Origin of the sequence: Olivibacter sp. SDN3 (assembly GCF_014334135.1) — a bacterium.
Lineage (GTDB): Bacteria > Bacteroidota > Bacteroidia > Sphingobacteriales > Sphingobacteriaceae > Olivibacter.
Genome location: NZ_CP060497.1, coordinates 4786735 through 4902077, shown reverse-complemented (window position 1 = coordinate 4902077; position 115343 = coordinate 4786735). Strand labels below are relative to the sequence as shown.

At 39.3% G+C, this 115343-nt stretch carries 95 protein-coding genes and 2 pseudogenes (2 of these 97 only partly in view); 60 read left to right on the top strand and 37 right to left on the bottom strand.

Annotated elements, in window-relative coordinates; all coding sequences use genetic code 11:
• From H8S90_RS20740 to H8S90_RS20685, 12 genes are all read left to right on the top strand, one after another.
• Positions 1-364 carry the final stretch of a FecR family protein gene (locus H8S90_RS20740; protein WP_187339705.1) on the top strand. The gene continues 704 nt to the left of window position 1, outside the view, so the window shows 364 of its 1068 coding nt (coding positions 705-1068); its start codon lies beyond the left edge, outside the window; its stop codon occupies positions 362-364.
• Between the two features lie 173 nt (positions 365-537).
• A complete protein-coding gene (locus H8S90_RS20735) occupies positions 538-3897 on the top strand; it encodes a TonB-dependent receptor (RefSeq protein WP_255501679.1) in 3360 nt (1119 codons plus the stop codon).
• A 23-nt stretch (positions 3898-3920) separates the two neighbouring features.
• Entirely contained in the window at positions 3921-5594 is a 1674-nt protein-coding gene (locus tag H8S90_RS20730) for a RagB/SusD family nutrient uptake outer membrane protein (protein WP_255501678.1), read from the top strand.
• Positions 5595-6237: 643 nt separating this feature from the next.
• On the top strand, positions 6238-9531 hold the full coding sequence (locus H8S90_RS20725) for a TonB-dependent receptor (protein ID WP_187339703.1): 3294 nt from the start codon (positions 6238-6240) through the stop codon (positions 9529-9531).
• A 27-nt stretch (positions 9532-9558) separates the two neighbouring features.
• On the top strand, positions 9559-11226 hold the full coding sequence (locus tag H8S90_RS20720; RefSeq protein WP_187339702.1) for a RagB/SusD family nutrient uptake outer membrane protein: 1668 nt from the start codon (positions 9559-9561) through the stop codon (positions 11224-11226).
• A 259-nt stretch (positions 11227-11485) separates the two neighbouring features.
• The gene (locus H8S90_RS20715) at positions 11486-12094 is read left to right on the top strand and encodes an RNA polymerase sigma factor (protein ID WP_187339701.1); all 609 of its coding nucleotides are present in this window, start codon (positions 11486-11488) and stop codon (positions 12092-12094) included.
• Positions 12095-12269: 175 nt separating this feature from the next.
• Positions 12270-13388, top strand: a complete 1119-nt coding sequence (locus H8S90_RS20710; RefSeq protein ID WP_187339700.1) for a FecR family protein — start codon at positions 12270-12272, stop codon at positions 13386-13388.
• Between the two features lie 156 nt (positions 13389-13544).
• Positions 13545-16727 carry a SusC/RagA family TonB-linked outer membrane protein gene (locus H8S90_RS20705; protein WP_255501677.1) on the top strand — a complete coding sequence of 1061 codons (3183 nt, stop codon included), beginning with the start codon at positions 13545-13547 and terminating at the stop codon, positions 16725-16727.
• A 136-nt stretch (positions 16728-16863) separates the two neighbouring features.
• Positions 16864-18450, top strand: coding sequence for a RagB/SusD family nutrient uptake outer membrane protein (locus H8S90_RS20700; protein ID WP_187339698.1), 1587 nt, complete (start codon positions 16864-16866; stop codon positions 18448-18450).
• A 231-nt stretch (positions 18451-18681) separates the two neighbouring features.
• A complete protein-coding gene (locus H8S90_RS20695) occupies positions 18682-19953 on the top strand; it encodes a Gfo/Idh/MocA family oxidoreductase (RefSeq protein ID WP_187339697.1) in 1272 nt (423 codons plus the stop codon).
• Positions 19954-20021: 68 nt separating this feature from the next.
• On the top strand, positions 20022-23426 hold the full coding sequence (locus tag H8S90_RS20690; protein WP_187339696.1) for a DUF1080 domain-containing protein: 3405 nt from the start codon (positions 20022-20024) through the stop codon (positions 23424-23426).
• Positions 23427-23559: 133 nt separating this feature from the next.
• The gene (locus H8S90_RS20685) at positions 23560-24309 is read left to right on the top strand and encodes a DUF1080 domain-containing protein (RefSeq protein ID WP_187339695.1); all 750 of its coding nucleotides are present in this window, start codon (positions 23560-23562) and stop codon (positions 24307-24309) included.
• Between the two features lie 75 nt (positions 24310-24384).
• Here H8S90_RS20685 and H8S90_RS20680 read toward each other — a convergent pair whose 3' ends face one another.
• From H8S90_RS20680 to H8S90_RS20670, 3 genes are read right to left on the bottom strand one after another with little or no spacing between them, the layout of a single operon-like run.
• The gene (locus H8S90_RS20680; protein ID WP_255501962.1) at positions 24385-24609 is read right to left on the bottom strand and encodes an OmpA family protein; all 225 of its coding nucleotides are present in this window, start codon (positions 24607-24609) and stop codon (positions 24385-24387) included.
• Positions 24610-24644: 35 nt separating this feature from the next.
• Positions 24645-24848, bottom strand: a complete 204-nt coding sequence (locus tag H8S90_RS20675; protein WP_187339694.1) for a hypothetical protein — start codon at positions 24846-24848, stop codon at positions 24645-24647.
• 13 nt (positions 24849-24861) lie between these two features.
• Positions 24862-26484, bottom strand: a complete 1623-nt coding sequence (locus H8S90_RS20670) for a hypothetical protein (protein ID WP_187339693.1) — start codon at positions 26482-26484, stop codon at positions 24862-24864.
• 271 nt (positions 26485-26755) lie between these two features.
• Here H8S90_RS20670 and thrS point away from each other — a divergent pair, with 271 nt between their 5' ends.
• The 4 genes from thrS to rplT all read left to right on the top strand — a co-directional run bounded on the left by thrS (position 26756) and on the right by rplT (position 30036).
• On the top strand, positions 26756-28681 hold the full coding sequence (gene thrS, locus H8S90_RS20665) for a threonine--tRNA ligase (protein ID WP_187339692.1): 1926 nt from the start codon (positions 26756-26758) through the stop codon (positions 28679-28681).
• Positions 28682-28695: 14 nt separating this feature from the next.
• Complete coding sequence (gene infC, locus H8S90_RS20660) at positions 28696-29265, top strand: translation initiation factor IF-3 (protein WP_187339691.1); 570 nt, start codon at positions 28696-28698, stop codon at positions 29263-29265.
• Between the two features lie 120 nt (positions 29266-29385).
• Positions 29386-29586: a 50S ribosomal protein L35 gene (rpmI, locus tag H8S90_RS20655; protein ID WP_187339690.1), complete on the top strand. Its 201-nt coding sequence runs from the start codon at positions 29386-29388 to the stop codon at positions 29584-29586.
• 105 nt (positions 29587-29691) lie between these two features.
• Complete coding sequence (rplT, locus tag H8S90_RS20650) at positions 29692-30036, top strand: 50S ribosomal protein L20 (protein WP_187339689.1); 345 nt, start codon at positions 29692-29694, stop codon at positions 30034-30036.
• Positions 30037-30157: 121 nt separating this feature from the next.
• Here rplT and H8S90_RS20645 read toward each other — a convergent pair whose 3' ends face one another.
• The 11 genes and pseudogenes from H8S90_RS20645 to H8S90_RS20595 all read right to left on the bottom strand — a co-directional run bounded on the left by H8S90_RS20645 (position 30158) and on the right by H8S90_RS20595 (position 40800).
• Positions 30158-31012 carry a hydroxymethylglutaryl-CoA lyase gene (locus tag H8S90_RS20645; RefSeq protein ID WP_187339688.1) on the bottom strand — a complete coding sequence of 285 codons (855 nt, stop codon included), beginning with the start codon at positions 31010-31012 and terminating at the stop codon, positions 30158-30160.
• A 130-nt stretch (positions 31013-31142) separates the two neighbouring features.
• Complete coding sequence (locus tag H8S90_RS20640; RefSeq protein WP_187339687.1) at positions 31143-31466, bottom strand: 2Fe-2S iron-sulfur cluster-binding protein; 324 nt, start codon at positions 31464-31466, stop codon at positions 31143-31145.
• A gap of 87 nt (positions 31467-31553) precedes the next feature.
• Complete coding sequence (locus tag H8S90_RS20635) at positions 31554-32558, bottom strand: NAD(P)/FAD-dependent oxidoreductase (protein WP_187339686.1); 1005 nt, start codon at positions 32556-32558, stop codon at positions 31554-31556.
• Positions 32559-32587: 29 nt separating this feature from the next.
• On the bottom strand, positions 32588-33022 hold the full coding sequence (locus tag H8S90_RS20630) for a MarR family winged helix-turn-helix transcriptional regulator (RefSeq protein WP_187339685.1): 435 nt from the start codon (positions 33020-33022) through the stop codon (positions 32588-32590).
• Positions 33023-33188: 166 nt separating this feature from the next.
• Complete coding sequence (locus H8S90_RS20625) at positions 33189-33566, bottom strand: transposase (protein ID WP_222852350.1); 378 nt, start codon at positions 33564-33566, stop codon at positions 33189-33191.
• A gap of 24 nt (positions 33567-33590) precedes the next feature.
• A complete protein-coding gene (locus tag H8S90_RS20620; protein ID WP_255501942.1) occupies positions 33591-34526 on the bottom strand; it encodes an IS3 family transposase in 936 nt (311 codons plus the stop codon).
• Positions 34454-34753, bottom strand: coding sequence for a transposase (locus H8S90_RS20615; RefSeq protein ID WP_187339052.1), 300 nt, complete (start codon positions 34751-34753; stop codon positions 34454-34456). The genes H8S90_RS20620 and H8S90_RS20615 overlap by 73 nt, the downstream gene beginning before the upstream one ends.
• Positions 34754-34810: 57 nt before the next feature.
• A pseudogene (locus tag H8S90_RS20610) lies at positions 34811-36073 on the bottom strand (IS1182 family transposase); the annotation flags it as partial.
• A gap of 134 nt (positions 36074-36207) precedes the next feature.
• The gene (gene secDF, locus H8S90_RS20605; protein ID WP_187339683.1) at positions 36208-39234 is read right to left on the bottom strand and encodes a protein translocase subunit SecDF; all 3027 of its coding nucleotides are present in this window, start codon (positions 39232-39234) and stop codon (positions 36208-36210) included.
• Between the two features lie 235 nt (positions 39235-39469).
• A complete protein-coding gene (locus tag H8S90_RS20600) occupies positions 39470-39967 on the bottom strand; it encodes a dihydrofolate reductase (protein ID WP_187339682.1) in 498 nt (165 codons plus the stop codon).
• An 11-nt stretch (positions 39968-39978) separates the two neighbouring features.
• Positions 39979-40800: a thymidylate synthase gene (locus H8S90_RS20595; RefSeq protein ID WP_187339681.1), complete on the bottom strand. Its 822-nt coding sequence runs from the start codon at positions 40798-40800 to the stop codon at positions 39979-39981.
• Between the two features lie 238 nt (positions 40801-41038).
• Between H8S90_RS20595 and H8S90_RS26500 the strand changes: the two genes are divergently transcribed.
• From H8S90_RS26500 to H8S90_RS20560, 8 genes are all read left to right on the top strand, one after another.
• On the top strand, positions 41039-41389 hold the full coding sequence (locus tag H8S90_RS26500; protein WP_187343125.1) for a gliding motility-associated C-terminal domain-containing protein: 351 nt from the start codon (positions 41039-41041) through the stop codon (positions 41387-41389).
• A 115-nt stretch (positions 41390-41504) separates the two neighbouring features.
• Entirely contained in the window at positions 41505-42311 is an 807-nt protein-coding gene (gene ispE, locus H8S90_RS20585; protein ID WP_187339680.1) for a 4-(cytidine 5'-diphospho)-2-C-methyl-D-erythritol kinase, read from the top strand.
• 79 nt (positions 42312-42390) lie between these two features.
• Positions 42391-43524: a sugar phosphate isomerase/epimerase gene (locus H8S90_RS20580; RefSeq protein WP_187339679.1), complete on the top strand. Its 1134-nt coding sequence runs from the start codon at positions 42391-42393 to the stop codon at positions 43522-43524.
• A 44-nt stretch (positions 43525-43568) separates the two neighbouring features.
• Positions 43569-43967 (top strand): YtxH domain-containing protein, encoded by a 399-nt coding sequence (locus H8S90_RS20575; protein WP_187339678.1) that lies wholly within the window; start codon positions 43569-43571, stop codon positions 43965-43967.
• A gap of 61 nt (positions 43968-44028) precedes the next feature.
• A complete protein-coding gene (locus tag H8S90_RS20570; protein ID WP_187339677.1) occupies positions 44029-44688 on the top strand; it encodes a heme exporter protein CcmB in 660 nt (219 codons plus the stop codon).
• 29 nt (positions 44689-44717) lie between these two features.
• On the top strand, positions 44718-45386 hold the full coding sequence (gene ccsA, locus H8S90_RS20565) for a cytochrome c biogenesis protein (RefSeq protein ID WP_187339676.1): 669 nt from the start codon (positions 44718-44720) through the stop codon (positions 45384-45386).
• 147 nt (positions 45387-45533) lie between these two features.
• Positions 45534-45755 carry a CcmD family protein gene (locus H8S90_RS26000; protein WP_222852151.1) on the top strand — a complete coding sequence of 74 codons (222 nt, stop codon included), beginning with the start codon at positions 45534-45536 and terminating at the stop codon, positions 45753-45755.
• A gap of 59 nt (positions 45756-45814) precedes the next feature.
• Complete coding sequence (locus H8S90_RS20560) at positions 45815-47248, top strand: Glu/Leu/Phe/Val dehydrogenase (protein WP_187339675.1); 1434 nt, start codon at positions 45815-45817, stop codon at positions 47246-47248.
• Positions 47249-47462: 214 nt separating this feature from the next.
• On the opposite strand, the pseudogene H8S90_RS20555 reads toward H8S90_RS20560, so the two are convergent.
• Together H8S90_RS20555 and lon are read right to left on the bottom strand one after the other, a co-directional pair.
• Positions 47463-48986: pseudogene (locus H8S90_RS20555) on the bottom strand (IS1182 family transposase); the annotation flags it as partial.
• A 116-nt stretch (positions 48987-49102) separates the two neighbouring features.
• Positions 49103-51559 carry an endopeptidase La gene (gene lon, locus H8S90_RS20550; RefSeq protein ID WP_187339674.1) on the bottom strand — a complete coding sequence of 819 codons (2457 nt, stop codon included), beginning with the start codon at positions 51557-51559 and terminating at the stop codon, positions 49103-49105.
• 478 nt (positions 51560-52037) lie between these two features.
• On the opposite strand from lon, the gene H8S90_RS20545 reads away from it, so the two are divergent.
• Complete coding sequence (locus H8S90_RS20545; protein WP_187339673.1) at positions 52038-52706, top strand: tetratricopeptide repeat protein; 669 nt, start codon at positions 52038-52040, stop codon at positions 52704-52706.
• Between the two features lie 67 nt (positions 52707-52773).
• Here H8S90_RS20545 and H8S90_RS20540 read toward each other — a convergent pair whose 3' ends face one another.
• Both H8S90_RS20540 and gpmI read right to left on the bottom strand, forming a co-directional pair.
• Positions 52774-53316: a hypothetical protein gene (locus tag H8S90_RS20540; RefSeq protein WP_187339672.1), complete on the bottom strand. Its 543-nt coding sequence runs from the start codon at positions 53314-53316 to the stop codon at positions 52774-52776.
• A gap of 113 nt (positions 53317-53429) precedes the next feature.
• Positions 53430-54947: a 2,3-bisphosphoglycerate-independent phosphoglycerate mutase gene (gene gpmI / locus H8S90_RS20535; RefSeq protein ID WP_187339671.1), complete on the bottom strand. Its 1518-nt coding sequence runs from the start codon at positions 54945-54947 to the stop codon at positions 53430-53432.
• A 223-nt stretch (positions 54948-55170) separates the two neighbouring features.
• Here gpmI and H8S90_RS20530 point away from each other — a divergent pair, with 223 nt between their 5' ends.
• From H8S90_RS20530 to H8S90_RS20515, 4 genes are all read left to right on the top strand, one after another.
• Entirely contained in the window at positions 55171-55563 is a 393-nt protein-coding gene (locus tag H8S90_RS20530) for a DUF4783 domain-containing protein (protein ID WP_187339670.1), read from the top strand.
• A 118-nt stretch (positions 55564-55681) separates the two neighbouring features.
• Complete coding sequence (nadC, locus tag H8S90_RS20525) at positions 55682-56542, top strand: carboxylating nicotinate-nucleotide diphosphorylase (RefSeq protein ID WP_187343124.1); 861 nt, start codon at positions 55682-55684, stop codon at positions 56540-56542.
• Between the two features lie 53 nt (positions 56543-56595).
• Positions 56596-57243, top strand: coding sequence for a glycerol-3-phosphate 1-O-acyltransferase PlsY (gene plsY / locus H8S90_RS20520; RefSeq protein WP_187339669.1), 648 nt, complete (start codon positions 56596-56598; stop codon positions 57241-57243).
• Between the two features lie 60 nt (positions 57244-57303).
• Positions 57304-58110, top strand: a complete 807-nt coding sequence (locus tag H8S90_RS20515) for a M48 family metallopeptidase (RefSeq protein ID WP_187339668.1) — start codon at positions 57304-57306, stop codon at positions 58108-58110.
• Positions 58111-58184: 74 nt separating this feature from the next.
• Here H8S90_RS20515 and H8S90_RS20510 read toward each other — a convergent pair whose 3' ends face one another.
• From H8S90_RS20510 to H8S90_RS20495, 4 genes are all read right to left on the bottom strand, one after another.
• A complete protein-coding gene (locus H8S90_RS20510) occupies positions 58185-59477 on the bottom strand; it encodes an anthranilate synthase component I family protein (protein WP_187339667.1) in 1293 nt (430 codons plus the stop codon).
• A 3-nt stretch (positions 59478-59480) separates the two neighbouring features.
• Positions 59481-60755, bottom strand: a complete 1275-nt coding sequence (locus H8S90_RS20505) for an adenylosuccinate synthase (protein WP_187339666.1) — start codon at positions 60753-60755, stop codon at positions 59481-59483.
• A 129-nt stretch (positions 60756-60884) separates the two neighbouring features.
• Positions 60885-61391 carry a Fur family transcriptional regulator gene (locus tag H8S90_RS20500; protein WP_187339665.1) on the bottom strand — a complete coding sequence of 169 codons (507 nt, stop codon included), beginning with the start codon at positions 61389-61391 and terminating at the stop codon, positions 60885-60887.
• A 120-nt stretch (positions 61392-61511) separates the two neighbouring features.
• Entirely contained in the window at positions 61512-63725 is a 2214-nt protein-coding gene (locus H8S90_RS20495; RefSeq protein WP_187339664.1) for a bifunctional (p)ppGpp synthetase/guanosine-3',5'-bis(diphosphate) 3'-pyrophosphohydrolase, read from the bottom strand.
• Between the two features lie 140 nt (positions 63726-63865).
• Here H8S90_RS20495 and H8S90_RS20490 point away from each other — a divergent pair, with 140 nt between their 5' ends.
• The 4 genes from H8S90_RS20490 to H8S90_RS20475 all read left to right on the top strand — a co-directional run bounded on the left by H8S90_RS20490 (position 63866) and on the right by H8S90_RS20475 (position 67319).
• Positions 63866-64516 (top strand): DUF4294 domain-containing protein, encoded by a 651-nt coding sequence (locus H8S90_RS20490; RefSeq protein ID WP_187339663.1) that lies wholly within the window; start codon positions 63866-63868, stop codon positions 64514-64516.
• Positions 64517-65002, top strand: a complete 486-nt coding sequence (locus H8S90_RS20485; RefSeq protein ID WP_187339662.1) for a glutathione peroxidase — start codon at positions 64517-64519, stop codon at positions 65000-65002.
• A 113-nt stretch (positions 65003-65115) separates the two neighbouring features.
• Positions 65116-65838: a bacillithiol biosynthesis deacetylase BshB1 gene (gene bshB1, locus H8S90_RS20480; RefSeq protein WP_187339661.1), complete on the top strand. Its 723-nt coding sequence runs from the start codon at positions 65116-65118 to the stop codon at positions 65836-65838.
• Between the two features lie 122 nt (positions 65839-65960).
• Positions 65961-67319, top strand: coding sequence for an acyl-CoA dehydrogenase family protein (locus H8S90_RS20475; RefSeq protein ID WP_187339660.1), 1359 nt, complete (start codon positions 65961-65963; stop codon positions 67317-67319).
• 72 nt (positions 67320-67391) lie between these two features.
• On the opposite strand, the gene H8S90_RS20470 is transcribed toward H8S90_RS20475, so the two are convergent.
• Positions 67392-68426: an acyl-CoA reductase gene (locus H8S90_RS20470; RefSeq protein ID WP_255501676.1), complete on the bottom strand. Its 1035-nt coding sequence runs from the start codon at positions 68424-68426 to the stop codon at positions 67392-67394.
• Positions 68427-68572: 146 nt separating this feature from the next.
• Between H8S90_RS20470 and H8S90_RS20465 the strand changes: the two genes are divergently transcribed.
• Positions 68573-68923 (top strand): 4Fe-4S dicluster domain-containing protein, encoded by a 351-nt coding sequence (locus H8S90_RS20465; RefSeq protein ID WP_187339659.1) that lies wholly within the window; start codon positions 68573-68575, stop codon positions 68921-68923.
• A gap of 106 nt (positions 68924-69029) precedes the next feature.
• On the opposite strand, the gene H8S90_RS20460 is transcribed toward H8S90_RS20465, so the two are convergent.
• Positions 69030-69527 carry a universal stress protein gene (locus H8S90_RS20460; RefSeq protein ID WP_187339658.1) on the bottom strand — a complete coding sequence of 166 codons (498 nt, stop codon included), beginning with the start codon at positions 69525-69527 and terminating at the stop codon, positions 69030-69032.
• 183 nt (positions 69528-69710) lie between these two features.
• Here H8S90_RS20460 and H8S90_RS20455 point away from each other — a divergent pair, with 183 nt between their 5' ends.
• Positions 69711-70496 (top strand): C40 family peptidase, encoded by a 786-nt coding sequence (locus tag H8S90_RS20455; protein ID WP_187339657.1) that lies wholly within the window; start codon positions 69711-69713, stop codon positions 70494-70496.
• Between the two features lie 131 nt (positions 70497-70627).
• On the opposite strand, the gene H8S90_RS20450 is transcribed toward H8S90_RS20455, so the two are convergent.
• The 3 genes from H8S90_RS20450 to H8S90_RS20440 all read right to left on the bottom strand — a co-directional run bounded on the left by H8S90_RS20450 (position 70628) and on the right by H8S90_RS20440 (position 74602).
• The gene (locus tag H8S90_RS20450) at positions 70628-72019 is read right to left on the bottom strand and encodes an arginine decarboxylase (protein WP_187339656.1); all 1392 of its coding nucleotides are present in this window, start codon (positions 72017-72019) and stop codon (positions 70628-70630) included.
• Between the two features lie 184 nt (positions 72020-72203).
• The gene (gene ctlX / locus H8S90_RS20445) at positions 72204-73139 is read right to left on the bottom strand and encodes a citrulline utilization hydrolase CtlX (protein ID WP_255501674.1); all 936 of its coding nucleotides are present in this window, start codon (positions 73137-73139) and stop codon (positions 72204-72206) included.
• Between the two features lie 17 nt (positions 73140-73156).
• Entirely contained in the window at positions 73157-74602 is a 1446-nt protein-coding gene (locus H8S90_RS20440; RefSeq protein WP_187339655.1) for an arginine deiminase family protein, read from the bottom strand.
• Positions 74603-74690: 88 nt separating this feature from the next.
• Between H8S90_RS20440 and argS the strand changes: the two genes are divergently transcribed.
• The 8 genes from argS to mnhG all read left to right on the top strand — a co-directional run bounded on the left by argS (position 74691) and on the right by mnhG (position 82306).
• A complete protein-coding gene (argS, locus tag H8S90_RS20435) occupies positions 74691-76460 on the top strand; it encodes an arginine--tRNA ligase (RefSeq protein ID WP_187339654.1) in 1770 nt (589 codons plus the stop codon).
• 89 nt (positions 76461-76549) lie between these two features.
• Positions 76550-78856, top strand: a complete 2307-nt coding sequence (mbhE, locus tag H8S90_RS20430) for a hydrogen gas-evolving membrane-bound hydrogenase subunit E (protein ID WP_187339653.1) — start codon at positions 76550-76552, stop codon at positions 78854-78856.
• On the top strand, positions 78853-79260 hold the full coding sequence (locus tag H8S90_RS20425) for an MnhB domain-containing protein (RefSeq protein WP_187339652.1): 408 nt from the start codon (positions 78853-78855) through the stop codon (positions 79258-79260). The genes mbhE and H8S90_RS20425 overlap by 4 nt, the downstream gene beginning before the upstream one ends.
• Before the next feature lie 4 nt (positions 79261-79264).
• On the top strand, positions 79265-79621 hold the full coding sequence (locus H8S90_RS20420) for an NADH-quinone oxidoreductase subunit K (protein WP_187339651.1): 357 nt from the start codon (positions 79265-79267) through the stop codon (positions 79619-79621).
• Between the two features lies 1 nt (position 79622).
• Positions 79623-81137 (top strand): proton-conducting transporter membrane subunit, encoded by a 1515-nt coding sequence (locus tag H8S90_RS20415; RefSeq protein ID WP_187339650.1) that lies wholly within the window; start codon positions 79623-79625, stop codon positions 81135-81137.
• A 36-nt stretch (positions 81138-81173) separates the two neighbouring features.
• Positions 81174-81674, top strand: a complete 501-nt coding sequence (locus tag H8S90_RS20410; RefSeq protein WP_187339649.1) for a Na+/H+ antiporter subunit E — start codon at positions 81174-81176, stop codon at positions 81672-81674.
• Between the two features lie 12 nt (positions 81675-81686).
• Positions 81687-81959, top strand: a complete 273-nt coding sequence (locus tag H8S90_RS20405) for a monovalent cation/H+ antiporter complex subunit F (protein WP_187339648.1) — start codon at positions 81687-81689, stop codon at positions 81957-81959.
• Positions 81956-82306, top strand: a complete 351-nt coding sequence (mnhG, locus tag H8S90_RS20400; protein ID WP_187339647.1) for a monovalent cation/H(+) antiporter subunit G — start codon at positions 81956-81958, stop codon at positions 82304-82306. Before H8S90_RS20405 ends, mnhG begins: the two co-directional genes overlap by 4 nt.
• On the opposite strand, the gene H8S90_RS20395 is transcribed toward mnhG, so the two are convergent.
• A complete protein-coding gene (locus H8S90_RS20395) occupies positions 82303-83160 on the bottom strand; it encodes an MBL fold metallo-hydrolase (RefSeq protein ID WP_187339646.1) in 858 nt (285 codons plus the stop codon). The two genes, mnhG and H8S90_RS20395, sit on opposite strands and share 4 nt — an antisense overlap.
• A 373-nt stretch (positions 83161-83533) precedes the next feature.
• Between H8S90_RS20395 and pckA the strand changes: the two genes are divergently transcribed.
• Complete coding sequence (gene pckA / locus H8S90_RS20390) at positions 83534-85156, top strand: phosphoenolpyruvate carboxykinase (ATP) (RefSeq protein WP_187339645.1); 1623 nt, start codon at positions 83534-83536, stop codon at positions 85154-85156.
• A gap of 47 nt (positions 85157-85203) precedes the next feature.
• On the opposite strand, the gene H8S90_RS20385 is transcribed toward pckA, so the two are convergent.
• The 4 genes from H8S90_RS20385 to H8S90_RS20370 form a co-directional block, all read right to left on the bottom strand.
• A complete protein-coding gene (locus H8S90_RS20385; RefSeq protein ID WP_187339644.1) occupies positions 85204-88053 on the bottom strand; it encodes a S9 family peptidase in 2850 nt (949 codons plus the stop codon).
• 155 nt (positions 88054-88208) lie between these two features.
• The gene (locus tag H8S90_RS20380; protein ID WP_187339643.1) at positions 88209-88535 is read right to left on the bottom strand and encodes an iron-sulfur cluster assembly accessory protein; all 327 of its coding nucleotides are present in this window, start codon (positions 88533-88535) and stop codon (positions 88209-88211) included.
• A gap of 104 nt (positions 88536-88639) precedes the next feature.
• The gene (locus H8S90_RS20375) at positions 88640-89827 is read right to left on the bottom strand and encodes a cysteine desulfurase family protein (RefSeq protein ID WP_187339642.1); all 1188 of its coding nucleotides are present in this window, start codon (positions 89825-89827) and stop codon (positions 88640-88642) included.
• A gap of 38 nt (positions 89828-89865) precedes the next feature.
• Entirely contained in the window at positions 89866-92007 is a 2142-nt protein-coding gene (locus tag H8S90_RS20370) for a S46 family peptidase (protein ID WP_370525660.1), read from the bottom strand.
• Positions 92008-92383: 376 nt separating this feature from the next.
• Here H8S90_RS20370 and H8S90_RS20365 point away from each other — a divergent pair, with 376 nt between their 5' ends.
• The 13 genes from H8S90_RS20365 to H8S90_RS26275 all read left to right on the top strand — a co-directional run bounded on the left by H8S90_RS20365 (position 92384) and on the right by H8S90_RS26275 (position 107757).
• Positions 92384-95029: a trehalase family glycosidase gene (locus tag H8S90_RS20365; RefSeq protein ID WP_187339640.1), complete on the top strand. Its 2646-nt coding sequence runs from the start codon at positions 92384-92386 to the stop codon at positions 95027-95029.
• Positions 95030-95037: 8 nt separating this feature from the next.
• On the top strand, positions 95038-96822 hold the full coding sequence (locus H8S90_RS20360; RefSeq protein WP_187339639.1) for a chloride channel protein: 1785 nt from the start codon (positions 95038-95040) through the stop codon (positions 96820-96822).
• A 126-nt stretch (positions 96823-96948) separates the two neighbouring features.
• Positions 96949-97539, top strand: a complete 591-nt coding sequence (locus H8S90_RS20355; protein ID WP_187339638.1) for a hypothetical protein — start codon at positions 96949-96951, stop codon at positions 97537-97539.
• Between the two features lie 25 nt (positions 97540-97564).
• Entirely contained in the window at positions 97565-98464 is a 900-nt protein-coding gene (locus tag H8S90_RS20350; RefSeq protein WP_187339637.1) for a helix-turn-helix domain-containing protein, read from the top strand.
• 468 nt (positions 98465-98932) lie between these two features.
• Positions 98933-99382, top strand: a complete 450-nt coding sequence (locus H8S90_RS20345; RefSeq protein WP_187339636.1) for a MarR family winged helix-turn-helix transcriptional regulator — start codon at positions 98933-98935, stop codon at positions 99380-99382.
• Positions 99383-99429: 47 nt separating this feature from the next.
• Positions 99430-100635 carry a pyridoxal phosphate-dependent aminotransferase family protein gene (locus H8S90_RS20340; RefSeq protein ID WP_187339635.1) on the top strand — a complete coding sequence of 402 codons (1206 nt, stop codon included), beginning with the start codon at positions 99430-99432 and terminating at the stop codon, positions 100633-100635.
• Positions 100636-100683: 48 nt separating this feature from the next.
• Positions 100684-101811: a hypothetical protein gene (locus H8S90_RS20335; RefSeq protein ID WP_187339634.1), complete on the top strand. Its 1128-nt coding sequence runs from the start codon at positions 100684-100686 to the stop codon at positions 101809-101811.
• 231 nt (positions 101812-102042) lie between these two features.
• Positions 102043-104613 (top strand): DUF5686 and carboxypeptidase-like regulatory domain-containing protein, encoded by a 2571-nt coding sequence (locus H8S90_RS20330; RefSeq protein WP_187339633.1) that lies wholly within the window; start codon positions 102043-102045, stop codon positions 104611-104613.
• A gap of 130 nt (positions 104614-104743) precedes the next feature.
• On the top strand, positions 104744-105334 hold the full coding sequence (locus H8S90_RS20325; RefSeq protein ID WP_255501673.1) for a sterol desaturase family protein: 591 nt from the start codon (positions 104744-104746) through the stop codon (positions 105332-105334).
• Between the two features lie 123 nt (positions 105335-105457).
• Positions 105458-106213 (top strand): CDP-alcohol phosphatidyltransferase family protein, encoded by a 756-nt coding sequence (locus H8S90_RS20320; RefSeq protein WP_255501672.1) that lies wholly within the window; start codon positions 105458-105460, stop codon positions 106211-106213.
• Entirely contained in the window at positions 106197-106604 is a 408-nt protein-coding gene (locus H8S90_RS20315) for a GtrA family protein (RefSeq protein WP_187339631.1), read from the top strand. Before H8S90_RS20320 ends, H8S90_RS20315 begins: the two co-directional genes overlap by 17 nt.
• A 20-nt stretch (positions 106605-106624) precedes the next feature.
• The gene (locus H8S90_RS20310; protein ID WP_255501671.1) at positions 106625-107215 is read left to right on the top strand and encodes a DUF4833 domain-containing protein; all 591 of its coding nucleotides are present in this window, start codon (positions 106625-106627) and stop codon (positions 107213-107215) included.
• A 353-nt stretch (positions 107216-107568) separates the two neighbouring features.
• Positions 107569-107757 (top strand): hypothetical protein, encoded by a 189-nt coding sequence (locus H8S90_RS26275; RefSeq protein WP_255501670.1) that lies wholly within the window; start codon positions 107569-107571, stop codon positions 107755-107757.
• Positions 107758-107831: 74 nt separating this feature from the next.
• Here H8S90_RS26275 and H8S90_RS20300 read toward each other — a convergent pair whose 3' ends face one another.
• Genes H8S90_RS20300 through H8S90_RS20290 form a run of 3 tightly spaced genes read right to left on the bottom strand, consistent with a single transcriptional unit; the run spans position 107832 to position 110553 of the window.
• Positions 107832-108752 (bottom strand): AEC family transporter, encoded by a 921-nt coding sequence (locus H8S90_RS20300; RefSeq protein ID WP_187339629.1) that lies wholly within the window; start codon positions 108750-108752, stop codon positions 107832-107834.
• Positions 108752-110281, bottom strand: coding sequence for an FAD/NAD(P)-binding protein (locus H8S90_RS20295; protein WP_187339628.1), 1530 nt, complete (start codon positions 110279-110281; stop codon positions 108752-108754). Before H8S90_RS20295 ends, H8S90_RS20300 begins: the two co-directional genes overlap by 1 nt.
• 38 nt (positions 110282-110319) lie before the next feature.
• Entirely contained in the window at positions 110320-110553 is a 234-nt protein-coding gene (locus H8S90_RS20290; RefSeq protein WP_187339627.1) for a hypothetical protein, read from the bottom strand.
• A gap of 192 nt (positions 110554-110745) precedes the next feature.
• On the opposite strand from H8S90_RS20290, the gene H8S90_RS20285 reads away from it, so the two are divergent.
• The 3 genes from H8S90_RS20285 (at position 110746) to H8S90_RS20275 (ending at position 112417) form a co-directional block, all read left to right on the top strand.
• Positions 110746-111492, top strand: a complete 747-nt coding sequence (locus H8S90_RS20285; RefSeq protein ID WP_187339626.1) for a DUF3891 family protein — start codon at positions 110746-110748, stop codon at positions 111490-111492.
• A gap of 45 nt (positions 111493-111537) precedes the next feature.
• Complete coding sequence (locus tag H8S90_RS20280) at positions 111538-111756, top strand: hypothetical protein (protein ID WP_187339625.1); 219 nt, start codon at positions 111538-111540, stop codon at positions 111754-111756.
• Positions 111757-111838: 82 nt separating this feature from the next.
• Positions 111839-112417 (top strand): DUF4142 domain-containing protein, encoded by a 579-nt coding sequence (locus H8S90_RS20275; RefSeq protein WP_187339624.1) that lies wholly within the window; start codon positions 111839-111841, stop codon positions 112415-112417.
• 18 nt (positions 112418-112435) lie between these two features.
• Here the strand turns inward: H8S90_RS20275 and H8S90_RS20270 are convergent, their stop codons facing one another.
• Positions 112436-113524, bottom strand: a complete 1089-nt coding sequence (locus tag H8S90_RS20270; RefSeq protein WP_222852149.1) for a hypothetical protein — start codon at positions 113522-113524, stop codon at positions 112436-112438.
• Positions 113525-113678: 154 nt separating this feature from the next.
• Positions 113679-115343, bottom strand: the 3' portion of a protein-coding gene (locus tag H8S90_RS20265; protein WP_187339622.1) for a carbohydrate binding family 9 domain-containing protein. 504 nt of this gene lie beyond the right edge of the window; only the last 1665 of its 2169 coding nucleotides appear in the window; its start codon lies beyond the right edge, outside the window; its stop codon occupies positions 113679-113681.

The following is a 115343-nucleotide window of genomic DNA, read 5'->3' as shown; positions in this document are numbered from 1 at the left end:
CATTGAGGTGCACGAAACAAAGGAAAGTCATTTCGATAAAAAAATACTTGAGCCAGGTACAATGGCGGCCGTCGATCGCAAAAAGGGAACAATCGCAGTTAAGGAAGCTGCAATTGAAGAATCAATTTCCTGGACGAAACGACAGTTGTTATTAAACCAAACACCTTTAAGTGAAATTGTAAAAAAACTGGAACGTGTTTATAATACAAAAATTCTTGATCATACGGGATTACCTGCTGCGGATACCTTCTCTGGTAGCTTAGATTTAAGTCAACCTTTACTAGCTGTTTTACAGCACGTGTACGACCAGGAAGAATATGCGGCTACCCAGATAGAAAGGAGGGTATACATTAAAAGAAAATAAAACCAAGCAATGCATTAAAGCATGGTATGTAAACGGGACAAGTGCTGGAACACTTTCCCGTTTAATGAACTAATTAACTAGAGTATCAATTAATTATTTACTAAAGTATGCATTTTTTTTATGCCTGCCAATCCTGTAGTGTACAGGCAGGTTTTATTTCAAAAATTTTCCGAATGTTGAGGTTAACGGCATTTATGGTATGTATTAACATGGTTAGTGTATACGCTAATTCGTATTCACAGAGTAAAATCAGTGTACAGATCAATGAGGGAAAACTCACGGACCTGTTTCACGAAATACAGCGACAAACTAAATATTCTTTATTTTATAGTGACAAAATTGTCGCTGGGAAACAAGTGTCTGTAGCTGTTGATGGCGAAGAATTACTTGATGTTTTAGATAAGGTTCTAACCGATAATTCTCTTATTTACAGTATTTCAGGTAATCAGATAACGATAAAAGAAAGCAAGAAACCAAGATTGAAGCTGAACAGGCCACGCCAACAGGACTCCACAGTCACCATTAGGGGGAAGGTATATGACGACCAGCAACCAGCAGGCGCCTTGCCCGGAGTGCTCGTTCGGATTAAAACCGGCCAGGGTGGTGCTACCACTGCTGAGGATGGCGCTTTCTCTGTTCAGGCCAAACCTGGTGATATCCTGGTCTTTTCTTCCTTGGGATACCTTCCTGCCGAACGACGTATAAGTGGTGCCGATGATAACTTTAACGTGTTTCTCGAGGAAGACGTAGCGTCTTTGGATGAGGTGGTAGTAGTGGGGTACGGTACGCAGAAAAAGATAAATCTAACCGGTGCGGTATCGGCGATGACGGGTGAAGATCTGGAAAGCAGACCGATTACCAATGTTGGTAGAGGGATGCAGGGCTTGTTGCCAGGTGTTACCGTTAGAAATACCAGTACGGTGCCCGGAGGGAACGCCCCATCTATTCGGGTACGCGGCGTTGGTACCTGGGGCGACGCCTCGCCGCTAGTTGTCATAGATGGAATTCCCGGTGGCGATTTAAATATATTAAACCCCGATGATATCGAGAGTATTTCGGTATTAAAAGATGCGGCCTCTTCTTCTATCTATGGCGTTCGGGGTGCAAACGGCGTCATATTGGTTACTACAAAAACCGGGAAAAAAGGAACGAGCCCGAATATCTCTTTGAATAGTTATTATGGACGGCAAACGCCAACGGCACTACCCAACTTCTTGGGATCTCCAGAGTTTATGGAACTACATAATGAAGCTACAAGAAACGCAGGGCAAACGCCCGTTTACTCCGCCGACCAGATCGAGACAGCACGCAACGGTTCTGATCCAAACTATTTTGCCAATACCGACTGGATAGATGAAGTTTATAAAGACTATGCACCACAACAGGGGCATAACCTGAATATTAATGGCGGTGGGGAGAATATGAATTACTTTCTTTCCTACGGCTATTTAGGCGAAGGTGGATTGGTGGTAGGCGATAACTTTAAAGCTAATCGCCATAATGTCCGCGCGCGTATCAACACCACGGTGCTCGATCGTTTGGCCATTGATGCGAATATCGGTTACATTGACAGAGATGTTAATAGTAGTGCTGGCGGAAACGGTGGGCGGGATCTATTGGCAGCAGCTACCAGTATACGCCCATTGGTTCCGGTACGGTTTACAAACGGAAGCTGGGGTTATCACGGCGGCCAGAGTAACCCCGTAGCACTGGCAAATGATGGCGGATATAATGGTTTTGGTTCGCAGGAGGTAACCGCGAACCTGAGTGCTACACTCCAGATTATTGATGGTTTAGATGTGAAAGCGCAGTATGGTTTGGTTCGTTCGAATGGAAAACGAACAATTTTAAATTCTACCATCAACTACTATAGTCCAGACGACAACGAGCGGATTTATCAGAATAATTTCCCCAATTCAATAGATGTTAGGGATTATACCAATTTATATCAAACCTTTATCGGTACCGTTAATTATGCCAAAACTTTTGCAGAAAAGCATGAGCTAAGCGGTCTTTTAGGTGTTTCACAGGAGGAAAATATTAATAATTATTTCGAAGCGACCCGTCAGAATTTGCCGGTGGAGACCATACCCTCACTGAATCTGGGCGTTGATAACCCGCTAAATACAAGTAGCGGATATCAATATGCGCTACAATCCGTTTTTGGTAGGGTAAATTACGCATACGATAGTAAATACCTGTTCGAAGGAAATTTCCGTTATGATGGTTCTTCGCGTTTTGCTCCCGAAGTACGTTGGAACTGGTTTGGATCAGCCTCTGTTGGATGGGTGTTCTCTGCCGAAAATTTCTTTGAGAATTTACGTTCGACCATTGAAACCGCTAAATTGAGGGCTTCTTATGGTACACAGGGAAATGACCGTATAAGGAGAGGAGACGTTGATCTTTACTATCCCTATATGTCTATTCTGGAACCCGCGCAAGTTGGGTCAAACAACCCCATTGGTAATCAACCCCGCATCGGTTTTCGACAAACAGAGTTTGCCAATCGTATCGTGACATGGGAACAGGCGGAGAAGTTCAATGTGGGGCTGGATCTAACCATGTTAAATGGTCGACTAGATATTGCAGCCGATTATTTTATCAATAATACCAATGATATTTTATTGAATCCACCGCTACCGGATGTTATCGGTATGGGCACGAATTACCCCTCGCAGAATGCAGGGGCGGTACAAAATAAAGGATGGGAGGTCAATTTGGCGTGGCAGGATCAAATCGGAGAAGTAAAATATGGCGTGAATGTCAACCTTTCGGATGTTAGGAATAAAATTACCCGCTTGGATGATTATGCACAAAATTTAGGCAATCAGGTTCGTTTGGTAGGGCATCCCATCGATGCGCTTTATGGTTTTATAGCAGATCGCATTGCGCAGGTAGACGATTTTGATCTCGTCGATGGCGAATATGTGCCAAGGTTTCCCTTCCAGGCCGGAGATCTGGTAGGTCCGGGTGATTTGATCTACCGCCCGCAAAATCAAGATGACGAGGCAATTACCGTTGGTAAAGACCGCCATATTCTGGGCAGTGATATTCCGCGTTACACGTACGGGTTTAGGGGAGACCTGGCGTGGAAAGGAATCGACTTCAGTTTCTTTATACAAGGGGTTGGTAAAGCGGATGGATGGTTAACGGGGTCTGCCCGTCACCCCTTCATGAACAACAGCGCAATGCCTCAAGAGGTACATTTAGATCGATGGACACCGGAGAATACAGGTGCGGCCTATCCCAGGTTTGTATTTAACAGAGACCATAATACGAGGCTTTCTTCTTATTGGATTGAAAATGCTGCCTATTTACGCTTAAAGAATATCCAGTTAGGATATACCTTGCCCGATCGTATTACAGAGAAATTCAGGGCGAGCAAGCTACGGTTTTATGTATCTGCCGAGAATCTCTTTACGATGAGTGATTTCTTTTACGGATATGACCCCGAAGCGTCTGTTGGACAGGGAGCAAACTTTTACCCACAACTGAAGACTTTTGTTGTAGGCCTCAATGTGAATTTTAGATAGACTGAACTTGTTATTTTATAAAGATGAAGATGTTAATGATCAAACAGTATGGTTTTTATATGGCGATATTGCTGCTTTTTATCCATATCGCAGGATGTAAAGATTATCTTGACCGTGATCCTATTGATGCCATACCTAACGAGCAGTATTGGCAGAATACCGAACAATTGGAGATGGCTATGACTGCTATTTTTTCAAGGGTAAAAGCAAAAAATACGGTTGATATGGAAAATATGGGAGAGAACACCATGTGGCCAAGTACCCATGAATATAAAGATATTGGCTCAGGCGTATTTCCGATCACACAACCCACTGTGAATAACGAATGGCGAAATATGTATCGGGATATCCGCGAAGCGAATACTTTTTTGATAAATTATCAAAATGCGGAAGAAACAACGCCGGGCGCCAATGAGTTGTTAGCGGCAGAGGTGCGTGTATTACGGGCTTTGGCTTATAGCTTTGTGATCTCCTTCTGGGGCGATGTACCCTTAATATTGGAACCCTTGGAATTGGGCGATGAAGCCTTGTACGGAGAAAGAACGCCCCGTGCAGAAGTAGTGGATTTTGTATTGGCAGACTTAGACACGGCTGCGGCTGTATTAGCTCCGGAAATTCCAACAGGAGATCGATTGGGGAGGATAAATAAAGGCGCAGCTTTGGCCCTAAAAGCACGGATTGCTTTGGCCGAGGGGCGCTATGAGGTGGCTGAGGAAGCGGCAAAAGCCGTAATGGACCTGGGCGTATATCGTTTATATAGCAATGGCGATCCGGAGACTTCATATTGGGAACTGTTTACCAATACAGGCAAATTAGCTAATGGTCGTAATCAAGAGACAATCCTGGCACGCTTGCACTTAATAGATATTATTATGCATAATTTAAGCCGGGAAATTCAGGTGCCCGATCAGTCGGCTCGTTTTGTTCCTACGCGCGCGCTCGTTGATTCTTATTTATGTTCGGATGGGTTACCGATTGATAGATCGCCGCTTTACCGGGATAGCACGTATGAAAGTGTTTTTCAGAACCGCGATCCACGGATGACGCAAACGGTTTTAGTTCCGGGTGATGCCTGGGGTGGCCGCTATGACGGCAGGCCTATCGATGAAAATGATGATCCGGATATATTTATGCGGCCAAAATTTAATCAGGACGGACGCGGCTGTATGACGACGACGGGTTATTACTATAAAAAGTATGTAACACCTTCGGCAGTAGGACTTGTCGGCAGAGATGATAACGACATCCATCTGATACGTTATGCAGAAGTATTGCTGACCTATGCAGAGGCCCGTTTTGAACAGGGAAAACTTACACAGGAGGATCTGGACATGTCCATCAATCTCCTACGTGATCGGGTAGGCATGGTGCACATGGACCTAGGCTTTCTTGCAGCTAACGGTATGGATATTAGGGAAGAGATCCACCGGGAACGACGGATTGAACTAGCATTGGAAGGGCAGCGTTATTTTGATGTGAGAAGATGGAAAGAAGGCGAGCGCTTGGCCAATCCAATTGAAGGCGTAAAAGCCGAATGGTTTCCGGAGTTGGCGAGCGGCTCTTTTCGCATCGGCCCAGACGGTTATCTGCAGGCGCAATGGAATAGGCGTTTTGATGACCCTAAGAATTATTTATGGCCTGTGCCACAGCCACAGTTAGAACGAAATCCTAATCTGGGCCAAAACCCTGGATGGTAAATTATAAGAAGCGATTGCCTAATTTTTTAGGCAATCGTTTCTTATAAATAAAAGAATGAAAGATATCCTGTTGGAATAACAGGTACCATAAATTGATTAGGCACTTATTTGCGAAGTTTGCTTAGTTAGTTATATTTGTTTCGCTAAGGTAGTAATACCAACCATATTATAACCAATTATACCGTATTAAACTCGGGTACTCTTTTTTTCATTTTATATGGCGTTACCAGACGGTCTGATTGCCGTTGAGCGTATTCTGACGCCTATAAAAGTGTGAAAATTCATTTATTGTCTTATTGGGGTCACACCCCGCAGACTAAGATATCATTAGTTACTTAAATTTTAGTAAAAGAAAGGAAGGAGGTATTGTCAGGGCACTTAACATTCATTTGTATCAATTAACCTCGTGTAAAAATGTCGACATGCTCGTGTTTAACTAACGGGCAAATTTAATTAGAACAAAATGCTTTGAACCAGAGATCGTTGAGATCAGCATTATACACGTGGATAAGTAATCTAATCATCAAAATTCCCTGCTGCAGGCTCGTTTGTGTGCCTGCAGTCGAGATGACGATCAAACAGAACTTACGAGGGATGTAGGCGTACAGCTCATCGCTTATAAAAACAGCATAAAAAATAAAAGATGAAAAAAAAACAAATCCATCTAAAAACTTCTATAGGAATATTAGTAGCATTGTTGGTATTCCTTTACTGTCCAATTTTGGCTAAGGGTATTACAGTCAATAACCTGAACAGTAGCTACGTTATTGCAAACATAGATAATCAGGATTCAACGATTACCGGTACCGTAAGGGACGATAGTGATCCTCCTGCTCCTATACCGGGTGTGAGTATACAACTAAAAGGAGCTAATCGTGCCACGGTAACCAATGAAAATGGAACGTTCAGCCTTCCTGCGAAGGTTGGCGATGTACTCGTATTTACGTCTGTGGGTTATGTGACAAGGGAGTTTACGGTAGGTGATCAATCTCCTGTCTCGATCACACTTAACCAAGATTTAAATACCTTGGAAGAAGTGGTATTAACCGGCTATTCTACGCAAGCTAGAAAAGATATTACCGGTGCGGTAGCGATCGTTGACGTCAAAGAGTTAACGAAAGTGCAAGCCCCGAACGTAGCCCAGCAATTACAGGGCAGAGCTGCCGGGGTTACCGTGACATCCAACAACAGCCCGGGAGGTGAAGCGACGGTGAGGGTTCGAGGTTTCGGTACCATTAACAATAATGATCCCTTGTATATTATCGATGGTGTACCTACAAAAGGGGGCTTGAATAGCATCAACCCAAATAATATTGAGTCTATGCAGGTACTTAAAGATGCATCTTCTACGTCCATTTATGGTTCTAGAGCTGCAAATGGAGTGGTAATTATTACAACGAAAAAGGGAACCTCCGGTGAGTCACGCATAAGCTTTGATTCACGTGTAGGGGTGCAAACAGGAAAGGTCAATTTGGGGCTTATCAGAAATCCGCAGCAATTCGGCGACCTACTCTGGACGCAGTTGCGTAATGCCGGGGTTTTGTCGAACGGAAATCCTTCGCATCCGCAGTTTGGTAACGGGCCGAATGCTGTGGTACCTGATTATATTTTAGCTGGATCTAACTATGGATTGTTTGAAGGAGATCCTAGCGTCGACCCTTCGCGGTACAGCTATGACGCCGATAACTTCTATCAGATTGTCCGAGCAAATAAGGAGGGTACCGATTGGCATAATGAAATCCTGCGGCCTGCACTTGTACAGGAATATAACCTTGGGGCAACCGGTGGTTCTGACAACGGGCGTTACGCGGTATCTCTGAATTACCTCAATCAAGATGGAGTATTGGATTATACGGCCTTTAATCGCTATTCGCTTCGTGCCAACACCGAATTTAATGTGAAGAAAGTTGTTCGGTTCGGAGAAAACTTAGAATTAAGTTATACCGAAAATAAAGGGTATTATTTTAATAACGGTACGGCAAGCACAGCTAATAATCAGGATGGAAACCCCATAGGGAATGGTTATCGAATCCCCTCTATCATACCTGTTTACGATATTATGGGGAATTTTGCAGCAACCAGAGCGGCAGGACTTGGACCGGCAACAAACCCGGTCGCCCAATTATATCGGGGCAGGAATAATCAGGCAAATACGTTACGTGCTTTCGGAAATGTATTTGCAGAAGCCGATGTATTCGATGGGTTAACTGCAAGGACAAGTTTAGGATTCGACTATACCAATGTCAATAGAGTCAATTATGTGCTGATGGATTTGGAAGAAGCTGAAATCGAAGCGGCTAACTCCATGACGAAGGCTAATATCAATGATATTAACCTAACCTGGACAAATACCTTAAATTATACCAAAACATTCAACGAAATCCATAACGTAAATGTGCTGGCAGGTACGGAAGCAATAAAGGCCTTCGGTGAAGACTTTTCCGGCTTTCGCAACACTTTCTTCTCTGAAGACCCCGATTATATGTTTTTGAATTCCGGTACTGCAAATATTAATAATAGCGGTGCAGGTTATGAATGGGCTTTGTTCTCCATTTTTGGAAAAATAAATTATTCGTTGAAGGATCGTTATCTGCTTGAGGCAACTATACGTCGCGATGGTTCGAGTAGGTTTGGTGCCAATAATCGCTACGGTACTTTCCCGGCTTTCAGTGGTGGTTGGCGTGTGTCTGAAGAGAGTTTTCTTTCTGAAGTGAGTTGGTTGGACAATTTATTGATCAGGGCCGGTTGGGGCCAAACAGGTAACCAGGAGATCGGTAACTACAATGGTTTCAACACGTACCGTTCAACACTAAATGAGTCGTCATATGCAATAGATGGCTCAAATAATGCGGTTATACCAGGCTTTGATTCTGGAGCTTTCGGAAATCCCGATGCAAAATGGGAAACTACCACGCAAACAAATGTCGGTTTGGATATGACAATTTTGCAAGGCCGAATTGGCTTTAATCTGGATTTGTATAATCGTACAACGTCTGACATGCTCTATCAGTTGACGCTGCCCGGAACGCAAGGCGTGGCAACGGTACCATTTGTTAATGTGGGCGAGATGAACAATAAAGGATTTGATTTTGCCGTAAACTATCAGGACAATACCAGTGGTGGGTTTTCTTATGGTATCAGTGCCAATATTTCTGCCTATCGTAATAAAGTGGTACGTCTGAGTGATGAAGAGTCTACCGTATTAATGGGGCCAGACATCCGCAGTTATATTTGGACGCGATCTACCGTCGATAGGCCTTTATATTCTTTCTATGGACACGTAATAGATGGCTTTTATCAAAATGAAGAAGACCTGGCTAACGGACCTGAATACCCGGGCTATGCGGCCGTAGGTAAATATAAATACCGAGATTTAGATGGTGATGGCGTGATTACCGATAATGACCGAACTTTTATTGGTAACCCCCATCCCGATTTTACCTATGGGCTTAACATTAATTTGGGTTATAAGAATTTCGATTTATCTGCATTTTTCCAGGGTGTGCAGGGAGCTGATGTACTTAATATGGTAAAACGCTGGGTAGACTTTAACAACCAGGCGGGGAATAGAAGTTTGCGTATGTTAAACGAGTCGTGGACTCCGGATAATCCAAATGCGGTACTACCTATCTTAGATGCTAATGACAGTCGTAGCCAGCAACCTTCTTCGTATTTTGTAGAGGATGGTTCTTATTTCCGTTTGAAAAATCTAACGCTTGGATATACGTTTCCTGAAAGCACCTTATCAAAAATTGGCTTAGAACGTGTACGCATTTATATCCAAGGTCAGAACCTGTTTACCTTTACGAACTATACCGGGATCGATCCGGAAATCACTTCAGTGGGATCCACTCCGGGTTCGACAACACTCGGTGTTGATCAGGGAAACTATCCGCTCTCGAAGATGTACCAATTTGGAATTAATGTTGGGTTTTAAAATTTGTTAAACATAAGATCTCAAACGATGAAAAAATTAAGATTTATACTGTCTGTAACTATGGGTTTTCTAATACTTCTAGCATCCTGTAGTAAAGATTTTTTAGAGAAAAAGCCACTGGGAGTGGCTGATGAAGAATTGTTGGCCAATAAGTCGGGCGTCAATGCCCTGTTGATTGGAGCTTATAGTTTGTTGGATGGCGTAGGTTCCGGTTTTACGTTTGGCTCGTCAGCTAGTAATTGGATATATGGCTCAGTAGTTTCAGATGATGCCTATAAGGGGAGTGATGTTGGAGATCAGGCGCAGATTACTACTATAGAACGTTATGTAAGTCAGCCCGACATCAGTGTGTTTAATGAGAAATGGATTACGGTGTATGATGGTGTGGCCCGATCCAATGATGTTCTAAAATTGATAGCTCAGGTTGACGATATGTCGGAAGAAGAGATACATCAAGCTACTGCCGAAGCACGTTTCCTTCGTGCATGGTACCATTTCGAAGCAAAAAAAATGTGGAATATGGTGCCTTACGTAGATGAGCATGTGACCGATTATTTGAATCTGCCTAATGATCAGGATATCTGGCCAATGATTGAAGCTGACTTGGAATATGCTGTGGAAAATCTCTCGCCTACAAAGGCCGATGTTGCAAGAGCCAGCAGTTGGACGGCAAAAGCTTTTCTGGGTAAAGTGCATATGTACCAAAGCGATTACGATGCAGCAAAGCTCCTATTGGACGATGTGATTAACAACGGGCCATACGAACTGGTAGAAAACTTTCATGATAATTTTAAAATTGCTACAGAAAACAACAGTGAATCGGTATTTGAAGTACAGATGTCGGTAGGTGATGGCGGCAGCGGGCAAAATGGTTTTTGGGGAGATAATTTGAATTTTCCCTATGGATCTGGACCCGGCGGTTGCTGCGGTTTTTTCCAGCCTTCCCAAAATCTTGTAAATGCTTTTAAAACAGATGAAAATGGACTGCCTTTATTGGATACCTTTAATGATGAAGATGTTACAAATGATGAAGGTTTGGCTTCCTCCGCTCCTTTTGAGCCGCATACCGGTAATCTTGATCCTCGCCTGGATTGGTCGGTAGGACGCCGCGGAATACCTTTTCTTAACTGGGGAATACACCCCGGCGCAAACTGGATTCGGGATCAGAGTTTTGCAGGGCCATATACTTTTAAGAAGTTTTTTGCCAGTGATGGAGACAATGCCGGAGCAGAGTCGCCGCGCGCAAATGCGAACAATTACCGGGCTTTACGTTATGCCGACGTTTTATTGATGCGTGCTGAAATTGCGGTGGAAGAAGGCGATTTAAGTATGGCTTTGGATATTGTTAACCAAATCAGAAGACGTGCAGCCAATGAGCTTGTAACTACGGATGACGGTGACCCGGCAGCTAATTATGTCGTGAATGAGTACCCGTCATTTCCCGACCAGACCTATGCGCGGAAGGCCGTGCGTTTTGAACGTCGTTTGGAACTGGCGCTCGAAGGGCACCGTTTCTTCGATTTAGTGAGATGGGGGGCTGCTGCTGAAACCTTAAATACTTACCTTGAAAAAGAAAGACAGAAACGTACTTATCTGCAGGGAGCAAGTTTTACGCAGGGGCAGAATGAATACTTCCCTATTCCACAGACGCAGATTGATATTATGGGTGCAGATGTGCTCAAACAAAATCAATAATGCGTTTAATTGCCTGTTAACGACCGTCGTTAACAGGCAATTATATTGATCATAGTATGCGTCATTTTACAATGGCTTTCACGCAAACGGTTGCATAAGTGTAATTTTGGTATTACAATTAAAATATTATTAAATTGGCCACGAATTAATTAGCGTGTAGCGCTTAAGCAATATATCCTAAAGATAGCGTATAACAACTTCCAATAATAAGAACCGCAATTCTTGTGCGAAATGCTGAAAAGAAGAGCAGATTAACGATATGGATCAGAAGGAACAGATACTGTGGCAAAATTTTGTAGAAGGCAAACAGGCGTCTTTTGAACAGTTATACGATTGCTACCTAGAATCGCTGTTTGCTTTTGGTTTTAGATATCATCGCGATGCCGATCTTATAAGAGATTGTATTCATGATCTATTTGTGGATTTATATCATTATAGGGCCAGGTTAGCTACAATTGTTAATGTGAAATCTTACCTGTTTGTCTCTTTAAAAAGAAAGATCATCAAACGGCTGAAAGATTTCTATCCAAGAAATATTGAGCTTACGGAAATCTATAATCTCGATATAGCATGGCAGGAAGATGGTTCCACTGGATTATCAGATGAAGAACTCAGACTGTTTCATAAGTTACAGCAGGTCATGTCTATACTGCCAATGAGACAGCGGGAAGCTATAATACTCAAATTTAATGATGAACTGCGTTATGAAGAGATTGCGGAAATAATGATGATTTCTGTAGCTACCTGTCGTACCTTGGTTTATCGGGGGATCAAGCAACTTCGCCTAGCGTTGGAAGAAGTTAAACTACCGCTACTATTCCTATTATTATCCGTATCCGCCGAAAAGTGCAAAAGAAGGATTAGCTAATCCTTTTATTTTTGCCTTGTGAAATTAAACGTCTGATTATTAGCTGTTTGATTTTTTTTTAAAAAAAAGACCTAAATCGAAGTCTATAAAATCAAACCCATTAGTCTCTTACCGATATACGTCATTTGTATAATGGGATTTCGAACTCCCGAAATGGCAATATTAAGGTAAACTGATGTATAAAAAAGAAGAGGATATACTCGTCGAAGACGATCATAAAAAAATACTCTCCAAGGAAGACAGTCAAGTTAAACGGACTACAGCTTGGCGTATACTACGCTTTTTAAAGCTCTCGAGGCCTGCAAGTTTAACCCTTAATGATAGAGACGTACTCTGGCAACGTATTCAGGCATCAACCGGAACAGATCAGATAAGTATGAGAAGGAGGCCTAAACGTCTTTACCTCAAAGTTGCAGCATGTGCCGCCAGTATTATTTTGGCTGTGCTGATTTACACAACTAACCGTAGTCGCAGCAACTTAAACTTGGAGCATATAGCCATTAAAAACCAAACCATCGCCGTTGATACTACAGCTATAGGCCTGCTCGCGGAAGACGGTACATTTACGAAACTTCACGAACAGAAAGAACTGGTGGTAGACAATAAAGCTGACAACGGAAAGTCTAGTTTTCAAACACTTAACGTTCCTTATGGGAGAAGTATAAGCCTACGCTTACCCGATGATAGCAAAGTCACGTTGAACGCGGGTTCACAATTGACCTTTCCAACAAATTTTAGTAACGAAAGTAGAACGGTTTATTTGGAAGGAGAGGCTTTTTTTGATATCGCCACGGATGAAAAGCATCCTTTTATTGTGCGTACTGAAGATATAAAAATAAGAGTTTTAGGTACCAAATTTAATGTGAGTGCCTATAAGGATGAATCTGCCTCTACTGCCATATTGCTGAGTGGAAAGATTGAGTTGAGCGATACAAAATCTTCCGAGCGTTTTCAGAAACAACAACTTGTACCGGGAGACGTAGCGGTATTGGACCGAAAAATTGATAAACTAAATATTAGTCTTGATAAGAGCAATCACGAAGTTCTCTGGACAGGTAGAAAGCTGAAATTATATAATACGCCACACCTCGAAGTGCTCAAAAAACTGGAGCGCAGATACAATGTGAAAATTTTAGATGTAGAAGCCGAGACCCGTGAAGAAACATTCTCGGGAACATTGGACTTAAATAACTCGTTGTTAAATGTTTTGCATACGGTGTATGACAGTCAATATTATTATATCACTCAACAAGGAAGGAGGGTAGTAGTACAGAAAAAAAAGGCTAGCAATTAGCTGCAAATCAAAAACAGGTAGATGCTGCAACACCTACCTGTTAATTTCAATAATTAACCTAAGGTTTTAAACTAATTATTAATCAAAACTATGACTTTTTCTTATGCCTGCCAAATGTATGGCACGGTTCCTCGTTTTTTTAAAAGAATTTGGCGGATGATAAAGCTGATAACCTTTTTTTTATGTGTCGGCATGGTTGCTGTGTACGCCGATTCCTATTCACAGAACAGGGTTAGCGTTAAATTGCAAAATGGAAAGCTTACAGAGCTATTTGAAGAGATCCAAAAACAAACGGATTATTCTGTGTTTTATAGCGATCAGGCCATCGCCGATCTAAAAGTTACTTTAGATGTTCGTGATGGTAAGATTCCGGAGATTCTGAATAAAGCGTTATTAGGTAAACCTCTGGCGTATCGTCTGCTGGGAAACCAAGTGGTCATCTCGAAGAAAACGGAAAAAAAGGGACTCTTTGGTAATAGCCTGCAAGATTCTATTGTAACCGTTCGCGGAAGAGTGTATGATACCAATGAACCTCCTAAAGGAGTGGACAATGTGATCATATCTGTTAAAGGGAAAACTCCTTTGGGAAGCACAGATGATGACGGGTATTATGCGGTCACGGTTAACAGTGGCGATGTACTTGTTTTTTCAAAAATAGGTTTTGTTGCCCACGAGCAGTTGATCACCAGGAGTTACAATAATCTTACGATTGCGATTAACGAAGAGGTCTCCAACTTACAGGAGGTGGTGGTCACCGGCATGACTGAACAGGAAAAACAACACATCGCCAGTGCGGTAAGCTCTGTTAATGTAGAGCGCCAGACGGCCGGAAAGCCTATCACCAATCTGTCTCAGGCCCTGCAGGGAGGAACAACTGGTATACGCGTAAATCAGGGGTCGGCTATGCCGGGATACGATAACGCGGTGATTCAAATTCGTGGAATAAGTACCCTGGGCAATGCCAATCCGCTGGTAATTGTAGATGGCGTTCCGATGGATATGAACCATATCGATCCATCTACCATTGCTGAAATTACCGTACTTAAAGATGCAGCGGCTGGAGCAACCTACGGAGCCAGAGGAGCTAACGGCGTTATTTTAGTGACCACCAAACGTGGTGTTCCCGGAAAAATTAATGTGGCATATGATGGTTATTACGGCGTACAGTCGCCCACACTGAATAAATTAGTTGATGCACCAGCGTATATGCGTTTATTCAATGAGGCGCAGGTAAATGCCGGGAATCAAAGTTATTATTCAGAAGAAGAAATTCAGCATACCATTGATCAAGTCGATCCATATCGATACCCAAATACCGATTGGATGGGTTTACTCATCGATAAAGCAGCGCCCATTACAAATCATTCCTTAAGTATCAATGGCGGAAATAGCTTAGCGAGATTCAACATTACAGGAAATTATTTGAAGCAGGAAGGGATGATACCACTTAGCGGAACAAGCCGCTACCAGGTCAGAGCAAATTCTACCGTCTCCCTCAGGGATAATATTTCTATGCAATTGGATGTTTTTGCCACAAGACGGGATGTTACCAGATCTGAAAGGCCACAAGGTACGGGCGGAAATAGGATGTTAGAAGATATGTATCGTGTACCGCCAACCATTGTGCCGAAATACCCTGATCAGGACGGCCGATCGTTTTATGGTAGGTACATCGATATTGTCAACCCGCTTGCATACGCTGAAGTTGGTGGAATCTGGAAGGGAGAGCATGTACAATCAAATATCGATGTACGGCCAAGGTGGGAGATCTTACCTGGTTTAGTATTAAGGAGCCACGGACATTTTCGTATCAACAGTGATGCCTTCAGAACGAGTAGAGATAACTTTAATTTTTTTGATCCGTTTACGGGAGAGCTTGCGCAAACATGGGGATTGGTAAGAGATGCGAGTACCGGCCGAACGACTTACTATAACTTGCAGACCCACTTGGAGTATACCCGCCGGTTTGGCGAGCACAACCTTTATGCAATGATTGGTCAATCTCTGGAGGAAAGTAATGATCAGGGTTTTGATGCGTGGTCAATTGTGTCTGGTTTTTCAAAGTTGAATTATATATACAAAGATAAGTATATGGTAGAAGCCATAGCGCGTGTAGATGGTTCTTCGAGGTTTGGCCCGGGCAATAGGTATGGATTCTTCCCTTCCGCAGCTATTGGATGGAATATGCACAAAGAGTCTTTCATGGAAGACATCAGTTTTGTAAATAATTTGAAGCTGCGTTCTTCTTTCGGCTTAGTAGGAAATGAGAATATAGGCTTATACCGTTTTCAGACATTGATTGATAACAGTAATGGCGTAGAGAATATTTGGGGTAACCCTGATATTACCTGGGAAACGCTGGAGTCTTTTAATGTAGGTATGGATATCGGCCTGTTGAAGGATAATAAAGTAGAGCTGGTACTGGAGTGGTTCAATAAAAAAACACGTGACATCTTGATTACACCTCCGGTGGCGTACTCTGGTGGTATAGGCATATCACCTATCAACGCCGGTGTGGTGCTCAATAGGGGTTGGGAGATTTCCGGTAATTATTATGAGGAACTTAATAAAGATATGAGGATCGGGTTAAGTGGCGGAGCAACTTACGTTAAAAATGAAATCCTATCGTTACAGGGTGGCCCTTACATCAGCGGAGCTAGTATTCGTGAAGTTGGCTCGCCAATCGATGGGATTTTTGGCTATAAAACCGACGGTATATTGCAAGAGAGTGATTTTGATGCGGAAGGTAATCCTTTGATACCGATATATCTCGGCTCTCAACCAGGTGATATCAAATTTCTGGATGTCAATGGCGATGGTGTGGTTAATGCTGAAGATCAAGGTTATATAGGAAACCCTACGCCTTTATTTACTTATTTTGCCAATTTTAATCTGGAGTACAAAGGCTTTGATTTTGATATTCAGTTCACTGGAGCTGGTAAAGCGGCGGATCGATTGACGGGAATGCTAGCCAATCCAATGGATATGAGTTTTGATGGGGGTGTACCTACAGCTTATTGGGCTGAGAACTATTGGAGGCCAGATAGACCTAATGCAAGATTTCCGCGTGCTACTGTTAACCCTGGTGCACAAAAGTTCTCCTCTGATTTCTGGATTCAGAATAAGGCTTTTACCAGAATAAATTATATACAGTTGGGATATAATTTTAACGAAAGGATGCGTAATGCATTGAGAGTAAATAGGCTAAGGCTTTATGTAAATGCGCAAAATCCTTTTGTATTTACTTCTATGAAGTTAAGAGATCCTGAGAGCGCAGGTAATCAGTGGACTTATGGAATCATGAAAATGTACAGTATAGGCATAAGCGCCCAGTTTTAAAGGGGTAATGCTCGTTGAACAAATGATTTAAAATAAACCCTCCATGTTTAAAATCTACTTTTCATCATACACAAGTATGTAAATTTTAAACATGGTTAGCTCCATTCGATAGATGGATTAAAACAATTATTAACGGATGAAAACAGTAAAGGTTATAGCAATAGCGATACTATCAATTATAATGTCAGGGTGTGAGAAATTCTTGACACATGAGCACCCAACTGGTGTAACAGACGATATCTGGTGGGAAACAGAGACACAAGCTAGAAATGCGCTGGCAACAGTTTATTGGGGGGTGCCGGATGGTTTTTCTGGCAGAGGGGGTATGTTGAGAACAAGTCTAACCGATGAGGCAGTAGCAAGACAAGATCATCGGGGTGCCTATGAAATATTTACGAAGGGGTTGCATAACGACCAGTGGGGCGTGGCACTGCACTTTTGGCAAGACTGTTACCTCAATATACGTTTCGCCAACAGATTTTTAGAACATGCAGATAAAGTGTTCATGGAACAAGCTTTGTTAACGCGCTACAAGGCGGAAGCACGGGCTTTAAGAGCTTATTATCATATGGAGTTATTACTGTTGTTTGGTGATATTCCAATTATGACAGTGGCCGTTAATCCTAACGAAAATGATGCAAGTAGAAGTCCGCAAGAAGAAGTATTTGATTTTATTGTAAGTGAATTTCAACTGGCAGCCGAAGATTTACCTATAGAATATTCTAACCAGGAAGCGTTCCGTATTTCTAAAGGTGCGTGCTTTGCTTTCATATCGAGATTGGCGTTGTTCTATCATCGCTACGAATTAGCCAGAGACATGGCTAAACGCGTAGTCGACCTGAACGTATTTCGTCTCTATCGATCACCTAGCAATCCGTCCAATAGTTTTGCTGAATTATTTAGCTATGATGGAGAGATTAATAATGAGCGTATTATGTTCAGGCCAAATGGAAATGTAGAGGCATGGAATGTTGCCGCTCCTTTTAGTATCGGTGGAAATGGTTCCTTGTATCCAACGAGTGTAGTGGTAGATAATTTTGAAACCAGACAGGGTAAAACGCTTGAAGAGTTGGGAACCGATTCGGCTGCTATTTATAGCAGATATCCAAATTATAATGATAACAGAGATCCGCGCCTGAAGGCTTCAGTACTAATGCCCGGTGATGAGTTTAGCGGGGTAGTACTCGATCCTTTCAATACCGATCCCAATAATCCGGATAGAATAGGAGTACAGGGCTCTACGGCTACGGGATTTTGGGTGCGTAAATATTTGGATACGCGCGATCGGTTTGGATCAAGACAATTATACTATATGAACATACGTTACGCTGAGGTGCTGCTTAACTATGTAGAGGCACTTATTGAATTAGGAGAGCACTCGCACCCTGATGTCATCACTCATTTAAATGATATCCGTAATCGGGCGGGTATGCCTGATATTGATGTGCAAGCATACAATTCAGCGGATGCATTGCGTAAACTGGTGCGTCGGGAAAGAATGGCAGAACTAGCTTTTGAGGGGCCGCGATTTTACGATATCCGACGCTGGGGCGTTTTGGGAGAGGTTATGAACGGTATCGTATACGGGGCGACCAATCCAGCTACGGGTAATAGAGTAACGGTGGAAGAACGATCGCAAGACCCCAACAGGGATTTTAGATATCCTATTCCGCAGGATGAAATATTGGCGAATCCAAATATGGTTCAGAACCCTGGTTATTGATCTTGGTTGTTTTTAGGCTTTTGGTATGAGTGTTTTGACGGGTCTTCATACCAAAAGCCTATTTTGTAACAAAAAGCTTAGCCGAAATGCCGATTTTTAAAGAAATGAGCTTTTTTTTGATTATCTGTGTCCGTGCAAACGGTTGCGTGATCGTTTAATTGGTAATACTATTAAATTATTATTAAATTGACCGCGAGTTTAAACGAGTCAATACTTAAACACAAACCTTAAATGAAAGAAACACATACCTCCAGACGTACGTTTATAAAAAAATCGGCGTTTGCAGCAGCGGCGTTTAGTATTGTACCCCGATTTGTATTAGGGGGACAAGGATTTTTAGCACCAAGCGATCATTTGACGAAAGGCATTATCGGTGTGGGAGCCATGGGACGAGGGCATTTTGATTATGCCGGCACTAAAACGGTTGCCATATGCGATGTTGATAAAAGACATCTCGCTATAGCCATGAAGCAGCTAAATGATACCGGAATCAAGCAATTGGCTGATTTTAGAGATCTTATTCAATTACCTGAAGTAGACATTGTCCACATTGCAACACCTCCACATTGGCATGGCGTTATGGCGGCAGAAGCAGCGCGTGCAGGAAAAGATATCTGGTGCGAAAAACCCATGACGCGTACAATTGGAGAGGGAAAGAAGGTGAAAGAAGCTGTTCAGCAACATGGACGCATTTTCCGATTAAACACATGGTTTCGTTTTGAAGATAATTTTTACGGAATGGCGGTACCCGTTAAGCGGATAAAGAAGCTGATAAATACGGGTATGCTTGGCTGGCCACTGACAGTTACCGTAAGTAGACATACTGGTTTTGATTGGAAGTTTTATTGGGTAGGAAAGGAAAATTTACCTGTAGAACCCGTGCCTGCAGAGTTGGATTATGAAATGTGGTTGGGTCCGGCGCAATTTAAGCCTTATAGTACACATCGTGTGCATCAAACCTTCAGAGGTTATTGGGACTATGATGGGGGAGGCCTGGGAGATATGGGGCAACACTATTTAGATCCTATTCAGTACTTTTTAGGTAAGGATAATGAAAGTCCGGTCTCGGTAGAAATAGATGCTCCGCAGCAGCATAGCGATGCAGTGGGTACTTGGCGGAGAATTGAGTATACCTACGCCGACGGGTGTAAAATTATTTTGGATGGTGAGGGAAGAGATGAAGATGTACCATATATAGATGGGCCAAATGGTAAATTATATCCGGGTTTTAAATCGGATATCCCGGATATGGAGCGGAAGCTGGCAGCGTTTCCTGAGCCCGAAGCTCAAGTAACGGATTTTGTGCAAGCGGTGAAGAGAAGACAAAAGTTTGCGCTCAACGAAGAGAATGGTTATCGATCCTGTACATTGGTTAATATGGGACTTACCGCTTTACGTTTGGGAAGGTCGCTGAAGTTCGATCCCGAAAAGCAACTATTTGTAGATGATGAAGCAGCCAATCGTTTGGTAGATCAGCCCATGCGTGGACCTTGGACGATTTAAGCTTTTATTTTAAATATAGCGTATTGCGTAAAGCATAAAAAATAACAAACAAAGAAGACCCACAACCAATGAAGAAATATATTTATACAACGGCCTTGGCTTTCATCTTGTTGCAATCGCAGTTAATTGCACAACAGGATGATCAACGAACCGTAAACACGAAAATTGCGGACTTGTTGGCCGTTCAGCCAGCAGCAGATGCTGATAAGTTAGCTGCGGCCATGCAGCAGCTCGAAACTTTTACCGCAGAAGATATCAGTGCGTTACTTTTACAACTAGAACCTCAGGGAGGGGAGAATGCAAAAATAGAATACGCAACCAATAGTTATTCATATCATGTGATGCGGTCTGATAAAGAGGCACAACGTGTTAAATTTGTGAAAGGCGCCGTAGATGCTTTGGCCAAAGCCACCGATAAAGATAATAAAGGATATATTCTTAATTTGCTCATCAATGCCGGAAAGGATGATGCGGTAGCTGCAATAGCTTCCTGCTTGGGCGAAGAATATTTGACTGACCGTGCAGCCAGAACATTAGCACGTATTCAAAGTGATCATGCCGGTGAAGCCTTAGCCAAAGCATTACCTGAAGCTGACGGAAGCAGATTGGTTTCTATACTGGAAGCAATAGGTGACGCTGGGTATGCCCCCGCAGAGGAATTGGTGGTGCCATTCGCATCGTCAGAAGAAATTCCAGTAAGAAAAACAGCCCTATACACATTGGCAAAACTCGCCGTACCGTCTTCAAGTTCAGTGGATGCCTTAAAAGCGGCTGCTGAAAAAGCTGAATACGGTTATGATGAGGCAAATGCTACTGCCTCATATATCAATTATGCGAACAATCTGCTAGCTAAAGGCGAAAATGCTGCTGCTGAGAAGGTGGCAAAGTCATTGTTAAAGAGCAGTAAACAGCAAACACCTACTCGAATAGCTGCTCTGACAATTCTTGCACATCTTCATGGCGACCGATATGTTTCACAATTGGTTAAGGCAGCGCGTGATAAAGATGCCGCATATGGTGTTGCAGCACTGAAGCTAGGAGATCCTTATCTAAAAGGGAACGCGGTAGCTGCTTGGGGAAAAGGACTTAGAAGAACTATACCTGTTACCCAAGCTGCCATTTTGAATGCCTTAGCAGATGGTGGTGACCAGACGGCCGTGCCGTTCGTGGAGAGGGCTTTGAATAGCAAGGACACCTTGGTGAAAACCGAAGCGATTAAGTCTTATGCGAAACTACAGGGAATGGAAGCTATGCCGCAATTATTGGAACTATTGGCTGATGCTGACGATAATGCCGAACGGGAGGCTATTCAATATGCATTGTTGACGATGGAGGGAGATGGTCTCGCTAATAGCCTAGTGGCTGCTTTGCCGCAAGCCAATCCAGCTGATCAGGTTGTGCTTATTGAAGTACTCGCTAATAGGGGCGCACAAGACAGTTTCTCCGCTATTAGCGACTTATTGGCAAGTGACGACACCTCGGTTAGAAGTACAGCATATCAAGCATTACCTGCTGTCGTTTCTGGCGATAATTTGGCGTTTTTAACGGATGCTTTAGTGAAGAACAACAATGAAGAGGAGGTTGCGGCAATCCAACGGTCGTTAACTGCTGCGGCAGATAATACACCGCAAAAAGATCAGGCGATCCAGTTTTTACTTGACAGGTATAACAGTGTAGATGCCGAACAGAAACCTTTGTATTTAAACGTTTTTTCGGGAATAGGTGTTGGAAAGGCACTAGATCCGGTAGTAGAGGCAGAACAAGGAAGTGATGAAACGTTAAAGCGTGCCGCGATAATGGCCCTGGCCGACTGGAAAGATGAGGGAGCTTTAACGGAGCTTATTAAGTTGAGTCGTGAAAACAAAGGTGCCGAAGAGCACGCTGCTATAGTAAAGGGTATCGTGCGATTAACCATGCAGTCTGATTTTCAACCTGAACAAAAAGTGTTGATTTTAAGGGACGTAATGGCTGTTGCGCAAAATGCCAATCAGAAAAGAATGGTGCTAAACGCATTGCAAGAGAATAAAACTTATAATGCTTTGGTGTTCGCCGGTAGGTATCTTGATGATGCGGAGGCGAAATCCGCTGCGGCAATGGCCGTTTTGAATATCGCATTGGATAACCCGTCATTATATGGCTCCGAAGTGCGGGAAATTCTGGATAAAACGGTTGATGCCTTAAGTGGACAGGATAGCGATTATCTTAAACAAGCTTTATTAAAACATATCGCTGAAATGCCCAATAGTCAAGGGTTTGTTTCTCTTTTTAATGGGAAAGACTTAACGGGGTGGAAAGGCTTGGTCGAAAATCCAATCAAAAGAGCTCAAATGAGTTCGAAAGAATTAGCTGCTGCTCAGGAAAAAGCGGATGAGACGATGCGCAACGGATGGTTTGTAAAAGATGGCGTGCTTTACTTTAATGGTGAAGGAGATAATATTGCTACAGTCAAACAATATGGCGACTTTGAAATGTTGGTCGACTGGAAACTTAGTCCGATAGGAGATGAGGGAGACGCTGGGGTTTATCTACGTGGCACTCCGCAGGTGCAGATTTGGGATACCTCTCGTACCAATGTAGGAGCTCAGGTGGGCTCAGGCGGTCTTTACAATAATGAAAAGCATGAAAGTAAACCACTTGTAGTAGCTGATAACCCCTTGGGTGAATGGAATACTTTTAGAATTATTATGAAGGGGGAGAAGGTGACGGTATATTTAAACGGACAGTTGGTTGTAGAAGATGTTACACTCGAAAACTTTTGGGACAGAAGTCAACCGATCTTTCCTGTAGAACAGATTGAACTACAGGCGCATGGAACGGAAGTGGCTTATAGAGATGTTTACATTAAAGAGGTACCAAGGAAAGAAGTCTTTCAGTTAAGTGGTCAGGAGAAATCCGAAGGGTTTCAAGTATTGTTTGATGGTACTAACCTCGATGCATGGACGGGAAATACCACAGCCTATACAATTAGTGAGGAGGGGACGCTTGCCATTTATCCGACAGAAGGCTCCGGAGGTAATCTATATTCAAAAGAGGAATATGGAGATTTTATTTACCGGTTTAGCTTTCGCTTAACTACCGGAGCAAATAATGGAATAGGTGTGAGAACACCGATGGAGGGTGATGCTGCCTATGAAGGGATGGAAATTCAGGTGCTGGATGACGAAGCTGAAGTTTATAAGGATTTGAAAGAATATCAATACCATGGTTCTGTGTACGGCGTGATCCCCGCAAAAAGAGGCTATTTAAAACCTTTGGGAGAGTGGAATGAGCAAGAGATCTATATCAAAGATAATAAGATAAAAGTGACACTCAACGGAACGGTCATCGTGGATGGCGATCTTGCTATAGCGACGCAAAATGGAACGCTTGACGGCCGTGAGCATCCGGGGCTAAAACGCAAAAGTGGTCATTTAGCATTTTTAGGACATGGATCTGAAGTGCATTTTAAGAATATTCGTGTAAAGAGACTGTAATTTAGGTATATATAAAATGTGTAAATAGCAGTTTATAGGTTTTTATAATTATTTAAGGTGTCTGCCTGAGATGCTTTACTGTTCCGTTCAACGGTTTTATACTTTACTATTTGACAACAATTGTAAACATCATATGATACAGAAAACAATGAAAATGGCTGCAATAGCGGCGTTGGCTATAGGTGTGAGTTCATGTAATTCTAATAGCGGTGATCAACAGGATGGCGACGTAGATTTGACGGAAACGGCGGCCACTGCAGAAGAATGGATCGACCTTTTTGATGGTGAAAGTTTGACAGGCTGGCATGGCTACAACAAAACAGAATCGGTAAATAACTGGGAAGTACAGGATGGTGCATTAGCGTGTACAGGTAAAGGGAATAAAGAGGACTTTGGCGGCGATCTGGTAAGCGATCGGGAATTTGGAAATTTCGAATTGGAATGGGAATGGAAAATTGCGAAAGAAGGTAACTCCGGTGTAATGTATCACGTAGTGGAAGAAGCGAAATACAAAGCGCCATACGAAACAGGACCCGAGTATCAAATGATTGATGACGAAGGGTTCCCTGAAAAAATTGAAGATTGGCAGAAAACAGGAGCAAACTATGCGATGAATCCTGCCGATGAAGACCAGACAGAAGTAAAACCCGTGGGTGAATGGAACACCAGTAAAATTGTATATAACGATGGCCATGTAGAACATTGGCTCAATGGTAAAAAAGTGGTGGAATTTGAAGAAGGCACTGAAGAATGGGAGCAGGAAAAATCAGCAGGTAAATGGAAAGATTTTCCTGATTATAAAATAACTGATCATGGTAAAATAGCACTGCAAGATCACGGCGATAGTGCTTGGTTCAGAAATATACGTATTAAGGAATTGTAAGTAGATACATGCAACATAAAGCTGGCCATCAATTGAAATTCCCGGTCAGCTTTATGTCGCATGTAATGCGAAGGCTTATTCTACGACCTCTATCTCTACACGCCGATTTTTTTGTCGTCCTTCTGCTGTTTCATTGGAAGCAATAGGTTGCGTGTTTCCGAATTCAGTGGATGAAATTCTCGTTTCATCAACGCCCTTACTTACGAGATACGATTTCACTTCATCTGCTCTCGATTTTGATAAATGCCAATTGTAAACATAAGGGCCAATCGAATCGGCATGTCCACCTAACTTTACAATAGCATCATCACTTAAAAGTTCGTTAACGATACTATCTAATAGTTGGTGGTCTTTCGACCGTTGTCAAAATCAAATTCAATATTTTTGAATTCTCGCATAATAACAGCGTCGGACGCAATTGCCATTTTGTTCGGTATTTCGGTTCGATTTACCGAAATATCTTTAAAAGCGATGATGCCCAGTAAACCCAGTGCAGCGCATAAACTTAAGACACTTTTTGTTAAGTAATTACTTCTCATGATATTGATCTATTTAGTTGTAAAATTCTTTTTCCTGTTGATCTACAAGTATGGATAAGCTGCGTCTGTTACCGTCTTTGCTCAATCTGCATAACTTTTCAGCGTCCTTCCTGTTAGTAATATGGCAATAAAAAATATTAATGCTCATATTGCTGTAGGGGATGTAGAGCAACGGTTGGTGTATATCGGTTAAAGGTGGTGTAGATACTAAACTATAGTCATAACTCCTTTTCAGCCAACGAAGTAAATCCTTTGTCCTTTCTTTAAGTAGCAGCTTTTGTTTAAATTGGGAAAATTCCTCCTGAAGGGTGTTTGCATCTACTGTAGATGATTCCTTATCGCCCATTTCTAGATAAATATGATGTAAGGCATCATGTGAGCGGTCTTTTTTTAGCATGCTATCAACCGTATAATTCCGATCATTTATCCAATCTAGAAGTGTACCACCTGCACTTAGTTTTATTGGTGCATCAGACGTTTGTGTTGGCACCAAATGTAAAAGGATCACACTATGACCTTCTTTTGCTAGAAACAAAGCAATGCTTTGGATGGCGTTAAACCGTTCTTCAGCCGTGCATAAAGAATAAATACCTATAAGTGGCGTATTGGAAGGATCCGATGTTTGTAGCTGACGCATTATTTTGGTCAGTGCTTTGAGGCTTGACTGGTCGTTGTCGTCAATCGATAGTGTGGCCTTTTTGGGATGGAAATAGATAACCGGATCTTTAGTTGCAATATCCTGCGGTCTGACGACTTTGGGATGACGGTATTTACGATAAAAAATGAAGCCAATAGGCAAGATGATCGTGCTAAGTATGCTCACCGATAACCAGGCAATAGACGTCGATGATGATGGTTTCCTAAAAGTAAGCGAGTTAATGACTGTTGACGTGCTTGCCGTAGTGTCTTCACCACGATGTATGGTTAATGGCGCGGTATGCTTGAGCGTTGTTTGGTATTGCTCTAGCAGGTCATGATATTTTTCGGTTACGGAATCCAATTCGGTAAATAACGCTTCTAGCGTTGCACTTTGTTCAACCGGGGCTGTTTGCTTTGTTTTTGATCGACGCTCGTTGATTTGATGTTCTTTCCGGATTTTATCTTTTAAGGTCCCAATCAGTGTTTGTTGTGCGAATTGTACATTTGGAAGAGTCGACCGATCTTTAAAATAGACTATTTGTAGATGATTGTATTGTTCGACTGAGCGTACCAGCTGTGAATCGTTTAAGGGAAAGAGAGGTATTTGATTAAATTGTCCTATGGGCGTCTCTGCATAGGTTAACATGGTTTCCAGCTTTTGAATAGCTAGTTTATCTATACTTTTTCGCCTGTTTGCATCCACTTGCATTTCTTCTTCTGTTTTGTTCAGCTGCTCATTGACGTCGTTATTTAGCCTTCCTATCGTACGATTAACTGCTTGGATCTCTTTTTCCAACGACAATATTTCAGACGTTTGGTTATTGGCTTTCGGATGTTGAGTATGTCCCTGCAATTTATTATCCGTATGAGTTGAACTTAGACTTGTAATCACGAAGCCGACCAAGAGAACTGTAATGGTAAGTAGTATCCAATATTTGTTATGTACATATACCTTAATACTTTCTATCAATAGAACCAAATTTCTGCTATTCTTCATTCTTCTAATCGCCTGCTAGCTTCTTGTTTGATATAGTACGTAGATAATTAAACAATAGATTTACCGCATTATCGATTGTGTAGCTAATAGGTTATTGTTTGGCTTGTGTGTGTGAAAATTTGGTTATACGTTTTTATGGTGTTATCTACACGCCGAATGTTGTAAATACTTCAAATTCTTCTAAAACTTACTATCTTTGTGTTTGCAAAAAATCACGTAGTAGGTGATTTTGATTGAATTATTTAAAAAAAACTTAAAATCATAGTTGTAGATGATTAAAATTACACTTCCTGACGGTTCTTTCCGTCAGTATGAAAAAGGAACAACCTCCTTGCAAATTGCACAATCTATTTCTGAAGGTCTAGCCCGTAATGTCTTAGCTGCGGAGGTAGATGGCCAAGTATGGGACGCTACGAGATCAATTGAGAAAGATGCCCACGTACGTTTATTAACCTGGAATGACCAAGATGGTAAAGCAACTTTTTGGCATTCATCGGCTCACTTGATGGCGGAAGCTTTGGAAGCACTTTATCCGGGAACAAAATTTGGTATCGGTCCAGCTATTGAAACAGGGTTTTATTACGATGTCGATTTTGGTGACCGTAATTTTTCCTCAGATGATTTCAAAAAAATAGAGGATAAAATGTTGGAGCTTGCACGCACCAAGGCTGTTTATGTTAGGCAAGAGGTCTCTAAAGCAGATGCAGAAGCTTATTTTGTAGAGAAAGGTGATGAGTATAAGTTAGATCTGATTAAGGATCTTGAAGATGGCACGATCACTTTTTATACACAAGGTAATTTTACCGATCTCTGTAGAGGACCGCATATCCCAAATACAGGTTTTATCAAAGCTATTAAACTCACAAATGTAGCTGGCGCTTATTGGCGTGGCGATGAGAGTCGTAAGCAGCTCACAAGAATTTATGGTGTTACCTTTCCGAAAGCTGGGGAGTTGGCCGATTATCTTAAGATGATTGAAGAAGCTAAGAAGCGTGACCATCGTAAATTAGGAAAAGAGCTGGAGTTGTTTACATTTTCTGAAAAGGTTGGGATGGGACTGCCATTATGGCTGCCCAAAGGGGCAGCACTTCGGCAAAAGTTGATAGACTTTTTGCAAAGAGCGCAGATACGGTCGGGATATGAACCGGTGATTACACCACATATTGGGCATAAAAATCTATACGTTACATCTGGACACTACGAGAAATATGGAGCGGATTCTTTTCAGCCCATTAAAACACCACAGGAGGGGGAGGAGTTTTTCTTAAAACCAATGAATTGTCCTCATCATTGTGAAATTTATAAAACTAAACCACGTTCCTATAAAGATTTACCCGTGCGTTTTGCCGAGTTTGGAACAGTTTATCGTTATGAGCAAAGTGGAGAATTACACGGGTTAACCCGTGTAAGGGGCTTTACACAAGACGATGCCCATCTGTTTTGTAGGCCAGATCAGGTGAAAGACGAATTCAAAAAAGTAATCGATCTAGTACTCTATGTATTTAAGGCACTGGGATTTGATTCTTATACCGCGCAGATTTCGCTACGTGATCCAGAGAATAAATCAAAATATATTGGTACAGAAGAAAACTGGCTGCTCGCAGAAGCCGCAATTGTTGAAGCAGCAGAAGAAAAGGGATTAGATACAGTAGTTGAGCTTGGAGAGGCTGCTTTCTATGGTCCTAAGCTGGATTTTATGGTGAAAGATGCCCTTGGACGGAAATGGCAATTGGGAACTATTCAGGTAGATTATAACCTGCCGGACCGCTTTGAACTGGAATACACCGGAAGTGATAATCAAAAACATCGTCCTGTAATGATACATCGTGCGCCTTTCGGTTCATTGGAGCGCTTTGTAGCTGTGCTTATTGAGCACTGTGCAGGGGAGTTCCCATTATGGCTTATACCTGAGCAGTTTATTGTATTGCCAGTGTCAGAAAAGTACGAAGAATATGCGAAAAAACTTTTAGAATCACTAAATAATACCGATATTCGCGGGTTGATTGATTTGCGAGATGAAAAAGTTGGAAGGAAGATCCGTGACGCTGAAGTAAAAAAGATACCTTACATGCTTATAGTGGGTGAAAAAGAGGTGGAGAATGGCACGGTTTCTGTGCGAAAACATGGCGAAGGCGACCTTGGCAGTATGACTGCGGAAGCTTTCCAAACGCAATTAACAAAGGAAATAACTATTTAAATTAAAGGAAAAATTTGGCATTAGGAAGACCAGGAATGAGAGGGCCGCGCCCTCCGTTTAAAAAGAAAGAACCCGATCATCGAATTAATCAACATATCAGAGCAACAGAAGTACGTCTGGTTGGTGAAAATGTAGAACAAGGGGTTTATCCAATTAAGCAAGCGTTGGCGATAGCCGATGATCTAGACCTTGATTTGGTTGAAATCTCTCCAAATGCAAATCCTCCCGTATGTAAAGTTGTTGATTACAGCAAATTTGTTTACGAACAAAAAAAGAAGCTAAAAGAAATTAAGGCGAATGCCAAGCAAACGGTTATTAAAGAAATTCGTTTTGGCCCTAATACGAACGAACACGACTTCGACTTCAAGCTTAAGCACGCAATCAAATTTTTGGAAGCAGGCGAGAAGGTTCGTGCTTATGTACATTTTAAAGGCCGAGCAATTGTATATAAAGACCGGGGAGAAATCCTTCTTTTAAAGTTTGCTCAGGCATTGGAGGAAATTGGTAAAGTGGAACTTCTTCCAAAATTGGAAGGTAAACGTATGTTTATTACCGTGGCTCCAAAAAATCCAAAAAACAAATAAAAAAACGTTCTTCGTTAGCTTTAGGAAGGCGGCCTTCATATTATTTGAGGAATACATGTCTTGAAGGCGCGTGAGGATGTATGTAGATTGACTAATAGATAGATAAAAATAGATAAGATTATGCCAAAAGTAAAAACCAATTCCAGTGCAAAAAAGCGTTTCGCTATTACTGGAACAGGTAAGATCAAGAGAAAACACGCATATAAAAGCCATATCTTAACCAAGAAGAGTACTAAGCGCAAGCGTAATTTAACGCAGACGGGTTTGGTAGCTGATGGAGATATGGGCAATGTAAAACGTATGCTTGCTATCGGGAAATAACAGATTATTATTAACACATTTTATTAACCGGGTATTGGGTTGTAAGCCTGTTGACTGTAAACAATAGAAAACACAGCGCCTTTTACCAAATTAATTAAATTTACTATGCCACGTTCGGTTAACGCAGTAGCTTCGAGAAGAAGAAGAAAAAAGATCCTTAAATTAGCCAAGGGTTACTATGGGTCACGTAGCAAGGTTTACACCATTGCTAAAAATACGGTTGAAAAAGGTTTGCAATATGCTTATCGCGACCGTAAAACCAAGAAAAGAGAATTTAGAGCATTATGGATTCAACGTATCAATGCGGGTGCCCGTCAACACGGAATTTCTTATTCTCAATTGATAGGTAAGTTAAATGCTAAGGATATCGGCTTAAACCGTAAGGTTTTAGCAGACTTAGCTTTGAACAACCCAGACGCTTTCAAAGCAGTAATTGATACAGTTAAATAAATATTAATTTATCATAGTCTATTAGTGAAAAAGGAGGTCAATTGATCTCCTTTTTTTGTACAGGCGTATATATTTTTGGTACAAAATAAATCTATGATGACCTAGACGTGCTTGCTACGTACTATGGCCGAAAAACTTTTTTATTACTATAGCTTTGTGCTTGAAAAAGTGCCTCTTCGTTAATCGCCGCAAAATTGCCCTTATCCTTTAGAAAGCTTAATAAGGCCTCGGTAGCGATGTTTCCAGTTAGCTTGTCACTTGCCATTGGGCAACCACCATATCCACCTAATGCAGTATCAAAGCGCTTGCAACCACTATTGAAAGCGGCTTCTATTTTTTTCACTACTGTAGGCGGCGTGCTGTGCAGGTGCATACCGAGATCGATTGTTGGGAAGCTCGCATGCAATGTATCGTATAGCTGTTTGATGTTTTCAGGAGTCGATACGCCTGTGGTATCTGCCAACATTAGGTTTTTGATTCCCATCTGCACTAATTGCTCTGTATACTCGGTGACAATTTCTGGGCTCCAAGGATCGTTATATGGATTTCCGAAAGCCATTGATAAATATACAAGCGGCTGTTTATTATGTTTGTCACAGAGTGATATGATTTCTTTCACACGCTCAAGCGAATCTGTAATGCCCGCATTCGTATTGCGTAGCTGAAAAGTTTCGGAAACAGAAAAGGGAAAGCCTAAAAAACTTATTTCTTTGTGGGTACAAGCCTCTATTGCTCCACGTACATTAGCAATGATAGCAAGGAGTTTTGTTGAAGTTTGTGAAAGGTCTAATCGATGTAAGACATCTACCGTATCAATTAATTGGGGTATTGCCTTCGGCGAGACAAAACTTCCGAAATCCAAACGATCGAATCCAACCTTAAGCAGTAGATTGAGGTATGTTGCCTTGATTTCGGTGGGTATAAAATGATGGATGCCCTGCATCGCATCTCTCGGACATTCGGTAATCTCGATCATATCTTACTTATTGGTTAGCCCTGTTAGATAAATATAGCCAAAAAAACATACTGTTACGGCTAGAACCGTCAGGCTAATTTAATAAATAATTACCTCTTTATTCCTTCATCTGTAATAGACTTATAGTTTGCTACTCATTCAAGGTGCCTTTGATTTTCACTTGGAGACCATCAAGCTGTTCAGAAAGCCTTATTTGGCAAGCGAGCCTACTGTTCTCATCAGCATCAGGTAAAGCGTCCAGCATATCTAGCTCTTCTTCCGACGGCTCATGCAAGTGCGTTATGCCAGCCTGTACTTCAACATGACATGTTGCGCAGAGGGCCATGCCCCCACAGGTAGCTAATATATTGTATTCAGAAGCTTTCAGAATTTCCATTAAGCTTAAATTGATGTCTTCCGGAATTTCTATCACTTGTGTGCAGCCATTTCGATCTTCAACTGTAATATGAATCATTGTTGTTTGTGTTTAGTATTAACGTCAAAGTCCCATAAAAAACGACTTTTAACTAGCTCAATACGATATAAATTGCGCTTAAGCGTTTTAAAAAGCGTTGATACCGTTGACCGTGGTGTATTTGAAACTCAATTTTTGTTCGGGATACACGTACTTAAAAGCACTTTGTGCCATTAAGGCGGCTTCATGGTATCCACATAATATCAGTTTTAATTTGCCTGGATAGGTGTTAATATCACCTATAGCATAGATGCGTTCAATGTTGGTTGAATAATCGAATGTGTCGACTGCTATCGCCGATTTATCGATGTTCAAGCCCCAGTTTGCGATTGCTCCTAGTTTAGGACTCAAGCCGAACAAAGGAATTAATGCATCGACTTCGATGAAAGAAGTTTCTTGTTGCTTGTTCACTACGCCAACTCTATTTAAATGGCCATACCCGTCTACACTATGTATATTGTGTGATAGTAACAAGTCGATTTTTCCAGCTTGTGCTAACTCAAATACTTTCGCGGCAGAATCTGGAGCTCCCCTGAAATTGTCGCTCCGATGGATAAGTGTGACACGTTGCGCAATTTCGCTAAGAAAGATTGCCCAATCTAAGGCAGAATCACCTCCTCCAGCGATGGCTACTTTGCGGTCTCTGAATAATTCAGGGTTTTTTACCATATAACTTACTCCCTTTCCTTCATAAGTAGAAAGGCCTGGTATATCAGGTTTACGAGGTTCAAAAGAACCTAAACCACCCGCTATAACAACTACTTTCGCATGTATATTTGTGCCCTCGTTCCCAAAAATCAGGTATGAATCATCAGATTGTTTTTCAAGTGACTCTACACGCTCACCTAAAGTAAAAGTAGGATGAAAGGGCGCTATCTGTTCCATCTGTCTGTCGATAAGCTCCTGTGCCTTAATGGTGGGATATCCGGGAATGTCGTATATGGGTTTATGTGGATATATTTCTGAGAGTTGGCCACCCACTTGCGGCAAGGCATCTATTAAATGACAGCGCATTTTTAGAAGACCTGCTTCAAATACCGCAAATAGACCGACTGGGCCTGCACCAATAATACATATATCTGTTGTTATCATCTGTTCTTAATTTGTGTATACCACCTGCTTTACAGCTCTAAGTTATTATATATTGTATTCAGTATGCGTGCCAATTGATTGAAATCCTCTTCATCTAGATTTTCCCATGCTTTTGTACGTATCTTTTTAATTTCTGGAGAAAACTCAGCGACTTTTAATTTTCCCTGTTCTGTAAGATGTACAATAAAACTTCTCCTGTCGTTGGGGTGTACACGTCGCTCGGCTAGCTGTTTTTTTACGAGAATATCTACTATACGGGTTAATGTAGGTTGGTCTTTCCCACAACGTTCTGCTAGTTCTCTTTGTGAAAGATCTGAAAACTCATGAAGACTTTTTAAAACCATCCATTGATCTAGCGTAATATCGAATCCGTTATTGGCAAAGGCCGCTTGCGCATATTGCTTTACCCGACGAGCAGTGCGATCGAGTATGAAAGAATACATGTTATAAGGTTCTGTTTGCATAACAATATTTAGTATAACAAATATAAGTATATTAAATATAAAGGCTATTGTAATAGGTCATTTAAATGTTAAATAGAAGCGTGTAAAGGTATAAAAAAGAAGGCGTCTAAAAAGGGCGCCTTCTTTCGTTTTGTATCTACCTGTAGAGTCTATCGGTTTTAGGATGTTACTCTGCGACCAATGGTTGATAGCAGTAGTTTATCCATTTGGGGTCATAAATAAGGGGATTATTGTATTTAGGTTCGTTGTTTGGGCCTGACGAAGTTGTTTTCAGGAGCTTTTTCGACCATTTTCTCAGGTTATGCCCTATACACATCAGGGCGAACTCAATATCGACCTTTTCAAGCCCCCTCATGGTTAACCTGTTGAATCTGTTGTTGCTTTTCATCTGTCCGAAGACCGCCTCCACTTCTATGGGGCGTTTACTCCGGTGGTACTTTCCTGTTTCCGATGTTAGACGTTCGCGTGCCCTGGTCTTCAGTTCGTTCAACCGGTGGTTGACTTCGATGATCCTGTTTCCCTGCGCTTTATGGCACTGTGGAATTGCAACTTAAAATAGGAGACTTTTTTATGCTGCCATTTTCTCTTTTTCCAATAGCATCTCTTCGATCTGCTTAGGGGTTTTATATCCCAGGGCAGAATGTGTTCTTTTGGTATTATAAAAACCTTCAATATATCCAAAGATCTCCAATTTAGCCGATTGCTGATCGATGAATTTTCTATGGTAGATCATTTCAGCCTTTAGTGTCTTGAAAAAGCTCTCAGCTACTGCATTGTCCCAGCAATTGGCCTTCCTACTCATGCTTTGAAGTATCTTGTTTTTTACAATTACCCTCCTGAATTCATCGCAGGCATATTGGATCCCTCTATCCGAATGGAAGATAAGACCATCTTTGATACCTCGGTTTCTAATAGCCATTTTGATGGCTTGTACAGAAGTGTTTTTAGTCGTCATATCGGTGCTTAAAGACCATCCAATGACTTTTCTGTCCGCCAGATCGATAACCGTTGTTAGATAAAGCCACCCTTTGCCGGTATGGATGTAAGTAATGTCGCTAACCCATTTTTGCGATAGGGAATCCGCTGAAAAATCTCTTTGGAGGAGATTTTCAGCTATCCTATAACTATGGCTCGAATCTGTGGTCACCCTATATTTTTTCTTAACCTTACTTCGTATCCCATGTTTCTTCATCAATCTTGCTACGTAGCTTCTTGATACCATTTCACCTTTTTTGTGCAGCTCTGCGGTTATCCGTGGGCTGCCATAGATATACTTACTGTCACTGTGTACCTGCTGTATTTTATCCACAAGTGCTTTACTGCGTTGTTCCCTGGGGGATTCGGGCCAAACCAGCCAACGGTAAAAACAACTGCTGCTAACGTTCAATACTTCGCACATCTTCTCTACGGAATATACTTCTCGGTTCTCCTTTATGAACCGGTATATGGACCGTCTCCCCTGGAGAAGATGGCTATGGCCTTTTTTAAGATATCGCGTTCTAATTCTGTATCTCTTAATTTCTTGCGTAAAATCCTTAACTCCTGCTCCTCCGGACTGATCTTGGGATTGTCAGGTAAAACCTTATTCCCATTATAACGTGGATTTCTACGCCATTTACTCAGTAAACTGGGGTCTATGTCTAATTCCTTAGCTACATCGGCTACAGATCCCTTAACAACGCTCAAATCGACCGCCATTATCTTAAACGAATCATCAAATTTTCTATGCATTTCTACAAATTTAAAATTACTGTCTAAATCTGTCTCGCTTTAAAGGTAGCAACTCCACTGCCCCCGAAGCGGGCAGCCTTCACAGCGTTCGGCCCTGTAATAGCTCACCCGGGAACTATATCCATTGGTGCTTTTGCGTATTCCCTTACCGGCAAACTCCATCTTCTGTCCCATCGGGCACACATAGAAGTCCTGCTCTTTATGATAATACAGGTTCTGTAATAGAAAAGGATTGTTCCTCTGGTTGCGTTTCTGCTCTTTGTGGAAGTAATTATATTTCACGTAACCTTCTATGTTCTTTGATTCCAGCATTTCATAGTTCTCTTCACTTCCGTAACCGGCATCGGCCACCACCACATCGCTCTGCCTGTTATATTGATCTTCGAAGCTATCAAGATGGTCTTCCAATGTGGTGGTATCGGTGCTTGTCTGGTGGATACTGTAGTGGGTGATGAACTGTTCTTCCGTACTGATCTGCGTGTTGTAGGCCGGTTTGAGCTGCCCGTTCTGCATGTGGTCATCTTTCAGCCGCATGAAGGTGGCATCTTCATCGGTTTTGCTGTAACTGTTCCTTTCCCCCAGTGTAGCCAATTGCTTTTCGTACTTTTCCAGCCTTGGAAGATGTTCTTCCCGCAGCTTTTTAAGCTGTTTTTGGGTAGGTTTTGCTGTTGCTTTGAGCTTTTCGTTCAGTAAAGAAAGTCTGTCCCTGAGCTCATTGCTCTTAATAGGTTTGGGTGTTTCATCCCTGCCCAGTTCCGATTGGTCCTGTTTTATCTGTGATTCAATGTCCGAGAGGACCGACTGTATTTTATTTTCCAGTTTTGCTTTGTTCTTTTCCACCGAACCTTTCCATACAAAAGTGTAACGGCCTGCCGCCGATTCAATCTTTGTACCGTCTATGTACTGGACCTTTAGGCTTACATAGCCCAGTTCGGCAAGCAAACGGACAACATCGGCAAAAAGGGAATGGATATGCCCTTTAAGTCTTTTGCCACGGAAGTGGTTGATCGTTCGGTAATCCGGTGCACTGTGGCCCGAAAGCCACATGAAATAGATATTCTCCTGTAAGGCCTTTTCTATCCTGCGGCACGAATAGATGTTGCCCAGATAGGCATAGAACAGCACTTTGATCATCATACGCGGATGTAAACTGCTCGTGCCGCCACCTTTGTACTGTCCTATGATGTGGTCGATGTTCAGTCTGTCAACCACTGCATTTACCAGACGTACCGGGTGGTTCTCTGGGATCTTTGCAAAAATATCTTCCGGAAACAGGCTCGGACTGTTGGACGGTAATGCTTTGAATAGTATGTTTGCCATATTGTTTGGGTGCACCTAAAAATAACTGTTTTTTAGGACAAAAAATAAAAATCCCCGACACTTTTTCAGTATCGGGGATCTTCTATTAATAGGGCTTTTTAGACAGCTCCTTTTAGCTATAAGGCTACTGGTTATTACACTTTAGCAGTCTTCAAATTTGTTCTGTCGAGGTTTGTTTCTTTGACTTTGGGAGATTCTTTTGATTGTAGGTCAACCACCATAGGGGCGGCAAGAAAAATAGATGAATAAGTTCCTAAAACAATTCCGATAAGGATTGCAAAAGAGAATCCCCTTATTACTTCTCCACCAAAGATAAAGAGCACTGCCATTACGAATATAACGGTAAGTGATGTAATAATGGTACGGCTTAATGTTTTATTGATAGCCGTATTTATCACACTACCTAAAGGTTCACTTTGTGCTTTATGGATGCCTAGATATTCACGTAGGCGATCGAACACAACTACCGTATCGTTTATGGAATAAGCCACTACTGTTAAGATTGCAGCAATGAAATGCTGGTCCATATCCAAAGAGAATGGCAGAATGCCGTCAAAAATGGAAAATATACCTAATAATACGATAGCATCATGTATAATTGATATTGCCGCCGCGATACTATATTGCCACTTACGGAAACGTATTAAGATATACAGGGCAATAATAACAATCGAAAATATCACAGAATAAATTGCCGAAACTTTAATGTCGTTGGCAATGGTTGGCCCAACCTTTTGAGAGCTGGCTATTTCGAAGGGATTATCCTGTATTTTGGCCAACCCTTCATTTAATTTATCCAGCACCTGTTTATCTGCCGCATCATCTGTTTGATCAATTAGGTAGGGTGTTGTTATACGTAATTGATTGTCATTACCGAAAGTTTTTACCTCGCTGGTAACGCCGAAAGCACTATTTACATTTTCACGAACTTCTTCTAAATTAACTGCTTGCTCATATTTAATAGTATAGGTCCGTCCACCAGAGAAATCTACTCCCAGGCTAAAGCCCTTGGTGAAGATAAAAATGAGACTTACAGCTATTAGGGCAAAAGAAAAGCCATAGAATTTTTTCCGGTTTTTTACAAAACCAAAATTGGCGTTTTTCAAGGTGTGATCACTCCAAGGGTAAGATACGGTAATTTTCATATCCTTTTTGATCATCCATTCGAATATGATACGTGTAATAAAAATCGCCGTAAATAGGGAAGTAATAATACCAAGCATCAAGGTGGTGGCAAAACCTAAAATTGGGCCGCTACCAAAAATATATAAGATCACACCAACTAAGAAAGTCGTAATCTGGGAGTCTAAGATGGAAGGCATAGCGTGTTTGTAACCATCTGATATCGCTTGTCTGATCCCTTTACCCAAAGCAAATTCTTCGCGTATACGTTCATAAATCAGTACATTGGCGTCTACTGCCGTACCCATGGTAAGTACGATACCAGCAATACCCGGAAGGGTTAGCACCGCTCCAAGCGAAGCAAGAATCCCCATGATGAAGAACACATTGAAAATCACTGCTACGTTAGCCACTAATCCGGCACGGTTGTAATAAAAGATCATGAATACCAGCACGACTACTAAACCGATTACAGATGAATTAACGCCGGCATCGATAGCTGCTTGGCCAAGAGTAGGACCCACAATGGCTTCTTCTACAATTTTTGCAGGTGCGGGTAAACGGCCCGCTTTTAATACGTTTGCTAAGTCCTGCGTGTCTTCAAAAGTGAAATTACCGGTAATTGATGATATACCGTTAGCAATTTCATCCTGAACGGTAGGAGCCGAGTAGACGGTATTGTCTAATACGATCGCTATGGCTCTCTTAGGATTAGCAGAAGCTGCAGCTGCACTGATTTTTCTCCATGCGCGGGCTCCTTCGCTATTCATAATCATTTCTACCTGCGGACTGTTTGTGCGCTGATCAACATCTGCCCTTGCATCCGCAATAACATTACCTCCAAGTACTGCTTCACCATCTAAACCGGTTGGTTTAATGGCAAACAATTGGAACATTTTGGTTTCTTTTGAAACCGGTTTTACACTCCAAAGTAATTTTACATTGGCAGGAATAATAGCTTTAACAGCTGGGTGGTTAAAATAACTGTTTACAAGAGCTGTATCTTTTTGTAAAACATAACCAACAACAGGCCCTTGTCCGAGTGTCTGTTGACCTTGTGGTCCCTGTCCGATATTTGGGCTTAATATAGCAAACAATGGATTTTGACTTCTAGCTTGTTCCATTGCCAAATCACTGCTATCGCCACCTAATGAATCAGCTGAAACATTGTCACTTGCTCCTAAAGATGCCAACCGGCCTTCTTCCTTCGTAGCTGCGGTATCACTTGCTACACTTTGAGATGATGTTTTACTGGTATCCTTTAGAGCAGAAGCGAGTGTGTTATTTGCGTTCTCAAGCAATGAAAAAATCTCCGTATTATCATAGGTCTCCCAGAACTCTAATTTTGCCGACCCTTGCAAGAGCTTACGAACACGATCTTCATCGGTAACGCCGGGAAGTTCAATCAAAATACGATTGGTACCCTGTTGCCTTTGTATATTTGGAGAAGTTACACCAAATTTATCAATACGTGTACGTAAAATGTTGAAAGAACGATCTATCGCGCTTCCTGACTCTTTCTGTAAGAACCTAAGAATATCCGCATCGCTTGAGTTGGGGTTAATATTGCTAACCGCATTGTCTTTATTAGCGAAAAAAGTAGCAAGTTTTCCATCAGGATTCAATTTTTTGAATTCTTCACCAAATAAGCTTACGAAGTCTTTCTGACTGTCTTTACTACGAGATTGCGCATTTTCCAATGCTTTTTGAAAGTTAGCATCTTTGGGGTTATCCGCTAAATTATTAATAAGCTCTTTTAAGGAAATTTCCATCGTCACATTCATACCACCTTTTAGGTCGAGTCCTAATGCTAGTTCACGTTCTTTACAGTATTGGTACGAAAATTTAGCAAAACCGAGATTAAAAACATCTACGGTAGCCATTGAGTCTAAATAAGCCCGCTCTTTTACGGGATCACCTTTTGCATAAGCAACTGCATCGCGCTCTACCTTACGTGTTACAAATGTGAACGAGAGTGAATAGAGGCACGCAATTGTGATCAGTATTACAAAAAAGTTAATTAGGCCTTTACCTTGCATCTTTGTTTAGTGTTGTATTTATGTAATAGTTATTATATACATTTTCATCTTCAAAACTTATCTCTCAATGGTAGATTGAGCGATCGATAAATCACCTTTTGTATAGTATTTTTGTTGTTTACGTCAAAAGGCAATTCATCCAAGTTTCTTTAAGAACGGCAAAGCTATGAAATTTTTAAATAAACAAGCGGTTTATTGTAAGAAAAATGTCGGCTTGTTAGGATGGTGAAGTCTATCACGCATTTTTTACTTTAGAGTACTCAAAAAAGCTATAATCGAAGGGGTTTTTATCATCACTTTCGTGATGCTCCACATTTTCCAACAGCCACTCTTCATCATCTATTTCAGGAAAATAGGTGTCTGCATTATCAAATTCCTGATTGATTCTTGTTAAATAAATTTTATCTGCAGTGGCAAGTGCTTTTTCATAGATCTGTGCGCCGCCCACAATAAATACTTCGTCATCTTCTTCACATAATTCCAATGCTTCTTCCAGAGAGCCTGCAATTTCAATATTTTCTGCCTGGTAGTTCTCTTGCCGGGTAATTACTATATTACGTCGTTTTGGTAGCGCTTGGCCTACAGATTCGAATGTTTTTCGACCCATAACAACCGTATGGCCGGAGGTGGTTTTGCGGAAAAACTTTAAATCCGCCGGCATATGCCATAGTAGCTGATTGTTTTTGCCTATTGCATTATTTCTCGCTGCCGCAACAATAATAGATATAATCATGGTTTAAATGGTTAGACCGCCACTGCCGCCTTGATGTGGGGGTGAGGGTCGTAATCTTCTAATGTAAAATCTTCAAACTTAAAGTCAAATATACTTTTTATTTCTGGATTGATCCTCAATGAAGGTAACGTTTTTGGCGTACGGTTGAGCTGTAGCTCGGTTTGTTCCAAGTGGTTACTGTACAAATGAGCGTCACCCAAAGTGTGGATAAAATCTGCCGCTTCCATATCACAAACCTGAGCTACCATCATAGTTAGCAATGCGTAAGAGGCGATATTGAAGGGTACACCAAGAAATATATCGGCGCTACGCTGATAAAGCTGACAAGAGAGTTGTGGTTTTACTTGCCCCTTATTGGGGTTAGGCGGCGCAACGTAAAACTGAAAAAAAGCGTGGCAGGGTGGAAGAGCCATATGCTCAATTTCTGCCACATTCCAAGCCGATACGATGATTCGACGGGAGTCAGGATTGTTCTTCAATTGGTGGATAACCTGAGCTATCTGATCGATGTGTTTGCCTTCTGGAGTAGGCCAAGAACGCCACTGCGAACCGTAAACCGGACCCAAATTTCCCTTTTCATCAGCCCATTCGTCCCATATACTTACCTTATTCTCCCTCAGATAAGCAATATTAGTGTCGCCTTTGAGAAACCAAATAAGTTCGTGAATAATAGAGCGTAAGTGCAGCTTTTTAGTGGTCACCATCGGAAAACCTTCCTGGAGGTTAAATCGCATCTGGTAACCAAAAACACTACGGGTTCCGGTTCCTGTTCGATCGTGTTTATCAATGCCATTCTCGTATACGTGACGCATCAAATCAAGGTATTGCTGCATAGCTTTTTAATGAATTGTTAAGGAAGTAAAGATAGGGATTTTTTTGTTTATGGATAGATCAACCATTGTTGTTATTCGTTTCTCATTAAAAACAAGACGAATGCGTATATGTTCGGGATGACACCATTTTATAAAGCTACAAATCCTGCACAAACTGAGCAAAGCAACCTATCCGTCTTTTACCGTCTTTTGTCACGAGGAATTGCGTATCGGGACAACGGCAAGAGAATAAGGGTCAATCGAAAATTATGCTGAAGCAGAAGCGTCGCAGGCCGATCCGGACCTGTCAAATAACTCAGCTAGCGCTGTCACAGATGTTATTGCTTTAAAGATAGCTAATATCTTCTCCGCCAATGGTGATGGAATAAATGATTTTTTCGAGAGATCTGGACTAGAGTTATTTGAAGATAACGAACTGTATATATTTAATCGTTGGGGTGCTGAATTGTTCCACATAAAAAAGTATCAGAATAATTGGGATGGGCGGAACCTTAACGAAAGAACCTACTATGATGCCTTATGTATCAGAATGGAAAGTGGTAAATGGGAAACATTTAAAGGGTATATCACCATTAAACGAGAGCGGTAAATACTACAGATAAGTGAGCTATTAAAAGAACGATCAAAGATGGGATACCGTTCATTGTCCGTAATAATCATGAGCTAAATTTGCTTTCCATCTTTTTTATTGCTAATTCTGTGGCATGATTATTTTTGCCAATGCTAAAATTAATATTGGACTGCAAGTGCTCAACCGGAGATCTGATGGTTATCATAACTTGGAAACGATATTCTACCCGGTAAAGATGCACGATGTGCTGGAGATCGTGCCTGGCAATGAGTTGAAATTGGAGGTGTCTGGTTTGGATATCCCGAATAATAATCAAGATAACCTGTGCATCAGGGCTTATAAAGCACTGGCGAAAGACTTTAATCTAACTCCTGTCCATATTTATTTACACAAGAATATTCCTATAGGTGCGGGTTTAGGCGGCGGCTCTGCCGATGCCGCCTTTCTCCTAAAGTTATTGGCGCAGTATTTTGAGTTGAACCTCTCTGAAGAGACAATGGAAAATTATGCACGTGGACTCGGAGCCGATTGCTGTTTTTTTATTAAAAATACGCCAGTATATGCAACAGGTATCGGCGACATTTTTTCTGATGTTGACATAAATCTGTCGATCTACCACCTCGTACTTATAACGCCTAACATTCATATTTCTACTGGCGAAGCTTATGGAAGTGTTAAGACAACTGGCAAAGGGAAAAATCTCATAGAAGATATCAAACGTCCCGTAGATCAATGGAAAACGCACATATTTAATGATTTTGAGCCAGGTATATTTAATCGCTACCCGGAAATCAGGGGAATTAAATCATCACTATATGAAAAGGGTGCACTGTATGCAGCAATGAGTGGGTCAGGATCCACAGTATATGGTATCTTTAAAGAGAAAATTGATTTAGGCGATCTTGAAAACAGGTATCAAGTTTTTTGGATAAATGGATAACCAAAGAGAACGATAATAATAAATTTGACTACACAGCTGATCATAATTGATTAAAATATAACGTCTTACTTACAAAAAAATGAATAATCTGAATAATCCGATTTGGTTAATGAGCTCTGCTTTTGATAAATTGAGCTTGAATGAACTAGTTGAACAGGCGGAAAATATAGGTGTGCAAGGAATAGATCTTTGTGTATTCCGGAAGGACGGCACGCGGCAGGACCACACCGCTACTCATTTGGAATACGATAATTTTGGGCTGGACGATGCTAAAAGATTAATAGAACAATTTAATAAAGCAGAATTGCAACTCTCGCTGGGAGCATTTGAAAATATGATTGGCGGAGATGAGGGTCAACGTATAAAAAATCAAAACCACCTGTTGAAACTCATACGTATTGCTTATCTACTTGGTGGAGATGAAAATAATGTGAAAGTGGGGACCTTTGTTGGTTACAATCACGAACTTGGTGCTGAGGAAGGAGGTTTCCAAAAAAACTTGGATGCCTTTAAAAGGGTGTTTGAGCCAATAATACGCTATGCGGAAAGCTTGGGTGTAACGGTGTTATATGAAAACTGCCCAATGGAGGGGTGGCGCTCAGCGAGTTATACATCTACTTACAATAATTTGCCTGGAGTTTTAGCGGCTCGTAAGTTGATGTATGCCATGATCCCAAGTCGGGCTCACGGGGAGATATACGATCCTTCACACGATATATGGCAACATACTGACCCGGTGGAGGTGATTAAAGCAAGTGATATTTCTCGCATTCATCGAATTCACGTTAAGACTACCAGAAAACTCAAAAATAAAGCGCGGATTGAATGGGGTGGAATGTACCCCATGCAGCGGGTTGAATCATCATTGGCTGTACATGCTGAGGTGGAACAACCTAAAAATGATTGGGATCGCCATCATTATGAGGCAATGTTACCGGGTTTTGGTGGAACAGATCATATGGATTGGCGAGCTTTCGTAGATACATTAAGGAATAAGGGCTTTGCTGGACCCTTTGAAATTGAGAATGAAGCAAAAAACTCAAAAGATACAGGGAATATGGTGGCTACGGTGCAGGGATATGAGGCTGCGATCCACTTTTTGAGCCCGATGTTATGGAACTTGGGTACCAATGGGTACGCGTATAATAATCAAAATGATCTTCAGTATCCAGCGGTAGCGGATATTCCGGTAAAAAAAATGGATGACCTATAAGAACAGCCCAAAAACTTTTTTTTCCCATCACTGTTATAATGAGTATGAACACAAAAATAGAAAAGAAAGCAAAGAAAGAATGTAGCAAAACAACAAAATTTGTTGCTTTTGCTTTAACAGGATTGGCTCTTGGTGCAGCAGCCTACTACTTATTCGGGACGAAAGAGGGACGGAAAACGCTTAATAAAGCGGTAGATGGAGTAAATGATCTGAGTAAGACTTTAAAAGCTCAGGCAGAAGAAGGATTGCAACGAGCTACAAAACTTGCTAACAAAGCGAAGGAGGAATACCATAAGGTGATTAATTTGGCAGAAGAGAAGGGACATGAGGCTGCTGAAAAGGCTAGCAAATATAAAGGAGAAGCCAAAAAACTGACGAAAAAAGGGCTAGACTATGCTGAAGCATTAGCTAAGGAAGCGAAAGAGAAAGTTGATAAAGTGTAATTATACCTGGGTTAGATAATTTTTTGAGGCAGAAAGGCGCATTAGTTGTATCTTTGCCCAAATGGATTTATTCAAGCAAGTTACGCTGTTAATACGTAAAGAAATAACACTGGAGTGGCGATCAAAATACGCCCTTAACGGTATTCTTCTTTATGTGGTGTCGACAGTATTTGTTTGTTATCAGGCATTTAAATCGGTGCATCCCGTCATATGGAATGCGCTTTTTTGGATTATTATGCTGTTTGCTTCTATTAATGCGATCTCAAAAAGTTTTGTGCAAGAGAATAGGGGGCGACAATTATACTATTATACTTTAGTTAGCCCTAAGGCCGTAATTTTATCGAAAATTATCTATAATGTATTATTAATGCTACTGCTTTCTGCGGTAGCATTTTTTGCATATAACATAATTTTCAAAAATGAGCTTGGTGATCCAACACTATATTTTTTTGCTGTGGTACTTGGAAGTATGAGTTTTGCTACCGTCTTTACTATGGTCTCCAGTATCAGTGCGAAGGCGGGTAATAATGGTACGTTGATGGCTATCTTAAGTTTTCCGGTAATTATTCCAGTATTGATCGTACTTATCAAGCTGTCTAAGAACGCTATGGATGGGTTAGATTCTAGTGTAAGTTATGATGAAATAGGGGTGTTGGTAGCAATAAACTTAATAGTCGTTACTGTTTCTTTATTGTTATTTCCTTACATTTGGCGCGATTGATTAACATTGAAAGATATCTAATTTAAAAAATGAAGGCTTATTGGTGGAAAATATTGGGAGCTGTTATTATTCTATATTCTGTCATTATGGGTTTTTTAGGTCCTGTACCCAAACTTCCTATTCTTCACGAGACGATCCGAAATACCTATTTTCACATCCCCATGTGGTTTTCCATGATTCTATTATATCTCGTGTCCGTAATTTATAGCATAAAATACCTTTCTTCAGGAGATATAAAACAAGATGTGGTGGCTGTTGAATGTGTAAATGTTGGCATAATCTTCTGTGTTTTTGGTCTGGTTACCGGTATGCTTTGGGCTAATGTTACCTGGGGTGAGCCTTGGCCGAACGATCCAAAGCTAAATGGTTCGGCCATAGCTAGTTTAATGTATTTGGCTTACCTGGTTTTACGAAACGCTTTAGATGAGGAGCAAAAAAGAGCTAAAATATCAGCAATATATAATGTTTTTGCTTTTCCGGTAATGGTCGTATTGCTGTTCATCTTACCGCGCTTGACGGATTCTCTGCATCCTGGTAACGGTGGAAATCCAGCATTTGGAAGTTTAGATATGGATGGGCGTATGCGGATGGTTTTCTATCCTGCAGTTATCGGTTGGATGTTGATTGCTGTCTGGATTATGACCTTACGTTACCGATACAGAATTTTAGAGAGAAAACATCAGCGGTTGGATTTCTAAGATGAACGTTGATCAAAAAGAAGTAAAATTGAGAAAGCTGCTTTTTTGGTGGTTTTATGTACTTCGTTAAAAAACGTTAAAAGGTAGATGAAATGTATGGTTTTGAGATATTTATTTAAAATAAAATAATTATTTGTGATAAAAGGTATGAAGAAGCTAATTCTTTTGTTTTTGCTAGGGTTGACATCCTTTTTTTATAGTTTTGCACAACCATCAAATGGTGTTGAAATGGCTGATGGTCTACGGAGCTCAGGCAAGATTTACGTAGTGGTATCGGTAGTGTGTGTGATTTTTTTGGGATTCATTGCGTATCTTTTTGTTCTAGATCGTAAAATAAGCCGATTAGAAAACAAAGAAAAAAATAAGTAGGTCAAGCACAGCATAATGGATTGTGCAACTAGTAAACCAATTATCTAATTAATTACATTATGGCTACAAATAAGTCACAGGGAGAGTTCAGTTTCTTTAATGATGTTTGCCAATTCTTTGATCATGCTGCGCAGTTTACAAATCATGACAGCGGGTTGTTGGATCAGATTAAGGCTTGTAACAGTGTTTATCGGTTTCGTTTCCCGATTCGTAGAGCGAACGGTAAGTTGGAAGTTATAGACGCCTGGCGCGTTGAGCACTCTCACCATAAATCTCCTACGAAAGGGGGGATTCGGTACAGTGATATGGTAAATGAAGATGAAGTAATGGCGTTGGCGGCACTTATGACCTATAAATGTGCTATTGTTAACGTGCCGTTTGGTGGAGCTAAAGGCGGAATATGTATTAACCCGAGAGACTATTCGGTCCCTGAATTGGAAACAATTACCCGACGGTATACCGTAGAGTTGGTGAAGAAAAATTTTATTGGTCCTGCAATAGATGTCCCAGCGCCTGATTATGGAACGGGAGAACGGGAAATGAGCTGGATCGCGGATACGTATCTTACGATGAATCCCGGTCAACTTGATGCACTGGGCAGTGTGACCGGTAAACCTTTGTCTTTAAGTGGTATTGATGGACGTAAAGCGGCAACAGGTAGAGGGGTGGCCATTGCTATTAGGGAATGTGTTGATGTGGCTGAAGATATGAAAGCTTTGGGATTAACTGCTGGCTTGTCAGATAAAAGAGTTATTGTTCAGGGACTTGGCAATGTAGGATATAATACGGTGAAGGTCCTACAGGAGTACGGGGCAACTGTTGTTGGCGTTTGCGAGTACGACGGAGCATTGTATAATGAAGATGGGCTGGATGTAGATGCCATTTTGGAGCATAGAAGAAATACCGGCAGTGTATTGGGGTATAAGAAAGCAAAGAAGGAATTTGTGAATCCGGCGGAAGGCTTGGAACAAGATTGTGATATTTTAGTTCCGGCTGCGTTGGAGAATCAGATTACAGAAGAAAATATTGAAAGAATCAAAGCGAAAATTATTGCTGAAGGTGCAAATGGACCTACTACGCCTGGAGCAGAAGAAATTTTCACTAAAAATGGAGGAATTATTATCCCTGATATGTACTGCAATGCAGGAGGGGTAACCGTTTCTTATTTTGAATGGTTGAAAAATCTGTCGCATGTTGCTTTCGGACGAATGGATAAACGTTATGAAGAAACAGCTAATCTAAATATTGTTAATATGGTAGAAGCTGTAACTGGTGTAACGTTAACAACTGATCAACGTAGTGTTATCGTTAAAGGAGCTACTGAACTTGAACTGGTGAACTCTGGTCTGGAAGATACAATGATACGTTCTTATCATGAAATCAGAAAGATTAAAAATGCCAACAACAAGATAGATACTTTGCGTACTGCAGCATTTGTTGGATCTATCGACAAAATAGCTACTTCTTACCAAAACATGGGTATTTGGCCGTAAGATATAGTATTTAATTTAAGAAATAATATAAACCAAACGAAGGCGTCTAAAAAGGGCGCCTTCTTTCGTTTTGTATCTACCTGTAGAGTCTATCGGTTTTAGGATGTTACTCTGCGACCAATGGTTGATAGCAGTAGTTTATCCATTTGGGGTCATAAATAAGGGGATTATTGTATTTAGGTTCGTTGTTTGGGCCTGACGAAGTTGTTTTCAGGAGCTTTTTCGACCATTTTCTCAGGTTATGCCCTATACACATCAGGGCGAACTCAATATCGACCTTTTCAAGCCCCCTCATGGTTAACCTGTTGAATCTGTTGTTGCTTTTCATCTGTCCGAAGACCGCCTCCACTTCTATGGGGCGTTTACTCCGGTGGTACTTTCCTGTTTCCGATGTTAGACGTTCGCGTGCCCTGGTCTTCAGTTCGTTCAACCGGTGGTTGACTTCGATGATCCTGTTTCCCTGCGCTTTATGGCACTGCCCCCGAAGCGGGCAGCCTTCACAGCGTTCGGCCCTGTAATAGCTCACCCGGGAACTATATCCATTGGTGCTTTTGCGTATTCCCTTACCGGCAAACTCCATCTTCTGTCCCATCGGGCACACATAGAAGTCCTGCTCTTTATGATAATACAGGTTCTGTAATAGAAAAGGATTGTTCCTCTGGTTGCGTTTCTGCTCTTTGTGGAAGTAATTATATTTCACGTAACCTTCTATGTTCTTTGATTCCAGCATTTCATAGTTCTCTTCACTTCCGTAACCGGCATCGGCCACCACCACATCGCTCTGCCTGTTATATTGATCTTCGAAGCTATCAAGATGGTCTTCCAATGTGGTGGTATCGGTGCTTGTCTGGTGGATACTGTAGTGGGTGATGAACTGTTCTTCCGTACTGATCTGCGTGTTGTAGGCCGGTTTGAGCTGCCCGTTCTGCATGTGGTCATCTTTCAGCCGCATGAAGGTGGCATCTTCATCGGTTTTGCTGTAACTGTTCCTTTCCCCCAGTGTAGCCAATTGCTTTTCGTACTTTTCCAGCCTTGGAAGATGTTCTTCCCGCAGCTTTTTAAGCTGTTTTTGGGTAGGTTTTGCTGTTGCTTTGAGCTTTTCGTTCAGTAAAGAAAGTCTGTCCCTGAGCTCATTGCTCTTAATAGGTTTGGGTGTTTCATCCCTGCCCAGTTCCGATTGGTCCTGTTTTATCTGTGATTCAATGTCCGAGAGGACCGACTGTATTTTATTTTCCAGTTTTGCTTTGTTCTTTTCCACCGAACCTTTCCATACAAAAGTGTAACGGCCTGCCGCCGATTCAATCTTTGTACCGTCTATGTACTGGACCTTTAGGCTTACATAGCCCAGTTCGGCAAGCAAACGGACAACATCGGCAAAAAGGGAATGGATATGCCCTTTAAGTCTTTTGCCACGGAAGTGGTTGATCGTTCGGTAATCCGGTGCACTGTGGCCCGAAAGCCACATGAAATAGATATTCTCCTGTAAGGCCTTTTCTATCCTGCGGCACGAATAGATGTTGCCCAGATAGGCATAGAACAGCACTTTGATCATCATACGCGGATGTAAACTGCTCGTGCCGCCACCTTTGTACTGTCCTATGATGTGGTCGATGTTCAGTCTGTCAACCACTGCATTTACCAGACGTACCGGGTGGTTCTCTGGGATCTTTGCAAAAATATCTTCCGGAAACAGGCTCGGACTGTTGGACGGTAATGCTTTGAATAGTATGTTTGCCATATTGTTTGGGTGCACCTAAAAATAACTGTTTTTTAGGACAAAAAATAAAAATCCCCGACACTTTTTCAGTATCGGGGATCTTCTATTAATAGGGCTTTTTAGACAGCTCCGTTTGGCTACTTGATGGTATCAAAGTCCAGCGGCTTTTTTACCTTTTCGCTCAACAATGCAATATCGATAACTTCACTCATTTCGCTTACGTAGTGGAAGGTCAGATCTTTGATATAATCTTCCTTAATTTCCAAAATATCTTTCCTGTTGGCTTTACATAAGATAATGTCTTTGATATTAGCTCTTTTTGCTGCTAAAATCTTTTCTTTAATACCTCCTACTGGAAGTACTTTTCCCCGAAGGGTTATTTCGCCTGTCATTGCCAGGTTGGCTCTAACTTTGCGCTGCGTGAAAGATGAAGCTAACGCTGTTAACATAGTAACCCCCGCTGATGGTCCATCTTTGGGAGTTGCGCCTGCAGGTACATGTATATGCACATCCCATTTATCGAACAACTGATAGTCTATATCAAAATCTGCTGCGTGCGCACGAAGATACGCCATGGCGATGCCTGCAGATTCTTTCATAACATCTCCTAAGTTTCCAGTCAACGTGAGTTTACCTTTTCCAGGACTCAAACTCGATTCTATAAATAAAATATCTCCGCCAACTTGCGTCCAAGCTAAACCCGTTACTACACCGGCGACATCGTTTGTCTCATAAAAATCTTTATCGTAAATAGGTGCCCCGAGAATATCAACCATATCTTTATAGTTGATGGATGGCCCAATTGGGCTTTCCATGACGATGTGCGTAGCTGCGCCCCGCACAAGCGCACCTATTCTTTTTTCCAAACCCCTCACTCCCGACTCGCGGGTGTATTCATCAATAACTTTCTCGATAATATTGCTTTTGAGAGATATCTCCTTAGCACTTAAGCCGTGTTGTTCCCTTTGTTTAGGTAGCAGGTGTTTTTTTGCAATCTCTATTTTTTCCTCAATAGTATATCCATTTACTTCGATGATCTCCATCCGATCAAGTAATGCAGGTTGTACGTTGTTCAAAGAATTAGCAGTAGCTATGAACATAACATTTGACAGGTCATAATCCATTTCCACATAATGATCATAGAAGGCGTTGTTCTGTTCAGGATCTAAAACCTCTAACAAAGCAGAAGAAGGGTCCCCTCTAAAATCATTTCCCACTTTATCTATTTCATCCAATACAAAGACTGGATTTGACGTACCTGCTTTTTTGATAGATTGAATAATCCTTCCAGGCATTGCTCCTATATATGTTTTTCTGTGCCCTCTGATTTCCGCTTCATCCCGAACACCACCGAGCGCCATCCGGACATATTTCCGATTGAGTGCTTTGGCTATTGATTTACCGAGCGATGTTTTACCAACTCCTGGAGGCCCTACCAAACATAAGATAGGCGCTTTCATATCACTCTTTAATTTTAATACAGCTAAATATTCGATGATGCGCCGTTTGACTTTTTCCAGGCCATAGTGATCTTTATCTAAAATCCTTTCAGCCCGTTTTAAATCGAAATTGTCTTTACTGAATTCGTTCCAGGGAAGATCAATCAGTAATTCCAAATAATTTAATTGTACAGAGTAATCTGCCGCTGCTGGGTTAATCCTACTTAATTTATCTAATTCTTTGTTAAAGTGATTATTTATCTCCTTGCCCCATTTCTTTTGTTGAGATTTTTTTCGAAGTTCCTCAATTTCTAAGTCCGGTGTAGAGCCTCCAAGTTCTTCTTGTATCGTTTTAAGCTGCTGGTTAAGGAAGTAATCACGCTGCTGTTTATCTAGATCAACGCGTACCTTATTTTGAATTTGGTTTTTGAGTTCCAACAATTGTAGCTCTGCTGTCAACTGTTCCAATACCCTATTAGCGCGCTGTTTGATGTCTTTCATCTCTAAAAGCTTCTGTTTTAAAGCTAAGTCAGCATTCATGTTAGACGAGATGAAATTTATAAGAAATGAAGAACTCTCAATGTTTTTTATAGCAATACCCGTCTCGCTCGGAATATTGGGTGATATATTGATAATCTGGAGCGCTAACTCTTTAATCGAAGACATTAACGCATTAAATTCCTTTTCCTTTTTTGCTTTTTCCTCTATAAAACGGTCGATCGAAGCTTTGATGTAAGGCTCAGATTGTACTTCTTCTTTTAATTTGAAACGTTGTTTCCCCTGTATGATAACCGTAGTGTTCCCATCGGGCATTTGAAGCATCTTAATAATCATAGCAACTGTCCCTACAGTATGTAACTGATCAAAAGTAGGATCTTCAATTGACATATCCTTCTGTGAAACAACGCCGATTGTTCGGTCTCCTTTATAGGCCTCTTTAATAAGTTTTATAGATTTATCTCGTCCTACAGTAATAGGGATTACAACCCCTGGAAATAAAACAGTGTTTCTTAATGGTAAAATAGATAAAACTTCCGGTAGTTCTTCGCTGCTCATATCGTCCTCATCCTGCTGTGTAAATAGTGGGAAGAATTCTGTGTCCTCATTTATGATCGGTAGCGCTTGGTTAAAATCAAAAAGATCAAACTTGCTCATCTGTATGTTTTAAATTTTTAAATTGTCTATGTCTTCTCGTCAAAAAAAATAATTAGTCAAAATGACAGTCAGCCTGTCGGTTTCGTTGCTTTTATGACCGAATAGTTATTGTTGCAATGGCCATGCCAAAGCGGTTTCCGTAGTATATTTTAGTATTTTTGTCATATTTAAAGGTCATCATTTTTTGCCATATAAAATATTTTGATTGGCCCTAATGAAATTTTAATTCACTGTAAATGAGTGATATTTGTTACTACACAATAAAATACACATTTTTTAGTTTATTTTTATGTCGAAATGGCAACTAGATTGCTATCTTTAGGGTAGTAATTTATTAACTCTGACCAATGTAAATAATTGATGTTGTTAATACAAGGGGGATATCGATTTTTTAAACATTACGTTACAAGAGGTAAAAGGCTATATTGGCTGACTGTCAAGTCAGAAATTATTAGGAAAGAAATTTTATAATTAAGTAATGAATATTAGAAGCAATCAGTTTATGAATTTTGGTAAAATGGTAAAACGCTTGGTAGTGATAGGGGTTTTTCTTTTTTCAGTTGGGACGGTAGCTGCTCAATCGCAGTCTTCATCAAGTAATCCATATGTTCGTTTAGGAAACAAAGCTATTATGGATGGCGATTTCAAAGCTGCAGTGAATGCGCTGGAAAAAGTGAAAAATCCAGATACGTTGGTAACCTATATGCTTGGATACTCGCAAATTAGATGTGCAGAATACAATAAAGCAATCAACTCTTTTACGAAACTTTTGGACCAAAGTCCTAATAATTTTTCTGCCTATTATTGGAGGGGTAAAGCTAGAAATACGCTGGCTGTACAGGGTGATAATAAGTTGAACGAAACTGAAAGGAGTAAAATGTTACAGGGAAGTATAGACGATTTTAGCCAAGCGATTCAGCTAAATCCTGACGATCTGTCGTACTATCAAAGCAGGGGAATGGCTTATCGGGATCTCGGTATTTTGCAAGGAACCAATTCTACTGCAGTGTATGATAAAGAGCAAGCGGCTGAAACCTATCAAAAGAGTATTGATGATTTACAGCATGTGTTGAACGCTAACGCTAAACGAGAGGATTTAGCCAAAGAGATTAAAAAGGTGAAAATTTATAAGGGTAACCTAAAATAAAAACAGCTATTTTACCATTAAAAAAGGCGCTCAGCATATGCATGGACGCCTTTTTTATTTTTAGGTTTTAATGGGATAATTCTCCAATAATTTCGTATTGATTTTCCCCTATGAAACGAATAGCTTGTTGTTTCCGTATGCGATAAGTCGAATCGGGGATATAATCTAGGTTTTCCTCAGAACTGTAAAGCCAGTTTTCATCGCTATTGATAATGTTAATGCGTTCAACCGTGCCGTCATCGCCCTTGTAAATGGTGATAAGTTTGGTGCGTAATTTGGGATCATTACTTTTATAAACTAATTGATTTTCAGTGCTATCAATACGATAACTCTTTAGCCAATCGGGTTTATTAATATCAGATGCAGTGAACAGCTCTAGCTCATTTTCCCAGTTATTTATCTCAATGCGTTGGCTCTCCCGATCATTGTTTTTGCTCACCGTCTTAATGACTACGTTATTTTTCTGTTCTAAGCGCTGCATCTGTTCTTTAAAGTACCCCTTGATATCAAAATACGGATTTTGATTGGTCATTTGTATAGGTTGCTCCTGATTAGAACATGAGAACAGAAGGACGCCCAAAAGTATCGTTAATAGGTATGCTGTTTTCATTTATAAATGATTTTATCGGTATATAGCTCGTCCCGTCTATAACTTTAATTGATAAAGCTCTTAAACAACAATTAATGACATATTAAGAGCTTTATCTAAAGACGTTAGGTTTATTAGCTTACCAATACTTCACCCGTCATTTTCTGGGGAATGGAAATATTCAATAACGTGAGAATGGTAGGAGCGACGTCACCTAACTTCCCATCTTTTATTTGCTTATAATCTTTATCAATGAGAATGCAGGGAACAAGGTTAGTTGTATGGGCGGTATTCACAGACCCATCTTCATTAATCATAAACTCTGAGTTACCATGATCAGCAATAATAATAAAAGAATAACCCTCTTGTATGCCTTTCTCTACTACTTGTTTGGTGCAGGCATCCACTGTTTCCACTGCTTTAACAACAGCGCTAAATACACCTGTATGTCCCACCATATCTGGATTGGCAAAGTTGAGGCAGATAAAGTCGGGGTGATTGTTTTCCATTTCTTTGCATATCGCATCTGTAATCCCTTGTGCACTCATCTCTGGCTGTAGATCATAGGTGGCTACTTTGGGAGAGGGTATAAGTATGCGAGACTCATCTACAAATTCTTTTTCCCTGCCGCCAGAGAAAAAGAAAGTAACGTGCGGATATTTTTCTGTTTCGGCAATACGAACCTGTGTTTTTCCATTTTTTTCCAATACCTCGCCTATGGTCTCTGTGACATCATCTTTATGAAAAACAACATCCACATTTTTGAATGTTTCGTCATAGGTTGTCATAGTAATATACCGTAAGTTAAGCGGTTTGATATTATATTCAGGGAATGCTTTTTGTGTGAGCGCTAAGGTGATTTCTCGACCTCGGTCTGTTCTAAAGTTAAAACAGATAACAACATCTCCATCAGCTATAGTGGCAATGGGCTTTCCATTGTCGTCTAGTCTGACGATTGGTTTCACAAATTCATCGGTTATACCATCTTTATACGATTGCTCTATAGCATCTTCAATATTTTTGGTTTCCTTGCCCGTTCCGTGTACTAATAAATCATAAGCCTCTTTCACCCGTTCCCAACGATTGTCTCTGTCCATTGCATAGTATCGCCCGATCGCAGAAGCGAGAGTGCCAACACTATCTGGCAAAAAAGATTCTAGGTCTTTAATGTATTGAATGCCCGAATGCGGGTCGGTATCTCGTCCGTCAAGGAAAGCATGGATATAAACATTTGTTATACCAGCAGATTTAGCGGCATCACATAATCCGCGTAAATGTTTTGTATGAGCATGTACACCCCCGTCGGATACTAAGCCTATAAAGTGTACATTTTTGTGTTCGCTTTTTGCATAATTAAAAGCTTGGCGTAGGACACTATTCTCCCTGAGCTCACCATCCTCTACCGCTTTATGTATACGGCCTAATTCCTGGTAAACGATTCTGCCAGCACCTAAATTCATATGTCCAACCTCAGAATTACCCATTTGTCCATCTGGAAGCCCTACGGCCTCCCCAGATGCTTCTAATTTTGCGTTGGGATATGTTGCTAATAAGTGATCCAAGAATGGGGTGTTTGCAGCTCGCACTGCATTGGAATCATCATCTTTTCCATAACCTAAACCATCAAGGATCATGAGCATTGCTTTCTTCATTTTAGCTATTCTTTTATTTTATGATTCTCTTTTTATCACAAACCTAACACAAAAAATGATCACATCCTTAATTTTTTTTAAATATGGGCACTTTGATTTTTTTTTGCCTGTTCAATTTGTCAAAATGGCATGCTTTTAGCTACCTATATGTGCTGGATAGCTGAATGTCATTCATGACTTATAACATAGGATACACTTTTGACTTAATACCGCCAACGGGATAATGAAGAGACTAATTGTTTTAATTTGCTTGTTGTCCAATATCGTTATGCATACGTTTGCTAGCATCGATATTGTTGATGATATAGCCCGTTGCTTTGCTACAGGTAATAGTAAAGAGCTCGCCGTACATCTTTCAAGCACCATAAGCCTATCCCTTTTAGAAGAGAACAATACCTATTCTAAGAGCCAAACGGAGATACTGTTAAGGAATTTTTTTGATAAGCATAACTTTAGAGGTGCTAAGATTACCCATCGAATGGAGCCCAACGCTAATAATTGGTATGTGGTGTTGGAAACTAATACGGTTTCACAACAATATAGAGTATCTATATCACTTAAGAATTTCAATTCAAAATACCTAATTACCGATATCCGTATCGATAAAATGGGATAATGAAATTAGTTTTTCAATTACAGGCAACTTCATTTTTTTATCTTTTTTAATATTATTGTAATCGTTGTTGATTTATAAATCTCAAAATTTTTGTTAGGTTTGAGGCCAATTTAACATGATGGGCGATATATATAATAAGCAGTTGCGTGCACTGATAACTCAGGCATTAAATGAAGATGTGGGTGATGGAGACCATACCTCCTTATCTACTATACCGCAGGGAAAGAAAGGTCAAGCTAAGTTAATTATAAAAGAAGATGGGGTTTTAGCAGGGGTGAAGGTAGCTTTAGAAGTTTTTAATACAGTAGATTCTTCATTAGCGGTGGAGGTGTACCTTCAAGATGGTGCACTGGTAAAAAAAGGAGATGTGGTGCTAGTCGTTAAAGGTGATGTACATGCTATTTTAATTGCCGAACGCTTAGTTTTGAACCTGATGCAACGGATGAGCGGGATTGCTACTACGACAAGGCATATCGTGGAAGCATTGAAAGGAACTGATACGAAGGTATTAGATACCCGCAAAACTACACCTGGTTTGCGGTTTTTAGAGAAAGAAGCAGTACGAATAGGAGGAGGTGTTAATCATAGATTTGGGTTGTATGATATGATCCTGATTAAGGATAATCATGTGGATTATGCAGGTGGTATCGGATTGGCGCTTACCGCTGCACATGATTACATCATGCGTACAGGTAAGAATATAGCGGTAGAAATTGAAGTTAGGAATTTGGAAGAATTGAAAGAGGTTATCGAATTTGGTAAAATCGACAGAATTTTGCTAGATAACTTTGATTTCAAGTCTTTGGAAGAGGCTGTTAAGTTAGTAAAGGGACGTTTTATTACGGAAGCTTCCGGAGGTATTGTTGCTGCTAATGCGAAACAATATGCTGAATGTGGCGTTGATTATATCTCTATGGGGGCATTGACGCATTCTGTTAAAAGTCTTGATATGAGCCTTAAAGCACAATTAGTTAACTGAAATTAAGATTATTTTACTAATAAGATCATTCTTTTTTAGTATCATTGTAGCTAATGACATCAATTAATGCAATTATTGCACTTTTGGTTGCCTATTTATTCGGTTCCATACCTACGGCAGTATGGTTAGGGCAATCTTTCTATGGCGTTGATGTTAGGGAGTATGGTAGTGGGAACGCGGGAGCTACGAATACGTTTAGAGTTTTAGGCGCAAAGGCAGGGGCTGCTGTAATGCTGATCGATATTTTGAAAGGCTGGACAGCGACAAATTTAGCCTATTTTATAGGCGTTTCTATAACTGGTCCTACAGGCTCGGTTTTATTTATAAACTATCAGTTGGCTCTGGGGGTGATTGCAGTTATGGGACATTTATTTCCTCTTTTTGCCGGTTTCAGAGGAGGGAAAGGAGTGGCTACGTTGTTTGGGATGGTGTTAGCCGTGCACTTTCAGGCGGCTATGCTGTGCGTTGGCGTTTTTCTGATTATCTTAATGTTAACACGATACGTTTCCCTCGGATCGATTTCTGCAGGATTTACTTTTCCTTTTAGTATTGTCTTTGTTTTTCATACACCCTATAAGTCACTTTTGTTATATGGTATGTGTATTTGCGTACTGATATTAGTTACACATCAGAAAAATATTGAGCGATTATTAAAGGGAACGGAGTCTAAAATAAGCCTTTTTAAAAGAAAAAATGCTTAAATAACTACATATCGGCACAACTATTGCTATTGTTTTTTATTTATGATTATAAATAATCTTATGAATTGGAATAGAAATAAAACAATTGGTGCAGTATTATTAGCTGTCTTTTTCACAGCGTGTTCAACCGTTCCACTTACTGGTAGAAAACAATTAAGTCTGGTAGATGATAAGCAGATGCAGCAGCAAGCTTCTCTTGCTTATCGGGAGTTATTGAATAGCCCTAAGACGAAGGTCGTGAAAGGTACTTCAAATGCCCAATTGGTACAAAATGTTGGAAATAAAATAGCCCGTGCCGTTGAAAGTTATCTCAAACAGAACGGATATGCTGATCAATTTCAGTTTAATTGGGAGTTTAATTTAATAGATGAACAACAAGTAAATGCTTGGTGTATGCCTGGTGGAAAAGTGGCGGTGTATACCGGTATTCTTCCTGTAACCCAAACAGAAGCGGGCTTAGCAACTGTCATGGGACATGAAGTAGCACACGCTATTGCAAGGCATTCGTCAGAAAGAGCCTCTAATACTTTGGCTGCTCAAGGACTAGGGGTAGGGGTTGGATTGGCAACATCTAAAAAATCACAAATTACACAATTAGCAGTTAGCCAATTATATGGGCTCGGTAGTCAAGTTGCTTTGTTGAAGTATTCAAGAAACCAAGAGAGTGAAGCGGACAGAATGGGGTTAACATTCATGGCGATGGCGGGTTATGATCCCAACGAAGCGACAGGCTTTTGGGAACGAATGGCTTCTAAGGCTGGTGGACAGAAACCTCCAGAGTTTTTAAGTACACACCCTAGCGACGAAAGGCGCATTGCAGATATTCAGAAGTTAATACCGGAAGCGATGAAGCATTACAATAAATAATGTGCTGGGCATTTTCCCAATATAATCAAAGTGATAGCAAACATATTTATGATGGGATGTTGGTGATGGATGCGTCACGTGTTATGTATCACATCAACGCCCAATAGTTTTATTATGGCCTTTGCTTTCCAAAGGCACTCCTGATATTCGCTCTCCGCGTGTGCTTCTGCGGTGATAGCACTGCCTACATGAAACGATAACCGCTTGTTTTGTGCGTTGTACAGAAGGGAGCGGATAACCACATTAAAATCATAATCTCCATCATGTGCAAAATACCCAATTGAACCGGCATAAACGCCTCTTCTGCTTTTTTCATAGCTATCTATTAACTTCATTGCGCTTATTTTTGGCGCTCCGGTCATAGAACCGGCAGGGAAAGTGTTTTTGATACTAGTTGTAGCAGGTAGATTTGGCTGTTCTTCTGCCGTCACGGTGGAGATCAGTTGATGCACTTGCTTAAAGGTGTAAACTCCCATAAGCTCTCGCACATGGATAGAAGCGGGTGACGCACTGCGTGTTAAGTCGTTTCTCACTAAATCAACGATCATAATGTTTTCGCTGATCTCTTTCGTATTTGAGCGGAGGTTCTTTATGTTTTGCTGATCCTCCTCTCTTCTAGCCCCTCTTGGCGCCGTACCTTTCATTGGTTGTGATATAAGTTTCTTGTCTCTTCTAGCTAAAAATCGCTCCGGAGAAGCGGATATAATATATTGCTCTTGCTGTTTAAAAAAGCAGGAAAATGGCGTGGGTGATATCTTGCTTAATTGCCAAAAAGCTTTAACAGGCTCAAAAAGCACCTCTTCCGCATAAAATTCCTGGCAAAGATTAACTTCATATATGTTACCTAGCTGTATATGGGACAGTAATTTATTGAATGCCCGGGTATAATCCGCCTTACTCATTTTAGCCGTAACCGTTCCTGAAAAATAGAAGGAGTCGTCTACAGCAGTATTTATGATTTGTTCCCATACGTTTCGGCTGGAAGGGCTATCGATGGTGACTTCATTTCCTCTGATGAGAATAAGGTGTTTAGGTACAAAAAAATAGGCGTCAGGGAATCCTTGTTCATTGGGATGGTTGGTTTCAAGGTTTTCCAGCTCGTTTTTTAAATCGTACGAAAGAAACCCTGGTATCCATTTTTTTGAATGTTTTTCGAAAAAATTTTGTAATTGCGGGAAAAACGGGCTTTCTCCATCCGTGAGCTCATCGGCAGCACCTGCTGCAATCAGTGTGTCAAACTTACTATAAAGGTCTAATTGATGTTCTTGGCTGTGCAAACAGCAAGCACTGTTAAACAAAGAAGCCCATTGAAGGGCTTTCTTTATAAACAGTTGTATATTATCCGAATAATAGTGGTTTGATATCATAGGCTAATCCAAAATCAATGTTTGTGTCCTATCTGGTCCAACGGAAAGGTATTTTATTTTAACGTCTAAATTATCCTCTAAGTAGCTAATGTAAGATTTTAGTGCCTTTGGAATTTGATCGATGTTAGTTATACCAGTGATATCTTCATTCCATCCTTGAATGGTCTCAAGCACGGGTTCTGGTTTAATCGTGTTTATGTCGTAGGGCATATAATCTATTTTTTCGCCATTATGGATGTAATGTGTACATACGTTAATTTTATCGAATCCACTTAATACATCAGCTTTAGTCATCACCAATTCGGTTACGCCGTTAAGCTGGATTGCATAACGTAACGCTGGTAAATCGATCCACCCGGTGCGTCTTGAGCGTCCGGTCGTTGCACCAAACTCATGGCCTATCTGACGTAATTTTTCTCCAATCGCGCAATCAAGTTCTGTAGGGAAAGGGCCCCCGCCAACTCTGGTACAATATGCTTTGAAGATACCGATTACTTGACCAATTTTAGCCGGAGCTATACCTAAACCTGTACAAGCACCTGCAGTAGTAGTATTTGAGGAGGTTACAAAAGGGTAGGATCCAAAGTCAATATCAAGTAGCGTGCCCTGAGCACCTTCTGCCAATACACTTTTTCCTTCCGCCAGATATTTGTTCACAAGCTGATCACTGTCTACATGTGGAATTGTTTTTAGATAGGCTATGGCTTCGAAGAAAGCCTGTTCACGGTCGCTAAAATCAGGAATTTCCCCGTAATGAGAGAGGATGCTTTTGTGTTTATCTACTAGTTTTTGATACCGTTCTTTGAAATCGGGTAATGTTGTATCTCCAACACGGATACCATTTCTGCCAGTTTTATCCATATAAGTAGGACCAATGCCTTTTAAGGTAGATCCGATTTTGCCCGCTCCCATATTGCTTTCTGAAGCCGCGTCTAACAATTGATGGGTAGGGAGAATGAGATGGGCCCGACGTGCGATGACAAGCTTTCCTGTGGCAACGGGGTCAAAGCCACTCTTTTTAAGGTTGTCAAGCTCCCGTTTTAAGATGATAGGGTCTATAACAACGCCATTGCCAATTAAATTTAAAGTCTTTTTATTGAAAATACCGGACGGTATGGTGTTCAAAACATATTTTTGGTTATCAAACTCTAATGTATGGCCAGCATTTGGCCCTCCTTGAAAACGAGCTATTAAATCGTATTTGGGTGTTAAAACATCCACAATTTTACCCTTACCTTCGTCGCCCCATTGCAGGCCCAAAAGCACGTCAACTTTCATAGTAATTCTATTGTTTTATTTTATCTGTTTGGAGAAATTTAAAAATTAAAAAGCCTGATGGTTGCTTAAAAAGTAGTTAGCATTTTACGCACCATCAGGCTTTTATATGTTATACTTTGTCGTGCATCTTTAAGCGGAAAAAACCTCTTTGTGGTTTGTTTCCTTATCCATCTTCTCCTTCTCAGGACAATGATCATTACAGTCACTACAAACACCATATAGGTTTAATGAGTGATGCTTGATGTCAAACTTTAAAAGTTCTCCCATCATGCTTTGTATTTGATGGATACGCGGATCACAGAATTCAACAACCTTACCACATTCTATGCAGATAATATGATCATGTTGTTTATAACCATAAGATTTTTCAAATTGGGCCATATTCTTCCCAAATTGGTGTTTTGTAACCAAATCACATGAAACTAAAAGCTCTAACGTGTTATATACAGTTGCTCTGCTTACCCTATACTTTTTATTTTTCATGTGGATATATAGTGATTCCACATCAAAATGGTCATTGCGAGAGTATATCTCTTCCAAGATGGCAAAGCGTTCCGGAGTTTTGCGTAGGCTTTTATTTTCGAGATAAGCCTCGAAAATTTTTCTGACCATGCTTGTCGTTTCTGTTGTAGACATAGTAATCTTTAATTATGTACAAACTTAGCTAAAATTGTTATGATATCCAATTCACAAAAACATCGTAAAGTAATTATTATTGAACTTACTTTACGCTATCAATCCTTATGGATTGGTTTGTTATGGTTCGGAATCAAACCGTGTAATGCCGGTTATGCCTTTAATTTGCTTTAATTTCTTTATTAGAGTTTCTAAATGACCTGTATTGTTGACGTAGACCATTATAGAACCTTCAAAAATTCCCTGATTGCTGCTAATGGTGATGGAACGAATATTAATTTTAAAGTCTTGAGAAATGACAGTTGTAATTTTGTTAACTAAACCTACATCATCAATTCCAACTATTCGTAGCCCAGTCAAGAACGCGAGTTCTTGTTGAGAGGTCCATTTGGCTTTTACAATTCTATATCCGTAATTAGCCATAAGCTTAGATGCGTTCGGACAATTGGTTCGATGGATTTTAATACCATCATTTACGGTCACAAAACCGAACACGTCATCTCCAGGTATAGGGTTGCAACATGCTGATAGGGTGTAATCTAACTTCTGAAAATCATCTCCAATCAATAGTGTTTCCTTGTCTTTTTTCTCAACTTTTTTTACCAGCCCTTCAACATGATGGTCTATTTTAGTGCTGGCACCGCTGGTGGTATCTATTGCCCGCTCCGCTACTGCAAATTCCTTCAATTGCTTTAGATCAATTTCTCCTTTAGCGACATTATAAAATAGATCCTGAGTTGAAGGCAGCTTTAAGTATGCCGCGAGCTTATTGAGGTTGTCTGTATTGTATGTGATTTTTATTGATTTGAGCTTTCGTTCTAATATCTCCTTGCCATCTTCTGCTATCCGGCGCTTTTCTTCTTTTAATGCGGATTTTATCTTCGATTTAGCTTTGGCTGTTACCACAAAGTTCAACCAATCTTCTTTGGGAGTTTGCTTGTTTGAGGTAATAATCTCCACTTGATCACCGTTTGATAACTTATGCGATAATGGTACAAGTTTGTGGTTTACCTTTGCACCGATACAGCTTGCGCCAAGATCGGAATGTATTTCAAATGCAAAGTCGAGCGCAGTAGCGTCTAGCGGTAACTGAATTAGAGAACCTTTTGGTGTAAAGATAAAAATCTCATCAGAAAAGAGATTCATCTTGAAATCATCTACAAAATCCAATGCGTTCGATTCTGGGTTACTCAAAATGTCTCTTACCTTTTGAATCCATTGATCCAGTCCGCTATCGGAGTTTGACTCTTTATATTTCCAATGAGCTGCGAAACCTTTCTCCGCAATTTCGTTCATCCTTTTGGTTCGAATCTGTACTTCCACCCATTGGCCTTTAGCTCCCATTACGGTTGTATGCAAAGATTCATAACCGTTAGCTTTTGGGGATGAAATCCAATCGCGCAATCTATCTGGGTTTGGGCGGTATAGGTCTGTTACTATCGAATAGGCTTTCCAACATTCGGCCTTCTCCATTTCTTGCGTGGTGTCTATAATAACTCTAATAGCGAATAGGTCGTAAACTTCTTCAAAAGGAATAGACTTTTTTCGCATTTTGTTCCAAATGGAGTGGATAGATTTTGGACGGCCAAAAACATTGGCATTAATTCCTTGCTCTAAAAGTATTTCTTGAATAGGGCCAATAAACTCTTTAATGTACCTTTCTCGTTCGGCCTTTTTTTCATTTAATTTTCTAGCGATAAATTTATAGGTGTCTGGATCAGTATATTTCATGGAAAGATCTTCCAGTTCCGATTTGATAGCATACAAACCCAATCGGTGAGCAAGCGGCGCGTATAAATAGCTCGTTTCCGATGCGATTTTCAACTGCTTATCACGGGCCATAAATTCCATGGTACGCATATTGTGCAAGCGATCGGCGAGTTTAATCAGGATAACACGGACGTCATCGGCAAGTGTTAATAACATCTTTCTGAAATTCTCCGCTTGAATTGAACTGTTAGGATCGAAAATGCCTGATATTTTTGTTAGACCATCGATGATGCGGGCAACTTTTTTGCCGAATTCACGTTCAATTTCATCAAGGGTTATGTCCGTATCTTCAACTACATCATGAAGGAGCGCGCAAACAATTGAAGTAGTACCTAAACCTATTTCTTCTGCAGCAATTTGTGCAACAGCAATTGGATGATAAATGTAGGGCTCACCAGACTTGCGTCGCATATCTTTGTGATTTTCGAGTGCCATATCAAAGGCGCGCCGAATCATTTGCTTATCACCTTTTTGCAAAGTAGGTTTACACGCTCTAAGCAATGCACGATAGCGTTTTAATATTTCCTTTTTTTCGGCCTCAAGATCAATCACTAATTCCTTCATATTCGTATATGTATCTATATGCTAGTAAATTTTTTATTCTTACCTTTGATATTGTAAAATACCAAAGGAGACTAATAAAATTGGCTAAAATGTAAACTTTTTACCTAACTTTAATGAACTGTTTTGTAAGAGCTAAATCTATGAAAATTTTACATCTATTGTTAATTAATTTTCTGCTTTTTTTTGGAGGAAAGTGCTTGGCGCAACAGCAGGTTAATGTTAATAAAGATAGTTTAGCTAATACTACAGAAGTCCCTACAAATACCAAGCCAATTATGATGCCTACCGTCGTTGTCGATGGCGAACGTATGCCTTGGATGATGCTAAGGGAGGTTGTTATTACTGACTACCGGGTTTTTAAAACTCCGGAAGATAGGGCGAAATATAATCGCTTAAAATATAATGTGCTAAAGGTACTCCCATATGCCAAATTTGCAGAAGAACGATATGATAGGCTGCAACGTGAACTTGCTGTTACCCGGGAAAAGAAAGAGCAAAAACGTTTAATAAAGAATTGTGAGAAAGAGATAAAGGCAATGTTCAATAGAGAGATAAAAAAAATGTCTATTTCGCAAGGTGAGATACTAATTAAGCTGATAGATAGGCAGACAGGAAATTCAAGTTATGAGTTGGTGCGCGAACTAAGAGGAGGTGTGAATGCCTTCTTTTACCAATCGGTGGCAAAGGTTTTTGGACATAACCTCAAAAATACCTATGATCCTGAACAGGAACGGGACATAGAGAATATCATTCGTAGCCACGCAAACAACGCTAATCGTTATTTTTATTAGATGGATAGGATTTATCAATTTTGTGCAATGAAGCCTGACGGTTCTGTTGTTGATTTTAGTATTTATCAAAACAAAGTTTTATTGATTGTTAATACAGCTAGCGGCTGTGGTTTCGCTCCGCAGTATCAACAGTTGGAAACACTTTATAGCCGTTATAAGAACCGTGGATTTGAAGTGTTAGCGTTTCCCAGCAACGATTTTGGCAAACAAGAAAAACTAAATGGGGAAGCTTTGCAGGAGTATTGCGATAAAGACCAAAAATTAAGTTTTACCGTTTATGATCGAATAAAGGTGAAAGGAAACGATGCTCATCCTGTTTATAAGTTCTTAGGGGATAAATTATTAAATGGAAAAACCAACAGTAAGCCTTTATGGAATTTTCATAAGTACTTAATCAACAAAGAGGGTAAGGTAGAGGATTATTTTTATAGTTTTACCAAACCCTTTTCCAAACGAGTGATAAAGAAAATAGAAAAGTTGTTATGATTGTTTATCACTTTTTTATGGTTAGCTAAATGCGACGGTATGCATTTGCTCGCTTAACATTTTTATTAGTTACAATTTTTAGCATTTTACGATAACATTTAAGATAACATAAAGTGAATTTAGATATTTTGGTAATTACCGCGCATCCAGATGATGCTGAGCTTGGTTGCTCAGGTACGGTCCTAAAACATGTAGCATTAGGAAAGAAGATTGGTGTAGTTGACTTAACACGTGGTGAATTGGGAACACGTGGTACCCCTGAAAAAAGAGCTTTAGAGGCTGAAGATGCTGCTGAAATATTAGGTATAAGCGTTCGCGATAATCTTGGCTTAAGAGATGGATTTTTTAAAAATGAAGAATACGAACAGCTGGAGGTAGTAAAGGTAGTCAGAAAGTATAAGCCTGAAATTATTATCACAAATGCACTTTCTGATAGGCACCCTGATCATGGGCGAGCGGGAGATCTGGTAAATGATGCTTGTTTTTTAGCAGGTTTACGTAAAATTGCCACTGAAATTGATGGTGTCTTGCAAGAAGTACATCGGCCTAGGTTGTTATTGCAATTAATTCAGGACCATTATATTGAGCCTGACATTGTTGTTGATGTGAGTGATTTCTGGGATCAGAAGATTGCGAGCATTAAAGCGTATAAATCGCAATTTTTTAACGAGGATTATGATTTAGATGAGCCACGAACATATATTTCTAATCCTGAATTTATCACCATTATTGAAGCGAGGGCAAAGGAGTATGGTAAATATATTGGTGCGCAATATGCCGAAGGTTTTACGTGTAGACGACTGCTAGGAGTGGATGATCTTTTTGATTTAAGATGATGAGTGAGAAATGAAGGTGCCTGAACCAATGATATGGGGATTACTACTTAGGATTAATCACTCTCTTTAAACACTTCGTCGTGTTTTTTGTTGTATTTTAAACGATATTAAACCATTTAGACATGTCCAATACATTCACGAAAGTAAAGCAAGCGATCAATTTGTTTAAGAATATAGACTTTGATCAGCTGGCAAAAATATCTCAGAAAGTTGACCTCAAGAAAGTGATGGATGGTTTTTCTAAGTTGGATGATGCTCAATTGAAGGGACTTATGAAAATGATGGATGGCGGAAAGACGAAACGTGAATTGCCTCCTATTAATGGTGACTTTTACGAACTGAATGAGCGATTGAACGAGGAAGACCGGGCACTGCAGTTGAAGGTGCGTACTTTTATGGAGAACGAAGTTAAACCACTTGTAAATAAGTATTGGTTGCATGATGAATTCCCACACGAATTAATACCCAAGTTTGGAGAGCTCGGCCTTGCTGGAATTACTTACGAAGGTTATGGCTGTCCAAATAGATCTTTTTTAATGGAGGGCGTGTTGGCGATGGAGATGGCAAGGGTAGATGCTTCAATTGCTACGTTTTTTGGCGTGCAAAGCGGCCTAGCAATGGGTTCAATATACCTATGCGGTTCAGAAGAGCAGAAACGAGAGTGGTTACCCCAGATGAATAAAATGGAAAAAATAGGTGCTTTCGGATTGACCGAACCGGAAGTGGGTTCGGGTGCAGCTGGCGGATTGACAACTACTTGTAAGAAAACCGAGGATGGATGGGTGTTGAATGGGCAGAAAAAGTGGATTGGCAATGCTACCTTTGCTGACGTAACTATCATATGGGCAAAGGATATTGGCGATGGGCAGGTGAAAGGTTTTCTATTGAGAAAAGATACACCAGGCTTCACGGTTGAAAAGATTAAGGGAAAAATGGCATTGCGTATCGTGCAGAATGGCCTAATTACTTTAAAAGATTGTGTGGTACAGGAAAAGGATAGGTTGCAACAGGCAAACTCGTTTAAAGACACCGCTAACGTGTTAAGGATGACCAGGGCAGGCGTGGCATGGATGGCTGTGGGATGTGCTAGAGGGGCATATGAAAATGCATTGGATTATACCCGTAACCGTAAACAGTTTGGTAAACCGATTGCCTCATTTCAGCTCATACAGAATCATTTAGTAGAGATGCTCTCTAACCTTACGGCCATGCAGACTTTGGTTTTCAGACTTTCTGAGATACAAGATGCTGGTTATTTGAAGGATGAACATGCCTCATTGGCCAAGGTATTCTGCTCCTTACGCACAAGGGATATCGTAAGTCAGGCTCGTGAAGTAATGGGAGGGAACGGTATTTTGTTAGAGCACGATGTTGCGCGTTTCGTAGCCGATGCGGAGGCAATTTATTCGTACGAAGGTACGAAAGAAATTAACTCATTGATTGTTGGGCGGGCGATCACTGGAATGAGTGCATTCGTTTAAATAGTTACCGATTGTATGGCCTAGTCCGGAACCTAGAGCGTTGCCAAGACTAGGCTGAAGATATAATATTAATTATTTATTCTGGACCAAAAAATCTATGGTGTTTATGCCGTCGGCGTAATCATTTAGTGCTGGCCTTTGGCTATGGCCTAGAGGGAATAGTGGTGTTTTTGTTTTTATCGTTTTATTACTTACTATACATTGTATATGATTTTCTTGTTTATTTAATTGGTTGATTAAATCACTTAAAGTCTCATAGGTTTGATAATATGCAACGGCTAATGGCGACGCTATTCTCTCGTCTTCTTTCAATAATAGGAAGCCATTGTCAAAATGTTCGTCGCCGTTAACTAAATAAATTGATTTGTTATAATCATAGTTATTATGATATTTATGGTGATTGATAACGGAAATAAAGGGCTCAATAGCTTCAAAAAATGTACTGACTGCATAGTTCTTTGGGAAATAAATTTTTGAAACATTCCTGCACCCCAGGCCGAAATAATCGAAAATATCGTGACCTAATTGTTGCAGTTCCTGCGGCCTCTCATCTCCATGTACAACGGCAATGCTGTTTCGGTTTTTTCGGATAATATGCGGTACGTGTTTAAAGTAATATTCAAAATAACGTGCCGTATTGTTGCTCCCGGTAGCAATGATCAGATCAAAATTATGTAGTCTTTCCGTATAATTGATGGATCCTTCAAATGCTGGTTCAAAAGTGATTAACTGCTTCAATAAATATGGTATCAGTATCTTGTCATCTGAGGATAGCTTTATCTGCACGTTAAAACCTGTAATTAAAACACAGAGTATATCATGAAAGCCAACCATTGGAATATTTCCAGCTAATACTAGTCCCACAGTTTTATTAGTTGGGATATCGACAGTAGGATATGATTCTAACCATTTGGATAGCTTATCTACCGAAAGGTTGTTTGCCAAGGCCGTAAGCGAGCTTTTTATGTTTTCTGATGTGAACCAACTGTTATAATGGGCAGCCTCATCAATCAATGAGGTCATAGATACTGTATCTTCTAATATATACTTGCCAAGTGCGGAGAACGCTTCAATGCGTTTATTGGTTGTCAAATTATGAATGTTCAAAACAGAAATCGTATTAAAATGTTATATTTGCAATGATTCTACTATAATCTTTAACGAAAAACTACTAAATTTGTAGATTAATAGTTTACATGTATATAGTGTTAGTATTACAAAAGTAAAGTATAAACGGAATTTTTAAGAAGATAATGGCGATTAAAATTACAGATGAGTGTATAAACTGCGGAGCGTGTGAACCGGAATGCCCAAATAATGCTATTTATGATGCTGGAATGGCTTGGCGTTTTTCAGATGGCACAGAGCTTAGCGGTGTGATTGATTTTGGCGACGGAACCACCTTAAATGCCGATGAAGCTCAAGAAGCAATATCGGATGAAATATATTATATCGTTTCTGATAAATGTACCGAGTGTGTTGGTTTTCACGACGAACCTCAATGTGCGGCGGTCTGCCCAGTAGATTGTTGTGTTGATGATGAAGATATTAGGGAAACAGAAGAAGAATTGTTAGCTAAAAAGGCTTGGCTACATGCCGAGTAAAAGCAACGTAAAACATTAATTGCAAATTAAGATATCACGAGTGAGGTTATACATCAGGAGATGAGATTGCCGCTTGTTCACCTGATGTATAACAATTATATTAGAATCACTCGGTAATATCGTCATCTTTATAAGGCACAATTATTACCGGACAAACAGATCGTCTGGCCACGCCTTCAGAAACACTACCCGAAATAAAGTGATCAAATCCGGTTCTCCCATGAGTACCCAAAACAATTAGGTCAGCCTGCCACTCGTTCGCAACAGTGAGTATTTCTTGTCTAGGTTGTCCAATCTTACTAAATTTAGTGATGTTTTCCGATGGGCCGGCCCAACCTGCTATAAGTCGGTTCAGCAGTTCTTCAGAAGCGTCTTCTTGTACTTCATTGATTTCTGGAATGTAAACAGGATTAACCCCCATTATAGGATCGACAGCGCCGTAAGTACTAGTGGTAGGAGGGTCAATCACATGAACCAACGCAACCTGTCCATCAAAAGCATTTGCTAAATGGTAGCCGTAACGTACTGCTTTTTCGGAGTATTTGCTATCCTCTACAGCAATAAGGATGCGTTGGGTTTTTATTGTTAAAGGTGAGTCAGCCATGGCTTATACTTTTTTGATTCATGGATATAACAATGTTACCGTGGTATATGTTTGTTTAGTTTAATCGAGGATGAATTAGATTGTAAATTACCCAATAAGCTATAAGAAAGAATATTTATTCCTACTCATAGAAATAATAGGCAATTTATCTAAGTTTGTAGGATAAAATGTAAAAGCAATCACATGGCGTACGGAATTTGTAATTTGCCTATAGTTCCGGTTCGGGCAACGGTAGGTAATAAAAGCGAAATGGTAACCCAGTTGCTGTTCGGGGAGGGGTTTGAAGTATTAGATCGTTTAGACGATTATCTTTACATCAAATTGGCCTATGATGATTACGAAGGGTGGATAGATTCTAAACAGCAAGTGGAAATTGACAGCCGACAATTTCAGATATTGAAAGACGAAGTTCAGCCTATTGCCGATTTGTCTACACATGCCATGTTGCTTAAACTGGGCAAGGACGAAAGTTTACACTTATTACCCGGAAGTACCTTACCCTTTTTAGAAGATGATAGTTTCAAGATTAATGATACCGAATATCTTTTCTTGGGACTTTCAAGAGATCCGGACACAGATGACTTTAAGAAGGAAGTGGAAGAAGTGCTTCGTTTTTACTTAAACACACCTTATTTATGGGGTGGACGATCTGTATTTGGTATTGATTGTTCTGGTTTTGTCCAAATGGTGTATAAACATTTTGGTGTTAGGTTAAAACGCGATGCTTACCAACAGGCGAAAGAAGGTAGGGTGGTTGATTTTTTACAAGAAGCCAGCTTAGGAGATATTGCTTTTTTCGACGATGATGAAGGGCGTATCGTGCATGTTGGGATATTACTCAACGAGTCTGAGATTATTCATGCCTCTGGAAGGGTAAAGATTGAAAAAATAGACAATACAGGTATCTTTTCCGAAGAACATCATCAGTACACACATAAATTAAGGATAGTGAAGAGAATAATAACGTAGAATTTTTGTACTACTATAACTAAGGAATGTAAGGTTGATGAAAGATATTATTTGAATGTGTTTTTTATATGCAATAAAAATATGAAGGTATTTTATGGCATATATATGATCATTGCGATTATGTTAAGGCTTTAATGATAACCTAATATTTTTAACACCTGCTTGGAGTTTTGTTCTTCTCCAAAAACTTCAAAATTAAATGTTTCATCCCTATTTCTGCGAATAATGACATGTTTTGGAGAAGGGAGTAGGCAATGATGTATGCCGCCGTAACCACTTAAAACTTCCTGATAAGCGCCGGTATGAAAGAAACCGAGGTATTGTACTTTTCTTGTTTTAGGCATAAAGACGTTGTTCATATGTGCCTCTTGATTATAGTAATCCTGTCCATCACAGGTTATACCTCCAAGATTTACCCGTTCATATTCTGAATCCCAATTATTGATAGGTAGCAGGATGTATTTTTGGTTAAGTGCCCACACATCGGGTAAGTTGGTGATGAAGGATCCATCTAACATCAACCATTTTTCTCGATCGTTTTGCTGCTTACGGCCGAGTACTTTGTAGAGAATCCCAGAAGCCTCGGCAACCGTGTATTTTCCAAACTCCGTGATAATATCGGGTTCCATTACATCATGTATCGCGCATATCTGTTTGATGCGGTTAACAATCTCATTGACCATATATTCATAGTCAAAATCATGAACCAGAGAGTCCTTAAATGGCATACCGCCACCAATATCTAAAGTATCGAGATCAGGATTGATTTTTTTGAATTTGCAATAGAGGGTTACATACTTCTCCAGCTCGTTCCAGTAATAAGGTGTGTCGGAGATTCCAGAATTAATGAAAAAATGAAGAACTTTTACTTTAAAATTCGGGTTAGGAACAATTTTATTATTGTAAAAGTCAATAACATCCTCCATTCTGACGCCTAATCTGGAAGTGTAAAACTGCGAGTCGGGTTGTTCTTCAGCGGCGATTCTAATGCCGAGGTTACATGGAGTTTCCAGCTCTACCTCATCATCGTAAAGATTAAACTCTTCCTTATTATCCAGTACTGGTACGATGTTTTGGAATCCATCATGTAGCATATCAATTATATATTGCTTATACTGAAAGGTTTTAAAGCCATTGCATATAACGGTAATGTCTTTAGATACGACGCCCTTCTTCTCTAAAGCATCTATCATGGGCATATCAAATGCAGAGGACGTTTCGAGGTGGATATCATTTTTTAATGCTTCTTCGACAATATGCCTAAAATGGGAGCTTTTGGTGCAATAACAATATTTATAAGTGCCTCTATAGTTGTTTTTTAGAATAGCTGTTTGAAATAATATTTTAGCTTGTTGGATTTTTTTACTAATAATAGGTAAATAGGTAAACCTAAGCGGAGTACCATAGGTCTCTATCATCTCCATTAAGTTTAAATCGTGAAAGTATAGCTCATCATCAATGATGTCAAACCCGTCTTGGGGAAAGCCGACACTCAAATCGAGAAATTCCTGGTAGCTCTGCATTTATATTAATTAAAAAATTTTTGCAAACTTAGATAAAATGCATTGTATATGCAATATATACCCTAGACACGATAAATGCCTGTATTGTTTTTTTATAGCGTTGTATAGTAGGTTTTTACGAATAATAGCGCTAACCTTGCCACAGGCCATAGTTTATAATCTTTATGTCAAGATACAGTTTTCATTAGTGCCTGACAGCGATATCATTTTTTATTGGTAATAGAATCTCTGCTATCATACAACGTGCACTTCCGCCACCATTTTTTTCAATGACATCTAAAGGAGCGTATATTAGTTTGGCATATTTTTCTAGACATGCAATCTGCTCGCTATTTAGTGATAAATACGCTTGTTCTGACATAACCAACAGATTCTGCCCGCTTTTGTTTGTAAGTTCCAACATATTACCTGCGAAGCGGTGAAGTTGCTTGTTGGAGATGCTGATGATTTCCTTTCCCGATTGTCGTATGGTGCGCATAACTGTTAATCGTTCATTAGCATCATGAATGGATGCACTGTGCATAATGGCAAATTTAGTGCCGATACACATCATCACATTGGTATGGTAGATCGGAAAGCCATTTTCGTCCAAGGCTTCAAATGTGATAGGTATATAATCCATTTTCTGACAAAACGATTGGAAGACTTCATTTGAGCTTCTTTGCGAAGCACACATATAGGCAATTCTATTCAAACGATCGAGCACCATACTTCCCGTACCTTCTAAGAATTTGTTTGATGCTTCAAAATAACCGAAATCTATAACAGTGTTAAGCATATATTGGTTTCTGAGTTCTTGTAAAATGTCCACTCGCTTTTCTGTTCTCCGGTTCGGTGCATACATCGGATAGAGTATGGCAGTGCCATCTTCGTGAAAGGTAACCCAGTTGTTCGGGAAGATCGAGTCGGGAGTAGTTGGTTGTAGGGTATCATCAAATGTATGGACGGTAATTCCGTTAGCTTGTAGTAAAGAAACAAAATTATCAAATTGTTCCAAGGCCAGTTGTTGAACATTAACTGGTGTTTTCTCGGGTTGTTGGAACTTGTTGTTGACAGCTGTTTGTTCATTGTGTCTAAAAGCCACGGGTCTCACCATCATAATGCTTCTCGCGACAACCATAATTTTTGTAATTAATTTTATTGAATATTGTCTCTCAACAAAGGTAAACTCATGCAATGAAAACCACCTCTTGCCCTGGATAGCTCTGCTGAAGGCATGATAACTAAGGTGTTTGATATGTCTTCTACCTTTATCTGGTCGGTTTCGAGTGCTTTGATAAGTGTTTTGATCTTTATAACTTGAAAACCTTTCTCTTGAAATGACAAGATTGTTTTATCATTTCTATCGTAGCCCAGAATTACACCTTCTTTAATAGCAAGCACATTGCAGGAGTCAGTCCATTGTTCGCGCGCGTCATAGGGGAAAATGTTATTTCCACTATAGATGAACTGTGTTGGTTCTTTGCAATTCAAGTCATTACGACTAATATCATCTAGTAATTCTTCAATAGAATCAAAGTATATCGGATGCGATGGAGTGTTGATTTTAAATTGAATAATTTCAGTAATGCTCCTGTGGTTGTCGGGAGCGATATGGTGTAACGGCTCGGCTTCGTTAATGGGTTGTTTCCCTGCCACGGAACCTAGAATAACCCATACATTACGTTTCACTTGTGTGAAAACAGTGTCGATATGCATAAAATCGCGTTTACTCGGTATCTTTACTATTGTTACCTTGTTTACTACTTTATTTGCAAAAAGTAGTTTAATTGCCGCGTTTGCGCCATGTGGAGACGTACGTTCGCTACAGCCAATCAATACATGATCTTTGCTTACTACCATAACATCGCCTCCTTCCAATGTAGCCCTTTGTTCCTCATCTTCGCCTGGGCGTAGGAAATGTTGTATAGGGTCAGGAATCTCTAGAATATTTCTTTTATATTCTTCAAACAACGGGTGGTTAAAAAATATATAGCGCATAATTAGGTTTTCACGTCCTCTTGCCTTTTTTGCGGGGTTGTTTAATAGCATGTAATTGTTGATGACGATACCAAGATCTCTCGTAAAGATTAGATTTGGTATGGGCGCAAAGATCATATGCTCATCATCAAAAGACCCCGATAGAATGATTTTTGCCAACCTTTTGGATTTTTTTTCGTTGAGCTGTAACTGTAAATTATAATTGCAACCTTCTAACGCACAGACTGCAGCAATTAAATTGCTTCTAATAGTTTTATCTTGAAGAATATCTGCAAGTAACGTTTGTACTTCTATTACTTTATCAGAGTTATGGAAATTTGGGTGATCCGGTTTAAAAAAAGACCGATTCTGTTCAACAGAATCGATGATGGATAACCTACCTTTTATTCTATCAGGATCTAAAAAATATAACAATAACTTTATATAATAATCGTATTCATCTTTACGTAAGGTGTTTAAATGTACAATGTCTTCAAAAAGCCAATCCTGTGCTTTGGATGGTACCACCTGTCCTAAGCCACTATCGGGGCTATGAACCAGTAATTTACGTAATGTGCCGATTTCTGAATTAACATGCATGCGAAAATTAAGGTCTGTAGTCATAAATAATTTAAGTTATTTTGCAAAATAGGTTTTATTTTTCGCCTATAAAAGTTTTTCATATAAACGCAATTTTCTCTAAGTTTGGCCCATGAAATTTATTGCTTCATTAACCATTCAGGCTATTAAGGAAATCTATCAAGTGGAACTTCCTGAAAATGTAGTTACCCTTCAGGAAACCCGGAAGGAATTTGAAGGGCAGCTTACCATAGTAACCTTTCCTTTTACCAAATTTTCTAAAAAATCACCGGAACTAACGGGAGCTGAGATCGGTGATTTTTTAGTTGCTAATTCAGACGATATTACTTCATATAATGTGATAAAAGGTTTTTTGAACCTGAAGCTCTCTGATCTGTTCTGGTTTAATCTGCTAAATGAAAGTGTTTTAGATGAGTGTTTTGGTGTGATCCCAAAAAATGGAAAGAAAGTCATGGTGGAATATTCTTCACCTAATACTAACAAGCCTCTACACTTAGGACATGTACGTAATAACTTGTTAGGATATGCTGTTTCTGAGATATTAAATGCCGCTGGATACGATGTTATAAAATCTAATTTAATTAATGATAGAGGTATACATATCTGTAAATCAATGCTAGCCTGGCAAAAATTTGGCGAAGGTGAAACCCCACAATCCAGTGGATTGAAAGGGGATAAGCTAGTAGGCAATTACTACGTGATCTTCGATAAGGAATATAAGAAAGAGATTGGCGCGTTACGGCAAGAAGGGTATAGCGAAGAAGATGCTAAGAAAGAAGCCCCTTTAATGAAGGAGGCTCAAAAAATGCTTCGCGATTGGGAAGCAGGCGATCAGCAAACACTTCGCTTATGGCAAAAAATGAATGAATGGGTATATGAGGGATTCGAAGAGACATATAGAAGAATGGGGGTTTCTTTCGACAAGGTTTATTATGAATCAAATACTTATCTTTTAGGTAAAGACCTTATTGAAGAAGGATTGAAAAATGGCGTTTTTTTCAGAAAGGCCGATAATTCGGTGTGGATAGACCTAAGCGATGAAGGGTTGGATGAGAAGCTGGTTCTGCGTGGCGACGGTACCTCTGTTTATATAACACAAGACTTAGGAACAGCGCAGCTTAAATTTGACGATTGTCATATGGACCAGTCGATTTATGTAGTGGGAAATGAGCAAGATTATCATTTTAAGGTGCTTTTTCTGATTTTAAAGAAACTGGGTAAGCCTTGGGCGCCGGGGCTGCATCATTTGTCGTATGGTATGGTAGATCTACCTTCAGGGAAAATGAAATCACGCGAAGGTACAGTTGTAGATGCGGACGATCTGATGTTGGATATGGTTCAGACGGCTAAGAACAGAACAGAGGAATTAGGTAAAGTAGAAGGTTTTACACAAGCTGAGAAGGATCATTTATATGAAATGATAGGAATGGGTGCATTGAAGTATTTTCTGCTCAAAGTTGAACCGAAGAAAAGGTTACTATTCGATCCCAACGAGTCGATAGATTTTCAGGGAAATACCGGGCCGTTTATACAATATACACATGCCCGTATAAGGTCGGTTTTAGCTAAAGGCAGTTACGATCCTTCTTTAAGTAAAATCTTATCTAGCGAATTGCATAATATTGAAATAGAATTAATTATCAGTTTGTCGAAGTTTCCAGAGACCATTACAGCTGCCGCTGAGGATTTAAGCCCATCGTTAGTAGCTAATTATATCTATGAATTGGCTAAGTTGTATAATAAGTTTTATCATGAAATGCCTATTTTGAAAGTAGAAGAGGAGTTACTTAAGATATTCCGGTTGAATCTCTCAGCAGCAACTGCGGGTGTTATTTCTAAAGGGATGCGTTTGCTTGGTATAGAGGTTCCGGAAAGAATGTAATTTTTATAATTAAAATAATCTTTTTTTTGTATATTGGAAGCTAACAATAACAACGGAGTTTGTTATTGCTTTAGTTTCCAGGAAATCATATGGCAATCATTCTATTACTAACGTTTCTTTTATCGTTCTTTGTTCTTATTTTTCATAAATATATACCCAAAACTATCGGTTACTTAAGTGCTTTAGTGACCTTCGGTATATTTCTTTATTTTACTTCTTTTATAAAAGTGATAACAGCGGGGCAAACTGTGGTGCATGATTTACATTGGGTACCATTGTTCGACGTAAGCTTACGTTTTTATTTAGATGGACTGAGTTTGTTTTTTGCTTTATTGGTGAGTTTTTTTGGTTCGCTAATTTTAATGTACGCCTCCAAATACATGGAAGGAAAAAGGCAAGTGAATCGATTCTTGTTCTATCTAATCCTCTTTATGTCGTCTATGCTTGGGTTGGTGTTGTCAGACCATATTCTTTTGTTCTATATCTTTTGGGAGTTAACAAGTGTGAGCTCTTATTTCTTGATAAGCTATAATAATGGACAAGAAGAGTCTAGACGTGCGGCGCTGCAAGCTTTACTGGTAACAAATCTAGGGGGCTTGGCCCTTTTTGGCGGGTTGTTATTGCTTGGGAATAGCGCAGGGTCTTATCACATTTCTGAGATTATACAGTCGAAGATCGTTTCTTTTGATTATTATATGCCGATAGCAATATTGATTTTGATTGGATGTTTTACCAAATCTGCTCAATTTCCCTTTCATTTTTGGCTGCCCAATGCTATGGCTGCGCCGACTCCGGTTAGTGCTTTTTTGCACTCAGCGACAATGGTGAAGGCGGGAATCTTTTTGATCATGCGGTTAAATCCAGCATTATCGGGTACGGATTTATGGATGTATATGCTGGTATTCTTCGGCGGAATGACTGCTTTACTAGGCGCTCTTAAATCCCTTTTACAAAATGATTTAAAAAAAATATTAGCATACGTTACTATCAGTACACTTGGATTATTGGTGGCGACAATTGGCGTTGGTAACACGTTGGCCTTACAGGCTGCGCTGATTTACCTATTGGTACACGCATGTTATAAAGGAGCCCTATTCTTGCTGGTAGGTAACATTGATAAACAAACAAAAACAAGGGACGTTAATCAGCTATCTGGCTTGTTTGAAACTATGCCTTATTCTGGCGTTGCGACAGCATTAGCGTGTTTAGCGATGGCTGGTCTGCCACCTACTTTGGGATTTATAGCTAAAGAAAAGTTGTACGAATCGCTTTTGGTCAACAATTTGCTGTTTGCTATCATTTTTGTTGTAAGTGCTATTTATGTTACGCTTGCGATCCGGATCGCATACGGTGTGTTTTTTGGAAGGAGAAAATTACCAGAAGTTGACGACGACTCCTTTACATATACGGAGAGTAGCTGGATGATGTGGTTGCCTCCCATGGTGTTTGGATGTGTAGGTATTCTGTTCGGTTTACTCGGAAATTCCATAGCTTCTTTTTTGGGCCAATCTTCAAGCTCTTTGATGCTGGAGGAAAAGGCATTAGACCTTGGGATGTGGCATGGTATAAATTGGGTATTGTTTTTAAGTATATTTACCTGGGTAATCGGTTGGATAATATATAAGTATTATTTATTTGTAAATAAGTTAGTTAGATATATTATTAAAAGTATTCCTGTAAGTATTGAACGTATCTATTTTTGGGTGTTAGATGTATTAACACCGATGGCGACAAAATTAATATTGAATTTGCAGAATGGACAACTTACAAGATATTTGAAAATTATATTTGCTACGCTTATTCTCTTGCTGGCAGCCGTTTATTTTAAATTGGATCTCCTCCCAACAGATTGGAACTTCCAACAAGAAATCAAATTGGATAGGATATACGAATTTTTACCGGTGATGCTAATTTTATTTGGAACTATTATAACATTAAAGAATCCTTCACGATTGGTAATGCTGGTAGCTTTAAGTTTATTGGGGTTCGGTGTTGCACTATTTTTTGCCATGTTCAGCGCACCTGATGTTTCAATGACTCAGTTTTTGGTGGAGACGATTACCTTGGTTATTTTTACGATTATACTAAGACGACTTCCTAAAAACGCATCCTTTCCACGAGTACGTAGACAGTTGTTAATGGTGTTGGTTTCTCTTTCATTTGGTATCATGATGACTTTGATATTAAGTACTTTGCAGGGATTTGATCCAGATCCTGCACTTAAGAGCTTTTTTTTAGAAAATAGTGCGCCAAGAGGCAAAGGAGAAAATGTCGTTAATGTTATTCTAGTGGATTTTAGGGCTTTTGATACCTTTGGAGAAATGATTGTACTTTCTATGACAGCTTTAGGTGTTATGGCACTTATTCAACTAAAACCTAAAGAGGAAAAATCATGAGGACTATTATATTACAAATGGCGATCAAAACATTGATGCCGATATTCTTTATTTACTCTCTTTACCTATTATTTCGTGGCCATGACAGCCCTGGAGGAGGTTTCATTGGAGCATTGGTGGTTTCAATTGGCTTGGTATTCCATATGATATCTTTCGGTGTTGAACAAACAAGGGCAACTTATAGAATAGATACTATGGGGCTAACAGCTACAGGTTTGTTTATAAGTTTTATAGGGGCTGTTTCATCAATGTTGTTGGGAGAAGAGTTTTTTTTCGCCTTATGGACAACCATAAAGGTTCCTGGAATCGGAACCTTGAGTTCCGTACTCCTGTTCGATATTGGTGTATATATCGCTGTCGTTGGAGCTGTATTGAAAATCGCTTTTACCATATTTGAAGAATAGAGCTATGGGACTAGTATTATCTATTTTAACTGGGCTGCTGTTTGGAACAGGTGTTTACCTACTATTACATAAAAGTTTTATGAAGCTGGTGGCCGGTGTAATTATTTTTGGGAATGCCTGTAATCTATTTTTGTTGATAGCCGGCGGACTGATAAGGGATAATCCGGCTTTTGTAGAAAAGGAGGGGGGAGGTGCAGTTCCGACGGAAAGCATGGCCGATCCTCTTCCCCAGGCCTTCATTTTAACAGCCATTGTCATAGGACTTGGAGTGCAGGCTTTTGTTATAGTTTTGCTGAAAAGAGTTTACCAAACCAGCAAAACCAATAATGTGGATGAATTAACTACAACAGATAAAATATAATATGCCGAATACATATTTAATAGTGCTACCCCTTTTAAGTTTTGTGATAACAGGCATTGTCTGCTTGATGTATACCGGAAGGGTAAAGGTGCAGCGCGTGCTTTATATGATTGGAAGTGGTTTTGCTTTTGGATGTGCAGTGAAATTAATCATTGAGGTTAACACATTTGGGATATTGCACATACAGGTAGGTGGTTGGGAAGCACCGTTTGGGATTACGGTAATAGTTGATAGATTGGCTGCTGTTATGGTTGCCATCACAACGCTATTGGGTTTTGTTACTTCTCTTTACTCTTTTTCTGGGAGAACTATCAGTAAAACAAAAAAAAGAGTTGGTTTTTTTGTCTCTTTGTCTTTCATGTTGGCGGGGATTACAGGATCTTTTATCACGGGTGACTTATTTAATCTCTATGTTTGGTTCGAGGTAATGTTAATATCTTCTTTTGTTTTGATCACGTTGGGAAGTGAAAGAGATCAGCTTGAGGGAGGGTTGAAATATGTGGTAATTAATTTCGTAGCTTCATCTTTTCTTCTTCTCGCCATTGGTGTATTATATGGAACAACGGGAAATATCAATATGGCCGCTCTGGCTGAAAACTTGAAGGACCCCGAATTAAGTGCCGTTACTCAAATAGCTTCTGTGTTTTTGTTGATTAGTTTCGGTGCAAAAGCAGCATTATTTCCGTTGTTTTTTTGGTTACCTACTTCCTATCATACTCCACCGATAGCAATCGTGTCGATTATTGCTGGACTATTAACAAAGGTTGGTGTATATACACTCATAAGAACATATACTTTACTTTTTCCTTTGGAGAATAACTATATCCAGATGATTTTATTGGTTTTGGCATGCCTAACTATGGTCATTGGTGTTTTAGGCGCTATTGCGCAAAAAGACATACGTAAGGTTTTGTCTTTTAATTTGATAAGTAAAATAGGTTTTTTGGTATTAGGCTTAGCAATATATACACCGCTAGCTCTAGCAGGAACTATTTTTTATATGCTGCACCATATACTGGTTAAAACAAATTTGTTCTTTGTAACGGGCTTGGTTAGAGAAATCTCAGGCAGCTACGATTCTAAACAAATCAAAGGTTTATATGACGCTGCACCCATGTTATCTTTTATTTTTATTGTTTTGTGTTTTACGTTGGTTGGTATCCCTCCCTTTTCAGGTTTTTGGGGAAAATTTATGTTGGTGGATGCTGGCCTAAAAGCACATTATTATATTCCGGCAGGTGTGTTGCTTTTTACCAGTTTGCTGACATTGTATTCTATGATGAAGGTATGGCAAGAAGCTTTCTTATCCAAGTTACCAGTAGGAAGTGAACAATTACTTAATGAGGGTGTTTTTATTAAACAGCATAAATTAATGTACGCAGCAGTAGTATTGTTACTTTGCTGCACATTGGGCGTAAGTTTTTATCCGCAACCTTTGATGGACTATGCCTATAAGGCTGCCGAACAATTACTTGACCCTTCGCAATATATTCATACTGTGTTAGGAGAAAATTAATGTAAATTAGCATATTGCTATATTTAATGTAAGTATATGAGACTGTTTGTGATACATCTACTATTAAGCTTCTATTTATGCTCTTTGGCTATTGATCATATTCATTTTGTACCCGAAACAGCTGGGGGCACGATCATCGCATTCTTGGCCATATTTATAAGTTTGTGGTTAACAAGTTACCTGTGGCATAGAAAATATTTCAGAAGAATTTCACGGCTATTAACGTTATCTGCTTTTTTTGTGAAAGAATTTATACATTCAAATATCAAGTTAACGAAGGAAATTTTAACGCCAGGTTTTGAACTTACTCCGGCAGTTGTTAAAGTGCCTCTTACTATTAGATCTGATGGAGCTATAACAGCTTTGGCAAATATTACGAATTTAACACCAGGAACCCTTATTGTTGGTATTTCAGAAGATAAACGCTACTTATATGTACATACTTTATATTTAGACGGCGGGAGTAGGGAGGCTTTTAAAGCGATTATTAAAAATGGGTTTGAAAGTAGGATAATTGCAGTGATAGAGGCCCAATAAAAATCGATTAATATGACTTTTTTTTCCACAGTATTGATACTTTCCATATGTATTTTAGGAGTAGCAATGTTAATCGCTTTGTATCGCTTTACAAAAGGGCCGACATTAGCTGATAGGATTGCTTCTCTAGATTTGATTGCTGCAGATATGATCGCCACGTTGGTTATATACGTCATGATAACCGATAAATTTATATTTTTTGATATAGCACTTGTGTTTTCCCTGGTAGCTTTTTTGGGGTCAATGTCTTTTGCTTATTACCTGATAAATAGTAATTCAAAATGAATACTGTAACCTTATTTCTGAGTGCGCTGATTATTATCCTGGGATCTATTACCATGTTAATATCGGCTATAGGTCTTGTCAGACTACCCGATTTTTATACTCGACTGTCTGCTGTTACGAAAAACTCGACTCTTGGTGTAATCTTAGTTATCAGCGGCGCAGTACTTTATTTCAACAATATAGAGGTGTTGCTCAAAGGTTTAGGGATCATTTTTTTTATTGCACTAACTTCTCCCACATCTTCTTATGTGATAGCAAAGGCTGCGATACATGTCAAGGTACCCTTTTGGAACAAAACTAATTTAAAGGATTTCGAGTCTTTAGAGGAAGATCAAGAAAAAGATTAAGTATTTACCTGATTGTTAAAATCAGCTAAACTGAAGGTTTTGTCTACTCTGATACCCTTCGCAGTTTGTCTCAGTGTACAGCATTCATGGATAGGATCGTGTTCTAAAAATAATATATAGTTTTTTTCGAATGCTTCATTCAGTAAATGTTTTTTTTCCTTTAATGTGCGTAGCGGGAACATGTCATACGACATCACATATGGAAGAGGGATATGTCCTATAGAAGGCAGCAGATCGGCCATATAAAGTATCGTATGATTTTTATATTGAATCTGTGGTAACATCATAGCATCGGTATGGCCGTATGCAAATCTAACGCAGATGTCCCTCGTGAAGGCAACTCCATCTTTTTCTTCAATAAATTTTAGTTGGCCACTTTCTTCGATAGGGAGAATGTTCTCTTTTAGAAAAGAAGCCTTTTCACGATCATTTGGATGAATGGCCCAGTTCCAATGTTTTCGATTACTCCAATAAATAGCGTTACTGAAGGTTGGTGTTAGTTGGCTTTCATTAAGTTCAATAGCGCCACCAACGTGATCGAAATGCAAATGAGTGAGAAATACATCAGTAATATCATCAGGCTGAAAACCATGTTTTGCCAGAGATGTTTTCAAGGTTTCATCCCCGTGCAAGTGATAATGACTGAAAAACTTCTGATCTTGTTTATCTCCGATACCTGTATCGATAAGAATACACCTTTTTCCTTCCACTATTAATAACAAACGGGTAGCCCAAGTGCAGAGATTATTTTCATCTGCTGGGTTAGTGCGTTGCCAAAGGGATTTCGGTACAACGCCAAACATAGCTCCTCCATCTAATTTGAAAAGCCCCGCATTAATGGTGTATAGTTCCATGAATATTGCTAAAATGTATAAATAATATGCACTAGGTTACTAGCTTCAGTACGAAATATATAAATAAAAACTGAAAGCTGGAAAATGAAATGAGACAATTGTATTAAATTGTTATTTTATCAATTAATAAAGCTTATTTAATGTTATTTTTACTGTTTTTTCATTTTAATGCTATTTTTTTGTTGAAATGTTAATAAGTATTTTTTTAGGCAAATGACTTTTATAAGTACTTATATATTAAGAAGATAACTTGAGTTTAAATGCTGTTTTTTTATAGTGTATAATATACAACATGCTGATTGTTAGGTGTTTTTACTTTTTTTATCTTTTTATATTGTTTAGTTTTGCCTCGAATTTCAACTAATAAAGATATATGAAGTCTACAATTTCTACCGTATTGGATTTAGGCAATCAAAAAGTTAATCTACAAGGGGAAGTATATTACCAGTTATCTGTCCCAGCATTGATAGAACATGCCATAAAAAATGGAGAGGGTGTGTTGACAGATAAAGGCGCATTGGCAGCCGACACAGGTAGGTTTACCGGAAGATCCCCCGGTGATCGGTATATCGTAGAGGACACGGAAACAATTGATACTGTATGGTGGGGGGATGTCAACCAGCCGATTGGACGTCACTATTTTGATCAGCTCCTGAAAAAGATGTTGAATTATATTAAGATTCGTAAATTATATATACGAGATGGTTATGTATGTGCTTCGAAAGAACATCATTTAAACTTACGTGTTATTACAGAATCTGCTTATCAGAATATTTTTGCCAACAATTTATTTCTAAGATTATCGGAGGAAAATTCAATACCAACTCCAGCGTGGACAATCTTGGCAATACCTTCATTTGAGGCTAATCCGATGGTTGATGGTGTGAAGAATTCGAATTTTGTTATTATAAACTTTACGGCTAAAATAATACTTATCGGAGGTACAGGTTATACCGGGGAAATAAAAAAGAGCATTTTTTCAGTTCTTAATTACCTGTTGCCTATTAAGAAAAATGTGTTATCTATGCACTGTTCGGCTAATGTTGGTAAAACGGCAGAGGACACAGCATTGTTTTTTGGCTTATCAGGTACGGGTAAGACAACGTTATCTGCTGATCCTCAGCGTAAGCTAGTGGGAGACGATGAACACGGTTGGGACGATAATGGTATTTTTAATTTTGAAGGAGGATGTTATGCTAAGTGTGTAGGTTTAGATCCGATAAAAGAACCACAAATCTTTCATGCGATACGCTTCGGAACACTGCTGGAAAATGTATGTATGATTGGAGAAGCAAGAGTGCCCGACTATCAAAATATTAGTAAAACAGAAAATACGAGAGCGGCATATCCGGCTAATTTTATCGCTGGGGCCTTAGAACCAGCATTAGCCAAGGAACCGAAGAATATTTTCTTTCTTACCGCAGATGCCTTTGGTGTGCTACCCCCTATCTCAAAACTGACAGTTGCACAAGCAATGTATCATTTTATTTCAGGCTATACTGCGAAAGTTGCCGGAACTGAAGCTGGGATTAACGAGCCAACCGCTACCTTTTCTGCGTGCTTTGGAAAAGCTTTTTTACCTCTCCACCCTGGTAAATATGCTGAAATTTTAGGTGAGAAATTAATAAATGGTAACGTAAAGGTTTGGTTGGTTAATACAGGATGGGTAGGGGGGGCTTATGGTGTTGGTAAAAGAATGGAATTGAAATATACTAGAAATTTGATCAAAGCTGCTCTGTCGGGAACTTTGGAAAATGTACCCTATAAGCAGCATTTGATTTTTGGGCTGTCATATCCGACAGAATGTGCTGGTGTTCCCGCAAATTTACTTAGCCCCCGAGATAGTTGGGCAGATAAAGATGCGTATTTCGTGAAGGCACAGCAACTTGCAGAAGCATTTTTAGAAAATTTTAGGCAATATGAAGCCCAGGTCAGCGAAGAAATTAAGTCAGCAGCCCCCGTCATAAATGTGGTGGACATAGATTTAAGTAGTTAAATGTTTATAAATCAGCCAGCATGTCTGATACATGCTGGCACAATTTTTTATTTTAGTTCATCAATTAGATCGAACCCCCAATCAATGCCTTTTAATGTTGCCGGAATACCTTTGTCAAGCCATACCGGGGCCGGTTTTCCTTTTAAAAAATGATCAAAAAATTGCTGTTCGCGTATTTGAATATCCTTCCTATTCTGCCTTTTTACTAAGTTATGCTCCTCACCGTTATAATTTAACATCCATACGGGTTTCCCCAGTCTACGTAACGCTGTAAACATTTCTATCCCTTGGTACCACGGTACAGCACCGTCATTATCATTTGCCATAATGACCACAGGAGTATTAACAGATCTCAAGTGGAAAAGAGGGGAATTTTCAATGAATAAGTCATAACCTTCCCAAAGATCTTGCCCAATACGGCTTTGTGTTTTCTCGTATTGAAATTGCCGGTTCATGCCACTCGCCCAACGGATACCTCCATAAGCAGATGTCATATTCACCACAGGTGCTCCGGCCCAAGCAGCAGCATACATATCTGTTCTCGTGATTAAATGGGATACTTGATATCCTCCCCAGCTTTGCCCCTGTATGCCTATATGATTTTCGTCTACCCAAGGAAATTTTGACAATTCGCCAACGCCAGAGTTAACATACTCTTCTGCAGATTTTCCTGGGTGACCGATTTCATAACTTATATCTGGCGCAAAAACTAAGTAACCGTTACTCACAAAATAGCTTATATTCAATCGTGAAGGAGTGGGGGCGGGGGAAATATATTGATGCAGCCCATCTGATAGCTTTTCGTAAAAATAAGCAATTAACGGGTATTTATTCGCTTCATTAAAATCTTCAGGTTTATATAGAACACCTGTAGCCTCATAACCAGAGGGGGTGGTCCATTTTACGAGCTCAGCTGTACCCCAGTTATATTGTTGTTGCTGTGGATTGATATTACTTAGTTTGTTTTCATTTTTGAAATTAGAAGAGCTATACAAATCTGGCGGCGCTTGGTAGTTCTCCTTTGTATAAATGTATATTTTGCTGTTTTCACTTGCGCTAATTTGATTATACATGTACGGGCCCATCGCAATTTCTTTTGGGTCTCTTTTATTCCTCGGATTCGTATTGTACCACCCCCTTTCCTTGTTTTTATGGTCAAAAGCACTAACAAGTAACGGATTTTTGAGATCTATGATAATTGATTTCTGCTTTTTTTGTATGCCAATTTTAGGCGCTATGTCTTCGTAACGAAAAGTGATTTGATTACTTCTTCCTGCTCCGTTTGTTAGCAATTTACGATCGTCACCCGCAGGGTTAAAACTCCAGATATCATATTTGTCGTAGATAAGAACTTCAGCATCGTCTGCCGACCATCCAGCAATACCATAAGGACGGGCGAATGTTGGCGAGTCGTTTTCTTCATCTGAAAAACTCACGGGTAATTCGCTGTTTAAGACGCGTGATCTATTATTACTTATTTCGTAACTATTCCATTGTTGTGTCTCTAGATCATACCAGATAATAAACTTACCTGTAGGAGAGATGCTGGCATACCCGTAAATATTTTCAGCTATTTTTTTTCTACTCCCATCGAGGGTCGATATCACATAAAAATCTTGAGCTGTACCTCCTTCCCATTGAGCCGAAATTCGCTTACCATAATTGCTATTACCCAAAACGTAGCCGTTATCTGCGTGATCTGTTGTGTGTATGTCAGGAATCTCTTCAGATCCAAGAGGTACCACACTGCCACCATGCCTTGGAGAAACGACAGCTAAATAGCTTTTTGTCAAATCTTTTTGTAGATTAACTAATTGCTGTGGTTGGAGATAGTCATCCTTCCAGCTCCAAACATCTACATTGGCAACTTCAAAATCAACAATTGTAGTGTCTTTTATAGGTGGAATGGGGGCTATTCCAAAATAGAGTTTTTCTCCACTTTTACTAAAAAACACGTCGCCATCGCCACTCACATTCCAGTTTAAAGGCATACCCGTGCTACTTACATTAGCAAGGATGGAAGCTGTATCTTTTTCTGGTGTGTAATAATAAAGGTTATAGGGTTTTTGTAACGCCTTTTCGTGATTCTTTTCGGCTGTGAAGGCTAACTGATTACCCGTCTCATCAAAAGCTAAGTTCGTATAGTTCCCTTTTCCTCGGCTTATCTGCTTCAAGATTTTTTCTTTTATGAGGTATAAGAATAGGCCAGCATCGGTATCGGTAGATGAGCTCTTACCGGCGGAGTCTCTACCTTTTTTTACAAATGCTAAGACTGCTCCTTTATCATCAAAATAAAAATCATTAACATGCTCAAAAGTTTTCTCCTCACCCGTCTCCAAGCTACGTAAATGTAAAGTACCATAACTATCTTTTTTATCTTTCTTTTTACTGTTACGGGCTTTGGAGTCTGCTGTTTCTTCAATTTTTGTGGTGTCCTTGCTTTCAACTATATATGCAACGTGATCGGTAGACGCTAAAGGTAACTTGTATTTGGATACGTTCGCGACCTTAAACACCTCGTTTGAGGTCAAAGAAATAATTGCCAAAGAATCTTTAGGCATTTCTTCGGCTTTTTTCTTTTTAATTTTAGCTTGTCGCACAAGTGCAAAAGGAGGCGTAATTGAGGCAATCGCATATTTTGAGTCATCGGTAAAGGTCCCATTTTCGCCGCGCGGTATGTTCCATAATATCTCGCCATCAGTCGAATTGATAGATAGCATTGCGTCTCCTTCTTGAGGAGTAACACTGTATAATACAAATTGAGCATTATTACTCACTTTGGCAGAACTAATGCCTTGCCAACTATCGTAAACACTATGGTCCAGAGGCTTTTTTTGGGCACAAACGTTAGCGAAGGTGAGACTTAAGGCTACTGATGCTAAATATATTTTACGCATATCTAAGATTGATTAAGGCCTTAAATATCCGAAAATATAAAGAGATAACCTTTAAATCACGGTTATTTTACATAGGAGGAAAAAATAATAGAACAGAGGTTAACAGCCGACGTGGAGTTTTAAAAGCATGGTAATTGCTATTATTGAGGTAATTATCATACGGAAAAACTTTCTCCACATGCACACGTACGAGACGCATTTGGATTAATGAAATTGAAGCCTTTACCAGTTAAACCATCACTATAATCCAGCTCTGTACCAGCTAAATAGAGGAACGACTTCATATCCAAAACTATTTTGACTCCCTTATCTTCAAATGCTTGATCTCCTTTACGCTCCTCGTTGTCAAAATCCAATTTGTATGTTAGGCCTGAGCACCCACCACTTTCTACCGCTACACGCACAAAATAAGATGAATCGTACCGCTCTTTTTGTAAAATCTCGTCGATACGTGTTTTTGCTTTATCTGTTACCGTTATCATAGTATGATGATGTTTTATTGCTCAAATATCGTCAATCGTTTTTTTAAATAAAAATATCTAAAGGTTTGCTGTGGAATATGACAGCGAGGCGACGTAAATTTTCGTTATAAAATGCCTGCTACGTGCATCTGCCAAACGGGCGATTCATCTCTTAATTTATTAACGGTTTCTGTGATAAGCTTTACTGCAAGCATGATGTCTTCTTTGGTATTTGCTTTTCCGAGACTAAAACGAATGGAACAGTGTGCATCCGTTGTACTTACCCCCATTGCTAGCAGTACAGGAGAAGGTTCTCTTAAACCACTAGCGCAGGCAGAACCAGAAGAAAGCGCAAGCTGGGGAAGCCGATTCATAATGTCATTACCTTTAACATACTTAAAACATATATTAGTTACATGGGCTAACCGTTCGGTTCGATCTCCATTAACATAGGTTTCGGGTATAGCCAATAAATGATGTTCCAATAAATCTCTGAGTTCACTTAAATTTTCCTCTCCTGTATTAAAAGAGGCACTGGCTATCTGGCTGGCTTTCCCTAAACCCACTATTCCTGGTACGTTAAGTGTACCTGCTCTTTGTGTATTTTCCTGTCTACCTCCATGCAATAAACTCCCAATTTGTATAGGGGTTGCTCTCCTCTTTATATAAAGGGCACCAGCACCTTTTGGTCCATAAAATTTATGTGCACTCAAAGCAAGTATATCAATATGTTGTTGATTGACGTCGATAGGTACTTTTCCTATAGCTTGAGTGGCGTCGCATAAGAATAAAACTTTATGTTTTTTCGCTATAGCACCAATTTCAGCGATAGGATGTATTACACCGGTTTCATTATTGGCCGCCATAAGGATAATCATAATAGTGTCGTTACGTATACTTTTGTCAAGCAATTGTAGATCTATATGCCCGAGATTATCCACCGGTAAAAAGGTTATGTTTGCGCCTTCTTTTCTTAGATATGCGCAAACGTCTAGAACTGCGGGGTGCTCGGTTACACAGGTAATTATGTGTTTTCCTATTTGCTGATAATTGGCGAATATGCCTTTTATAGCCTGATTAATGGATTCTGTAGCACCTGAGGTAAAAGTTATTTCTTTAGGAGAAGCTCCAATAAGTCTTGCCACATACTGTCGTGCAAGCTCAACAGCTTCGGCCGCATAGCGACCAATACGGTGACTTATACTCGATGCATTTCCGTAATAAGTGGTAAAATAGGGTAGCATCGCGGCTAACACTTGTTCATCAATAGGTGTGGTGGCGCAGTGATCCAAATATATAAATTTATCATCCATTGTACGTTTTTTTAAGGCAATGTCTACAGCAATATTAACTATCGAGCGATTTCTTCTAGTATGAAATCTGCGTGATCTATTTTTTCCGCAGTCCATAATACGTAGCGTATATCCACACCAATAGAACGGCTATAACTTTCATTCCATGCATAATCATTGATTGTTGCATCATATGTCCTGTCAAAATTCACTCCAATTAATTCACCTTTTGCATTCATAATAGGAGAACCCGAATTTCCTCCTGTAGTATCCATATCATATAAAATATTTACTGGCACATCCTGTAGATTGGGTTTAACGAATGAACCGAAATTCTTTGCTTCCCAGGCATCTCGTATTGCTGCTGGATAGCTAAATTCAGGAAGCCCGGTATTGCCCTTTTGAATAATGCCGGCAATAGTAGTAAATGGGGCCATATAGGTGGCATCTACAGGAGAATACCCCTTAATATATCCATAAGTCAATCTCAGGGTGCTATTTGCATCTGGAATAAAATCTTTTTGCAAAAATTGTTCCCTTACAGCAACATAATCACCCATCAGTTTGTTTAACAACCCTTCTCTTCTATCTTGTTCGGTCTTCAGGCTAGAAATTTGTTGCTCAATCTGTTGCTGTAAATGTAAAATCGGATCATGAAAAACGATTAAACTATCCATATTGGTCAACATCTTATCCACATTATTTTTATCACCCAATTTACTACTATTGATTATAGAACGTGCTATATTGTTGAAATCCGTTCTGTTTTTAAAAAGTTCATCTACGGCTTCTACACGTTGATCTCTCGGTAGATTATATGCATCTTTTAACATACGCGCCAAAATAATTATATCTACAGATTGCTCATAACTTCCATATAGGTCATTAATGTAACCTGTTAGTTTAGGCATGTTCTTTTGCCAGTGGTTTTCTTTAATAGCTATTTCCGTCAAGGATTTTTTAAAGGTGTTTAAAGAACGAGCTACGTTCAATAGGTTGCTTGCGCTATGTATCTGGGTTAGCCATAGCTCGCGTTTTGCTTCTTTGAAAATTTCTTTGTAAACGCTATCGATAGCCGGCATTAGGTTACTATATTTTTTCTGCAGGCTCGGCATTTTGTTGATAAATGTTGCCAAGGCTTGATCTTCTTGTTGTTTATGTTTAAGTAAGTTAAGTGTGGTCAGCCCTTTCATTTTACCCTGATAGTTTTTCATTACATTGGCATTCCGTTGAATTCTGGTAGCTAGGTTAATAGCCATAGCACGATCGCCTGCTCCAACGTCCTTCATGGTTCTGTTTTGAAAATCATATAAATCTGCTATATATGGAAGGAGAAACTCTTGCTGATACTGTATATATTGTGCCGGCCGGTGTCTAAATGTACGCCCTGGATACCCCAAAATGAAAACAAAGTCGTTTTCATTTACACCCTTTGTATTAATTTTTAGGTGTTTTTTAGGCCTAAATGGAATATTGTCTTTCGAAAATTTAGCTGGTTTACCATCTTTTCCCACATAAGCACGAAAAAAAGAAAAATCTCCGGTATGTCGTGGCCATATCCAGTTATCGGTTTCTCCACCAAATTCACCAATTGTTCGTCGAGGTACATAAACAAGCCTTACGTCTTCTATCATTTGGTATTTAAACAAAATGTAGCTTTTTCCAATGAACATTTCGGATACCTCTGCCTTAATATTAGGATCTTGTCTTTCAGCTTCTTGGGCTATAAGTTTCTGCTGATTATTAATAATATTTATCCTTTCAATGGGGTCGTTAATATCTATAACTGCATCGAGCACTTTCGAGGAAACATCTTCATAACCAATAGTTATACGTATGGTAAGTCCCTTCGCTTCGATTTCTTGCGCACGGGTTTGTGCGACAAACCCATGTGTGAGATAATCATGCTCGGGAGTACTGGCCAGCTGAACAGCACTAAATGCACAGTGATGGTTGGTGATAATTAATCCATGCCGTGATATAAAAGATCCTGAGCACCCACCAACTTGTACCAGTGCGTCTACCAAGCCTATACCGCCTGGATTGTAGATGTCTTTTTCTGAAATCTTTAAACCCGCTTCCTTTAAATTTGCTCTGCTGAGATCACTTAACGGAAACATTCCTTCATCAAAGTTTGTATAAGAAGTGTTGATAACGGCGATTAGCAGAAAGGAGGTAAGTAACCAATTTTTCATTTGCATATGATTTGTTTGAACATTGTCTCCGTTTGAGGGAGATATTTTTGTCTGTTTTCCCGTTTATTATTGGGCGGGGTATTCTAAAAGGGCAGCTGACGATCCGTTTTCCTTTGGGATTATCCTTGCTAATTTATTACCTTAGAGATAAGTCGTTTTAATTAGGGTGCATGGAATAAATAAACAGGGGTTAGACAAAGCAAAGATAAACAATTTGGGACGTTTGTTTGTAAATGAATTTTGTGTTAGGTTTGCACCGGGTTTAATAGTTATTCAATCAGTGTTTTTTTCTTTTAATCGAATATTTCTTTCGGTAATCAAGTTATATATGAAGGTAAGCGCAAATTTTAATTTTTTTTCATGCATTGTTATTCTAGTGGTTATGCTGGTATCTTGTGGTGATAACTATAATAAGGAGGAAATTTACCGATCGGAAGTCTTTAGCGTATATCCTGATAAAGTCGTTCAGGAAGGTTTTGAAGCAAAAGCATTATCTACAGAGGAAATCGTTTCTAATTATATAAGTGAGGCTATCCAGAAGGTCAATCCAAAGGTAAGATTCAAATTTAGTATCAATGGTAAAGATAACGAACTATCATCTGGTACTACGCATTCGGTCGTTATTTTACCTGATCAGTCGGTAGATACGCTTACGGTTAAATTCGGACGTCCTCATATGGACGAAACTACTGTGCCAGAGGGCGTGTATCTCGCAGAAAACTCTAAAATAACGATCAAATTAGATCTGAGGGAGGTGTTGAACGCTTTTGAAGAAGAGGGGTTTTATACAAATTTCAACGGTACTAGGATTTATAAAGAAGATTTTGAAAAAGTTTACATAGCTGGTAGTGTGAAACCGCTATCGTGGGATTTTGACAATTTAGTTAATCGCCCAGAACTGGAGATGAAAGACGAAAATGAAGATGGTATTTATGAAGTAACACTAAACCTGAATGGGTCAAGACCACAAGCTGGTACAAATACCTGGAAGTTGAGTACTGATATTTCCTCTTATCCGAAATATACTTCTAATTATCCGTTAACAGATGCGCTCTACAACATGGCATTGGAAGAAATGACCAAAGATATCGAAGCCGATAGCACGTTCCGTACTGGAAAAGAATGGAGTGGTGTATGGACCAGAGACGTTAGTTATAGTATTTTATTGTCGATGGCTGCGATACAACCTGAAGTAGCTAAGAAAAGTCTCATGCAGAAGGTGAAAAATGAAAGAATTGTGCAGGATACTGGAACTGGGGGAGCTTATCCTATATCGACAGACCGTGTGGTTTGGGCGAGTGCTGCATGGGAAATATATAAAGTAACGGGTGACAGGGAGTGGTTAAACGATAGTTACAGAATTATCAAGAATACTGTGGAAGATGACCGATTAAATGTTTGGGATCCTAATACCGGCTTGATGCGCGGCGAATCATCATTTTTGGACTGGAGAGAACAAAGTTACCCAAAATGGATGCAACCAGTTGATATTTATGAATCACTTGCTTTAGGTACAAATGCTGTACACTATCAAGCGAATAAGATACTCGCAGAGATGGCAAAAATCACAAATGATGTAGAATCTGTTTCTAAATATAGTGGGTGGGCTGATAGCCTTAAGAAGAGTATTAATAAGCACTTATGGATCAATGAGAAGGGATATTACGGTCAATATTTGTACGGAGGTATTAACAAAACCTTATCATACCGTTCTGAGTCTTTAGGAGAAGCTTTGACTGTTTTGTTTGATATAGCATCTCCAGAACAGCAGGAAAGCATTGTGGCAAACACGCCGGTTTTAGATTTTGGGATACCATGTATCTATCCGCAAACAAGATATATTTCAGCTTACCACAATAATGCGATATGGCCTTTTGTACAATCGTATTGGTCACTTGCTGCAGCAAAGGTAGCTAATGAACAGGCGCTGGTGGCAAGTATGGCGGCTATTTATAGACCTGCTGCCTTATTTTTAACCAATAAAGAGAATTTTGTTGCGAGTGACGGTGATTTTGCCGAAACGCAGGTTAATTCCGATGAAATGTTATGGAGTTTATCTGGCAATTTAAGTTTAGTATATAAAATACTCTTTGGGATGAGTTTTGAACCGGACGCATTGCATTTTAAACCGCACATACCGAAAGTACTTCGAGGTACCAGAAAGCTTGAGAACTTTAGATATAGGAATGCGGTATTGGATATTACGTTGTCTGGGTACGGCAATACTGTTACATCTGCCACATTAGATGGTAAAGATTTAACAGAAGCGGTCATTTCCGGTGATTTAACAGGTCATCATGAACTTGTTATTGTGTTGAGCGATAATCAACTGCCCGAAGGGCGAATGAATAAGGTTCAGAATCAGTTTGCTTTGAATATGCCAACTTTACGATATGAAAATGGTAAAGTGAAATGGCCTGTTATGGAAAATGTAAAGAACTTTAGGATACTTAAGAATGGAGTAACCAACACATTGATAGATGATTATGAGGTAAGTATCCCTCAGAATGAATTTGCTCAATATCAAGTGGTTGCTATTGATTCTAACGATGTAGAGTCTTTTGCTAGTGCACCGTTTACAGTGTCATCTCCAGATATGGAAAGAATCGTTGAAATGGAAGATTTTGCTAAACGCTCTCTTTTAAAACATCAGGGATATTCAGGTGATGGTTTCGTAGAAATTAGTAGTTCTGTAAATACTTCAATAGACCTATCAGTTGATATTGAAGAGAGCGGAATGTATGCTATTGATTTCAGGTATGCCAACGGTAGTGGGCCAATCAACACGGATAATAAATGTGCTATTAGAACACTGAAATCAGATAACGCGACTTTAGGCGCAGTTGTTTTTCCACAAAGAGGCAAAGGAGAATGGTCAAATTGGGGGTATAGCAATAAAGTTGTATCTAGATTGGAAAAAGGAAATCAAACGTTTAAATTGGTTTTTGATTTACCTGTGAACAATAACATGGATGGAAATGTAAATCAGGCAGTGATCGACCATATTCGTTTTATAAAGATTAAATAGTACAAAAGTTGAAGACCAAACGCGGCTTAATTTTCCGATTGAATCAGTGGCGTATAAAGAAAATTTCAAACAGAAACTTTCTAGTTGTACTCGCCGTTCTCGTTGGATTCGCAGGGGGATTAGCTGCGGCGGGATTGAAAGCGCTAACCCACGGAATTGCTGCCTTTCTCCAGAACGACGTTCAGTCTGAATATAAGTACTATTTATATTTATTTTTTCCTCTGATAGGTGTTTTACTAACCGTTATTTACATAAGGCGTTTTATAGGAAACGGCAAATTTGAACACGGTATTACCCCCATCTTGTACGCTATTTCAAGAAAGTCTAGTAAAATAGAGTCGCATAATATCTATTCACAGATTATAACTTCTGCGTTAACTGTGGGGTTCGGTGGTTCTGCTGGGCTAGAAGCACCGATAGCTTACAGCGGTTCAGCTATTGGATCCAATATCGGTAAGTTTTTTGGACTTAACTATCGAGAGGTCACTATGCTATTGGCCTGTGGTGCAGCGGCGGGTATAGCGGGTGCGTTTAATAGTCCGGTAGCCGGAATGGTATTTGCTATAGAAATTTTGCTCCCGGAGTTTTCGATTCCAGCTTTTATTCCACTATTAATGGCTGCGGCGACTGCCTCGGTGGTATCCAGAGTATTGTATAATGAGCCGCTTTTTTATCTTGTATCGGATGATTGGGTTGTCCAGGCGTTGTTTTTCTACCTGATCTTAGGTGTAGTTGTAGGTTTTTTTTCCATTTATTTTTCGAAAGTAAACGGTTGGGTTAAAAATTGGTTTTCCAAAATTAAAAATCCATACCATAAAATTTGGGTTGGGGGAATTAGTTTAGGATTGCTGATTTTACTCTTTCCAGCCCTGTATGGTGAGGGGTATATAACCATACAGCAATTATTACTTGGTAAATCAAACTCTTTATTAGCGAACAGCATTTTTTCCGATTATCGGCACACTGGTTTTTTAGTTGTCATTTACGCAGTGCTTACAGTATTTGCAAAGTCTTTTGCGGCACTTATAACGTTAAACAGCGGGGGGAATGGGGGGACGTTTGGACCAAGCTTAGTGATGGGCGGTTTACTTGGTTTTGTGTTATCGCATGGGATCAATTTAACGGGTATAACCTACTTGAGTGAGGCTAATTTCATTGTCGCCGGGATGGCTGCGGCGCTAAGCGGCATCATGCACGCCCCCTTAACCGCTATTTTCTTAATTGCTGAAATAACTGGTGGCTATACCTTAATGGTTCCTTTAATGATTGTTTCTGCTATTTCTTATTTCATCAATCGTGCAACCGTAAAGTACTCTATTTACACAAAAAATTTGGCCGAACACGGAGATTGGCTTTCGCATGAAGATAAAGATAAAACAGTCTTGCGGATGATGAAGCTACGGTATGTATTGGAAAGCAATTTTACCATATTGTTGCCAAACGAAAAACCGATTGACAGAAGATCGGACATCATCCATACTAAACGCAATATTTTTCCTGTTGTAGATGAGCAACAAAAATTATTAGGGGTCATCTATAGTGAGCGGCTTTTTTCAATACTGATGGGAGAAGAAGTTACCGATAAATCTATGAAAGAACTGGCTCAACCTCCTGTAGATGTGGTTCGTATGGATGCCAATATGTACGATGTGATGCGTAAAATGGATCGTGAAGACATTTGGATTTTACCGGTACTTGACGCGAACGACAGGTATATGGGATTTGTGTCTAAGTCGGCCATATTTAATAAATACAGGGCACTACTGGTTAGGCAAAGCGCTTATCTTGATTAATTTTGAAATCTGATCTGTTATCTTTTGCTTCTGGTTACCTTTAACAATTATTAACCATTTGTATGACTGTAATAACGTACCTTTGTTGCCGTTATATTGGGGTGAAGCTAATCAATGTTTTCGAAAATGAACAGAATATATATATTATTAATGCTTACGGCTTTTTTTGCATGTGGGGTCAATCAGCAGGCAAAACAGATTAAAGCTTTGGAAAATTGTAAGTTTGAGGTGCAAAAAGTAGATAGCGTTTTCCTGGCAGGCACCGATGTGCTTAGCTTAGTGAAATCGGGTAATGTTGATATGAGAAGCATGAGTGGTGTAGCATTGGCTATGCTTAGAAAGGAAGTGCCTTTAGCTGGGATATTGCATCTTAAAATTACCAACCCAACTAATAATTTAGCGGGCATAAATCAATTTCAATATCAGATTTTAATGAAAGATCAGCAGCTTGCTACGGGTATCGTTAATCAACAGGTAAAAGTTTTACCTGGAGAGTCTTTGGAAGTGCCCGTAAATATTGATGCAGATGTATATGGATTACTCTCTAATGGGGCAGTTTTGCAGGAGATAATCGATTTTGTTGGAAACGATAAACCCCAGCAGGAAAGTTTTCTTACCATAAAATTAAAGCCTACTTTAGCCATTGGCAATAAAACGATTAATTATCCCGGCTGGATATCCTTTGATAGGAAAGTGACCCGTAATATGCTGCTATAATTTCGTAGATATTTTTTTCAAGCATATGAAAAAGAAATTTACAGGGGTGGTTTCTCATCACCTTTCAGACGATGACTCCAAAGAGTTTATGGTCTTTCATATGAACAAGCGGTTGTTAAATGCGAAGGAGTTTAAACCTTATAATATATTCAATCCTTTTAAATCAGATTTCTTCGCCGTAATTATGGTACAAGAAGGGTTTATCGAAGTAAATGTTAATTTGAAACATTTCAATCTCGAGAAAAATAATCTGCTTGCTTTTGCGCCTAATACAATTAAACACCTAGTTTCGATAAGTGATGATTGTAAATGTTACGCTATTTTGTACAAGCCTACTTTTCTGATCAACGCCAATATCCGTGAGTTCCATCAGGACGTCTACGACCTTTTAGTAACCGGTATGCCCTTGTTCAATTTGCATCAAAATGAAGTTAAAGAACTCACTAACTTGATTGAAGTGATGCATTTGCACAGTTACGCCGAAGATACACATACGATTAACCATCAGGTTGTAAAACATGTATTTCTTGCATTTATGTATGAGTATACACACTTGTATAGAAAATACACGAAAGAGACTAATCGAAAAGTGAGTAGAAAGGAAGACCTAATGCTGAACTTTATTAAATTAGTAGCAGACCATTTTAAAGAACAACGTAGTGTTGATTTCTATGCGAAAAAGCTATTTATAACACCGAAATATTTATCAGAAGTGACGAAGGACGTATCTGATAAAACAGCAAGCTCTATTATTGCAGAAATGGTCATTATGGAAGCGAAGAATTTGTTAAACATGCCATCAATTACCGTATTGGAAGTGTCTGATTTGCTGAATTTCAGTGATATGTCTTTTTTTGGTAAGTACTTCAAGCGTTACACGGGACAAAGCCCTACGTCCTATAGGAAATCATTATCGTCACTATAGATTACTCATTTAAATGTAAAATTTGTTGGTCTTGCAACGATTATTTTTGTTGACAACTTTTACTTGCTAATATACTGGGTATATTCGTCTGGTATAAAGATGTCGATGTTGTGTTGTCAATTCGCGTAATAAATTTATCTATTCTTGCATTTTTGGATATACATAAGTGTGTTTATTGAGATATTTATGTTAAATTTATGTTGTTTTTAACAGCATCGGGAAATCTGAGCTGGATGAAGCGGAACAGAATTTTAGACATATTATTGTCAAATAAACCAATATATAAATCTTTTTTTTAGCGGCGATAAGGGGTTTTAAAGGCTTATTGAATAGTATGTTTAATTTTATTGATAAAAAATTTAACCGAAAAATTGACCATTTTTGGCGAAAAATGTACCTTTTTTAAATTTAATATTGAATTGATATTTGTGCCATTATTAGTTGATATGCAAACTATATTTGTAATAGATGAATCAGGTAAAGAACAATGATGATTTAGCGATATTCCATCTCGACAATTTGAGTAAGTTGTTACGCAACAAAGCCAATCAATACTTGTCTGCTCAAGGAATCGATGTGAGGATAGAACAGCTGCCTGTTTTGTTTAGTATACCGGAACATGGTCTTCCACAACAACAAATAGCAGATGAAATCGGTCGGGATAAATCCTCGGTGTTAAGAACCATTTCCAATTTGGAGCGAGAAGACTTAGTGCGCGTTACTACAGATGTGGCTGATAAGAGAAAAAACTGTGTAATGCTTACACCTAAAGGTAAGATATTAGCAAATCTGATTAAAGACAAGATAATAAATCTAGAAAAGGTATTGTTCAATAATCTGAAAAGCCCTGAACACGACCGTTTTATGCAGCTTATTAAGTCTATTGGTAATAATTTGCAGAATATACATATAATATAGAAGTATTAGAAAAGTAGATAAACCTGATGGTTTTAAATTTTATTTAGATGAGTAGAAATTTTGACAAGCGTATAGCAGATTTTAAAGATGCGGCGGTGATAAAAGAGAAAGGTCTTTATCCTTATTTTAGACCTATTGAATCCGGTCAAGATACAGAGGTTGTCATAAATGGGAAAAAAGTTCTAATGTTTGGCTCAAATTCTTATTTAGGCCTTACCAACCATCCGAAAATTATTGAAGCTGCTCAAAATGCTACAGCTAAGTATGGCACTGGTTGTGCAGGGTCGAGATTCCTAAATGGAACCTTGGATATTCACGAGGAGCTCGAAGAAAAACTGGCAGATTATGTCGGTAAAGAGGGCGCTGTTCTGTTCAGCACAGGTTTCCAAGCGAATTTAGGAGCGCTTTCCTGTTTAACCGGTAGAAACGATTATTTGGTTTTAGACGACAGCAACCATGCTTCCATTATAGATGGTAGCCGTTTATCTTTTTCCAAAGTAATTAAATACAAGCACAATAATATGAATGACCTCAGGCAGCGGTTGGGACAGCTTCCTAATGATGCCGTTAAACTGATTGCGGTTGATGGGGTGTTTAGTATGGAAGGTGATTTTGTTAGGTTACCCGAGCTCGTTAATATAGCAAAAGAATTTGATGCAGCCGTGATGGTAGACGATGCACATGGTCTAGGTGTGATCGGTGACCGTGGTGCAGGAACAGCTTCTCATTTCGGTTTAACAGATGATGTGGATCTAATCATGGGGACGTTTAGTAAATCGCTGGCTTCTTTAGGTGGTTTCATTGCAAGTGATGCAAATACGATAGAATTCCTCAAACACAGAGCAAGGTCGCTTATGTTTAGTGCAAGTATGACTCCCGGAGCGGCAGCGAGCGTACTTGCTGCATTAGAAATTATCAAGTCCGAACCAGAACATATCGAAAACTTATGGAAAAACACGGACTACGCGAAACGATTGTTAATAGAGAATGGTTTTGATTTAGGAAAAACGGAGAGTCCGATATTGCCTGTTTATATAAGAGATAACGATGCGACATTTTTGATTACCAAAACCTTACAGGAGGATGGGGTTTTCGTTAACCCTGTTGTTTCTCCAGCTGTGGCCTCACAAGATTCGTTAATCCGTCTTTCATTAATGGCAACGCATACTTTTGATCAGATAGATGAGGCTATAAGCAAATTAACAAAAGCATATCGTAAAACATTGGCGAGTGAGTTTGTGAAAATCGCGTAACTAGAATTCAGAAAACAATCGTCGTTATTATATAGTACTAAATTATCTATGAGGGTCATTGAAGTATCATCCAAAAGACTGCTGAAAGCATTTATTGATTTTCCGCATAATTTATATAAAGATGATAAAAACTATGTGCCAGAGCTTTTTATAGCTCAAAGGGATATGCTTACACCTGGAAAACATCCCTTTCACCGACACTCATTTATTCAATCGTTTTTGGCCTACGATGATGATGACCGGATTGTAGGTCGTATCGCTGCAATTTATAACAACAATCATAATGCTTTTACAAAAGCGAACGATGGTTTTTTTGGCTTTTTTGATAGCATTGATGATCAGCGAGTTGTCGATGTGATGATGAAACATGTAACGAACTGGTTAAGGCAGAAAGGCGCAAATAGATTGATCGGTCCTGTTAACCTATCTACCAATGATACCTGTGGGTTGTTGGTTAAAGGATATGAACTGCCTCCAGTTGCGATGATGCCTTATAATAAACCGTATTACGAGCAGTTACTTTTAAATGTAGGTTTAAAAAAACAGACAGATTTACTTGCTTATCTTATTGTAAGAAAAGATGTGAACGATCGGTCAGTCCGCTTATTGGATGCTTTAAAGGGACGTTTGAAAAGAAGCAATATCATTATTCGTCAAATCGACAAGAAACGTCTAAAAACGGAAATCCCGCAAGTGAAAGCACTATATAACAGTGCTTGGGATAAGAATTTGGGTTTTGTTCCTATGACCGATGAGGAATTTGACTTTATGGCCAAAGATTTGGCAATGATTCTTGACCCCAAATACTGTATCATTGCGGAACAAAATGGTAAGATGGTTGGATTTGCATTAGGAGTTCCAGACATTAATCAAATATTGATCAAAATCAAAAGAGGTCGCTTGCTACCGACGGGCATTTTTAGATTGTTGTTTGGTTTGAAGAAGGTGACAGGATTACGCGTACTGTTACTGGGTGTGCTCGATGGTTATCGGAAATTAGGTATTGAAGCCTGCTTGTATGGACAGTTGATAAAAAATGCAGAAGGCACAAATATAAAATATGCTGAATGTTCGTGGATGCTGGAAGACAATTACTTGATGAACCATGCTATAGAGCAAATAAATGGAGAACAGTATAAACGTTATAGATTATTTGAAAAATCTTTGACAAATTAATTGCATCACTTCTTATTATTGATGGTGAATTCCCTTTAACTATTGTTTGCTCTCAATTCCGATTATGTGATATAATTATCTATTACATAGAGGTCAAATCTATGATTACCTGATCGGAAGAGATTCGTTTTTGACTTTTTGACCACAAATGTCTTACGTAAAATTCTTTATTTTGCACGAAAGCGATCAGTTTAGTTTTCGCATCTGATTTAATATTTCAAGAACGTGAAAATGTTTGTAAAACAACGATATAGGAAAGTTATTTATTTTTATTTATTTCTTCTTTTTACCTTAATAGGGCAGTTTGCTTTTGGTCAAACAACTATTGTTAAGGGAGTGATTACCGATGCTTCAACGAAAGAGACGTTGCCTTATGTAAGTGTATTGATTCCAGGTACATCTATTGGCACTTCAGCCGACGATGAGGGGCATTATAGCATTAAAATTGAAGGTAATCATACAAAGTTGAAATTCGCCTACATAGGGTATTTACCAGTAGAAAAAGAAATTGTACCTGGCGAAGATCAGGTGGTTAACCTTCAAATGAAGGTAGATGCAGCTATGCTTGATGAAGTAGTTGTCACAGGTAAGAGAGGACGCTACAGAAATAAGAATAATCCTGCCGTTGAGCTCATCAGAAAAGTTATTGCACATAAGAAAGAAAACCAGATGGAGCATTACGACTTCGTTGAGTTTGAGGAGTATAGTAAGTTGTCGATGGCTCTGAGTAACCTTTCGAATAAGTTTAAGGAAAAACGAATTTTCAGAAACTATCAATTTCTATTTTCTGAGCAGGATTCTAACGCTATTGGCGGGACAAACGTCTTGCCGGCGTACATGGAAGAACGACTTTCTAATATCTATTTCCGCAAAAGCCCATACAAGAAGAAACGGTATATCTTAGGAGATAAGAAAGCTGAGTTTGACCCACATTTTATTGATAATGATGGTGTCAGTAACTATTTACATCGCCTCTATGAAGATATAAATATTTATGATAATGATATTTCCATTACGACGAATCTATTCTTAAGCCCCATTGCTAATAATTCACCTACATTTTATAAGTTTTTTATCAGCGATACTGTAAAAACCGAAAAGCCGTGGTTGGTTGAATTGAGTTTTGTGCCCCGTAATAAAGCCGATATGTTGTTTGAAGGAAAGCTCTTTATTACCCTTGATGGCAATTATGCTGTTCAGAATGCTTATTTAACGGTTAATAAGGATATCAATCTGAACTTTATGCGAGATCTCCAAGCTAAACTGGAATACAGTAAAAACCCCGATGGCCGTTACCATTTGAGTAAGAGCACACTGACCATGGAATTTGCCTTGGGAGAGAAGGGTGGTGGTATATTGGGAGAACGTACTGTATCTTTCGAAAAATACAAGATAGGAGAAGTGCGTCCAGACAGTATATATAAAGGACCTGAAGAAGAAATTGCATATAATCCCGAAGTGAAAACTACTGAAGAATACTGGGAGAATGTTCGACATATGCCCCTAGAATTACGTGAAGTAGGCATTTATAAGAATGTAGACACACTGCAGACTATCAAATCATTTAGGAGAATAATGGACTGGGGGACGGTATTGTTGGCAGGATATAAATCGTTCGGGAAATTTGAAATAGGGCCCGCTAGTACTTTTTATAGCTTTAATCCTGTGGAAGGTTTTAGACTACGCTTAGGAGGAAGAACAACAACAGACTTCAGCAAACGAATGTTTTTTGAAACATATGGTGCCTATGGGTTTAGGGACGAAAAATGGAAATATTTTGGAGCTGCTACTTATTCTTTAAATAACAAATCTGTGTACACCTTCCCCCTGCATTATATCAAAGCTAGCTATCAGCATGATACCAAGATACCAGGAGAGGAATTGCAGTTTGTTCAGGAAGATAATTTCTTGTTATCTTTTAAACGTGGCGACAATAATCGGTGGTTATATAATGATTTGGCTAAATTAGAATATGTACGTGAGTTGCCAAGCCGCCTTTCTTATAAAGTCGGCTTTACCCATTGGCGCCAGCGCCCTGCAGGAGCTTTATTATACCGACAATTAGATGCGAATGGAGATCTTTTTAATATTAATGAGTTAACGTCTTCTGAGGTAAACTTCGAATTGCGATATGCGCCAAATGAGCAGTTTTATCAAGGAAAAGTGTATAGGATACCTATCTTTAATAAATACCCAATATTTACTCTTCGCTACAATATGGGACTAAAGAATGTGTTGAATAGTACAAACGACTACCATAATTTCAGTGCTAACATTTTTAAACGTGTGTATTTATCACAATTTGGTTATTCAGATGTTACCTTAGAAGGTGGTTATATTTTGGGAGAGAATATACCATTTCCTTTATTAGCGGTTCACCGCGCGAATCAAACGTATGCTTACCAACTCAATTCTTACAATTTGATGAATTTCTTAGAGTTCGTAAGCGATCACTATGCATCTGTTAATGTGCAGTATTATATGAATGGTTTTCTGTTCAATAAAATTCCATTACTTAGGCGTCTGAAATGGCGTGAAGTTGTGAGCTTTAAAGGGTTATGGGGAGGCTTAAGGGATGAAAACAATCCGAATTATAATAATTCGGTATATAGATTTTCCACGGACGAAAATGGCGCTCCCATTAGTTATGCTCTAGGTAGCACGCCATATGTAGAGGGGAGTGTAGGCATTGCGAATATTTTTAAACTAGTGCGCGTAGATTTAATTAGGCGATTTAACTACTTAGATCATCCGAATGTTGCAAAGTGGGGAGTAAGGGCTCGCGTAAAATTTGATTTTTAGAAAGCGGATGTGCCAAGGCAGATTGCATATCAAATCAAGTTTATCTAAGTTTGTATATAGTTTTTACTAATAGAATTAATTATTGGTCATGGCAAAAAAATATGTTTCGAACTCGCAGGAGTCGGTACGAATGTTCAGAAGTAATTTACTTGAACCACTAACTAAAGTACACTTTACCGTACCTTTGATATTATTTGTGCCTGTAGTTCTTTATTTCACCTGGAAAGCGTTTGCTTCTTATCAAGTTTCCATAGGGTTTTACTTTGGTTTTTTCTTAATAGGCCTTTTTGTTTGGTCGCTTACGGAGTATGTAATGCATCGTTTTGTTTTTCACTTACCGCCTAAAGGAAAAATTATGGAAAGAATACACTTTATATTTCATGGAGTTCACCATGATTATCCAATGGATAAGTTACGTTTAGTAATGCCACCGTCAGTAAGTATTCCGTTAGCTTTAGCCTTGTTTTACTTTTTCAAACTATTTTTTAATGAAATGCAAATGGCTGCTTTTTTTCCGGGATTTATGGTTGGATACCTTTTTTATGATATTGGCCATTATGCCATGCACCATTACAATTTCAAAAGTGGCATTATGAAAAAAATTAAGCAACATCATATGTTACATCATTACCAAGATGCTGACAAAGGTTACGGTGTCAGCTCCCCTTTATGGGATAAAATATTTGGTTCTGATTTTGAGAAAAAAGGAAAAAAGCGATAATTGGCTAAATTATTGCTTTTCTATATCACAAACTATTGAGTTGTCATAAAATTATATTTCCATTATTTTTAGAAATTATATTTGATTGACAACATAGCCTAAATTGGCTAATTTAAAGGATTGATGAAAGAAAACAATTTATGGGAGGATACTATTATTCCAGCTAATAGAAGGCTTTCTAATGGCAAAAAAGGAACGCAGGGTATATTTAATGATAGGAAGCGCACGAATTTATTGAAAGGTGTCGAACAGCGTACAATCTCTTACTTAGTTACTATAGTGCCTAAAGCGATAACTCCAGATATGCTTACAGCAGTAGGTTTTTTGGGAGGACTGTTAGTCCTAGCGGGTTTTATTTTGGCAAGTTATTTTGAGCGAACGTATCTATTATTAGGAGTTGTTGGTTTGTTTGTTAACTGGTTTGGAGACTCGTTAGATGGTAGAATTGCATATTATCGAAATATCCCAAGAAAATGGTACGGCTTCTCGTTAGATATTATAATGGATTGGATAAATACGGTTATTATGGGGCTGGGTTTTATCGTTTATCTAGGTAATGGGTATGAATTGCTTGCCTATTTTTTTGTCGCCTTATATGGTTGGGCGATGATTATATCTCAGTTACGCTATAAAATAACGGATAAATATACCATAGACGCAGGTACTGTTGGACCTACGGAAATACGGGTTATCATAAGTGTGATTCTTATAATAGAGGTGATTTTTCCTAAAACTGTGAGTGTTTTTTCTGGACTTGTGGTGATGATTTTATTTGTTGTAAATATTGTTGACACAAGAAAGTTATTAAGATTAGGCGATGCACGTGATATAGCGGAACGGGTTGTAAAGAAGAATTTTTCCGATGAACAGGAGAAATAATATTTATACCTTTATTAAGGCGCAATTATCGGCATTTATAGGAGGTATTGTTGACTATCTGATCATGATTGGCTCTACTGAATACTTGCAGATCCACTATACAGTGTCGATTCTATTGGGAGGTATTGTTGGAGCTTTAGCAAACTTTACCATCAACAGAAACTGGACTTTTGAAGGAACGACAGATGCTGCTAGCACAAAGATGGGATTTCAGTTGCTAAAATTTGCTATAATAGTTGGTGTTAGCATACTGTTGAAAGCTATGGGTACTTACTTAGTAACAGAGGGAGGGCGTATTGATTATCGTATTAGCAGGGTCATGGTGGATTTAATGGTTTCACTTGGCTTTAACTATACATTGCAAAAGTATTGGGTATTTAAAAGAACATGATTTAACAAGCTATTTAAGGTATGTCAAGTAATATACAGATTCGCCTAAGCATCATGATGGCTTTTATCGCCAGCACATATAGTTTATGTGCAGCCTCCATTGATAATCGCCATGTGTTTTGCGCATCGGATTCTACTAAAATAGACACTTTTCCAATACCGAAAGGGGTAGATAACTTGCTTTTTTATATACAACGAGATCCTAATACGAACACCATTTGTTATACGCTGAACCTTAATAAGAGTGGTGAATTAAACACTGCAAATCCAATTAATGCTTTTTGGATACGTTATCCCGAAGGGGGAGCAAGGAAAGATCTTAATTTTATCCAGCGAAAGTTTGCATATGGCATCACAGCAAAAAAGAATAATGACGGGACCTACGACGTCCGTTCCGTCGCTTACAATAAATTGCCTTTAACCTTGAAGAAAGATAGTAATGGTAGGTACCACATTTATACAGATATTAGTAACAAAGAGTCTGTTTTAGAAAGGATTTTTATAAGGATTGGTGATGGCGGTACATTTTGGGCACCAGATGTGAAGTATATAGAGTTAAAGGGAGTTGATGTAAAATCTGGTAGGAGAATTATAGATAGATTTAAACCTTAAAAAGGATGGTTTACGGGCTTTTATCAGTAACATTGCATCTTTTATCTCTGTTCGTCAGAGCAAAGCCGAAATTTCTTGGTAACATTATTTAAACATAGTGTTTTTGGCCTGATTTTGATGATGTACTAATATATGGATAGTAGTGTTAACTTATGACGAATTTTATAGACATTATTATTTTGCAAACGAATTATAAGTAAATATTTTGACTTATTAACTAAATGTTAGCGGAAAAACCCCATTTGTAATAAAGATTGTACATGTCGCTAGATGTTGGCTTGATTTTTTCTTATACTATATCATTAAGATTGAAACCTTATCACAATCATTTTATATATTAAAAAACAATGTTTATGAAAAAGTTAATTTTTAGCAGTGTATTGGCAACCGTAATCTTAGTAAGTTGTGGTAATCCTCAACAAGAGAATGAATATAATGACGATCTGGACGTTGATACAGTTGAAGAACCGATGTATCCAGCAGATACAACTGAATTGTCGGCCCCTGTAGATACAGCTGTTGACGCTTCTCCTATTCAGTAGTTCTTTTTCTTTATCAGAAAATCTCCATCAACTACCTTGGGTTAAGAATGTTGATGGAGGTTATACCACCCCGTTTATTTGAATAAGATATAACAACATACGGGAGTTAAAAAGAGAGAAAAAAGCGTGGATAAAGCCACTAATAAAGCTGAGCTTTCTTTTTCGGTTTCTAGAAACGCTGCAAAAACAATCAAGTTGGCGGCTACGGGAAACGTCGCTATTAGCAATAGTAATTTTTGCTGTTGATTATCCAGTATCTGAATAATCCAATGTTCTAAGCCTATCAACAGTAGCAATGCTAATGCACCACTTAGGTATCTCATTATTAAAAGCTTGCCAAAAGACTTGAGCGAGACAGAGTTAAAAGCCATACCTCCCAGCATAATCCCTACAATTAACATACCTAGGCTGGAAACCGTCCATCCTATGCCCTTCGTGACAGGTTCAAAACTGCTGGGCAACTCAAATGAAAAGCTATTCAGTGTGAGCGCTATTATACAGGCATAAATCGCAGGAATTTTGAATACATTATATATGGCATGTTTTATAGGGATTTTTTTTGTTCGTGAAAATAGATAATAACCAATGGTATCACCGTATAACGCGTTGCCTACGTAAGCACTGATAATTAACGGTAGTTGTTCATCTCCGAAAAGTGCCAAAGTAATCGGTATACCAAACCACCCAATGTTATAATATGAAAAAGAACTTTGTAGAAGGTTCACGTTAAAATCCTTTGCCATATATCTGTGAGTGAAGTATGCAGGTATATTCATTAAGCAAGCAAAAACAAATATAATACCTATAGCTACAAATAATTCCTTTAGTTCTGCTTTAAGCAGGTTATCCATAATAAGCAAGGGTATCAACCCGAATAATAGTATTTTTGCTATCCATTTGCTTTTGAGTCCCAACCATCTATTAACAGCATATCCTAATATAATGAACCCATATAAGGGGAGCACGTGGGTCGACAATTGTTTTATAACGTCCATTATACCAGTCTTTTGATAATAGCATCGGTCATTTCGTCAATTCTGGCAATATTAAACCAAAGTGCATTTACATCATGCTGTAATCCTATCAATAGGTGCCCCACACCATATACAGGTGCATTCGGTATTCCCCTAACAGTAATTTTCATCGTGTTTAAGTCTGCTTGCACACCGCCAGGTTTGTAAGCCACAATTTGTTTTTTATGATGTAGCGTGCGAAGGAGTGGTATATCGTCCATTTTTTCTATTGCTGTGGTGGGGCCTGTTGCATTGATCACATAGTCACTTTCACCTTTCACTCCTTCTTTTGTCTGAAGAATGAATTTTAATCGACTATCGTCCCAAAGTATCTCTTTGCTATGGGAAATTACGTTGAGCTGTTTTGATTCCAGCAGATTCAGTAGTTTTATGCCGTTCTCCAGTGGGATTGGATGTCTATTAATATCGACATAGGGTTTAATCCATCGACCATAAAGTAACTTCTGGTCTTCTGGTAGTAATTTCCATATATCATAGCTGATGTAGCGTAGGGAAAAAAGAATGTCCTGGAAAATATTCTTTCCTTTCAGTGCTAAATGGATATCTTCCTTTAGTAGGTTTACAGGTGACTTTCCGATACGTTCTGTGTCTTTCCAGTTGATTTTTTGTTTTAGAGCACCTTCAACTTCTTGCATGAATAAACGGATAAGATCTTTTACGCGAAGAGACCTTCTCTCTGTTCGTATAAGTTTGCGGATATTACTCAGTGTTAACAGCTTTCTTTCGTAAGACGTTTCTCTAGGGGCTTGTACTCTAGGGAGTAAGCCATTAATCGAAAATAGGTTTATTGGTCCCCGATGCTTGTTTGTTACCAGTGTCATAACAGCGTCAATTGCTGTTAAACTACTCCCAATAATAGTAACAGAAGCCTTTTTGTTTTTTATTTTCTGTAAGAGTTGTTGGGCTGGCCATGGAGATGAAAGATACTGCTCAATGCTGCGTAAGTTTTTAAAAGAAGCTGCTTCGGGTGTTCCAGTGGCCAAGATACCAATGTCGGCAATTATCTGTTCGCCTGATTCCATTATGCACGTTATTTTTTTCGCGCTTATCTCAGCATCTAGCACTTCTGATGAAATTAATGTCACCTTGATACCGTATTTATGAGCGATCGTGATGTATTGATTTAAGGTGTCTTTGATGTATATCCCGTATAACATGCGGGGAGGGTAAGCATCTGGGTGTATAGCAGCTTGTGGGAAATCTTTTTTGATCATCTCCTGATGTTCGTGCATCCATTGTATAAAGTGCAATGGTTCTTCTGCAAATATGCCCATTAGTCCTGCCTTGGTATTCAACAAATGGCCCTCTTGCCCGGTACCATATGCTAAGCCCGGGCCAAAATCCATTTTTCTTTCAATTAACGCAATTGATATGTTTTTTGTGCGAACTTGAACAATCCATTTTAATACGAGGTGTATAAATGATGCCACGCCCGAAGCGCCTACGCCGATTATAACTATGGTGTAACCTGATAAATCTTTGCTTGACATGTTATTTTTTAGATACTTGACTTCCGTTTTTCGATTTTTTATTCTTTTGCCCTTAGTTTTGAAGTTTTTTCGCGTGAGTCTAGCAAGGAGTTTTCTAATACATTTTTCAAACTCTCTGGGTCGTTCATGATTACCGAACTTATCTCAATTACAGTTTCGTAATATTCGTTGTCAATATGACCGTTAACAGCTAACTTGATATTGCCATCTGGCATATCTTTTTTGGAATATTGTACGTTGGTGATAACTACCGTTGATTTATCTTTTTTCATATGATATATATACGTTGAACTCGAAATATTTTCTAATTAGAACAAGCCTAACGATTATTTGTTAGCAGAAATGAAAAAGTACCTAAGGGTTCATGTACAGATTACCTTTTAATTCAGGTTAGCGGAATTTCTAATCTGTTTAAATCGGCTAAATACATGAAAACATGTGAAGAGAAGCTTTGTTAGAATAATATGATTGTTAACTATACAAAAAAAGGATGGCAAATCATCACACAAAGAGCACATGGATTGATTGCTGCAGAAATTTGTTCTCATTGGCAGCTGCATGCATCTTTTGAAGGTCGTTGGCTTGAGACGATTATAGCGGTAGCCGAACATGACGATGCATATAACGAGTTTGATGACGATGATGTGCTTAATGATCAGGGTGGGCCAATGAATTTTAACATGAGACCATTTAAGAAGAACTTTTGTGATACTTTAATAAGCATGGCTTTAAGTAAAAGTAAGTATATTGCATTGTTGATAACCCATCACATACAGTTTTTATACAGTGGCAAATCGGGAGCAGCAACGAATTACTGTAAGGCCTTAAAAAAGTGGCAATTGGAGTGGCGAAAGGATTTAAAATTATCAAAGGAGGACGTCGAAAGTCGTTACAGATTACTTCAATGGTGTGATGCCTTATCGCTAATCATATGTCAAAATCATCAACCCCCTGAGCAACGGAAGCTGGATATTAGTATAGGCCCAAATGGGAAACTATATAAACTTATTCAAGTGGAAAATGGGGTCTTAAGCGTGTATCCATGGCCATTTGCCAAACCGCAGTTCAGTTTGCTGATAGAATCACGTTTTATTGAAACATTGTATTTTAATAACGTTTCGTCTTTTCATAAACAATTGAGGGCAGCGGCGGTGCAGAATACACGCATAACTTTCAGTAATAAGTATGGGGCTTCAGACCCTGTTACGTGAAAAAGATCGAACTTATAGCGAAAGCCTTTTTTTAAAACATATAGTATGAAAAATAATAGAATTAATGTAGACGTTAGTGGAGCCGGAGAAATAGAGACACTGGATATTAGACGTCAAGGAGACGTGTTTATTATCAATATACGTGGTGACCAAATCTCCATTATTAATCAGGAGAATGAGTCTTGGAATCTGGTCAATGGGGTTGCCGATCAGCAAAGTGTTGATAATATAGGTCGCGCGGTTAAAGCACATTTCAAACTTTAAATAGGAGGGGCCAAGTCAAATAAAAATAGAGAAGCTCCATTTTTAACAAAAGAGCAAACATAATAAGATAAATAGGAATGTTATGATAAGAAATATTTTCACAGTATTGATACTTGGCTACACTTTATTTATAACAGCCTGTAGTCAAGAAGAACGTAATAAACGTGCGGGTAAGCCTTTGAGTATGGAAGATTCCATAATGAATAAAATGGACGCTGATTCAGGACGCTTGATCGAAGCGGATAAACAATTCGTTGAACAGGTTGCCATGTCGGCAATGGTTGAAGTCGCGGCCGGGAAATTAGCACAGGAAAAGTCAGAAAAAGTTTCTATACAAAATTTTGGTAGTTTGTTAGTAAAACACCACGAACAGCTGGCCAAAGATTTGAGGGATGTGGTAGCACAACGAGCCGTAGTATATCCAACTGAAATTGATTCGTTGCATCAAAAGAAATTAAATGCGCTAGCATCTGAAGCGCCAGATGCATTTGAAAAGGCTTTTTTACAAATGGTTATTGACGATCACCAACAGTCCTCCGAAGTATTTACGGCAACCCGCCAGCATGGTAAGGACGTACATATCAAATCATTTGCTAACAAAAATTTCCCTATCATCAACAAACACTTACAGATAGCCGAAGAACTGAGCGAACAGCGTTAACCGGTACATTTTATTTTACTAATTGTCACTTAAGAATACTTCCTTGTTTTTGTAGAAAGCGCCAGAAGTAGTACCAATAAGCACCAAGCTATCGCGATAAGCCGTGATAGTAGTAATTTTATGCCCTTCCAGCCCTTCATTGGGCAACTCTTCTACGATAAAGTTTCCGCCTTGGTCGGAGGTTTCTATACCTATTTTCCAAATCTGGGAATTGCGGAAACCGAAAGTTCTACCATCAATATTAGCCTGTACAATATCTTTTACAGTGCTTGGAAGGGCAGAGGTACTGCTATGCCAGGTATTTCCCTTATCCGCTGAAAGATGAAATGGCTCAGCGGAATTGTTCAAAATACCCAATAGATTGCCCGATTGGTAATCCTGTAAGAATTTAATATAACCTGTATCATTTGTAGCTACTATAACCCCTGACAAATCTATTGTATATGTTTTTGGGCTAGTGTCCGAGTAGAAAGAGAACAGAAAAGTATCGTCTACTTTTTCCACTGCACTCCATAGTGCATTTTCTTCAAGGTCTGGCAAAGCAATAGTTTCAAGGGACGCTAAGGTAAATAACTCACTATCTGTGCTTGGATTAAGCTTTATATGTGCAATACCACCTATTCTTTGAAAACCTGATTCCAATCGTGTCATATAAGGAATGAAAATATCATGGTTATGAAGAGCCATATTTATATTGCCCTCACCGGGTGTAGCAAATCGCAAAAAATCCGGATCTATATCGGTACCGTTGACCAAGAGGTGTTCATTCCAACTTTTAACCATATTAATTGGTATAATGGCAAGGGACGTACCTTGATTTACAGTTACCAATTGTGCGTTCATCGCGTAACGATCTTCAAGTGGTATAGGAAATGGCAGCATTTTAGACGTTAAACTGCCAGGAACACCCGGTTCCGATTGATTGTAGTCAAGGTAAGTAATGCGATCTGCATTTAAAAACAGCATACTGTCACCAGTTTGATACGCATTTAAGATGATATTGCTTTCAAACCATAAAGAGCTATCTCTTCGCCATCCTTCAGAACCGTCAGGGTTTTCAAACGTAAGTGAATCTTTTCTGCAGCCAAAAAAGACAAATGCGCACAAAATCGTTAATATAAATTTGGACAATTTCATATGGATAGTAAGAGGTCTCTATGTATATGTTCACAAACACTGATTCTTCAGCACTACAAAATACACTTTTGCTATGCATGACAGGCAAAAGTAATAGAATAATTACATTTATCCTAAGCGTTGACTAAAATTGCTTAAGCAAATTTACTTTTAGTAATGCATTTTGTTCCAACTGTCTTTCTTGTAAGTTCGATTCCCGACTGTTAAAGACTAAGTAAATGAACGATAGTGGTTTGTATTCCCATGAGAAACGTATATTATATAAACTGCTGTAGTCTAATGTGTTTCTTTGGTACTGTAAAGAAAGTTGAAGTTGTGGATTTAATGCAAACCTGCTACTTATATTATAGAGGCTAACCTTTTTACTGATCGAGTACTGACCAAGGTTTTTCAAACGATTTTGATTTACATTAACAGTAAGCATTGAAAATGGCGTTGGAGACAGATTTACAGTGGCGTCTAATGTGTTTAATTTTCCGTTGAAATACTTTCCTGTTTCATAGGCTATTTGATATGAAAATTTTTTCGATGCGTCGCTTGCTATCGTAAAGAGTGGCCGGCCAAAGGTATATTGTCCGTAAACTATAGGAACACCTAAAGGTGAAAATGTCGAAAATATATGCTGATAGTTATGTATATACGATGCAGATAATTTTCCGCCATTTATAAAATTAAAGGATAAAGGGATTAATTCAACACGATATTCCAAGGTCTTACCTGAAGAAGCTTCTTGGTAAAGTTCACCCTGTATGGTGGGTACATAATCACGTATCGTCTTCTTCAATGGGAGCCATTCCCCCCGTATATTTAACTCAGTTCCTACCACATTAGCAAAAACATTACTTCTTGAGATAAAACCTAATACTGGATCAAAGTTATTTCCTATTATCGTTGAAGTAAACCAACTTCTCATTTTGTTGGTAATGTACCGATATTGAATGTAACTACTCCAGCCCGTAGCGTTATTCGATTGATTGTCTGAGTATGCAAACATACCATCAATAGCGTGTTCACTATTTATCCTAAAAAGAAAGTCAGTAGCCGCAGTATAACTAATATTCAGGCTATGGGTATATATAGCTCCAATGCGACTATATTTTCCTATATTCTCCGAAAATCTAGCTACCATATAATGTTGATTGCTTGTGTTAACTAACCCTTGTTGCTGCAAGTACATTGCTCCAAAGTTCCGTCGATTTGAACGATAAACAGCTCTGCCACCATAACCTAATGGGATAGGCCGATTTTCACCATCTAATCCAATTCTTCTGCTAAAAAAGGGAATCATAGAAATGTTACCACTCATACTGCCCTCACCGCCGCTTATTCCGGCACCAAAAAGAGAAGCATTTTCTAAGAAAAACTGTCTCCGTTCCGGAAAAAGTACAGAAAAGCGTGTTAAATTATTAACAGGTTGATCTACATCCGCTTGTGCAAAGTCGGTATTAAGAGTAGCGTCTAATATCAAATTCGGAGTTACGGCCCATTTTATTTCGCCACCAGCTTTGATATCAGGCGATGTATGGGAGTAGTTTGAAAAGATAGCATATGGATTTAGCTGTATGTTTGTAGTCGGCTTGGGTGGTGAAAAGTCGGTTAAAATTCCCGCATATTCCATTCGGTTAAAACCGACAGATCGAGGATATGCTGACCAAGCCGATCGTTCATTAGTATTTCTACTTACCCTTTGGAAGTTGAGACCAAAGGTTGTAGCTCCATTTTTTGCTTCTTTATAACGTATTGTTTTCCACGGAATTTCAAATTCAGCAATCCAATATTCATCTGTACG

Coding starts and splice junctions, on each gene's coding strand:
- H8S90_RS20735 (WP_255501679.1), top strand. CDS start 538: ATGTTGAGGTTAACGGCATTTATGGTATGTATTAACATGGTTAGTGTA.
- H8S90_RS20730 (WP_255501678.1), top strand. CDS start 3,921: ATGAAGATGTTAATGATCAAACAGTATGGTTTTTATATGGCGATATTG.
- H8S90_RS20725 (WP_187339703.1), top strand. CDS start 6,238: ATGAAAAAAAAACAAATCCATCTAAAAACTTCTATAGGAATATTAGTA.
- H8S90_RS20720 (WP_187339702.1), top strand. CDS start 9,559: ATGAAAAAATTAAGATTTATACTGTCTGTAACTATGGGTTTTCTAATA.
- H8S90_RS20715 (WP_187339701.1), top strand. CDS start 11,486: ATGGATCAGAAGGAACAGATACTGTGGCAAAATTTTGTAGAAGGCAAA.
- H8S90_RS20710 (WP_187339700.1), top strand. CDS start 12,270: ATGTATAAAAAAGAAGAGGATATACTCGTCGAAGACGATCATAAAAAA.
- H8S90_RS20705 (WP_255501677.1), top strand. CDS start 13,545: ATGATAAAGCTGATAACCTTTTTTTTATGTGTCGGCATGGTTGCTGTG.
- H8S90_RS20700 (WP_187339698.1), top strand. CDS start 16,864: ATGAAAACAGTAAAGGTTATAGCAATAGCGATACTATCAATTATAATG.
- H8S90_RS20695 (WP_187339697.1), top strand. CDS start 18,682: ATGAAAGAAACACATACCTCCAGACGTACGTTTATAAAAAAATCGGCG.
- H8S90_RS20690 (WP_187339696.1), top strand. CDS start 20,022: ATGAAGAAATATATTTATACAACGGCCTTGGCTTTCATCTTGTTGCAA.
- H8S90_RS20685 (WP_187339695.1), top strand. CDS start 23,560: ATGATACAGAAAACAATGAAAATGGCTGCAATAGCGGCGTTGGCTATA.
- H8S90_RS20675 (WP_187339694.1), bottom strand. CDS start 24,848: ATGAGAAGTAATTACTTAACAAAAAGTGTCTTAAGTTTATGCGCTGCA.
- H8S90_RS20670 (WP_187339693.1), bottom strand. CDS start 26,484: ATGAAGAATAGCAGAAATTTGGTTCTATTGATAGAAAGTATTAAGGTA.
- thrS (WP_187339692.1), top strand. CDS start 26,756: ATGATTAAAATTACACTTCCTGACGGTTCTTTCCGTCAGTATGAAAAA.
- rpmI (WP_187339690.1), top strand. CDS start 29,386: ATGCCAAAAGTAAAAACCAATTCCAGTGCAAAAAAGCGTTTCGCTATT.
- rplT (WP_187339689.1), top strand. CDS start 29,692: ATGCCACGTTCGGTTAACGCAGTAGCTTCGAGAAGAAGAAGAAAAAAG.
- H8S90_RS20645 (WP_187339688.1), bottom strand. CDS start 31,012: ATGATCGAGATTACCGAATGTCCGAGAGATGCGATGCAGGGCATCCAT.
- H8S90_RS20640 (WP_187339687.1), bottom strand. CDS start 31,466: ATGATTCATATTACAGTTGAAGATCGAAATGGCTGCACACAAGTGATA.
- H8S90_RS20635 (WP_187339686.1), bottom strand. CDS start 32,558: ATGATAACAACAGATATATGTATTATTGGTGCAGGCCCAGTCGGTCTA.
- H8S90_RS20630 (WP_187339685.1), bottom strand. CDS start 33,022: ATGCAAACAGAACCTTATAACATGTATTCTTTCATACTCGATCGCACT.
- H8S90_RS20615 (WP_187339052.1), bottom strand. CDS start 34,753: ATGCATAGAAAATTTGATGATTCGTTTAAGATAATGGCGGTCGATTTG.
- secDF (WP_187339683.1), bottom strand. CDS start 39,234: ATGCAAGGTAAAGGCCTAATTAACTTTTTTGTAATACTGATCACAATT.
- H8S90_RS20600 (WP_187339682.1), bottom strand. CDS start 39,967: ATGATTATATCTATTATTGTTGCGGCAGCGAGAAATAATGCAATAGGC.
- H8S90_RS20595 (WP_187339681.1), bottom strand. CDS start 40,800: ATGCAGCAATACCTTGATTTGATGCGTCACGTATACGAGAATGGCATT.
- ispE (WP_187339680.1), top strand. CDS start 41,505: ATGATTATTTTTGCCAATGCTAAAATTAATATTGGACTGCAAGTGCTC.
- H8S90_RS20580 (WP_187339679.1), top strand. CDS start 42,391: ATGAATAATCTGAATAATCCGATTTGGTTAATGAGCTCTGCTTTTGAT.
- H8S90_RS20575 (WP_187339678.1), top strand. CDS start 43,569: ATGAACACAAAAATAGAAAAGAAAGCAAAGAAAGAATGTAGCAAAACA.
- H8S90_RS20570 (WP_187339677.1), top strand. CDS start 44,029: ATGGATTTATTCAAGCAAGTTACGCTGTTAATACGTAAAGAAATAACA.
- ccsA (WP_187339676.1), top strand. CDS start 44,718: ATGAAGGCTTATTGGTGGAAAATATTGGGAGCTGTTATTATTCTATAT.
- H8S90_RS26000 (WP_222852151.1), top strand. CDS start 45,534: ATGAAGAAGCTAATTCTTTTGTTTTTGCTAGGGTTGACATCCTTTTTT.
- H8S90_RS20560 (WP_187339675.1), top strand. CDS start 45,815: ATGGCTACAAATAAGTCACAGGGAGAGTTCAGTTTCTTTAATGATGTT.
- lon (WP_187339674.1), bottom strand. CDS start 51,559: ATGAGCAAGTTTGATCTTTTTGATTTTAACCAAGCGCTACCGATCATA.
- H8S90_RS20545 (WP_187339673.1), top strand. CDS start 52,038: ATGAATATTAGAAGCAATCAGTTTATGAATTTTGGTAAAATGGTAAAA.
- H8S90_RS20540 (WP_187339672.1), bottom strand. CDS start 53,316: ATGAAAACAGCATACCTATTAACGATACTTTTGGGCGTCCTTCTGTTC.
- gpmI (WP_187339671.1), bottom strand. CDS start 54,947: ATGAAGAAAGCAATGCTCATGATCCTTGATGGTTTAGGTTATGGAAAA.
- H8S90_RS20530 (WP_187339670.1), top strand. CDS start 55,171: ATGAAGAGACTAATTGTTTTAATTTGCTTGTTGTCCAATATCGTTATG.
- nadC (WP_187343124.1), top strand. CDS start 55,682: ATGGGCGATATATATAATAAGCAGTTGCGTGCACTGATAACTCAGGCA.
- plsY (WP_187339669.1), top strand. CDS start 56,596: ATGACATCAATTAATGCAATTATTGCACTTTTGGTTGCCTATTTATTC.
- H8S90_RS20515 (WP_187339668.1), top strand. CDS start 57,304: ATGAATTGGAATAGAAATAAAACAATTGGTGCAGTATTATTAGCTGTC.
- H8S90_RS20510 (WP_187339667.1), bottom strand. CDS start 59,477: ATGATATCAAACCACTATTATTCGGATAATATACAACTGTTTATAAAG.
- H8S90_RS20505 (WP_187339666.1), bottom strand. CDS start 60,755: ATGAAAGTTGACGTGCTTTTGGGCCTGCAATGGGGCGACGAAGGTAAG.
- H8S90_RS20500 (WP_187339665.1), bottom strand. CDS start 61,391: ATGTCTACAACAGAAACGACAAGCATGGTCAGAAAAATTTTCGAGGCT.
- H8S90_RS20495 (WP_187339664.1), bottom strand. CDS start 63,725: ATGAAGGAATTAGTGATTGATCTTGAGGCCGAAAAAAAGGAAATATTA.
- H8S90_RS20490 (WP_187339663.1), top strand. CDS start 63,866: ATGAAAATTTTACATCTATTGTTAATTAATTTTCTGCTTTTTTTTGGA.
- H8S90_RS20485 (WP_187339662.1), top strand. CDS start 64,517: ATGGATAGGATTTATCAATTTTGTGCAATGAAGCCTGACGGTTCTGTT.
- H8S90_RS20475 (WP_187339660.1), top strand. CDS start 65,961: ATGTCCAATACATTCACGAAAGTAAAGCAAGCGATCAATTTGTTTAAG.
- H8S90_RS20465 (WP_187339659.1), top strand. CDS start 68,573: ATGGCGATTAAAATTACAGATGAGTGTATAAACTGCGGAGCGTGTGAA.
- H8S90_RS20460 (WP_187339658.1), bottom strand. CDS start 69,527: ATGGCTGACTCACCTTTAACAATAAAAACCCAACGCATCCTTATTGCT.
- H8S90_RS20455 (WP_187339657.1), top strand. CDS start 69,711: ATGGCGTACGGAATTTGTAATTTGCCTATAGTTCCGGTTCGGGCAACG.
- H8S90_RS20450 (WP_187339656.1), bottom strand. CDS start 72,019: ATGCAGAGCTACCAGGAATTTCTCGATTTGAGTGTCGGCTTTCCCCAA.
- ctlX (WP_255501674.1), bottom strand. CDS start 73,139: ATGGTTGTCGCGAGAAGCATTATGATGGTGAGACCCGTGGCTTTTAGA.
- H8S90_RS20440 (WP_187339655.1), bottom strand. CDS start 74,602: ATGACTACAGACCTTAATTTTCGCATGCATGTTAATTCAGAAATCGGC.
- argS (WP_187339654.1), top strand. CDS start 74,691: ATGAAATTTATTGCTTCATTAACCATTCAGGCTATTAAGGAAATCTAT.
- mbhE (WP_187339653.1), top strand. CDS start 76,550: ATGGCAATCATTCTATTACTAACGTTTCTTTTATCGTTCTTTGTTCTT.
- H8S90_RS20425 (WP_187339652.1), top strand. CDS start 78,853: ATGAGGACTATTATATTACAAATGGCGATCAAAACATTGATGCCGATA.
- H8S90_RS20420 (WP_187339651.1), top strand. CDS start 79,265: ATGGGACTAGTATTATCTATTTTAACTGGGCTGCTGTTTGGAACAGGT.
- H8S90_RS20415 (WP_187339650.1), top strand. CDS start 79,623: ATGCCGAATACATATTTAATAGTGCTACCCCTTTTAAGTTTTGTGATA.
- H8S90_RS20410 (WP_187339649.1), top strand. CDS start 81,174: ATGAGACTGTTTGTGATACATCTACTATTAAGCTTCTATTTATGCTCT.
- H8S90_RS20405 (WP_187339648.1), top strand. CDS start 81,687: ATGACTTTTTTTTCCACAGTATTGATACTTTCCATATGTATTTTAGGA.
- mnhG (WP_187339647.1), top strand. CDS start 81,956: ATGAATACTGTAACCTTATTTCTGAGTGCGCTGATTATTATCCTGGGA.
- H8S90_RS20395 (WP_187339646.1), bottom strand. CDS start 83,160: ATGGAACTATACACCATTAATGCGGGGCTTTTCAAATTAGATGGAGGA.
- pckA (WP_187339645.1), top strand. CDS start 83,534: ATGAAGTCTACAATTTCTACCGTATTGGATTTAGGCAATCAAAAAGTT.
- H8S90_RS20385 (WP_187339644.1), bottom strand. CDS start 88,053: ATGCGTAAAATATATTTAGCATCAGTAGCCTTAAGTCTCACCTTCGCT.
- H8S90_RS20380 (WP_187339643.1), bottom strand. CDS start 88,535: ATGATAACGGTAACAGATAAAGCAAAAACACGTATCGACGAGATTTTA.
- H8S90_RS20375 (WP_187339642.1), bottom strand. CDS start 89,827: ATGGATGATAAATTTATATATTTGGATCACTGCGCCACCACACCTATT.
- H8S90_RS20370 (WP_370525660.1), bottom strand. CDS start 92,007: ATGCAAATGAAAAATTGGTTACTTACCTCCTTTCTGCTAATCGCCGTT.
- H8S90_RS20365 (WP_187339640.1), top strand. CDS start 92,384: ATGCTGGTATCTTGTGGTGATAACTATAATAAGGAGGAAATTTACCGA.
- H8S90_RS20355 (WP_187339638.1), top strand. CDS start 96,949: ATGAACAGAATATATATATTATTAATGCTTACGGCTTTTTTTGCATGT.
- H8S90_RS20350 (WP_187339637.1), top strand. CDS start 97,565: ATGAAAAAGAAATTTACAGGGGTGGTTTCTCATCACCTTTCAGACGAT.
- H8S90_RS20345 (WP_187339636.1), top strand. CDS start 98,933: ATGAATCAGGTAAAGAACAATGATGATTTAGCGATATTCCATCTCGAC.
- H8S90_RS20340 (WP_187339635.1), top strand. CDS start 99,430: ATGAGTAGAAATTTTGACAAGCGTATAGCAGATTTTAAAGATGCGGCG.
- H8S90_RS20335 (WP_187339634.1), top strand. CDS start 100,684: ATGAGGGTCATTGAAGTATCATCCAAAAGACTGCTGAAAGCATTTATT.
- H8S90_RS20330 (WP_187339633.1), top strand. CDS start 102,043: ATGTTTGTAAAACAACGATATAGGAAAGTTATTTATTTTTATTTATTT.
- H8S90_RS20325 (WP_255501673.1), top strand. CDS start 104,744: ATGTTCAGAAGTAATTTACTTGAACCACTAACTAAAGTACACTTTACC.
- H8S90_RS20320 (WP_255501672.1), top strand. CDS start 105,458: ATGAAAGAAAACAATTTATGGGAGGATACTATTATTCCAGCTAATAGA.
- H8S90_RS20315 (WP_187339631.1), top strand. CDS start 106,197: ATGAACAGGAGAAATAATATTTATACCTTTATTAAGGCGCAATTATCG.
- H8S90_RS20310 (WP_255501671.1), top strand. CDS start 106,625: ATGTCAAGTAATATACAGATTCGCCTAAGCATCATGATGGCTTTTATC.
- H8S90_RS26275 (WP_255501670.1), top strand. CDS start 107,569: ATGAAAAAGTTAATTTTTAGCAGTGTATTGGCAACCGTAATCTTAGTA.
- H8S90_RS20300 (WP_187339629.1), bottom strand. CDS start 108,752: ATGGACGTTATAAAACAATTGTCGACCCACGTGCTCCCCTTATATGGG.
- H8S90_RS20295 (WP_187339628.1), bottom strand. CDS start 110,281: ATGTCAAGCAAAGATTTATCAGGTTACACCATAGTTATAATCGGCGTA.
- H8S90_RS20290 (WP_187339627.1), bottom strand. CDS start 110,553: ATGAAAAAAGATAAATCAACGGTAGTTATCACCAACGTACAATATTCC.
- H8S90_RS20285 (WP_187339626.1), top strand. CDS start 110,746: ATGATTGTTAACTATACAAAAAAAGGATGGCAAATCATCACACAAAGA.
- H8S90_RS20280 (WP_187339625.1), top strand. CDS start 111,538: ATGAAAAATAATAGAATTAATGTAGACGTTAGTGGAGCCGGAGAAATA.
- H8S90_RS20275 (WP_187339624.1), top strand. CDS start 111,839: ATGATAAGAAATATTTTCACAGTATTGATACTTGGCTACACTTTATTT.